At 71.1% G+C, this 112561-nt stretch carries 102 protein-coding genes and 1 riboswitch (1 of these 103 cut by a window edge); of the genes, 45 read left to right on the top strand and 57 right to left on the bottom strand.

The genetic code is table 11. From position 1 onward, the window contains the following. From WFJ01_RS15610 to WFJ01_RS15590, 5 genes are all read left to right on the top strand, one after another. Positions 1-183, top strand: the 3' end of a protein-coding gene (locus WFJ01_RS15610; protein ID WP_292881710.1) for a dipeptide/oligopeptide/nickel ABC transporter permease/ATP-binding protein. The gene continues 1656 nt to the left of window position 1, outside the view; only the last 183 of its 1839 coding nucleotides appear in the window; its start codon lies off the left edge, out of view; it ends in the stop codon at positions 181-183. Beyond that, positions 180-1013: an ATP-binding cassette domain-containing protein gene (locus tag WFJ01_RS15605; RefSeq protein ID WP_292881707.1), complete on the top strand. Its 834-nt coding sequence runs from the start codon at positions 180-182 to the stop codon at positions 1011-1013. The genes WFJ01_RS15610 and WFJ01_RS15605 overlap by 4 nt, the downstream gene beginning before the upstream one ends. Positions 1014-1081: 68 nt before the next feature. Then, entirely contained in the window at positions 1082-1669 is a 588-nt protein-coding gene (locus tag WFJ01_RS15600; RefSeq protein WP_251438519.1) for a TetR/AcrR family transcriptional regulator, read from the top strand. Between the two features lie 46 nt (positions 1670-1715). Continuing rightward, a complete protein-coding gene (locus WFJ01_RS15595; protein WP_336629572.1) occupies positions 1716-2441 on the top strand; it encodes an alpha/beta fold hydrolase in 726 nt (241 codons plus the stop codon). Positions 2442-2523: 82 nt separating this feature from the next. Beyond that, entirely contained in the window at positions 2524-3507 is a 984-nt protein-coding gene (locus WFJ01_RS15590; RefSeq protein ID WP_336629571.1) for a methyltransferase family protein, read from the top strand. 262 nt (positions 3508-3769) lie between these two features. On the opposite strand, the gene WFJ01_RS15585 is transcribed toward WFJ01_RS15590, so the two are convergent. Next, on the bottom strand, positions 3770-5095 hold the full coding sequence (locus tag WFJ01_RS15585; protein WP_336629570.1) for an amidohydrolase: 1326 nt from the start codon (positions 5093-5095) through the stop codon (positions 3770-3772). A gap of 272 nt (positions 5096-5367) precedes the next feature. Between WFJ01_RS15585 and WFJ01_RS15580 the strand changes: the two genes are divergently transcribed. From WFJ01_RS15580 to WFJ01_RS15570, 3 genes are all read left to right on the top strand, one after another. After that, positions 5368-6822 (top strand): glyceraldehyde-3-phosphate dehydrogenase, encoded by a 1455-nt coding sequence (locus WFJ01_RS15580; RefSeq protein WP_251438515.1) that lies wholly within the window; start codon positions 5368-5370, stop codon positions 6820-6822. A gap of 172 nt (positions 6823-6994) precedes the next feature. Further along, on the top strand, positions 6995-7663 hold the full coding sequence (locus WFJ01_RS15575) for a response regulator transcription factor (RefSeq protein ID WP_251438514.1): 669 nt from the start codon (positions 6995-6997) through the stop codon (positions 7661-7663). A 31-nt stretch (positions 7664-7694) separates the two neighbouring features. Further along, entirely contained in the window at positions 7695-8714 is a 1020-nt protein-coding gene (locus WFJ01_RS15570; protein WP_336629569.1) for a sensor histidine kinase, read from the top strand. On the opposite strand, the gene WFJ01_RS15565 is transcribed toward WFJ01_RS15570, so the two are convergent. The 3 genes from WFJ01_RS15565 to WFJ01_RS15555 are packed head-to-tail and all read right to left on the bottom strand — an operon-like array spanning position 8698 to position 11585. Beyond that, positions 8698-9591, bottom strand: coding sequence for an FAD:protein FMN transferase (locus tag WFJ01_RS15565; RefSeq protein ID WP_336629568.1), 894 nt, complete (start codon positions 9589-9591; stop codon positions 8698-8700). The genes WFJ01_RS15570 and WFJ01_RS15565 overlap by 17 nt on opposite strands. Further along, entirely contained in the window at positions 9588-10139 is a 552-nt protein-coding gene (locus WFJ01_RS15560; RefSeq protein WP_251438511.1) for an FMN-binding protein, read from the bottom strand. The genes WFJ01_RS15565 and WFJ01_RS15560 overlap by 4 nt, the downstream gene beginning before the upstream one ends. Before the next feature lie 33 nt (positions 10140-10172). Beyond that, positions 10173-11585 carry a ferredoxin reductase family protein gene (locus WFJ01_RS15555; RefSeq protein WP_336629567.1) on the bottom strand — a complete coding sequence of 471 codons (1413 nt, stop codon included), beginning with the start codon at positions 11583-11585 and terminating at the stop codon, positions 10173-10175. Between the two features lie 126 nt (positions 11586-11711). Between WFJ01_RS15555 and WFJ01_RS15550 the strand changes: the two genes are divergently transcribed. Then, the gene (locus tag WFJ01_RS15550) at positions 11712-12782 is read left to right on the top strand and encodes a winged helix DNA-binding domain-containing protein (RefSeq protein WP_336629566.1); all 1071 of its coding nucleotides are present in this window, start codon (positions 11712-11714) and stop codon (positions 12780-12782) included. A 223-nt stretch (positions 12783-13005) separates the two neighbouring features. Here WFJ01_RS15550 and WFJ01_RS15545 read toward each other — a convergent pair whose 3' ends face one another. Then, on the bottom strand, positions 13006-14445 hold the full coding sequence (locus tag WFJ01_RS15545) for a helix-turn-helix domain-containing protein (protein ID WP_251438508.1): 1440 nt from the start codon (positions 14443-14445) through the stop codon (positions 13006-13008). A 110-nt stretch (positions 14446-14555) separates the two neighbouring features. Between WFJ01_RS15545 and WFJ01_RS15540 the strand changes: the two genes are divergently transcribed. Then, positions 14556-16424: a phosphoenolpyruvate carboxykinase (GTP) gene (locus tag WFJ01_RS15540; protein WP_251438507.1), complete on the top strand. Its 1869-nt coding sequence runs from the start codon at positions 14556-14558 to the stop codon at positions 16422-16424. A gap of 106 nt (positions 16425-16530) precedes the next feature. On the opposite strand, the gene WFJ01_RS15535 is transcribed toward WFJ01_RS15540, so the two are convergent. The 9 genes from WFJ01_RS15535 to WFJ01_RS15495 all read right to left on the bottom strand — a co-directional run bounded on the left by WFJ01_RS15535 (position 16531) and on the right by WFJ01_RS15495 (position 27011). After that, a complete protein-coding gene (locus WFJ01_RS15535; protein WP_336629565.1) occupies positions 16531-17643 on the bottom strand; it encodes a ring-opening amidohydrolase in 1113 nt (370 codons plus the stop codon). Next, the gene (locus tag WFJ01_RS15530) at positions 17640-18932 is read right to left on the bottom strand and encodes a hypothetical protein (RefSeq protein ID WP_336629564.1); all 1293 of its coding nucleotides are present in this window, start codon (positions 18930-18932) and stop codon (positions 17640-17642) included. The genes WFJ01_RS15535 and WFJ01_RS15530 overlap by 4 nt, the downstream gene beginning before the upstream one ends. 103 nt (positions 18933-19035) lie before the next feature. Next, positions 19036-20166 carry a sugar phosphate isomerase/epimerase family protein gene (locus WFJ01_RS15525; protein ID WP_251438504.1) on the bottom strand — a complete coding sequence of 377 codons (1131 nt, stop codon included), beginning with the start codon at positions 20164-20166 and terminating at the stop codon, positions 19036-19038. Beyond that, positions 20166-20990, bottom strand: a complete 825-nt coding sequence (locus WFJ01_RS15520) for an ATP-binding cassette domain-containing protein (protein ID WP_251438503.1) — start codon at positions 20988-20990, stop codon at positions 20166-20168. The genes WFJ01_RS15525 and WFJ01_RS15520 overlap by 1 nt, the downstream gene beginning before the upstream one ends. Continuing rightward, the gene (locus tag WFJ01_RS15515) at positions 20987-22015 is read right to left on the bottom strand and encodes an ABC transporter ATP-binding protein (protein WP_292881667.1); all 1029 of its coding nucleotides are present in this window, start codon (positions 22013-22015) and stop codon (positions 20987-20989) included. Before WFJ01_RS15515 ends, WFJ01_RS15520 begins: the two co-directional genes overlap by 4 nt. Before the next feature lie 8 nt (positions 22016-22023). After that, positions 22024-22896 (bottom strand): ABC transporter permease, encoded by an 873-nt coding sequence (locus WFJ01_RS15510; protein WP_251438501.1) that lies wholly within the window; start codon positions 22894-22896, stop codon positions 22024-22026. A gap of 12 nt (positions 22897-22908) precedes the next feature. Continuing rightward, positions 22909-23949, bottom strand: a complete 1041-nt coding sequence (locus WFJ01_RS15505) for an ABC transporter permease (protein ID WP_336629563.1) — start codon at positions 23947-23949, stop codon at positions 22909-22911. A 5-nt stretch (positions 23950-23954) separates the two neighbouring features. Further along, positions 23955-25547 (bottom strand): ABC transporter substrate-binding protein, encoded by a 1593-nt coding sequence (locus WFJ01_RS15500; protein ID WP_295034631.1) that lies wholly within the window; start codon positions 25545-25547, stop codon positions 23955-23957. A 219-nt stretch (positions 25548-25766) separates the two neighbouring features. Continuing rightward, a complete protein-coding gene (locus WFJ01_RS15495) occupies positions 25767-27011 on the bottom strand; it encodes a M24 family metallopeptidase (RefSeq protein ID WP_336629562.1) in 1245 nt (414 codons plus the stop codon). 536 nt (positions 27012-27547) lie between these two features. On the opposite strand from WFJ01_RS15495, the gene uraD reads away from it, so the two are divergent. The 3 genes from uraD to WFJ01_RS15480 all read left to right on the top strand — a co-directional run bounded on the left by uraD (position 27548) and on the right by WFJ01_RS15480 (position 30181). Then, positions 27548-28087, top strand: coding sequence for a 2-oxo-4-hydroxy-4-carboxy-5-ureidoimidazoline decarboxylase (uraD, locus tag WFJ01_RS15490; protein WP_336629561.1), 540 nt, complete (start codon positions 27548-27550; stop codon positions 28085-28087). An 84-nt stretch (positions 28088-28171) separates the two neighbouring features. Beyond that, positions 28172-29137 carry a hypothetical protein gene (locus tag WFJ01_RS15485; protein WP_336629560.1) on the top strand — a complete coding sequence of 322 codons (966 nt, stop codon included), beginning with the start codon at positions 28172-28174 and terminating at the stop codon, positions 29135-29137. Positions 29138-29146: 9 nt separating this feature from the next. Then, complete coding sequence (locus tag WFJ01_RS15480) at positions 29147-30181, top strand: S66 family peptidase (protein ID WP_336629559.1); 1035 nt, start codon at positions 29147-29149, stop codon at positions 30179-30181. Between the two features lie 30 nt (positions 30182-30211). Here the strand turns inward: WFJ01_RS15480 and WFJ01_RS15475 are convergent, their stop codons facing one another. Genes WFJ01_RS15475 through WFJ01_RS15445 form a run of 7 tightly spaced genes read right to left on the bottom strand, consistent with a single transcriptional unit; the run spans position 30212 to position 36107 of the window. Beyond that, entirely contained in the window at positions 30212-30415 is a 204-nt protein-coding gene (locus WFJ01_RS15475) for an AsnC family protein (RefSeq protein ID WP_251438494.1), read from the bottom strand. 44 nt (positions 30416-30459) lie between these two features. Beyond that, positions 30460-30912, bottom strand: a complete 453-nt coding sequence (locus WFJ01_RS15470; protein WP_336629558.1) for a hypothetical protein — start codon at positions 30910-30912, stop codon at positions 30460-30462. Between the two features lie 49 nt (positions 30913-30961). Then, entirely contained in the window at positions 30962-32443 is a 1482-nt protein-coding gene (locus WFJ01_RS15465; RefSeq protein ID WP_336629557.1) for an aldehyde dehydrogenase family protein, read from the bottom strand. Continuing rightward, positions 32440-33687 (bottom strand): M20 family metallopeptidase, encoded by a 1248-nt coding sequence (locus tag WFJ01_RS15460; protein ID WP_251438491.1) that lies wholly within the window; start codon positions 33685-33687, stop codon positions 32440-32442. Before WFJ01_RS15460 ends, WFJ01_RS15465 begins: the two co-directional genes overlap by 4 nt. After that, positions 33680-34351: a DUF1028 domain-containing protein gene (locus WFJ01_RS15455; protein WP_336629556.1), complete on the bottom strand. Its 672-nt coding sequence runs from the start codon at positions 34349-34351 to the stop codon at positions 33680-33682. The genes WFJ01_RS15460 and WFJ01_RS15455 overlap by 8 nt, the downstream gene beginning before the upstream one ends. Next, positions 34348-34812 carry a RidA family protein gene (locus WFJ01_RS15450; protein ID WP_251438489.1) on the bottom strand — a complete coding sequence of 155 codons (465 nt, stop codon included), beginning with the start codon at positions 34810-34812 and terminating at the stop codon, positions 34348-34350. Before WFJ01_RS15450 ends, WFJ01_RS15455 begins: the two co-directional genes overlap by 4 nt. After that, the gene (locus WFJ01_RS15445; RefSeq protein ID WP_336629555.1) at positions 34809-36107 is read right to left on the bottom strand and encodes a flavin-containing monooxygenase; all 1299 of its coding nucleotides are present in this window, start codon (positions 36105-36107) and stop codon (positions 34809-34811) included. Before WFJ01_RS15445 ends, WFJ01_RS15450 begins: the two co-directional genes overlap by 4 nt. Positions 36108-36232: 125 nt before the next feature. Here WFJ01_RS15445 and WFJ01_RS15440 point away from each other — a divergent pair, with 125 nt between their 5' ends. After that, positions 36233-37156 (top strand): LysR substrate-binding domain-containing protein, encoded by a 924-nt coding sequence (locus tag WFJ01_RS15440; protein ID WP_336629554.1) that lies wholly within the window; start codon positions 36233-36235, stop codon positions 37154-37156. Positions 37157-37385: 229 nt separating this feature from the next. Beyond that, positions 37386-38729, top strand: a complete 1344-nt coding sequence (locus WFJ01_RS15435) for an HNH endonuclease (RefSeq protein WP_336629553.1) — start codon at positions 37386-37388, stop codon at positions 38727-38729. A 183-nt stretch (positions 38730-38912) separates the two neighbouring features. Here the strand turns inward: WFJ01_RS15435 and WFJ01_RS15430 are convergent, their stop codons facing one another. The 10 genes from WFJ01_RS15430 to WFJ01_RS15385 all read right to left on the bottom strand — a co-directional run bounded on the left by WFJ01_RS15430 (position 38913) and on the right by WFJ01_RS15385 (position 50192). Next, the gene (locus tag WFJ01_RS15430; RefSeq protein ID WP_336629552.1) at positions 38913-40859 is read right to left on the bottom strand and encodes a primary-amine oxidase; all 1947 of its coding nucleotides are present in this window, start codon (positions 40857-40859) and stop codon (positions 38913-38915) included. Between the two features lie 25 nt (positions 40860-40884). Then, positions 40885-42432, bottom strand: a complete 1548-nt coding sequence (locus tag WFJ01_RS15425; protein WP_336629551.1) for an APC family permease — start codon at positions 42430-42432, stop codon at positions 40885-40887. 169 nt (positions 42433-42601) lie between these two features. Then, the gene (locus WFJ01_RS15420; protein ID WP_251438483.1) at positions 42602-44059 is read right to left on the bottom strand and encodes an MFS transporter; all 1458 of its coding nucleotides are present in this window, start codon (positions 44057-44059) and stop codon (positions 42602-42604) included. Positions 44060-44274: 215 nt separating this feature from the next. Then, positions 44275-44631: a Fe-S protein gene (locus WFJ01_RS15415; protein ID WP_251438482.1), complete on the bottom strand. Its 357-nt coding sequence runs from the start codon at positions 44629-44631 to the stop codon at positions 44275-44277. 132 nt (positions 44632-44763) lie between these two features. After that, entirely contained in the window at positions 44764-45237 is a 474-nt protein-coding gene (gene ribH, locus WFJ01_RS15410; RefSeq protein ID WP_336629550.1) for a 6,7-dimethyl-8-ribityllumazine synthase, read from the bottom strand. Continuing rightward, on the bottom strand, positions 45234-46523 hold the full coding sequence (ribA, locus tag WFJ01_RS15405) for a GTP cyclohydrolase II (protein ID WP_336629549.1): 1290 nt from the start codon (positions 46521-46523) through the stop codon (positions 45234-45236). The genes ribH and ribA overlap by 4 nt, the downstream gene beginning before the upstream one ends. Next, positions 46520-47224 carry a riboflavin synthase gene (locus tag WFJ01_RS15400; protein ID WP_336629548.1) on the bottom strand — a complete coding sequence of 235 codons (705 nt, stop codon included), beginning with the start codon at positions 47222-47224 and terminating at the stop codon, positions 46520-46522. Before WFJ01_RS15400 ends, ribA begins: the two co-directional genes overlap by 4 nt. Further along, complete coding sequence (gene ribD, locus WFJ01_RS15395) at positions 47224-48306, bottom strand: bifunctional diaminohydroxyphosphoribosylaminopyrimidine deaminase/5-amino-6-(5-phosphoribosylamino)uracil reductase RibD (protein ID WP_336629547.1); 1083 nt, start codon at positions 48304-48306, stop codon at positions 47224-47226. The genes WFJ01_RS15400 and ribD overlap by 1 nt, the downstream gene beginning before the upstream one ends. A 51-nt stretch (positions 48307-48357) precedes the next feature. After that, a riboswitch (FMN riboswitch) is annotated at positions 48358-48507 on the bottom strand. Positions 48508-48589: 82 nt separating this feature from the next. Beyond that, positions 48590-49465, bottom strand: a complete 876-nt coding sequence (locus tag WFJ01_RS15390; protein ID WP_251438477.1) for an Fpg/Nei family DNA glycosylase — start codon at positions 49463-49465, stop codon at positions 48590-48592. A 157-nt stretch (positions 49466-49622) separates the two neighbouring features. After that, positions 49623-50192: a GNAT family N-acetyltransferase gene (locus WFJ01_RS15385; protein WP_336629546.1), complete on the bottom strand. Its 570-nt coding sequence runs from the start codon at positions 50190-50192 to the stop codon at positions 49623-49625. A 298-nt stretch (positions 50193-50490) separates the two neighbouring features. Between WFJ01_RS15385 and WFJ01_RS15380 the strand changes: the two genes are divergently transcribed. Next, on the top strand, positions 50491-51345 hold the full coding sequence (locus WFJ01_RS15380) for a hypothetical protein (protein WP_336629545.1): 855 nt from the start codon (positions 50491-50493) through the stop codon (positions 51343-51345). A 331-nt stretch (positions 51346-51676) separates the two neighbouring features. On the opposite strand, the gene trpS is transcribed toward WFJ01_RS15380, so the two are convergent. The 7 genes from trpS to sdhC form a co-directional block, all read right to left on the bottom strand. Next, positions 51677-52681, bottom strand: a complete 1005-nt coding sequence (gene trpS / locus WFJ01_RS15375) for a tryptophan--tRNA ligase (RefSeq protein WP_336629544.1) — start codon at positions 52679-52681, stop codon at positions 51677-51679. A gap of 58 nt (positions 52682-52739) precedes the next feature. Further along, entirely contained in the window at positions 52740-53633 is an 894-nt protein-coding gene (locus WFJ01_RS15370; protein ID WP_336629543.1) for an exodeoxyribonuclease III, read from the bottom strand. A gap of 9 nt (positions 53634-53642) precedes the next feature. Next, complete coding sequence (locus WFJ01_RS15365) at positions 53643-54860, bottom strand: YihY/virulence factor BrkB family protein (RefSeq protein WP_336629542.1); 1218 nt, start codon at positions 54858-54860, stop codon at positions 53643-53645. Between the two features lie 152 nt (positions 54861-55012). Further along, positions 55013-55786, bottom strand: a complete 774-nt coding sequence (locus tag WFJ01_RS15360) for a succinate dehydrogenase iron-sulfur subunit (RefSeq protein WP_251438472.1) — start codon at positions 55784-55786, stop codon at positions 55013-55015. Further along, complete coding sequence (gene sdhA, locus WFJ01_RS15355; RefSeq protein WP_336629541.1) at positions 55786-57612, bottom strand: succinate dehydrogenase flavoprotein subunit; 1827 nt, start codon at positions 57610-57612, stop codon at positions 55786-55788. Before sdhA ends, WFJ01_RS15360 begins: the two co-directional genes overlap by 1 nt. 156 nt (positions 57613-57768) lie before the next feature. Further along, positions 57769-58224, bottom strand: a complete 456-nt coding sequence (locus WFJ01_RS15350; RefSeq protein ID WP_251438470.1) for a succinate dehydrogenase hydrophobic membrane anchor subunit — start codon at positions 58222-58224, stop codon at positions 57769-57771. Beyond that, a complete protein-coding gene (gene sdhC / locus WFJ01_RS15345; RefSeq protein ID WP_251438469.1) occupies positions 58224-58658 on the bottom strand; it encodes a succinate dehydrogenase, cytochrome b556 subunit in 435 nt (144 codons plus the stop codon). Before sdhC ends, WFJ01_RS15350 begins: the two co-directional genes overlap by 1 nt. A 233-nt stretch (positions 58659-58891) precedes the next feature. Between sdhC and WFJ01_RS15340 the strand changes: the two genes are divergently transcribed. The 11 genes from WFJ01_RS15340 (at position 58892) to WFJ01_RS15290 (ending at position 69693) form a co-directional block, all read left to right on the top strand. Further along, the gene (locus tag WFJ01_RS15340) at positions 58892-60007 is read left to right on the top strand and encodes a mannose-1-phosphate guanylyltransferase (protein WP_292881599.1); all 1116 of its coding nucleotides are present in this window, start codon (positions 58892-58894) and stop codon (positions 60005-60007) included. 210 nt (positions 60008-60217) lie between these two features. Beyond that, positions 60218-61336 (top strand): BMP family lipoprotein, encoded by a 1119-nt coding sequence (locus tag WFJ01_RS15335; RefSeq protein WP_251438467.1) that lies wholly within the window; start codon positions 60218-60220, stop codon positions 61334-61336. A 114-nt stretch (positions 61337-61450) separates the two neighbouring features. Beyond that, positions 61451-62965: an ABC transporter ATP-binding protein gene (locus WFJ01_RS15330; RefSeq protein ID WP_251438466.1), complete on the top strand. Its 1515-nt coding sequence runs from the start codon at positions 61451-61453 to the stop codon at positions 62963-62965. Then, positions 62962-64269, top strand: a complete 1308-nt coding sequence (locus tag WFJ01_RS15325; protein ID WP_442928061.1) for an ABC transporter permease — start codon at positions 62962-62964, stop codon at positions 64267-64269. Before WFJ01_RS15330 ends, WFJ01_RS15325 begins: the two co-directional genes overlap by 4 nt. Next, on the top strand, positions 64266-65552 hold the full coding sequence (locus WFJ01_RS15320; RefSeq protein WP_292881595.1) for an ABC transporter permease: 1287 nt from the start codon (positions 64266-64268) through the stop codon (positions 65550-65552). Before WFJ01_RS15325 ends, WFJ01_RS15320 begins: the two co-directional genes overlap by 4 nt. A 10-nt stretch (positions 65553-65562) precedes the next feature. Continuing rightward, positions 65563-65958, top strand: a complete 396-nt coding sequence (locus WFJ01_RS15315) for a cytidine deaminase (RefSeq protein WP_251438464.1) — start codon at positions 65563-65565, stop codon at positions 65956-65958. Next, on the top strand, positions 65955-67247 hold the full coding sequence (locus tag WFJ01_RS15310; protein ID WP_251438463.1) for a thymidine phosphorylase: 1293 nt from the start codon (positions 65955-65957) through the stop codon (positions 67245-67247). The genes WFJ01_RS15315 and WFJ01_RS15310 overlap by 4 nt, the downstream gene beginning before the upstream one ends. Positions 67248-67345: 98 nt before the next feature. After that, on the top strand, positions 67346-68461 hold the full coding sequence (locus WFJ01_RS15305) for an adenosine deaminase (protein WP_292881589.1): 1116 nt from the start codon (positions 67346-67348) through the stop codon (positions 68459-68461). A gap of 38 nt (positions 68462-68499) precedes the next feature. After that, complete coding sequence (locus WFJ01_RS15300) at positions 68500-68889, top strand: DMT family transporter (RefSeq protein ID WP_336629540.1); 390 nt, start codon at positions 68500-68502, stop codon at positions 68887-68889. Then, positions 68886-69206: a DMT family transporter gene (locus WFJ01_RS15295; protein ID WP_336629539.1), complete on the top strand. Its 321-nt coding sequence runs from the start codon at positions 68886-68888 to the stop codon at positions 69204-69206. Before WFJ01_RS15300 ends, WFJ01_RS15295 begins: the two co-directional genes overlap by 4 nt. Positions 69207-69255: 49 nt before the next feature. After that, on the top strand, positions 69256-69693 hold the full coding sequence (locus WFJ01_RS15290; RefSeq protein ID WP_336629538.1) for a VOC family protein: 438 nt from the start codon (positions 69256-69258) through the stop codon (positions 69691-69693). Positions 69694-69708: 15 nt separating this feature from the next. On the opposite strand, the gene WFJ01_RS15285 is transcribed toward WFJ01_RS15290, so the two are convergent. The 10 genes from WFJ01_RS15285 to WFJ01_RS15240 form a co-directional block, all read right to left on the bottom strand. Then, positions 69709-70662, bottom strand: a complete 954-nt coding sequence (locus tag WFJ01_RS15285) for an SDR family oxidoreductase (protein WP_292881579.1) — start codon at positions 70660-70662, stop codon at positions 69709-69711. Next, positions 70659-71612: a bile acid:sodium symporter family protein gene (locus WFJ01_RS15280; protein WP_251438457.1), complete on the bottom strand. Its 954-nt coding sequence runs from the start codon at positions 71610-71612 to the stop codon at positions 70659-70661. The genes WFJ01_RS15285 and WFJ01_RS15280 overlap by 4 nt, the downstream gene beginning before the upstream one ends. Then, the gene (locus tag WFJ01_RS15275) at positions 71609-72934 is read right to left on the bottom strand and encodes a flavin-containing monooxygenase (RefSeq protein WP_336629537.1); all 1326 of its coding nucleotides are present in this window, start codon (positions 72932-72934) and stop codon (positions 71609-71611) included. The genes WFJ01_RS15280 and WFJ01_RS15275 overlap by 4 nt, the downstream gene beginning before the upstream one ends. 97 nt (positions 72935-73031) lie before the next feature. Beyond that, the gene (locus WFJ01_RS15270) at positions 73032-73619 is read right to left on the bottom strand and encodes a GNAT family N-acetyltransferase (protein ID WP_292881571.1); all 588 of its coding nucleotides are present in this window, start codon (positions 73617-73619) and stop codon (positions 73032-73034) included. Positions 73620-73669: 50 nt separating this feature from the next. Beyond that, on the bottom strand, positions 73670-74821 hold the full coding sequence (locus tag WFJ01_RS15265; protein ID WP_336629536.1) for a mannitol-1-phosphate 5-dehydrogenase: 1152 nt from the start codon (positions 74819-74821) through the stop codon (positions 73670-73672). Then, positions 74821-75252: a PTS sugar transporter subunit IIA gene (locus WFJ01_RS15260; protein WP_251438453.1), complete on the bottom strand. Its 432-nt coding sequence runs from the start codon at positions 75250-75252 to the stop codon at positions 74821-74823. Before WFJ01_RS15260 ends, WFJ01_RS15265 begins: the two co-directional genes overlap by 1 nt. Positions 75253-75276: 24 nt before the next feature. Continuing rightward, complete coding sequence (locus WFJ01_RS15255) at positions 75277-76887, bottom strand: PTS mannitol transporter subunit IICB (protein ID WP_336629535.1); 1611 nt, start codon at positions 76885-76887, stop codon at positions 75277-75279. 77 nt (positions 76888-76964) lie between these two features. Continuing rightward, positions 76965-78617 carry a phosphoenolpyruvate--protein phosphotransferase gene (ptsP, locus tag WFJ01_RS15250; protein ID WP_336629534.1) on the bottom strand — a complete coding sequence of 551 codons (1653 nt, stop codon included), beginning with the start codon at positions 78615-78617 and terminating at the stop codon, positions 76965-76967. Continuing rightward, positions 78617-78898 (bottom strand): HPr family phosphocarrier protein, encoded by a 282-nt coding sequence (locus tag WFJ01_RS15245; protein WP_251438450.1) that lies wholly within the window; start codon positions 78896-78898, stop codon positions 78617-78619. The genes ptsP and WFJ01_RS15245 overlap by 1 nt, the downstream gene beginning before the upstream one ends. Next, positions 78895-79206, bottom strand: coding sequence for a PTS sugar transporter subunit IIB (locus WFJ01_RS15240; RefSeq protein WP_292881558.1), 312 nt, complete (start codon positions 79204-79206; stop codon positions 78895-78897). Before WFJ01_RS15240 ends, WFJ01_RS15245 begins: the two co-directional genes overlap by 4 nt. Before the next feature lie 158 nt (positions 79207-79364). Between WFJ01_RS15240 and WFJ01_RS15235 the strand changes: the two genes are divergently transcribed. Further along, complete coding sequence (locus WFJ01_RS15235) at positions 79365-81299, top strand: BglG family transcription antiterminator (RefSeq protein WP_336629533.1); 1935 nt, start codon at positions 79365-79367, stop codon at positions 81297-81299. Between the two features lie 7 nt (positions 81300-81306). Here WFJ01_RS15235 and WFJ01_RS15230 read toward each other — a convergent pair whose 3' ends face one another. Genes WFJ01_RS15230 through WFJ01_RS15220 form a run of 3 tightly spaced genes read right to left on the bottom strand, consistent with a single transcriptional unit; the run spans position 81307 to position 84085 of the window. Continuing rightward, the gene (locus WFJ01_RS15230; RefSeq protein ID WP_292881552.1) at positions 81307-81561 is read right to left on the bottom strand and encodes an HPr family phosphocarrier protein; all 255 of its coding nucleotides are present in this window, start codon (positions 81559-81561) and stop codon (positions 81307-81309) included. Positions 81562-81563: 2 nt separating this feature from the next. Then, the gene (locus WFJ01_RS15225; RefSeq protein WP_336629532.1) at positions 81564-83258 is read right to left on the bottom strand and encodes a phospho-sugar mutase; all 1695 of its coding nucleotides are present in this window, start codon (positions 83256-83258) and stop codon (positions 81564-81566) included. After that, complete coding sequence (locus WFJ01_RS15220) at positions 83255-84085, bottom strand: purine-nucleoside phosphorylase (RefSeq protein ID WP_336629531.1); 831 nt, start codon at positions 84083-84085, stop codon at positions 83255-83257. The genes WFJ01_RS15225 and WFJ01_RS15220 overlap by 4 nt, the downstream gene beginning before the upstream one ends. Positions 84086-84180: 95 nt before the next feature. On the opposite strand from WFJ01_RS15220, the gene WFJ01_RS15215 reads away from it, so the two are divergent. Beyond that, the gene (locus WFJ01_RS15215; protein WP_251438444.1) at positions 84181-85629 is read left to right on the top strand and encodes an NAD(P)H-quinone dehydrogenase; all 1449 of its coding nucleotides are present in this window, start codon (positions 84181-84183) and stop codon (positions 85627-85629) included. An 85-nt stretch (positions 85630-85714) separates the two neighbouring features. Here the strand turns inward: WFJ01_RS15215 and WFJ01_RS15210 are convergent, their stop codons facing one another. Both WFJ01_RS15210 and WFJ01_RS15205 read right to left on the bottom strand, forming a co-directional pair. Then, entirely contained in the window at positions 85715-87484 is a 1770-nt protein-coding gene (locus tag WFJ01_RS15210; RefSeq protein ID WP_251438443.1) for an acetyl/propionyl/methylcrotonyl-CoA carboxylase subunit alpha, read from the bottom strand. 126 nt (positions 87485-87610) lie between these two features. Beyond that, the gene (locus WFJ01_RS15205; protein ID WP_336629530.1) at positions 87611-88270 is read right to left on the bottom strand and encodes a Maf family protein; all 660 of its coding nucleotides are present in this window, start codon (positions 88268-88270) and stop codon (positions 87611-87613) included. 56 nt (positions 88271-88326) lie between these two features. Here WFJ01_RS15205 and WFJ01_RS15200 point away from each other — a divergent pair, with 56 nt between their 5' ends. From WFJ01_RS15200 to WFJ01_RS15185, 4 genes are all read left to right on the top strand, one after another. After that, a complete protein-coding gene (locus tag WFJ01_RS15200; protein WP_336629529.1) occupies positions 88327-89586 on the top strand; it encodes a class I SAM-dependent RNA methyltransferase in 1260 nt (419 codons plus the stop codon). A 73-nt stretch (positions 89587-89659) separates the two neighbouring features. Continuing rightward, entirely contained in the window at positions 89660-90325 is a 666-nt protein-coding gene (locus WFJ01_RS15195) for a response regulator transcription factor (RefSeq protein WP_292881537.1), read from the top strand. 43 nt (positions 90326-90368) lie between these two features. Beyond that, a complete protein-coding gene (locus WFJ01_RS15190) occupies positions 90369-91595 on the top strand; it encodes a sensor histidine kinase (protein WP_251438439.1) in 1227 nt (408 codons plus the stop codon). Next, entirely contained in the window at positions 91592-92602 is a 1011-nt protein-coding gene (locus WFJ01_RS15185) for a hypothetical protein (RefSeq protein WP_336629528.1), read from the top strand. The genes WFJ01_RS15190 and WFJ01_RS15185 overlap by 4 nt, the downstream gene beginning before the upstream one ends. 305 nt (positions 92603-92907) lie before the next feature. On the opposite strand, the gene WFJ01_RS15180 is transcribed toward WFJ01_RS15185, so the two are convergent. Beyond that, on the bottom strand, positions 92908-93132 hold the full coding sequence (locus WFJ01_RS15180; RefSeq protein ID WP_251438437.1) for an acyl-CoA carboxylase subunit epsilon: 225 nt from the start codon (positions 93130-93132) through the stop codon (positions 92908-92910). Continuing rightward, a complete protein-coding gene (locus WFJ01_RS15175) occupies positions 93129-94718 on the bottom strand; it encodes an acyl-CoA carboxylase subunit beta (protein ID WP_251438436.1) in 1590 nt (529 codons plus the stop codon). The genes WFJ01_RS15180 and WFJ01_RS15175 overlap by 4 nt, the downstream gene beginning before the upstream one ends. A 169-nt stretch (positions 94719-94887) precedes the next feature. On the opposite strand from WFJ01_RS15175, the gene WFJ01_RS15170 reads away from it, so the two are divergent. Beyond that, complete coding sequence (locus WFJ01_RS15170; RefSeq protein ID WP_336629527.1) at positions 94888-95655, top strand: biotin--[acetyl-CoA-carboxylase] ligase; 768 nt, start codon at positions 94888-94890, stop codon at positions 95653-95655. 60 nt (positions 95656-95715) lie between these two features. After that, entirely contained in the window at positions 95716-97539 is a 1824-nt protein-coding gene (locus WFJ01_RS15165) for an ABC-F family ATP-binding cassette domain-containing protein (protein WP_336629526.1), read from the top strand. Here WFJ01_RS15165 and WFJ01_RS15160 read toward each other — a convergent pair. Continuing rightward, the gene (locus WFJ01_RS15160; RefSeq protein ID WP_336629525.1) at positions 97520-98491 is read right to left on the bottom strand and encodes an NAD(P)/FAD-dependent oxidoreductase; all 972 of its coding nucleotides are present in this window, start codon (positions 98489-98491) and stop codon (positions 97520-97522) included. The genes WFJ01_RS15165 and WFJ01_RS15160 overlap by 20 nt on opposite strands. A 69-nt stretch (positions 98492-98560) precedes the next feature. On the opposite strand from WFJ01_RS15160, the gene WFJ01_RS15155 reads away from it, so the two are divergent. The 3 genes from WFJ01_RS15155 to WFJ01_RS15145 all read left to right on the top strand — a co-directional run bounded on the left by WFJ01_RS15155 (position 98561) and on the right by WFJ01_RS15145 (position 101721). After that, positions 98561-99121 carry a helix-turn-helix domain-containing protein gene (locus WFJ01_RS15155; RefSeq protein ID WP_336629524.1) on the top strand — a complete coding sequence of 187 codons (561 nt, stop codon included), beginning with the start codon at positions 98561-98563 and terminating at the stop codon, positions 99119-99121. Between the two features lie 40 nt (positions 99122-99161). Further along, on the top strand, positions 99162-99791 hold the full coding sequence (locus WFJ01_RS15150) for a TetR/AcrR family transcriptional regulator (RefSeq protein ID WP_292881516.1): 630 nt from the start codon (positions 99162-99164) through the stop codon (positions 99789-99791). A 553-nt stretch (positions 99792-100344) separates the two neighbouring features. Next, positions 100345-101721, top strand: coding sequence for an NAD-dependent succinate-semialdehyde dehydrogenase (locus WFJ01_RS15145; protein WP_251438430.1), 1377 nt, complete (start codon positions 100345-100347; stop codon positions 101719-101721). 93 nt (positions 101722-101814) lie between these two features. On the opposite strand, the gene WFJ01_RS15140 is transcribed toward WFJ01_RS15145, so the two are convergent. Continuing rightward, positions 101815-103293: a PucR family transcriptional regulator gene (locus tag WFJ01_RS15140; RefSeq protein WP_336629523.1), complete on the bottom strand. Its 1479-nt coding sequence runs from the start codon at positions 103291-103293 to the stop codon at positions 101815-101817. A 140-nt stretch (positions 103294-103433) separates the two neighbouring features. On the opposite strand from WFJ01_RS15140, the gene WFJ01_RS15135 reads away from it, so the two are divergent. From WFJ01_RS15135 to WFJ01_RS15105, 7 genes are all read left to right on the top strand, one after another. Next, on the top strand, positions 103434-104546 hold the full coding sequence (locus tag WFJ01_RS15135; RefSeq protein ID WP_251438428.1) for an alcohol dehydrogenase catalytic domain-containing protein: 1113 nt from the start codon (positions 103434-103436) through the stop codon (positions 104544-104546). Between the two features lie 61 nt (positions 104547-104607). After that, complete coding sequence (locus tag WFJ01_RS15130) at positions 104608-106038, top strand: APC family permease (protein WP_336629522.1); 1431 nt, start codon at positions 104608-104610, stop codon at positions 106036-106038. A gap of 384 nt (positions 106039-106422) precedes the next feature. After that, positions 106423-107484 (top strand): hypothetical protein, encoded by a 1062-nt coding sequence (locus WFJ01_RS15125; protein WP_336629521.1) that lies wholly within the window; start codon positions 106423-106425, stop codon positions 107482-107484. Positions 107485-107515: 31 nt separating this feature from the next. Continuing rightward, positions 107516-109057, top strand: coding sequence for a pyruvate carboxylase subunit B (locus WFJ01_RS15120; RefSeq protein WP_336629520.1), 1542 nt, complete (start codon positions 107516-107518; stop codon positions 109055-109057). Continuing rightward, positions 109047-109580, top strand: a complete 534-nt coding sequence (accB, locus tag WFJ01_RS15115; protein ID WP_336629519.1) for an acetyl-CoA carboxylase biotin carboxyl carrier protein — start codon at positions 109047-109049, stop codon at positions 109578-109580. Before WFJ01_RS15120 ends, accB begins: the two co-directional genes overlap by 11 nt. 70 nt (positions 109581-109650) lie before the next feature. Beyond that, positions 109651-111012: an acetyl-CoA carboxylase biotin carboxylase subunit gene (gene accC, locus WFJ01_RS15110; RefSeq protein WP_336629518.1), complete on the top strand. Its 1362-nt coding sequence runs from the start codon at positions 109651-109653 to the stop codon at positions 111010-111012. Further along, positions 111009-112397, top strand: coding sequence for an aminotransferase class III-fold pyridoxal phosphate-dependent enzyme (locus WFJ01_RS15105; protein WP_336629517.1), 1389 nt, complete (start codon positions 111009-111011; stop codon positions 112395-112397). Before accC ends, WFJ01_RS15105 begins: the two co-directional genes overlap by 4 nt. Positions 112398-112561 lie beyond the last annotated feature (164 nt).

Genomic DNA, 112561 nt, shown 5'->3' with positions numbered 1-112561 from the left:
GAGCAGGGCGACGTGGATCCGCTGTTCGCGCATCCGCAGCAGCCGTACACGCGGGAGCTCATCGCGGCGTCCCTCGACGACGCGGCAGGGCGGGCGGAGCTCGACGCCGAGGGGCGCGCGGGACTCGGCACCGCCGGCCGCGTCACCGCCGGCACGACCAACACGACGGAGGTGCGCGCATGACCGCGCTGCTGGAGGTGCAGGACCTGGTCGTCGAGTACGGCCACGGCCGGTCGGCGTTCCGTGCCCTGCACGGCGTCTCGATCGACGTCGCGCCGGGGGAGTGCATGGGCCTCGTCGGCGAATCCGGATCCGGCAAGTCCACGCTCGGCAAGGCGATCCTCGGCCTCGCGCCCGTGACCGGCGGCAGCATCCGCTTCGACGGCAGGGACATCACCTCCCTCGGCCGCGCGGAGCGCCGCGCGCTCGCGGCCGACGTGCAGGTCGTGTTCCAGGATCCGTACGGATCCCTGAACCCGGCGATGACCATCGGCGACATCCTGTCCGAGCCGCTGCTGACGAGCGGCCTGGGCGGATCCGAGGCGCAGGCGCGGGTGCGCGAGATGCTCGACCGGGTGCGCCTGCCCGAGACCGCGATGGACCGCTATCCGAGCGAGTTCTCCGGCGGGCAGCGCCAGCGCGTCGCGATCGCCCGCGCGCTCGTGCGCCGGCCGCGCCTGATCGTGTGCGACGAGCCGGTCAGCGCCCTCGACCTCACCACCCAGGCGACGATCCTCGACCTCTTCATCGAGCTGCAGCGCGACACGGGCGTCTCCTACCTGTTCGTCTCGCACGACCTCGGCGTGGTGCGCCGGGTGTGCCACCGGGTCGCCGTGATGTACCACGGGGAGATCGTCGAGACCGGGGCGGGGGAGCAGATCACCCGTGCACCGCGGCATCCCTACGCCGAGCGCCTGCGCCTGGCCTCGCCCGTCGCCGACCCCGTCAAGCAGCGGATCCGCCGGGCCGAGTGGCTGGCGCTGCGTGAGGCAGCGGATGCCCCGGTACGGTAGCAGGCAGCGATCCCGCAGCTGCGCGCCCCGGTGCGCGCCGTCGCCGGACGCCCCGTCGGAAGGAACCCATGCCGAAGATCATCGATCACGATCAGCGTCGTCGGGAGATCGTCGAGGTCGCCAAGGGGATCATCCTCAAGGGCGGGTTCGAGGCGGCGACCATGCGCAGCATCGCCGCCGAAGCGGGCTTCGCGAACGGGGCGCTGAAGCACTACTTCCCGGGCAAGGAGAGCATCGTCGCGGCGACGTTCGAGGCCGTGCTGCAGGAGCACGACCTGTGGCTGCAGGCGTCGATCTCGGCGGAGGTCGGTCCGGAGGAGATGCTGCGCCAGATGCTGGTCGGGACGCTCCCCAGCGAGCCCGAGGAGATCGCCAGCGGGCGCGTGCTGCTGGCGCTGTGGGAGTACGCGATGGCGAACGAGTCCCTCGCCGAGCTCTACCAGGTGCACCTGGCCCGCTGGAGGGCCATGCTCGTGGAGCGCATGGAGGCCGCCCGGGACGCCGGTGCGATCCGGGACCAGGACTACGTCGCCATGGCGAACGAGTTCATCTCGGTCGCCGTGGGCGCGACGGTGATCAACCTCATGTATCCCCAGGGCGATCGCATCCCCGACTATCAGGCCTACATCGACCGGTTCCTCGCGCGACTGCGCTGACCGCGTCGCCGGCGGCCTCCACCCCCGATCGAGAGGAGGGCGCCCGATGAGCGGTGCACCCGAGAACACCCTGTCCGTCACCCGGAGCGCGGGCTTCGGCCGCCCGGTCGTGCTGCTGCACGGCCTCGCGTCGCGGGCGACGCAGGACTGGCCCGCGCCGGTCTGGGAGGAGGCGTTCGCGGGTCGGCCCCTCGTCCGGGTGGACCTCCCCGCCCACGGCGAGAGCCCCGCGGTCGGCGTGCTCCCGACGACCGGCGTCGTCGACCTGCTCGCGCAGGCCGTCGCGGCCGTCGCCCCGGGGGAGGAGGTCGACCTCCTCGGCTACTCCCTGGGGGCGCGGCTGGCCTGGGCGCTCGCCGCGCACCCCGCGCTCGCGGTGCGGCGCGTGGCGCTCGGCGGGCTCAGCCCGATGGAGCCGTTCACGATGGTCGACCTGCCCGCGGCCCGCCTCGCAGCCGCGGGGGGACCGGCGCCGGCGGATCCGATCACGGGCATGATCCTGGGCATGACGACCCTCCCCGGCAACCGTCCGGAGGCGCTGCTCGACCTCATCGAGGGCCTCGCCGCCGAGCCGTTCGATCCCGCCGTCGGCGCGCCGGCCCAGCCCGTGCTGCTGCTCGGCGGGGTCGAGGATCCCATGGCGCAGGGCATCGACGCGCTCGCGGCGGCGCTGCAGGACTCCCGGGTCGTCCGCGTCCCGGGCGACCACCTCGGGGCCCTGCACGCCCCGGAGTTCCGCGCCGCCGCCGCCGGGTTCCTCGCCGAGGACTGATCCCGGCTCCAGGCTCGTCGACCGGGCCCTGGACACCCCTGTCCACTATTTCCTACAATTGTAGAAACAAGAAAGGCACACCATGACGACCACACCCGACGCCGCGCGGATCCTGGACATCGCGACCGGCTACATGGCCTCGAAGCAGCTCTTCGAGGCGAGCCGGATCGGCCTCTTCGCGGCGATCGCGGACGGCGCCGACACGGTCGCCGCCATCGCCGAGCGCACCGGCGTGAGCGAGCGCATCGCGCGCATCCTCGCCGACGCGATGGCGGGCAAGGGGCTGCTGACCCGCGCCGACGGCCGCTACGCCCTCGAGCCGGACTCCGCCGCGTACCTGGCCGGTGACGCCTCGGCCCTCGACCTCGCGCCGTTCCTCACCTTCCTCGGCGAGATCAGCTACCCGCACTGGCTGCAGTTCGCGCACACCGTCGACACGACCGAGCCCGGCGACCTGCAGATGGACGAGGCGCGCTGGGGCACCTTCATGGCCGGCGTCATGACGTACAACGCTCTGCACGCGCAGGAGTTCGGCCGCCTCGTCGACCTCTCCGCCGCGACGAACGCGCTGGACTTCGGCGGCCTGTCGGCGGGCTTCGCGCTCGAGGCGATGCGGCGCAACCCGGGCCTGCGCACGACGTTCCTCTACGCCCCCGGGTTCGAGGACGGCATCGCCGAGGCCGTCGAGGCGGCCGGCGCGGCCGACCGCGTCACGGTCGAGATCGGCGACACGGCGACCGCGCAGCCCCAGGGCGCCTATGACGCCGTGCTCGCGAACCATGTGATCCACCGCTTCTCCGCCGAGGAGAACGCGCAGATCTTCCGCAACCTCCGGGCCGCGGCGGTGCCGGGCGCCACCCTGACCGTGCTCGACTTCTTCCTCGACGACGACGCGCAGCAGCGCGGCATCGACGCGCTGCACGCGGGGGAGTACCTCGTCATCGACGGCACGATCGTCTACCCCGAGGCGCAGGTGCGCGGCTGGCTGGCCGACGCGGGCTGGGACGTGCGCGAGAAGATCGCCCTCCCGGCGAGCCCGCGGGTGCTCATCGCCACGGCGGTGTGAGGCGGCGTCGCCCTGCCCTGCGGGGCCGGGCGACGCATCGGGATCCGATCCTGCGGACGGGAGCGGATCCGGGGCGGGCGACGAGCGGACACGTCGCTCGCCCCTTTCCCGTCGCGCGGGCGGGTCCGGGCCGCTGCGGAGCGCCTCAGAGCGCCGAGCGCACGGAAATCTGCCGAGTGCACGGCGCGTTCGCGTGAAGTAGCCGTGTGCTCGGCAGGATCCGGTGCATTCGGCGCACCACGATCCGAGGTCGATCAGCGGATCAGCCCCGCTCGAACACCGTCCGGCCGTCGACGATCGTGCGGGCGACGCCGATGCCGGCGACAGGACGGCCGGGCTCGGCCGGATCCTCGTCCAGCACGGTGAGGTCGGCGACCTTGCCCACCTCGAGCGATCCCTTCCACGCGGCCGCGCCGTCCTGGCGGGCGGGATCCAGCGTGATGCGGCGCAGCAGGGCGTCCCGGGTCGCCGCGTCGTCGCGGCCGAGGAGAGCGAGCGAGGCGTCCAGCCCGATGCGCCAGTCCGGCGTCGCGATCGGGGCGTCGCTCGTGATCGTGGTGAGGGCGCCCGAGTCGATCATGGCGTGCAGCGGCCAGGCGGCGGCGGTGCGCTCGGGCCCCAGCTGCGTCCCGGCCCACGCGCGCGTGTGCTCGGCGATGAGCGGCTGTACGGCGAACCCGGCGCCGACGGCGCGCATGCGCTCGATCTGCGCGGGGGTGGCGAGGTCGGCGTGCACGACGTAGTGCGGCGCGGCGGCGACGTGCGGGTGCGCCTCGAGCACGCGCAGGAACTCCTCGATCGACCGGTCGCCGGTGGCATGCACCGCGACCTGCTCGCCCCGCTCGACGGCGAGGCCGATCATGCGCCGGTAGGCGTGCAGCGCCCCCTCGGCGCCCTGCGGCAGCAGCTCGCCCGAGCTGCCGTCCGGGTAGGGCTCGCTCACCCAGGCGGTCGTCATCGGGGGGATCCCGTCGGCGAAGATCTTGACCCCGGTGACGGCGAGCCAGTGCGGATCCGTCTCGGGCTTCGGCGCGAGGATCCCCCGCTCGAAGTCCGCGAGGTCGGCCGTGCCGTCCAGCTCCCCGAACAGGCGCAGCAGCGTGACGCGGGCCGTCTGGGCGCCGGCGCGATGGAGATCGAGGTAGGCGTCCATCATGGCGGTGCCGAAGCACCCCGTCTCGCCCCCGTCCTCGCCCGGCCCGATCCCGGGTTCGGTGTAGCTCGTGATGCCCAGCTCGGCGAGCAGGCGCCACGCGTTCCGCAGGGCGTCGCGGCGATCGGCGTCCGTGTGCACGAGCCGGCCGGCCGGCTGCTCGTGCGCCGGGATGTCGGAGAAGAACAGGTGCGGCCAACGGGCGCCGAGCCAGGCGGCGTGCAGATGCGCGTCGTTCACGCCGGGGATCGCGGTGCGGCCCTCGAGGTCGACGGTCGCCGCAGCGGGGAGCGCGCGGGCGTCCGCGCCGACAGCGACCACGCGCCCGGAGCGGATCGCGAGCGCGTCGACGACCGATCCGTGCGGGTCGAGGGTGCGGATCCGGCCGCCGTGCAGGAGGAGATCGGCCGCGTCGCCGAACGGTGCGTTCTTCATTATTCCACCAGTGTAGACGAAAAATTCTCTGGAGCGCGACGATTCGGGAGGGCGCGTGTCCTGCCTCTCCGTCGTGGCGGATCTGGCGCAATTTGCCTGCCAGCGGCTCGGCAGGACGGGGCCGTGCTTCAGCCTGGAGTCAAGAACAGCGGTTCTTGCGCACCGGATCGGCCGGTTCGAGGGCGTGCCGACGCCTACCCTGGGAGAGGGCGGATCCGCCCCACCCGATTCCGCGCCACCGATCCCTGGCGCATCTGCTTGCAAGGACGCTGATGAACGACTTCGCCGCGCGCCGCGACGACTGGAAGGCCAGAGAAGAACTCGCCGAGCGGATGATCCCGCTGATCGGCGGGCTGAACCGAGATCGCGACGTGGTGACGTCGCTGCACGGGCACCGCCTGCTCGGGCTCTCCACGACCGAGATCCTCGAGGTGCACGAGCGCGTCGCCGCCCTCGGGCACGACGAGCTCGCGCTGGAGGACACGCTCGCGGTGCTCGAGGCGCTGCGCCGGCTCGCCCCGTCCGCCGCATCGCTCGACGTCGGCCGTCTGGTCGAGAACGTCCAGGGCGACGAGGCGACCCTTCTCGAGCGCCTGCGCGCCGAGCTCGCCCCGGCGCTCGGCGAGGCGTCCGAGGCCGCCGAGCCGACCGACGTCGTGCTCTACGGGTTCGGCCGCATCGGCCGCCTGCTGGCGCGGATCCTCATCGCGCACACCGGCGGGGGCAGCGGGCTGCGCCTGCGTGCGATCGTGGTGCGCAAGGGGGCCGAGAACGACCTCGTCAAGCGCGCCTCGCTGCTGCTGCGCGACTCCGTGCACGGGCGCTTCGAGGGCTCCGTCGACGTCGACGAGGAGAACTCGCAGCTCATCGCGAACGGCACCCGGATCCAGGTCATCTACTCCAACGACCCGGCGACGATCGACTACACCGCCTACGGCATCCACGACGCGATCGTCGTCGACAACACCGGCCGCTGGCGCGACGAGGCCGGCCTCAGCCGCCACCTGGAATCGACCGGCGTCGCGCGCGTGCTGCTCACGGCACCGGGCAAGGGCGACCTGAAGAACATCGTGCACGGCATCAACCACGACACGATCGAGGACGGCGACCGGATCCTGTCGGCCGCGTCCTGCACGACCAATGCCATCACGCCGGTGCTCAAGGCCGTCGACGAGGCGTACGGCATCGTGCGCGGTCACGTCGAGACGGTGCACTCGTTCACCAACGACCAGAACCTCATCGACAACTTCCACTCCGGCGACCGCCGCGGCCGCTCGGCGGTGCTCAACATGGTGATCACGGAGACCGGCGCCGCGAAGGCCGTCGCCCGCGCGCTGCCCGAGCTCGCCGGCAAGCTCACCGGATCCGCGATCCGCGTGCCCACCCCCGACGTGTCCCTCGCCGTGCTGCATCTGACGCTGGAGCGCCCCGCCGAGAAGGCCGAGCTCAACGACTACCTGCGCCGCGTCTCGCTGCACTCGAAGCTCCGTCAGCAGATCGACTACGTCGAGTCGCCCGAGGTCGTCTCCACCGATTTCGTCGGCTCGCACCGCGCCGGCATCGTCGACGGCCTCGCCACGATCGCGAACGGCACCGACGTCATCCTCTACGTCTGGTACGACAACGAGTTCGGCTACTCCAGCCAGGTGATCCGCGTGCTCGAGGTCATGGCGGGATCGCACCCCGTCGTGCTGCCCGTGCGCCGCGAGGTCACGCTGCAGGGCTGAACCCCGCTCCGTCTCCTCCTCCCCGGACGTCGGGCGAGCCGAGTCGCAGACCGAGCTCGCCCGACGTCCGCGAGGTCTCCGCCGCGCGGAGGCCGATCCGCGATCCGCGGCGCCGTCTTGGACTCGTCTGGGAGAGCCGGTGGTGAGATCGTGGTGAGGACAGGAGGTCCGCATGACCGATGCCCGCCCGCGGCTGCTCTACGTCGAGGACGATGCCGACATCGCCGAGATGTCCCTCGAGGTGCTCGGCGAGACCTATGCGGTCGACCACGTGACGGACGGCGCTGCGGCCCTGCGCCGTGCTCTCGACGAGCGCTACGACGTCATGCTCGTGGATCGTCGGCTGCCCGGGATGGACGGGGCGAGCCTCGTCGCGGCGATCCGCACGGCGCACATCACGACGCCGGTGCTCATGCTCACCGCCCTCGGCGCGGTGCCGGATCGCGTGGAGGGGCTCGACGCCGGCGCGAACGACTATCTCACCAAGCCCTTCGACTTCGATGAGCTGCTGGCGCGGCTGCGCGCGCTGCGCCGGGGATTCCAGGCGGAGGGGCGCCGCCGGGAGATCGGCGACTGGACCTTCATCCCCGACTCCTGGGTGCTGCATTCGCCCACCGGCGCCCGGGTGTCGCTGACGGCGACCGAGGCGGCCTTCCTCGAGTTCCTCTCGGCGAGCCCCGAGCGCGTGTTCAGCCGCGAGGAGATCCTGCGCGGCGTGTTCTCGTCGGCGGACGGCGTGGGCACCGTCGACACCTACGTGCACTACATCCGCCGCAAGACCGCGCCCGAGATGATCGACACCGTGCGCGGACGCGGCTATCGCGCGGGGGATCCGCGATGACGCGGCCGGCGCGACGGTGCGGGGCGGCGTCATGAGCGGATCCGCCGACCGCGAGCGGGTGCGCCGCTCCGCGCGTCAGATCGGCCTCTGGACCGGCGTCGCCTCGGCGGTCGTCATCGCCGCAGGCGTCGGGATCCTCGTCGCCATGATCCTCGCCACCTCGCGGCCGCAGGGGGACGACCGCGTCACGGCGGGCCCCCGGCCCGGCGGCTTCGCCGTCGACAACCCGGATCACGTCGTCGTCGACGTGGACCGGGTGCTGCCGTGGGTGGTCGTGCTCGGCGTCGTCGGGGTCGCTCTGCTCGGACTCATCGCCTGGTTCACGGCACGGCGTGCGGTCGCGCCCCTCGAAGGGGCGCTGCAGGCGCAGCGCGATTTCGTCGCCGATGCGAGTCACGAGCTGCGCACCCCGCTCACGGCACTGTCGAGCCGGGTGCAGATCCTGCAGCGTCGCGTCGTGCGCGGGGAGGACATCGGCGACGCCCTCGACCGGCTCCGCAGCGACACCGCCGTCATGGACGAGATCCTCACCGAGCTGCTTCTCGCCGCGCAGGCCGACCAGGCGCCCGTCCGGGCGGAGGCGTCCGACGCCGCGGCCGCGGTGCAGGGCGCGGTGGAGGTGATCCGGCCGATCGCCGAGGACGCGGACGTGGCGCTGCAGGCGGCGGTCGCTCCGGGGTTGTCCGTGGCGGTGCCCGCGGTGACGGTCACCCGGCTCTGCACGGCGCTCCTCGACAACGCCGTGCAGCATGCCCCGCGGCGCTCGTCGGTGACCCTCTCGGTCGCTTCGGGCGACGGCCCCGGCCGCGGTTTCGTGGAGTTCCGGGTCGTCGACCGCGGACCCGGGATCCGCGCCGAGGACCGGGAGCGGATCTTCACGCGGTTCGCCCGCGGCCCCGAGACCGGACGGCGTCGCGGGTTCGGCCTCGGTCTCGCGCTGGTCCGCGACATGGCGACGCGCTACGGCGGATCCGTCGGCATCGAGGACACGTCGGACGCGGGGACCACGTTCCTGCTGCGCCTGCCGGCCGCGGTCACGGCCCGAGGATGAGGAGCGCCGGGTCGTCCTCGGCGATCGCGACCTCGACCCCGTGCGCCCAGCGGCGGATGCGCCCGTCGGCGGCGACGAGCATGCCCGAGCAGTCGGGGGCGTCACGCAGCCAGGTGAGGTCGTCGAAGCCCGCGACCACCGCGACCGTCGCCCAGGCGTCGGCGTCGCTCAGGTGCTCGGCGATCACGGTCGCCGTGGGGGCGCCGGCGATGGCGCGTGCGGTCCCCGGGGCTCGCGACGGGCGCGGGTCGATGATGTGGGCGCCGCGCTCCGACGGTCCCGAGGTCGCCACGGCGCCCTCGCGCAACGGCACCCGTGCCAGCACGGCGCCGGGGCGGAGCGGGTCCGCGATGCCGACGTTCCAGGCCCAGTCCGCCCCGGGCGCGGTGAGCAGCTGCATGTCGCCCCCCGCGGCGAGCCCGGCCGCGACCACGTCGTCCTCCGCGAGCAGCGGGGCGAGGTGCCGGGCGCTCGCCTGCTCGACGGCCCAGCCCTTGACGTACCCGGTCGGATCGAACCAGCCGTCCCGGTTCGCATCGAACCGCCCGCCGCTCGCCGCCGCGAGGCGGACGCAGGCCTCCGACACCTGCAGGATCCGCGGATCCGCATCCTCGGGGCGCAGCGACCCGTCGCGCAGCAGGGAGATCTGCGAGTCCGGGCGGAACGGCGAGAACAGCGCGTCCAGCTCATGCAGCTCATCCAGCGCGGCGGCCTGGGCGGCGGCGATCCGCGCGGCGACATCCGGCGCGGGGGAGCGGGAGGCGGTGAGCACGTGCGCGCTCGCGACCGTTCCCATCAGCTCGGCCGTGGCGACGTGGCGGTGCGGACCGGGGGTGCCGCCGGTGCGGTCCCCGGCGGCAGGCGGGGACCCGATCATGCCTTCGCCTGGTCGATCGCGCTCTGCAGCGACTGCGTGTAGCCGTCCGAGGTGAAGGTGGCGCCGGAGACCATGTCGATCTGCGCGGACTGGGCGCTCTTGGTCTCCGAGACGAGGATCGGGAGCGCCTGCGCGTTGATCTCCTCGTCGCGGCGCTCGGTGTTCGGGTACTGCGGCACCGACACATCGGTGATCTGCCCGCCCGACACGGTGATCGCGACCTGCACGGCGCCGTAGCGGGTGTCGGCCGCCTGACCGGTGAAGGTGCCGTCCTTGAGACCGCTCGCCGTCGTGGCGGACGCGGTCCCGGAGGATCCGGTTCCCGACGAGGTCGACCCCGACGTGGATCCGGACGCCGACCCGGATCCCGAGGCTGACGCCGACGAGGATCCGCTCGTGCTCGAGGCGCCGGCGGATCCGGTCGTGCTCTTCGTCGTTCCGGAGGCCCCGGTCGCGGCCGGCGCGACCGCTTCGAGGGAGGTGCGGTAGCTGAACAGCAGCACCAGCCCGGTGACCGTGGCGAGGACGGCGTAGACGATCTTCTTCATGGTTCTCTCGCTTTCGGTTCCGTCGCCCGTCGCTCAGACGGCGAAGGCCTCGCTGTGGATGCGTTCGGCGGGGACGCCGGCGGTGCGCAGGTCCCGGCGGATGCTCTGCATCCACGGGATCGGCCCGCAGAGGTACACGTCGTACCGGGACAGGTCCCCGGCGATGCGCTGGAGCAGCTGCGCACCGTCCCAACCGGCGTGGGTCGCGGGCACCCAGCTCGTGCCCTCTTCGGCGCGGCGCCCGTGCAGCGTGTAGTGCACGAGCCCGCGGGACATCGCGAGCCGGTCGATCTCCGCGCGGCGCAGTCCGTGGGCGGCGGAGTGGTCGCGCGTGACGAGGATCGCCTCTCCCGGGGCGTACGGCTCGGATTCGAGGAGCGCGACGAGAGGGGCGACCCCCGCACCGGCGCCGAGCATGAGCAGGCGCGACCCGCTCCGGCGCTCGCCGGTCATGTGGCCGTAGGGGCCCTCCACCATGACCCGCGTGCCGGGGCGCAGCTCGGCGAGGCGGTCGGTCCCGTCGCCGACGCGGCGCGCGGAGAGCACGAGCTCGCCGCCGGCCGGATCGGCGGCCAGGGAGAACGGATGCCCTCGCGTCCAGCCCGGTCCGTCGAGGAACCGCCAGATGAAGAACTGCCCCGCCCTGGCGCCGAGGCGGCGCACGTCGCGGCCGGCCACGCGGACCGAGACGCCGTCCCGGCCGTCCGGGGCGACCGCGACCACGCGGAGGCCGTGCCGGGCGCTGCGCACGAGCGGGAGCGTGACCCGGAACCACAGCACGCACGCGGCGGTGGCCGCCCACAGCGCCCACCAGTAGAAGGTGGCGCCGGCCGACGCGGTGAAGTCCGCCCCGGTCCACAGCATGTGCGGGATCGCAAGGCCGACCCCGAGGTAGCCGTACAGGTGCAGCAGGTGCCAGGACTCGTACCGCAGCCGGCGCCGCGCCCGGCGGATCGACGTGACCACGACGAGGATCAGCAGGAGGGTGCCCGCCGTCGCGAGGAGCATGCCGGGGTAGTCCCAGACGAAGTCCCACGCCTGCACGAGGACGTTGGTGCGCGCCATGATCGCGTAGCCGATCGTGATGAGCACGAGGTGCGCCAGCAGCAGCCAGAACGACCAGAAGCCGACGAGGCGGTGCAGCCGCGTGATGCCGTCCCGTCCGAACCCGCGCTCGAAGACCGGCACGCGGGCCATCAGCAGCACCTGGTACAGCAGGAGGTTGGCGGAGACGAGCCCGGTGAGTCGTCCGAGCGTGGTCAGGGTGTCGCCGTCGAACGCCAGCAGGGACTGTATGCCGGCGCCGCTCACCCAGAGCGCGAGCACGAAGAGGCTCGTCGCCCAGATCAGCGTCACCGCGGCGAGACGCCAGAGCACGGGGCGCCGTCGGTGCGCCCGCGCCGCGACGAGCGGGCCGACCGGTGCGAGGGGGGTGAGCGTTGCCATGGCACCATCGTCGGAGGCCGCTTGACAGAGAAGGCCAAGAATCGACCGCCCTGAGCCGGGTCATAGGAAACTCATCGGGATCGCCGGGATCCGCGCACGTCCGCGGCGCACGGCATGATGGAGCCCATGACGGCACTCCTGAGCGAGCGGCTGCGCTCGCATCGGCTCACCGCCCCCGCGCGCACTCCGGTCGCCGCCGCCCGGCACCTGCTCGCCGTGCAGGGTCAGGAGTTCCTCGCCGGCCGCTGGGCGCTCGGGATCCGCTCCTCGGGCGCACCGACGCTCACCGCGGTCGATGCCGCGTTCGACCGGGGCGAACTCGTGCGCACCCACACCATGCGCGGCACGCTGCACGTGATCCCCTCCGAAGACCTGCGCTGGGTGCTGTCGGTGACGGGAGAGCGGCAACTCCGCCAGGATGCGACCCGGCAGCGCCAGCTCGGCATCGACGACGCGCTCGTCGCCCGGGTCGAGGCGGCGTTCCGCGAGCGCCTCGCCGACGGCGGGCGCACCAGGGCCCAGCTCTTCGACGACCTGGTCGAGATCGGCGTCGACCCCGCGGGGCAGCGCGGCGTGCACCTCATCTATGCGCTCAACGTGCGGGGGATCCTCGTGCAGGGGCCCGTCGTGCATCGCGACGACGCGGTGTCCCGCGAGCAGCTGTTCGTCCTCGCCGACGAGTGGATCCCGGAGACCGCGCCGCCGGAGGATCCGCTCGCCGAGCTGTTCGTCCGTTACGTCGACGGACACGGCCCGGTGACGGTCGCGGACTTCGCGTGGTGGTCGGGACTTCCGATGACCACGGCACGCGAGGCGGCCGAACGCGCACAGGGACGGGTGACCGAGCGTGCGGAGGGCGTGTACCTCGGGGCGGTGCGCCCGCGCCGCGCATCCGGCGCCGATGATGCGGCGACGCTCGCGCTCCCGATGTTCGACGAGTACTACATCTCCTACGCCGACCGGTCCGCGGTGGCCTCGGCGCAGAGCATGGCGCTGATCGGCCCCGGGAAGAACGGGATGGTGCGGGCGAGCCTGCTCACCGCGGGGCGCGTCGCCGGCGCGTGGACCCACTCCGCGGCCGTCGGACGGCACCGCGACGCGCCGATCCCCGAGCTCTTCGACGGAGAGCCGGCTCCCGACCCGGAGGCCGTCACCGCGGCCCTGCGCCGCTACGCCGACTTCGTCTCGGCGCACTGAGACGGCGCCCGTCGGACCGCAGACCGCTTCAGAGCTCGGCGGAGAACGCGCCGTCCGACTTGAGCAGCTGGCCGGACACCCAGCGGCCCGGGTCCGGGTCCCCGGCCACCCGGCCCGGATACAGGATCAATCGACGAAGACAGGACGGAAACGGCGGATCCTTCCTGCATTCGTCGCAGGATCCTGCAGAGTTCCACGCCGGACCGGCCGGAGCGGGTCGCGCCTACTGGGCGGCGTGCCGGTCGAGGAAGGAGTACACCTCGTTGTCGTCCACGCCCGGGAAGGCGCCGCGGGGGAGCGGCGAGAACATGTGCGTGTGCACGCGGGCGCTCGGCCAGGCCTTGCTGCTCCACCGCTCGGCGATGCCCGCCGGGGCGCGACGGCAGCACGCCTCGTCGGGGCAGGTCGACTGCGCGCGGTCGCCGGTCTCCCGTCCGCGCCACCAGCGGGCGTCGTCGAACGGCACGCCGACCGTGATCGAGAAGCCGCCGCCGTCGGTGGATCCGGTCTGGGTCGAGCACCAGAAGGTCCCCGAGGGCGTGTCGGTGTACTGGTAGTGCTCGGTGGTGCGGTTGCGCTGGCTGAAGGCCGCCCTGGCCGAGAACTTGCGGCACACGGTGAGGCCCTCGACGGATCCGGTGACGTCGGTCGGCAGCGGCAGGTCGTCGTTCTCGTACACGCGCGTGAGCGCCCCCGACTCGTCGACGCGCAGGAAGTGCAGGCGCATGTCGAGGTGGGTGGTCATGAGGTTGGTCATGCGCATGCCCGCCGCCTCATGGGTCACCCCGAACGCGTCGCGGAAGTCCTCCACGGCGAGGTTGCGGTCCTTCTTCGCCTGCTGCAGGAAGGCGACCCCGGCCGTCTCCGGGATGAGGCAGCAGGCGGCGTAGTAGTTGATCTCGAGCCGCTGCTGCAGGAAGTCCGCGTAGTCCGTCGGGGGAGTGTGCCCGAGCAGCCGGTGCGCCATCGCCTGCAGCGCCATGGAGCGCAGGCCGTGGCCGCCCGGGATCGACGCCGGCGGCAGGTAGATCCGCCCGTGCTCGAGATCGGTCACCGAGCGCGTCGAGTGCGGCAGGTCGTCGACGTAGAGCAGCTCGAAGCCGAGCTGCTCGGCCATGATGCTGACCGTGCGGTGCGTGAGCGCTCCGGAGGAGTGCCCCGCCGCCCGGAGCTGCTTCTCGGCGAGCGCCTCGATCTCCGGCAGGTGGTTGTCCAGGGCGCGCATCTTCAGCCGCAGCTCCGTGTTCGCGCGGCGGGCCTCCTCCGGCGTGGCGATCGCCTCGCGCTCGCGCCGGTGCAGTTCGCGGTGCAGGCCGAGGATCGACTCGATCGTCTCGTCCGGCATGCCCTTGCTCACCCGCACCGGGGAGATGCCCAGCTGACGGAACACCGGGCTGGACTGCGCGCGATCCAGTTCGATCTCCAGCGCCGCACGCCGGTTCGGCGGCTCGCCCGAGATCAGGTCGCTCACCTCGGTGCCCGTCGCGTCGGCGATCGCCTGCAGCAGCGACAGCTTCGGTTCGCGCTTCCCGTTCTCGATGAGGCTGAGCTGGGATCCGGCGACGCCGACGGCAGCGCCCAGCTCGTCCAGCGTCATGCCGGTGCGGGTGCGGTGATGACGGATGCGATGTCCGAGGGTGGTGAGCTCGAGTCCGGAGGCCATGGAATTGATACTAGCGAAAGAATTGAGTTTCTTGACGCCGCAAATGACACAAAGACTGGCAAATGCTGGCGCAAGATGGGTGTAACGCCCCACCCTTTAAGGAGCAGACCATGGCTATCGCCGAGACGTCCACCCCGCGGATCTCCCCCCTCGCCCCCGTGCGCGAGTACGGTGCGGCTCCCGAGTACGACACCCCGGCCTTCGCCGAGCTGTCGGCGTGGGTCGAGGAGATCCGTGCCCTGACCCAGCCCGACCGCGTGCACTGGATCGACGGCTCCGCGGCCGAGAACGACGCGCTGCTGCACGAGCTCGTCGACGAGGGCAAGCTCATCAAGCTGAACCCCGAGTGGCGCCCCGGCTCCTACCTCGCCCGTTCGCACCCCAGCGACGTCGCGCGCACCGAGGGCCGCACCTTCATCGCCTCCGAGAAGGAGATCGACGCCGGCCCCACGAACAACTGGGCTGACCCCGTCGAGATGCACGCGAAGATGACCGAGATCTTCGAGGGCTCCATGCGCGGTCGCACGATGTACGTCGTGCCGTTCTCGATGGGCCCGGTCGGCGGCCCCATCTCGCAGATCGGCGTGCAGATCACCGACAGCGCCTACGCGGTCGCCTCGATCGGCATCATGACCCGCGTCGGCGCGGCGGTGGTCCGCCAGATCGCGGAGGGGACGCAGTGGGTGCGCACCGTCCACTCGGTCGGCGCCCCCCTCGCCGAGGGCGAGGCCGACACCACCTGGCCGTGCAACGACGAGAAGTGGATCGTGCACTTCCCCGACACGCTCGAGGTCTACTCCTTCGGCTCGGGATACGGCGGCAACGCGATCCTCGCCAAGAAGTGCTTCGCACTGCGCATCGCCTCCGTGCTCGCCCGCGACGAGGGCTGGATGGCCGAGCACATGCTGCTCATCCGCGTCGTCTCGCCCCAGGGCAAGGCCTACCACGTGGCGGCCGCGTTCCCGTCGGCGTGCGGCAAGACCAACCTCGCGATGCTCCGCCCGACGATCCCCGGCTGGAAGGTCGAGACCCTCGGCGACGACATCACGTGGATCCGCCCCGGTGCCGACGGCCGCATGCGGGCGATCAACCCGGAGGCCGGCTTCTTCGGCGTCGCGCCGGGCACCGGCGAGTCGACCAACGTGACCGCGGTCGAGACGCTCTGGGGCAACACGATCTTCACGAACGTGGCGCTGCGCCCCGACGGCGACGTCTGGTGGGAGGGGCTGACCGACGAGGCGCCCGCGAACCTCATCGACTGGGAGGGCAACGCGTGGACGCCGGAGAGCGGTCGCCCCGCGGCTCACCCGAACTCGCGCTTCACGGTGTCCGCGGCCCAGTGCCCGCAGATCGCGGAGGACTGGGAGGACCCGGAGGGCGTGCCCCTCGACGTGATCCTCTTCGGCGGCCGCCGCGCCACCAACGTGCCGCTCGTCGTCGAGGCGACGGACTGGAGCCACGGCGTCTTCCTCGGTGCGACCATCTCGTCCGAGCGCACGGCCGCGGCCGAGGGCACGCTCGGCGAGCTGCGCCGCGACCCGTTCGCGATGCTGCCCTTCTGCGGCTACAACATGGGCGACTACTTCGCGCACTGGCTGAAGATGGGCCGCAGCGTCCGCTTCGACAAGGCGCCGCGCATCTTCCAGGTGAACTGGTTCCGCCGCGGCTCCGACGGCCGGTTCCTGTGGCCCGGATTCGGCGACAACGCCCGCGTGATCGACTGGATTATCCGTCGCATCGAGGGCGAGGTCGGCGCCGTCGACAGCCCCATCGGCCGCCTGCCGAAGATCGAGGACCTCAACCTCGAGGGCGCGGACGTGACCGACGAGGACCTCGCGGAGCTGTTCCGCGTCGACACCGCGTCGTGGAGCCGCGAGGCCGACTCGACCGAGGAGTTCTTCGCGACGTTCGGCGACCGCCTCCCGGCGGCGCTGACGACCGAGCTCGCCTCGCTGCGCTACCGCCTCGCGAGCGCGTGATGACGTGATCCGGCGCCTCGCGCCGGATCCACCAGCCCGCGGCGGCGGGACGCAGGGGATGAAAAGCTGAGTGGTCCCCGGCGTCCTGTCGCCGCGTTCTTCGTTCTCAGCCCACATCGAGGACGATGGCCAGGGTGCCTCCTCCCGGGGGGCCCTGCTGGACCCCGCCCGCGGAGATCCAGATCATGTTGTCCTGCAGCATGGCGGAGAACGCGCTGGCGACCGCGGTCTTCAGGTTCCTGACGTACGTCGGATCCTCCGTGACCAGTCGCCGGCCGCGGAGGAGTCCGCCGACCGGCTCCTGGTACTTCACATAGGTCGCGAGGATGCGCGCGCGCACCTCCGGCGGCAGCGGGCCGTCGCCCACGGCGATGCCGGCGTCGCGCACGGCGCGGGTGACGGCGCCGATGTCGAGCAGGTCGGCGATGACGGCCCGGCCGACCCGGAGCCGGCCCCCCGCGCCGCGCCGGTTGCCGAGGGCGAGCAGGTGGGTCTGCGGCCCCGCACCGCCCACCCCCTCCCAGATGTTCGACGAGACGGCGACCCTGTCGCTGAAGAGCGCGGGATCGGTGCCGATCGCCGCGTCGTCCGGAAAGGGCGCTCCCTCGACCGCGACGCGCACCGCCTGCGCGATGCTTCCGCTGGAGAACCGGAAGACCCCCTGCGGCGACAGCTCCGGGATCGGCGCGCCGGCCGCCCGTGCGGCGGCGATGTCCTCGAGCGCGGGGTAGTACGACTTGCCGATCACGAACTCGACGTCCTCCGGCGCCATCCCGGCATCCGCGGCGGCGGCGCGCACCGCGTCCGCGTTGGCCCGCACATGCGCGGCCCCGCCGATCCACTCGGGGAGGATCGCCGCGGAGACGGCGCTCCCGATGGCGAGCCGCGGCAGGCCGTCCGCGGCCGGCTCCGCGACGGTGCGCGTGTACACGACGAGGTGCGGCGTCATGACGGTGCCGACACCGGCGCTGAAGGCCATCGGCAGTTCCTCGACGGCCCGGGCCGGGCGGCTCCCGTGGTCGAGCAGGAAGCGCCGCACGGCCTGGTCCGCGTCCACGCGGCTCGAGTCGTAGGTGTCGCCCCAGCCGCCGGTCTTGCCGGTGACGGCGACGATGTCGTCGGGCTCCAGGCGGCCGTCCGCGACGAGCGCCTGGAGCCCGGACACGTCCCGCAGGCCCGCCATGGGCACACGGAACGCGTCGACCGCGCGGGCGGTCACGGGCGGCTCGGCTCGCGCGTGCGCACCGACTCCCGCAGCACGGCCTCCGCCTGCTCCGGAGTGAGCCAGCGCGGGTAGTCGTCGATCGCGTCGATCGCGTCGTTGAGCGCCCGGTATCCGTGCTCGACGGCGACGTCGTCGAGGTCCAGGCCGAGGTTCGCGGCGAGCTGGCGCACCATGGATCGCGTGCTGAGCCGATCCCACACCCAGCGGATGTCCGCACCGACGACGTCGGCGTGCACGCAGCCCGAGATCGGCGGGAAGGTCCGCACCCCGTCGCGCAGGGAGCTCAGCGCATCCATCGTCGTGCTCTTCAGGTACGCATAGCCGCCGGTGATCGGCTTGAGCGCCGGGTTGGGGATCCCGGTCTCCTCGTAGACGAGATCCGACAGCGCCTGCAGCCGGTCGAGCCTGATGCCAGTGTCGACGCCGTAGAGCACCTCCAGACTCGTCGCGACCTCCTCCAGCGGCGGGAAGCCGCATCGGTAGGAGACGCCGTTCACGGAGACGTCCGGTCCCGCCCCCGCGCCCGCGGCGGCGATCGCCGCCGCGGTGCCGAGTCCGAAGTCGTCGTGCACGTGCATCGTGAGCGGCACGGGCGTGGTGAGCCGGGAGCGGAAGCGACGGACGAACACCCGCATCGCCTCGGGTCCCAGGCTGCTCGTGGAATCCATCAGGTCGATCCGTGCGGCCCCGAGGGCGACGGCCTCGTTCGCGGCGCGCATCATCTTGTCGAAGTCGCGCCGGCCCGCCTGTGCCAGCGTCACGGTCCACTGCAGGCCGTTCGCGGCGGCGTAGCCGGTGACCTCGGCGAGCTGGGCGAACTGGCGCGCCTCCGCCTCCGGGGAGGCGGCCTCGACGATGCCCGGTCCGATGACGGCGGCGCCGAGCTCGAGGAGCAGATCGACGGTCGAGCGGGGGTCGATCGCCGGGGTGCCCTCGCCGTTGCCGAGCAGGGTGTCGGCGTACACGTTGCAGGTGAAGCCGAAGCCTCCGGCCAGGATCTCGCGCACCAGCAGGAGCTCGCGCGCATTCGGCTCGTCGTCGCCCCACCAGTCCAGGTTGAGGCTCTCGTCGCGGATGCCGATGTCGTCGAGCGCCTGGGCGATCCGCAGGTATCCGTCGATCGTCGTGCGCGTGCCGGCCGTGTAGTTGGTCTTGCGGAGGGTGCTGTCGATCAGGCCCAGAGGTCGGGGGAAGTCGAAGTCACGGGTGACCTCGTCCTCGAAATTGACCGGGCTGACCCAGTGGCTCCCCTCGACCCGGAACTCGCGGTGGGGGTTGATCATCTCTCGTCCTTCGTCTTTCGTGCTCGTCGTTCGTGCTCGTCGGGGACCGGTCCGGCGGGCGTCGGGGACGCCCACCGGACCGGTGCGTGGCGGGGCGCTGTCCTCAGCGGCCCGCGCCCGCGGTCGCGGCGACCGGGGTGTGCAGCGGATAGCCGGCGTCGGCGATGATGGACCGGGCCATCCGGGCCCCGGTCCGGATCGTCTCGACCGCCTCGTCGTACTCGTAGGGCTGCGTCAGGTAGCGGCGCCAGTCCGGCACCTCGCCCGAGGCGATGCGCATCTCGTACGCATGCACCATGTCGAGGTAGGCGGCGAGCTCCTCCACGCCCAGGTCGGGATGACCGGCGAGGAACTCGGGTTCGAACGCCTCGATCACCCGCGGATGCGGAGCCGGCGCCTTGTCCGCGTAGGGCTGGGGCGGCTCGATCGTCACGTTCATCCGCGGGTTCGCGGCGATGATGATCGGCAGCAGCCCGGCGAAGTCGACGAGCCCGGTGCCGTAGGGCCGCAGCTGGTGGGCGAGCCCGCCCTCCTCGTGCGCCACGTACGCGTCCTTGAGGTGCGTCTGGCGCACGTACGGCGCGACGCGTCGCGCGGCGAACACCGGATGCTCCATGCGCTGCAGCACGTTGGACGTGTCGAACACGATGCCGGTCGTGTCCGGCCCCACGGCCTCCACGAGGCGCACCAGCTCGAAGCTCGTGACCTCTTCATGGGTCTCCAGGTTCATGTGGATGCCGAGGTCGCGGGCGATCGGGGCGAGCCGCTTGAGGAACTTCTCCGTCGCGGCGAGCTGATCCGCCCAGTCCGCGTCGGTGCGGAACCGGTCGTACGCGAGTCGTCCGAAGTAGTCGCCCTTGAAGTTGGCCGTGGCGACCCACAGCTCGCGGCAGCCGATGGCGGCGCTGGCCTCCATCATCCGCCGGAAGCCGCGCAGGATGTCCCCGTCTCCGATGGCCCGCAGCTCCGGCGCCTCCGGATTGGCATACGGATTCACCTTGCCGAGTCCGGTCTCCAGGTACAGATCCAGGTCGTCGGCGCGTTGACGCAGCTCGCGCAGCACGCCGTCGTCCAGCGTCGGGCTCATGTCGAGCACGCTGCGGAAGAACAGCCCGTCCATGCCCAGCTCGTGAGCATGATCGATCGTGGCGAGCGGCCCGCGCCGCGCGGCCTCGGGGATCTTCTTGCCGTCGACGCCCACCCGGATGCGGTGGGTCGATGCCGTGCCGGTCATCACGCCACCTTCTCCTCTTCGAGCCTCTCCCGCGCCCGTCGCCGGGCGACGGTCGGGTCGGGGTTGGGCACGGCGGCCAGCAGCGCCCTCGTGTAAGGGTGCGTCGGGTTCGCCAGTACGGTCTCCGACGGCCCCTCCTCGACGATCTGGCCGAGCTGGATGACCGCGACCTGCGAGCAGATCTGCCGCACCACCGCCAGGTCGTGCGCGATGAACAGCACGGTGAAGCCGAGATCCTCCTGCATGTCCTGCAGCAGGTTGAGCACCTGCGCCTGCACCGACACGTCCAGCGCGGAGACGGGCTCGTCGCAGATGAGCAGCTTCGGTCCCACCGCCAGCGCCCGCGCGATGGCGATGCGCTGCCGCTGGCCGCCGGAGAACGAGCGCGGGTAGCGGTCGAGATCCCGGTCGCTGAGTCCGACCTGCATGAGCAGCTCGGCCACGCGGGCCCTGCGCCGCTTGCGGTCCGGTTCGAGGTCGTGCACGAGCAGTCCCTCGCCGACGAGCTTCTCGACCGTCATCCGCGGGTTCAGGCTCGAGGTCGGGTCCTGGAAGACGAACTGCACCTCGCGCCGGATCCGCTTGAGCGTCGCGCCCTTGGCCTCGGGGATGTTGATCCCGTCGTACGTGACCGTGCCGCTCGTGGGCTTCTCCAAGCCCATGATGCTCTTGATGATGGTGGTCTTCCCGGATCCCGACTCGCCGACCAGGCCCGTGATCGTGCCCGCCTCCACGGTCAGGTCCACGTCGCGCAGGGCATGGACGGGCTCGCGTCCGAGCGCGTGGAACACCTTGTTCACATCGCGCAGCTCCAAAAGGCTCATGCCGCCGTCTCCTCTCCGGCGAGGGGATAGAGGTGGCAGGCGACGACGCCGCCGTCCGGAGCGGGCCGCAGCTCGGGCACCTCCCGTGTGCACAGGTCGAACGCCTTGGGGCACCGCGGGTTGAAAGCGCAGCCCGTGGGACGGTTCGCCGGGTGCGGGGGCGCGCCCGCGATCGTGAGCAGGCGGGGGACCGTCTGGTCGATGCGCGGCACGGCCTGCAGCAGACCCTGCGTGTAGGGGTGGGCCGGGCGGGCGAACAGGGTGTCCACCGTGCCCTCGTCCACCTTGCGGCCGGAGTACATGACCGCGACGCGGTCGGTGAAGCCGGCCACGGTGCCGAGGTCGTGCGTGATCAGCAGCACCGCGAGCCCGCGCTCCTTGGACACCTTGTCCATGAGCGTGAGCACCTGCTCCTGCACGCGCACGTCCAGGGCCGTGGTGGGCTCGTCCGCGATGATCAGGGACGGATCCGAGATCAGGGCCATCGCGAGGACGACGCGCTGTCGCATGCCGCCCGAGAACTCGTGCGGATAGGCCCTCATCCGGGCTTCGGCGTTGACGACGCCGAGCTCCTCGAGCACGGCCTTCGCACGCCGGGCGGCCTCTGCGCGCGGCACGCCGGCGATGCGCAGGGGCTCCATGACCTGGTCCCCGACCGTCATGAGCGGGTTGAGTGCGCCCATCGGGTCCTGGAAGACCATGCCGATCCTGTGCCCGCGGACTCCGACCATCTGCTTCTCGCTGAGCGCGAGCAGATCCTGGCCCTGGAACTCGACGGATCCGCTGAGGCGGAAGTCGGGGTCGAGGCGCATGATCGAGCGGGCCGTGACCGACTTGCCGGATCCGGACTCGCCGACGAGTGCCACGCGGTCGCCCGGGCGCATCTCGAGGCTGAAGTCCTGCACCAGGCGGACCGGGTCCTCCTTGGGCCCCGCGTCGATCGTGAGATTGCGCACCGACAGGAGCGGGGCGGATGCCGGCGCGATGCCGGTGTGCCCGGGACGGGCGTTCGTGAGAGTGTTCATTGCCGTGCTCACCTTCTGCGAAGGGCGGGATTGAAACGGACCTGGAGGATGTCGCCGAGCAGGCCGAAGGCGACGGCCGTGATGGCGATCGCGAGACCGGGTGCGAAGGCGGCCCATGGCGCGGTGGCGATGATGCCCTTCGCGCTGGTGACCATGGCGCCCCACTCGGCGCTCGGCGGCTGCGCACCGACGCCGACGAAGGAGAGCCCTCCGAGGATGAGGATCGTGTTGCCGATGTCGCCGGCCCACTTGACCACGAGCACGTCGAGCGAGTTCGGCAGCACGTGGTGCAGCATGAGCCTGGTCTTCGAGACCCCCAGCACGCGGGCGTTCTCGACGAACGGCTGGTTCATCGTCTCCTTCATGACGCCGCGCAGCACGCGGGCCGTGACCGGCCAGCCGGTGAGGATCATGGCGATGACGGCCGAGTTCAGGCTCGGGCCGAGCGCCGCGGCGACGCCGAGGGCGAAGATGATCGGCGGGAACGCGAGCGCGGCGTCGACGATCCGCATCAGCACCTCGTCGGCCCACTTGCCCCCGAGGGTGGCGAGGGTGGCGACGAGGATGCCGATGATCGAGAAGCCGGTCACGATGATCACCGAGCTCAGCAGCGACGACTGCGCGCCGGCGATGATGCGCCAGAACACATCACGGCCCTGCTCGTCCGTCCCGAACCAGTGCGCGGCGCTCGGCGGCTGCAGCGCGTTCAGGATGTCGGAGCGGTAGACCGCCTGGTACGGCGCGATCAGCGGGCCCACGATCGCGAGGATCAGCAGCAGGGCGACGACGATCGGGATCACGATCTGCATCCCGGAGATGCCCGTGATGGAGCGGACGGTTCGGCGCCGCAGGGGCGCGATCATTGCGAGGGTGTTGCTCATGGCTCTCTGCTCCTAACCCAGCTGCCCGGCCCGCAGACGCGGGTCTCGGATGAGCTGGAGGACGTCGACGATGTAGTTGCACACGACCACCAGGACGCCGATGACGAGCACCCCGCCGAGAACGGCGAAGGTGTCCTTCTGGGCGACCGCGTTGGTCAGATAGGAGCCGACCCCCACCAGACCGAACACGGATTCGACCAGGACGGCGGCGCCGACCATCGCTCCGAACTGGATGCCGACCAGGGTGATCGAGGGGCCGATGGCGTTCGGCAGCACATGCCGCCAGACGAGCTGCCGCTGCGGCACCCCCTTCGCCCGGGCGACGGTGAGGTGCTCGCGGGCGAGCACCTGGATGAGCTCGGCGCGCATGATCCGGTACAGCTGGGCGGCGAACGGCAGGGCCAGGACGATCGCCGGGAGGATCAAGTGCTGCACGCCGTCCCAGGCGGCCAGCGGATTGCCGGCGAGCAGGGAATCCAGGATCACCGAGCCGGTCCGGGTCGGGACGTCGAAGCCCCGGGACAGGCGACCGGAGATCGGCACCAGCTGCAGCTTCGTGCCCAGGAGGTACTGCAGCAGCAGTGCCAGCCAGAACGTCGGGAGTCCGGCGCAGACGATCACGAGCGTCTTGATCGTGAGGTCGGCCGCGCCGTCCCGCCGCAGCGCCGAGAGGGTGGCCAGCGGCGTCACGCAGGTGACGACGATGATCACCGCCAGCAGCACCAGCTCGATGGTCTGCGGGAGCACCTGTCCGATGCCCTGCGTGACCGAGACGTGGGTCGTGATCGAGGTGCCGAGGTCGCCGCGCACGAGCCGTCCGAAGAAGGTCGTCAGCTGCACGAGGAACGGCTGATCGAGGCCCAGGGCCTTGCGGACCGCCTCGACCTGTTCGGGACTCGCGTTCTCGCCTGCGGCCACGCGCGCCTCGTCGCCGGGGATGAGCTTGACCATGAGGAACACGAACGCACTCAGGCCGATGAGCGTGATGACCGAGGAGAGCGCCTTGCGCAGCAGGAACGCCGTGGTCTGCCGCGCGGGATTGTTGCCCGTCATCGCCCTCACCCCACGCGCAGGGTGAAGAACGAGATCGGCGTCGCCGACCAGGAGAAGTCGATGCCCTTGAGGTCGCTGCGGTAGCCGACCGGGAACGCCACCTGGAAGAGGTTCGCCTGCACCGAGTCGTCGCCCACGATCGTCTGCACCTGCTTGTAGAGGTCGCAGCGATCGCCGGCATCGGCCACGGTGCGCGCCTTCGTGAGCAGGTCGTCGACCTTCGGGTTGCTGTACGCGCCCTTGTTGGTGCCGCCGATGTTCGCGGAGTTGTAGAGCTTGTCCAGGCCCGCGCCGGGATCCGGGGTGAGGATGTAGTCGTTGATCAGGGTGAGGCCGGGGATGGTCGCCGGGTCCGCGAGGGTCTTGAGATAGTCGGGGAACGCGATCGGGACCAGGTTCACCGTCACGCCCAGGTCCTTCAGATTGGACTGGAACAGCGTCGCGATCTGGGTCTGGGTGGAGTCGACGGACTGATAGCGCAGGTCGAGCGAGGTCGCACCGAGCCCGGAGAGCAGCTCCTTGGCCTTCGCCTTGTCCTGCGCGGACGGCTTGGCGTCGGGGCGGCAGGTGAACGCGGGGGACAGGATCCCGCTCGAGATCGCGCCGTTGCTGTCGAGGATCTTCTGGAATCCTCCGGAGTAGTCGAAGGCGAGCTTGAGGCCCTCACGGATCTTCGGGTCCGCCGTGGGTCCGGTCGAGGTGTTGAACCACAGCTGGGTCTGGCCCGACGTCGGCACGAACTTGACCGAGACGTCGCTCTGCCCCTTCAGGGCGGCGGCGTCGACGGCGGACAGGCCGAAGGACACGTCGATGTTGCCGGCCTTGAGCTCGTCGCGGTTCGTGGCGCTCTCATCGATGCGGCGGAACACCATCTGCGTGGGGCGCTTGTCGTCGAATCCCCAGTACTTGTCGAACCGCTTGACCGTGGTGCCGTCGGCGGACGACGTGCCTGTGCCCTCGAACGGGCCGGTCCCGGCCTCGTGCGCCTGCAGCCAGCCCTGCGCGTCGTCGGCTCCGGCGTTCTTGGAGACCAGGTCGGCCTCCATGATGTAGACGTTCGCGAGGCCGTTGATGAAGAACGCGTTCGGCGCCTTGAGGTTGATCACGACGTGCGAGTCGTCGACCACGGTGGTCGAGTCGTAGCCCTGCAGCAGGGACGCGACGCCCTGCCCCAGCCGGATGTAGCGGTCGAAGCTGTACTGCACGTCCTTCGCGGTCAGCGGTGTGCCGTCGTGGAAGGTGACGCCGTCGCGCAGGGTGAAGGAGATCGACTTCGCGTCGTCGGCGACGGCGAAGTCGCTGGCGAGTGCGCCTACCATCTTGTTGTCCTGGGCGGCGTCGAACTTGATGAGCGGCTCGTAGACGATGTTGTCCACCATGTTGGTCTGCGCGTAGTCCGCGCGCAGCGGGTCCATGGTGTTGAACTCGTGCTTGAAGCCGACGACGACCGTCGTCGATCCGGCGGTGCTGCTGCCTCCGGCGGCACCGCCGCCGGAGGCTCCGCCGGCGGTGCAGCCGGCGAGGGAGGTGGCGACGAGCGGGATGGCGAGGAGTGCGGCGCCGAGGATGATCCGGCGGCTGCGGTTCTGAGATGACATGGAGTGACTCCTGGATGAGAAAAGGGTGATTTCTCAGGGCGCGGGCTTGCGCCCTGCTCGGGGTTCGGGCATCACCGCACAGAAGACCCTTGAGGGTGAGGGGCAGCCGTGCGATGGCTCTTGTGGAGTGCTCCGGTGTCTGATGTTGAGTTGTGCGATCCGGATCGGGATCCGGGTGAGGGCTGCGGGCCGCGTTGCGTCAGCCGCAGGGTGTGCGGATCAGATCTCCCAGATTCCCCTGGGCGATTCGGTGATCCAGACGGCCCCGTCATCGGTGACGAGGGCCATGTCGCCGGCGACGATGCAACCGAGACCGGGAACGGTGAAGTTGGGATGCACTTCGATCACCATTCCCTTCTCGATCAGGACGCCGGAGTCATCGAGGGACCTGTCCCGGAGGGGGTTGAGGTCCCGGGCCATCCCGGGCTCGACATAGGTCAGGCCGAGTCCGTGACAGCTCTGGAAGCGGAACGGATCCGTCTCCCGGGTGAAGGGGGCGTGCAGCGCGTACTGGTCCTCGATGACATCGATGACCCGGTGCAGCGGCTCGCCGGGACGCATCGCCGCGAGGGCGGCATCCTGGATCTGGAGGAGGATCTCGGCATAGGCGGTGAGCTTCGCGTCCGGCCGTCCGCGGACGCCCATGCGCAGGCACTGACCGAAATAGCCCTCGTAGGCCGTGGTCGTCCCCAGCTGAACGCGATCGCTGTCCGTGATCAGGTCGGGGAGCTCCATGAACTCGAAGTAGGTGGTCGGCGGCTCCTCGCCGATCGACAGCCAGCAGTTCGCCGAGTCGGCGCCGAGCAGTCGCCCGGTGTGCTCGATCTCGGCCATGACGGAGGGCCCGGAGGCGCCGGGCCGGGCGGACTCGGCGAACGCCGCCGCGATCATCGCATCCGAGATGCGCGCCGACGTGCGGAGCATGTCGACCTCCTCGGGCGCGCGTGTGAGGCGGAGCCGGTCCAGCAGGCCCTCCGCGGCCACGATCCGATACTCGCGGAATCTCTCCGTCAGCTCCTGGTGGGCCGGATGGCTGAGCTCGTCGATGCCGATCACGCCGATGCGCGCCCCGCGGCGGATGCCGGCCTCGGCGAGGATCCGGGCGGCGGCTTCGGGGTGCAGGCGCTGTTCGCCCGCCTGCACGATCTCGCCCAGCCAGGCCGACCGCCGGGAGAACTCGCGGTGCTCGTGCACGCCGAAGGCCAGCACCGCGGCGGCGCCCGAGGCGCTGAGGAGCACCGTGGACGGGGTGGGCCGGGCCGAGTACCCGGCGAGGTACTGGACGTATCCGGCGGTCTTCGTCCGCGACCCCAGGAGGCGAGGGCTGCCGAAGACGATGAGCGCATCGAGGTCGTCGGCGATCATCGCCGTGCGGACGCGCTCGATGCGCGCTTCCAGGACCGGGACCGGCACCGTGCCTGTGAAGCGCTCTGGCGCGGCGACCACGGCCTCCGCGAGGCTCACGGGAGCCGGTCCGGGGAGGAGTCCGGGAGTGCCGGGGAACGGTGGCCGATTCCGGCGATCCGCGCGGGGGTGCGGAGCCGCGACGACGCGGTTCCTGCAGCCCCGGGTGCCGAACTCGCCTTCGGCACTCGAGCGTCTGAAGCAGCCATGATTCAGAGCCATTCCTTCTTGATTCAGGACCCCTCGGGTCGGGGTGACCTTACTGTAGGGCTAGACCAATAGTTCCGCAAGAGGAGATCTTACTTTCACGATGTGAGATCTCTTGCGGCCAGTCGCGCCCCGCAGAAACGGTGTACCGAAATGGTGTACCAAAGTTCCCCTCTGCGCAAGAGTCTCTTCGCCGCGCATCGGCACCCCGGTTGGTACACCGCCTGCGGTGACGGTGTACCAAAACCTTGACGCGATCGTCGGCGGATGCTTAGATCGAGCACGCGCGGGGCTCGATGGAAACAGATTCTCGTATGTCGGAATCGACTCTCACGGTTCCGCACATCCTGGGGCCGCTGTCGCGTCCGAAGAAGTCAAGGGAGATCTCCATGTCCTCATCCCGGCCCGCGGCCGTGACCGCGCTCACGCTGGAGCAGATCAACGCCTTCGATCAGGACGACTTCGTCGCGGCACTCGGGCCCGTGTTCGAGAATTCCCCGTGGGTGGCGCAGGGCGCGTGGCGGGCGCGCCCGTTCTCCGACGTGCGGGAGCTGCACCGGGCGATGTTCGCGGTCGTCAAGGCCGCAGACCGGCAGACGCTGGTCGACTTCCTCAACGCGCATCCGGCGCTTGCGGGGAAGGAGGCGCAGGCCGGCGAGATGACCACCGAGTCGGTGGGGGAGCAGGCCAGCGCGGGGCTCGACGCGCTCAGCCCCGAGGAGCTCGCGCGCATCGGAGAGCTCAACCGCACCTACCAGGACCGGCACGGCTTTCCGTTCGTGATCGCGGTGCGCGGTCACACCAAGGAGTCGATCCTCGCCGAGTTCGAGCGGCGCAGCGGTGCGGACACCGAGGCGGAGCTGCAGACGGCGCTCGCCCAGATCGCGCTGATCTCGCGCGGCCGGCTCGACCGCGCCGTCTCGGGCTGAGCGACGTCCCGCACGCCCGCCCACGAGATGACCGACCCGCGTCGCGCACCTGCGCATCCCGGATCCACGGGGTAGCGTCGCGTCATGGACGTCATCGAGTACCTGATGCAGGGGGATCCCGCGATCCGGTGGCAGGTCCTCCGGGATCTGACCGATGCCGGGCCGGAGGCGGTCGCGGCCGAGCGGGCCCGGGTTGCGCGGGAGGGCTGGGGAGCGCGCCTGCTCGCTCTGCAGGCCGAGGACGGCCTCTGGGACGGCGGCGTGTACCGCCCGGGCTGGGTCGACGAGGAGCGCCCGATGTACGACGCGTGGACGGCGACCCATTTCAGCCTGCAGCAGCTCGTCGACCTCGGCGCCGACCCCGAGGACCCGCGGATGCGGAGCGCCGTGACCCGCGTGCGTGAACGGGTGCGCTGGGACCAGGACGGCGCGCCCCGGTACTTCGACGGCGAGACCGAGCCGTGCATCAACGGTGTCGTGCTCTCGATCGCGTCCTACGTCGGCGAGTCCGGCGACGCGGTCGTCCGCACGATCCTCGACGGGCAGCTCGCCGACGGCGGATGGAACTGCTGGGCCGAGTACGGCGCCGAGGTCTCCTCGCTGCACTCCACGATCTGCGTGCTCGAGGGCCTGTGGGACTGGGAGCAGGCCACCGGCGGCACCGTCGAGTCGCGCACGGCGCGCCTCGCGGCGGAGGAGTATCTGCTGGAGCGCCGGCTGTTCCTGAGCAGGCGCACCGGAGCGGTCATCGACCCGCGGTTCACGATGGCCTCCTACCCGGTGCGCTGGTACTACGACGTCGTGCGGGGGTTGGACTACCTGCGCCGCTCCCGCCCGGAACCGGACCCGCGGTGCGACGAGGCGCTCGCCCTGCTGCGCGCGCGACGCCGCGCCGACGGTCGCTGGGCGCTGGAGAACGAGCACCCGGGCCCGATCCCGTTCGAGCTGGACGGCGAACGCGAGGGGTTCCCGAGCCGCTGGGTCACGCTCCGCGCCCTGCGCATCCTGCGCTGGGCCGGCGACGACATCGGGCGCACCCCCGCCGCCTAGGCTGGGGCGATGCAGCTCCCTCCCAAGGCCCGGCCCGGCGACCGGGTCGCGGTGCTCTCGCCGGCGTTCGCGGCGCCCGCCGTCTCCATCCCCGTCCACGAGCAGGCGATGCGGCGGCTGCAGGAGATCACGGGACTCGTGCCGGTGGAATACCCCACCACCCGGCTCCTGGGTGCGTCCCCGCAGGCGCGCGCGGCGGATGTCAACGCCGCCTTCGCGGACCCGGCGATCCGCGCGATCGTCTCCACGATCGGCGGCGACGACCAGATCCTGGTGACCCCGCACCTCGACCCGGCCGTGGCGCGGGCCGACCCCAAGCCGTTCCTGGGATACAGCGACAACACGAACATCCTCGACTGGCTCTGGCGGCAGGGGATCGCGGCCTTCCACGGCGGATCCACGCAGGTGCACCTGGGGCCCGGTCCGCGGGTCGACGGGATCCACGTGCGCTCCCTGCGCGCCGCGCTGCTCGACGGCGGCGAGATCGAGCTCGACGAGCCGGGGGAGTCGGAGGACTTCGGCGTGCGCTGGCAGGAACCGGCCGCACTCACGCGGTACGGGGAGCGGGAGCCCGTCTCGCCGTGGGTCTGGGCGGGGCCGGCGGCGCGCGTCCAGGGACGGACCTGGGGCGGATGCCTGGAGGTGCTGTCCCAGCTCGCGCTCGCCGGCCGCTTCCCCCCGGGTGAGCAGCTGGACGGTGCGATCCTGCTCCTGGAGACGAGCGAGCGGTTGACGCCCGCGCCTGCGGTGGCGGAGCAGCTGCGCGCCTACGGGGAGCGCGGACTGCTCGCCCGCGCGGCCGGGGTGGTGGTCGCGCGTCCGCCGGCGAGCACGCACGAGGTCGTCCCGTCCGTGGAGGAGCGCGCGGCGGCGCGGGCGGCGCAGCGCGACGCCGTGCTCGCGGCGATGGCCCGCTACAACCCCGAAGCGGTGGTATGCGTGGGCGTGCCGTTCGGGCACACCCGGCCGCAGTGGATCCTGCCCTACGGGGGCCGGATGGTGCTCGACGGCGCGCGCCGGATCATCACCGCCGACTACGCCTGAGGCTTCGGGGCCGGTGCGCCGCCGCTGCGGTCAGCGGCGACCGAAGCGGCGGTGCGCCGCCTGCCGGGTGATGCCCAGGGCGCTGGCGATCGCCTGCCAGGAGTAGCCGGCGGCACGCGCCCGGCGCACCTGCACCTCCTCGGCGCGGGCGATGTCGCGGCGCACCGCGACCAGCCGGTGCAGTTCGGCGAGGGGCTCGCCCTGCGGGTCCAGATCGTTCGCCGTCTTCGTCATGGCATCCTCCTGTATGTCAATGCTGGTTGACATGGGGGGCGATGTCAATCGACGTTGACGGATCCCGTTGCGCTGTCGGCGAAGGAGCGGACGAGACGCCGCCGGCGCGCGATGCCGATGGCCACGGCCGCCGTCATGAGCAGCGCGAGCTCCGTGCTGCCGAGGGTCAGGGCGGCGCCGTGCAGGGCGTCGAGACCGGACGCGGTGCTCGGAGGCGCCGGATGCCGGTGCCCGCCGATCCCGGATCCGCTCGACGCCACGTGCAGCAGCAGCATGCCGGCCGACATCGCCAGCGCCCCGCCCCAGGCGGCGTCGGGCGGAGCGGTCCGGCGCGGGCGCAGGCACAGCAGGCACCCGGCGGCGAGGGCGAGCATCGCCAGGCCGAGGGGCGACGGCGCCGGCAGCAGCAGCGCGAGATGCACGACGACGCAGCCGGCCGATGCGAGGAGCACCGCCCCCTGCAGTCCGGTCCAGGCGACCCGTGTCGTCGCTGCCATCCCCGTGCTCTCCCTTCCGTGATGCGCCGAGGCCCCGCGGGCGTGCCCCTCAGCCGTGCTGGAACCAGGTGGTCTTCCAGTCGGTGTAGTTGTCCACCGCATGCCGGGAGAGATCGCGGCCGAATCCCGACTGGCGGAACCCGCCGAACGGCGTGGTGAGCCCCAGGGCGTCGACGGTGTTGACCGACACGGTGCCGGCGACGAGACGCTCCGCCACCCGGTGCGCGCGACCGAAGTCGCTCGTCCACAGCGACGCGGCCAGGCCGTACTCCGTGTCGTTCGCGAGCCGGATCGCCTCGTCCTCGTCGTCGAAGCCCAGCACCGCCACGAGCGGACCGAACACCTCGACATGATGCAGGTCGTGGTCGGCGCCGAGACCGGTGACGATCGCGGGGCGCAGGTAGGCGTCGGATCCGGTGATCGTCACCCTGTCTCCGCCCGCCACGAGCTCGCCGTCCGCGGCCGCCCGCGCGATCGCGGCGGACACCTCGTCGGCGTGCGCGCGACTGATCAGGCTGCCGTTCCCCTCGGCGCCCGCGAGCGGGTCGCTCGGGGCGTACTCCTGCGACGCCGCGGCGAGAAGGGCGACGAACTCGTCGTGCACGGCGCGCTGCACCAGGATCCTCGAGTTCGCCGAGCACACCTGCCCCTGGTTGTAGAACGCGCCGAACGCGGCCTTCGCCGCAGCGGCCTCGAGGTCGGCGTCGGCGAACACGAGGTTCGAGCTCTTCCCGCCCGCCTCCAGCGCCACGCGCTTCATGTTCGAGGTGCCGGCGCTGATCATGAGCCGCTTCGCGACGGCGGTCGAACCGGTGAAGGCGAGCACGTCGATGTCGGGATGCTGCGCGATGCGCTCGCCGACGACGGATCCGCGACCCGGCACGACGTTCAGCACCCCCGCGGGAACTCCCGCCTCGAGTGCCAGATCCGCGAGGCGCAGCGCGCTCAGCGAGGTCTCGGTCGCGGGCTTGTGCACGACGCTGTTCCCGCTCGCGAGGGCGGGGGCGAGCTTCCAGGCCGCGATCTCGAGCGGGTAGTTCCACGGCGTGATCGCGCCGACGACGCCCAGCGGAACGCGCCGCACGAGGGCCGTGGATCCGGGCGGCGTGGTGGGGATCTCATCGAACCGCTTGTCGGCGAGCTCGCCGTACCAGCGGAACGTCTCGGCGGTGCCCGGCACATCGACCGTCAGGGTCTGCGCGATCGGCTTGCCCGAGTCGAGGGTCTCCAGCAGGGCCAGCTCTTCGAGGTTCGCCATGATCAGGTCGGCGAGCCGCACGAGCACCCGACCGCGGTCGGCCGCCGCCCGACGGCTCCAGGATCCGGCGTCGAAGGCGCGCCGGGCGACGCCGACCGCCCTGTCGACGTCGTCCGTGGTGCCGGAGGCGAGGTCGGCCAGGTGGGCGAGCGAGCCCGGGCTCTGCACGGCGATCGTCGCGCCGTCGGACGCAACGACGCGGCGGCCGTCGATCACGGCGCGTCCGTCGATGCCGAGGCTGCGGCTGCGTGCGGTCCAGTCGATGGTGCTCATGCGGCGCTCTCCTTGAGGGTGGTCTGATCGTGCTGCGGGTCGTCGGAGTCGCGGTCGTGCGGGCGGTCCTCGGCGCCCCGGCCGGCCGGGGTGTCCGAGGCCCGCGGATCCGGGGCGAAGACGTCGATCACCGTCCACGCCATGAGGACGGCCGCGTCCCGCAGGGCCTGCTCCGCGACGGGGCCCACGCAGGCCGCTGCGAACTCCTTCTGATGGTTGCCGTACGGCAGTGATCCGACCCCGATGTAGGGGTGGATCGCGGGGACGAGCTGCGAGACGTTGCCCATGTCCGTCGACGCGCGGTTCATGCGGCCGGCGACCGCGGGATCGGCGAACACCCGCCCGCGGGCGAGCGCATTGCGGCGATAGGCGGCCAGGGCGCGCTCGTCGGTGCGGAACTCCGCGTAGGGCTTGCTCTCCGGAGTGATCCGCAGCGTCGCACCGCTGGCGAGCGCCCCCGCCTCGAAGCAGCGGTTCACCCGCGCCTCGAGCACCTCCAGCTCGGCGAGGGAGTTCGCGCGCACGTACCAGCGCCCCTCGGTCCGCTCCGGGATGGCGTTCGGCGCGTACCCGCCGACGGTCTGCACGCCGTGCACACGGGTGTCGGCGGGCAGCTGCTGGCGGAGCAGGCCGATGGCGACCTGCGCGACCAGGAACGCATCGTTCGCGTTGACGCCCTGATCGGGGTACGCGGCGGCGTGCGCGGAGACCCCGTCGTAGGCGATGTGGCTGTGCGAGACGGCGAACGGCCGCGCCTCGGCGACGTCGACGGGTGCGGGATGCACCATGAGCGCGAGGGCGAGATCCCGGAACGCCCCGGCCTCGATCAGCTCGATCTTGCCGCCGCCGCCCTCCTCCGCCGGTGTGCCGTAGACGCGCACGGTGAGCCCCAGCTCGTCGGCGAGCGGGGCGAGTGCGAGCCCCGCGCCGACCGCGCTCGCGGCGATCAGGTTGTGCCCGCATGCGTGCCCGAGGCCAGGGAGGGCGTCGTACTCGGCCATGATCCCGATGACCGTGGGACCCGAGCCGGCTTCGGCGAGGAACGCGGTCGGAAGGCCCAGATATCCGGGCGTCAGGCGGAACCCGCCGGCGGCGAGGGCCTCGGCGACCCGGGCCGCCGAGCGGTGTTCCTGCCATGCCGTCTCCGGATCCGCGTGCAGCGCCTCGGAGAGCCGGATCAGGTCGGCGGACGCGGCGGCGACGACGGCGTCCGCCGCGTCCTTGAGCGCGCCGGTCTCACGCATCGCCGGGCACTCCGTACGAGGGTGCGGCCGAGGGATCCAGGCCCCGCGTGACGTAGTCGTCGCGCTGCGGGAGCCAGAGCTCCAGCAGGGTGCCGAGCTCGGCGATCGGATCCCCGTCCGTCCAGTCGACCCGGAGGTCCGTGACCCGCCAGCCGGCGTCGCGCACCACGGAGAGCCCGGCGGAGTGCACAGGGCCCTCCTCGCCGCCGGCGGCGACGGCCACCTGCAGGGCCGCGAGCAGGCGCCGCTCGAGGTCGCCCTCGGCGGCGGCGAACGCGTCGACCATGAGCTGCGGGATGTCCGTCGAGGCGAGCATGTTGCCGCCCGCGGCGACCCCGGAGCCGGTGGCGGCGCCGACGTTGCCGAGCGCGCGCTCGCCCGAGTAGACGGCCGCGCGCCCCGCCGCGTCGACGACGAGGAGCTGGCGGAAGGCGATGTGCGCCGTGCCGGCGACCGCGGCGGCCAGGGCCTCCTCGGACGACGCGCCGCCGCGCAGGGCGTCGAGCAGGATCGGTCCGAGGCGCGGATCCGTGATGTTCTGCGAGTTCACGGCCCCGACACCGTCGGCCAGGTGCACGCAGCGGGCGGCGACCGCGGGCGAGGACGACGAGATCGCGGATCCGAACGCCCCTGTCTCGTCGCGGGCGACGATCGAGAACGTCATCGCGTCGCCTCGTCGAGGGCGGAGTCGCGGCCGTCGGCGCGGTCGGCCGGGGTGCTGATGACGGCCGTCGCGTCGATCTCGACGAGCCATTCCGGGCGGGCGAGGGCGCTCACGACCAGCCCCGTCGAGACCGGGAACACGCCGGTGAGCCAGCGGCCCATCACCCGGTAGACGGTCTCCCGGTAGCGGGGGTCGATGATGTAGACGACGACCTTGACGATGTCCTGGAGCGAGGATCCGGCCTCCTCCAGCAGCATCGCGATGTTGGCCATGGCCTTCTCCGCCTGGGCCTCGACGTCGCCGATCCCCACCGACTCCCTGGTGTCCAGATCCTGGCCGATCTGTCCCCGCAGGTACACGACGCCGTTCGCTACGACCGCCTGGCAGAGATCGTTGTCGAGGTTCTGCTCGGGGTAGGTGACCTTCGTGTTGAAGGGGCGGATGCGGGTGTGCGCGGTCATCGGGCGACTCCTGACGTGACGAGGGCGGGTGCCGAGGGCTCGGATGCGGGACGGTACGCGGCGTAGCCGCGCTGGATGCCGATCTGGTCGGCGATGTAGCGCGCATCGTGCCAGACCCCCCAGAGGAAGCTGGATCCGCGGCGGGACTGCCAGGGCAGGCCGAGGAAGTAGACCCCCGGCTCGGCCGAGACGCCGCGCTGGTGGCGGGGCCGGCCCCGTTCGTCGAACGCGTCGGGGTCGATCTGCAGCCAGGAGTAGTCGAGCGCGAAGCCGGTCGCCCACACGATCGAGGTGACACCGGCGGCCTGCAGGTCGAGCGCGAGGAGCGGGTGCGTGAGGCTCTCCGGATCCGGGCCGATCACGTGCGCCTCCGGCTCCTCGGGCAGGTCGAGTCCGTTGCGCCGCACGTAGGCGTCGGCCTCGTCCAGCACGGAGAGGTAGTTCGCGTCGCCCGCGGCGATGTTCGCGCGCAGGTCGGGGGCGATCGCGAGCACGCCGTCCTCAAAGGCGCCGGCGCGGCCGAGCAGGGTGACCCCGGTCGCGGCGAGGGCTCGGAAGTCGACCGTGTGCCCGCCGTGCGCGCCGCTCACGGCGATCGTCACATGCTCGGCGCCCACCGGGGGAGCGGCCATGTCCCACTTGCCGAGCACGCCCAGCCACCAGCAGAAGTCCCGGCCGCGGTAGCTGCGCGGCGGCCGGTCGTGCGGACCCACCGCGAGGAAAACCTCGCGGCCGGAACGCCGCAGCTCGTCGGCGATCTGCACGCCCGAGGATCCGGCGCCGACCACGAGCACCGCGCCCTCCGGGAGCTGCGCCGGATTGCGGTACTGGTTCGAGTGGATCTGGTGGATGCCGGCGTCCTCCGGCACGACCGCGGGGATGATCGGGCGCTGGAAGGGGCCGGTCGCGGCGACCACGTAGCGGGCGTCGATCGTGCCCTGGTCGGTCTGCACCCGGAAGCCCGGCCGGCCCGGGAGCCGGGTGACGCTCTGCACCTCGACGCCGGTGCGGATCGGCGCCTCGAACTTCTCGGCATAGGCGACGAGGTAGTCGGCGACCTGCTCCTTGCCCGCGAAGGCGTCGGGGTCCACGTCGAACTCGAGGCCGGGGAACCGGTCGTGCCATGCGGGCCCGTTGGCGACCAGCGAGTCCCAGCGCCAGGAGCGCCAGCGCTCCGCGATGCGATCCCGCTCGACCACCAGGTGCCCGATGCCGGCCCGGCTCAGGTGCTCGCTCATCGCGATGCCCGCCTGGCCGGCGCCGACGACCAGCACTTCCACCTCTTCGTGCGACATCCGTTCCTCCACTGCGCCGTTCTTCCTGCTCTGGTGCTGCTGCTCCTCCATGCTCCCGAGAACGCTGATATCTGTACACTTCACAGAATCGAAGACGTGCATCAGTCTGATTGATACTGTGAGGCATGGCCAGACTGCACAGCGCCGACATGACCCTCGTCCAGCTGAGGTACTTCGTCACCGCCGCGTCCTACCGCTCGATGACCGAGGCGTCCGTCGACCTGCACGTCGCCCAGTCGGCGGTGTCGACGGCGATCGCCCAGCTGGAGCGGTCCCTGGGCGTGCAGCTGTTCGTGCGCCAGCGCAGCAAGGGCCTCGCGCTGACGGAGGCGGGCGAGCAGCTGCTGCACGACGCGCAGTCCCTGCTCGCGCAGGTGGAGGAGATGGCGGACACCGTCCGGGGCCGCCACCATCAGGTGCGCGGCACCCTGCGACTGGCGTGCTTCGTCACCCTCGCGCCGTTCGTGCTGCCGCGCCTCATCTCGCGCGTCGAGCAGGAGCATCCCGACCTGCGCATCGAGATCATCGAGGCCGACATGGAGGGCACGACCGAGCTGCTGCTCTCGGGCGCGGTCGAGGGCGGCATCGTCTACGACTTCGGGCGGGTGCACGACCTGGCCTTCGATCCGCTCTTCTCGGCGGCTCCGCACGTGATCCTCGCCGCCGATCACCCGCTCGCCGATCGTGCCGAGATCGCGCTGGCGGACCTCGCCGAGAGCGAGCTCGTGCTCCTCGACCTGCCGCACTCGCGGGAGTACTTCCTGGGCATCCTCGAGGACGCCGGCGTCGCGCCGCGGGTGCGCTACAGCTCGCACAGCTACGAGACGGTGCGTTCGCTCGTCGCCCGCGGTCACGGCTACTCGATCCTGAACCAGGTGCCGCTCGCCGCCACCACCTACGACGGGGGCGCGCTCCGGGCGCTGCCGATCGCCGGTGAGGCGCCCCCGCTCGAGGTGTGCTTCGCCCGGGTCGCACGGGTGCGGCCGACCGCGCGGACGCGGGCGGTGGCCGCTCTCGCCCGCGAGCTGTTCGGCACCGATCCGCGCTGATGCGGCCACCGGCGATCGGGGGGCGTGTGGGGGTTCCCGCCGGGGTTGTTGGGCGAGGGGTTCCCTCCGGGGTCGTTGAGCGAGGACGCCGAAGGCGACCGAGACGAAACGGGGCTTCCTGCAGATCTCCGCCAAGCGTCGCCCGTGTTCCGGAGAATGCCTGTTCAGCGCGTGAATCCGGCTGTGGATAACTTTCGAAGATCTCTTCGATGCCTGGTAGGATCGAGGCATGACCAGCACCCTTGATCCGCTCCTGGAGGCCACCCGGCTTCTGGCTGCGGCGTGGGGTGATGCGTCCTCTGGTGCAGGGTTGTCGCGGGCGCAGCTGGTCGTCGTGAACGAGGCGATCGGGTCGGCGAGACGGTGTCTGGACGCGGTGCATGCGGAGGTCGCGGCGGGCATCGTCCACGAGTCACGCCCGGAGCTGGGGCCGGAGTCGTTGGCGAAGCAGCAGGGGTTCCGGACCACGGCGCAGTTGATCGCGACGACCACGGGCGCGACCACCGGCGACGCCGCCCGGCTGGTGCGAGTGGGAGAGGCGACGGCGCCACGCACGAACCTGATCGGGGAGTCGTTGCCCGCGAAGTTCCCGGCCGTACGCGAGGCGCTGTCGGCGGGCCGGATCGGCGCGGCCGTTGCGAGCACCATCGTGACTTTCCTGGAGCGGGCCCGACGGACCGTGGGCGCTGCATGCGGTGGTGAGGCCGAGGAGTTCCTCACCGCGAGGGCTCCGGGCCTCTCGCACGACGAGGTACGGCGGATGATCACTCGCCTGGAGGCGCATCTGGATCCGGACGGGCCGGCCCCGCGGGAGGACGAGCTGCGGGCGAGGGCCTCGCTGTCGATGTTCGAGCGGGACGGGATGCTGCACCTGACCGCGACTCTGGACCCGGCCCGGGGCGCGGCGGTGAAGACGGCGATCCAGGGATTCGTGTCGGCTGAGTTCGCCGCGAAACGAGACGGCCGTGATCCGCAGGCTCTCGATGCGGATCGGCGCCCGGTGACCGCGATCCAGGCGGACGCGCTCGTGCACCTCGCGGAGCATGCCTTGTCGTGTCTGAAGAACAAGACGTTGAACGGGGCGACGGTGATCGTCAGAGTGAACGCCGCGGATCTGGAGGCCGGGACCGGATCCGGACTCGTCGACGGGATCGAGCAGCCTGTCAGCATCGACACCGTCCGCCGCATGGCCGGCGGAGGCGGGACCCTTCGGTGGGCGTGCGGGGAGGACGGGGAAGTCCTGAACTGGGGTCGGGACCGGCGCCTGTTCAGCCGCGCCCAGCGTCTTGCCCTGGCCGAACGGGACGGCGGATGCGCGTTCTGCGGCCTGCCGCCGGGGATGACGAAGGCGCATCACATCGAGTGGTGGAAACGCGACCGCGGGCGCACGGATCTGAACAACGGGGTGTTGTTGTGCGAGACGTGTCATCATCTGATCCACGACAACGGCTGGGGTATTCGCATCGAAGGGATCGGCGTACGCGCGAAGGTCTGGTTCTTGCCGCCACCGTCGACCGACCCGAATCGAACACCGCGCCTCGGCGGACGAGCACGCACGGAACTCGTGGCCTGACGGTCCGGTCGCACGCGCTGATGCCACCGCCGGGGTCGTTGAGCGAGGGCGTGCCGGGGGCCCCGCCGGGGTCGTTGAGCGAGGACGCCGAAGGCGACCGAGACGAAACGCGGTGTCCTCACGAGAGCACCGCGTTTCGTCTCGCTCCGGCTGCGTCGGCGCTCGCTCAACGACCCCAGGAGGTCAGCAGCGGCACTCGCCGTCGGGGCAGTGCACGCAGGCGTGACCGCTCGGCGACGGCGGCACGTCGAGTGCGGGGTTCTTGTCGAAGAACCCGGTCGGCTTGAGCGTGAAGCCGGTGTAGTCCACGGGCATGATCGGCCAGTCCTCGGTGCGCGGGAAGTGCGTCAGGCCGAAGCTGTGCCAGAGCACGATGTCCTCACCGTCGATCCCGCGGTCCGCCTTCTGGAACTCCGGCAGGCCCGGGGATCCGACGCTCTGGTTCACGAAGTCCCCGGCGGGGTAGCGCTCGCCCTCCGCGTAGCGGGTGACCCACAGGTGCTCGGTCGCGAAGGCCGCCCGCCTGCTGATCGACGAGCCGTCGGCGGCGGCGAGCGTCGGCTGACCCTCGGGGAACAGCGTGTAGGCGACGGGCTCGCCCACGACGTTGCGCTTCTCGGTGTTGACGACCTCCCACACCCGGCCCAGCGAGCCGTCCGCGCGGCGCCGGGCCTCCGACTCGGTGCCCAGCACCCGACGGGACCGGGCGAACGCGTTGCCGTGCGGGTTGCCCTCGCCCTGCGGCACCCGCTTCAGATCGAGCTCGTGAACGGCGTTGCGCTCGCCGTCGACGGCCATGTCGAGCCGCGCGCAGAAGAGGTGCTGGTGATAGGGCGCCGCAAGCCCCGGAGCGATCTGCGAGGCGTAGGGGTAGCCCTCGCCGGGGTAGCGCGCGGTGAACACGATGCCCGTCGCCTTGGCCTCGAACTGGATCGTGCCGTCCAGGGAGAAGTACCAGTAGAAGCCGTAGTCGTAGTTGCCGACGGTGGTGAAGAAGCTCACCACGAGCCGGCGCTGGCGGCGCGACGAGCGGTGCTGCGCCCACTCGTCGGTGTGCTTCCAGAGAAGTCCGAAGTCCTCCTCGTGGATGCAGATGCCCTGCGGGATCTCCCGGGGATTGCCGAAGTCGTCCGCGACCACGGGGGAGAGGTAGGTGATCTCACCGAGGCAGTCGCAGCCGAGCTCGAGCGAGTTCGCGTCGCGGCCGACGAGGTACTCGCCGGTGTCGAAGTAGTTCTGCCAGGAGCGGTACGGAGCGGGATCCCCGTAGGGCACGACCATCTCCGCGATCGAGGCGCGCTCGACGATGGAGCGACGGGTGCCGTGGTCGTCGAACCCGATCTGGCCGAGCACGAGCCCCTCCCGCGCATCGAAGCCGACGTGCAGGTCCCACTTCTGCCAGCGCAGCACGTTGCCGTCGAGGGTGAAGCTCGGGCCCTCCGGCTGGGTGATGTGCAGGGGCTTCAGATCGGTGCGGAGGGGACCGGTGATCTCCGGATCCTCGAAGTTGTCGTTCGCCATCGGGATCGCCGCCGGACCGTCGTCGATGATCCGCACGACTTTCCGCTCGATCATGTCGACGAAGGCGACCAGCTGATCCACCGGGTGGCCCCAGGCGTAGTCGTGCTCGTCCCGCTGCACGAAGGCGAGGCCGCGCAGCAGGCGCCTGCCCTCCTCGCCGTCGTAGTCGAAGATGCCCGCGCTCAGCGGAGCCACTCGCACCTCATCCGGGGTGAGTCCGCGGGAGGCGAGCGCGGACCGCCAGCCCTCGTCGGCCTTGAGGATCCCCTCGATCGCGTCGAACTCCTCGAACAGCACGGGGGCCTGACCGCTCAGGGCGGGGTCGACGTCGACCGCCGAGATCGTGGTGCCGGCGCGGAGGTCGATCAGCACGTCGGTGGTCGCGCCGGTCGCGGTGTCGAGCAGGATGGCCCTGGCCTCGCGCGGCACCGGCCCGCCGGAGCGGAGCACGGACTTCGCCGGCTCGCGGAGCGAGAGGTACGCGACGCGCACGCTCTCGCCGAGGCGGCCCTCGGCGACGAGGTGGTCGCGCGCGGCGGTGATCTCGGTGGCACTCAGCGGATCCAGCGGGTGGGTGGCGACGCTCGTCGCGGTCTCGGGAATGGTCACGGTGTCTCCTTCTGGCGGACCGGGGTCACGGGATGCGGGTGGCGGGGCGGTTGTCGTGGGCCGCGAGCGCGTCGACCTCCGCGGCCGACTCGGCGGCGGGATCGTCGGGAGAGTATCCCGGGCGGCGCCGTTCGTACAGGTAGCCGACGAGGGCGAGCAGGGCGATCACGACGAGGGTGCTGATCGTGAAGCCCTCGAAGGTGAGGCGATCGACCCCCCACACGTCGTGGAAGTCGTAATCGACGCCGAAGAGGGCCTCCAGCGTGCCGGGGAAGACGGCGACCCAGGATCCCAGCACGACCCAGGCGTAGATGACGACCGTGCAGATCCACAGCCCCGCGGTGCCGCCCGGCACGCGGAACGGGCGCGGGACGTCGGGGTGCTTCCGGCGCAGCGCGATGACCGTGGGGAAGATCACCAGGTACGACAGCAACAGGGTGGAGATCGCCACCGTCAGCACGACCGTGAACGCGGCGGCGGCGCTGCCGCTGAGCAGCACGGTCGCGGCGATGCAGAAGACGGTGGCGACGATGCCGGAGAGCATGTTCATCCGCACCGGGGTGCCCAGGCGCGGCGAGAACCGGCCGAAGTAGCGGAAGAAGGCCCCGTCGGCGCCCGCCGCGGCCTGCACCCGGTCGGACGCGATCATCCAGGCGCTCGCCTGCGTGAGCACGACGAAGACGAAGACGATCGCCGCGAGCCACATGAGCGGGCCCGCCGCGGGGCCGTAGACCCGGAACACCTCCTTGAAGGCGTCCAGCAGGCCGGTGGCGCCCTGCACCTTGTCGGCGGGGAGCACGGCGAGGATGGCGAAGATCGGCACGAGGTAGCACAGGATCGAGATCAGGCCCGAGGAGGCCACCGCCTTGGGCACGTCCTTCTGCGGGTCGCGCATCTCCTCGGCGGCGCCGTTGGGGGCCTCGAAGCCGACGACCGCGAACAGGATCACGGGAGTCACGGCGAGGAAGCCGCCGAGGGTGGGAGAGAACTCGCCGGCCGCGTAGCCGTGCACGCCGTTCTGGAGGGCGTAGATCACCACCGTGACGACGAAGATCGCCAGGAGCGCCACCTTCGCGATACCACCGACGGCGACGATGATCTTGCCGTAGCGCAGTCCGATGATCGCGACGAGGATCGCGAGCCAGATGAACCCGATCTTGAAGACGTAGTCGCCGATGCTGCCCGAGGGCAGAGGAGAGATGTAGGCGTCCCAGGTGGCCGCCGAGATGAACACGAGCGAGCCGCCCATCCAGAGCGGGTTGGTGATCCAGTAGAACATCGTGGCGATCGAGGCGGCGAGCTTGCCGAAGGCCAGGCGGACCCAGACGAACGGGCCGCCCTCCTCATGGAAGGCGCTGCCGAGCTCGGAGACGACGAAGGCATAGGGGAGCAGGAACGTCACGCCGATCACCAGCGTCCAGGTGAACGCCTGCGCCCCGCCTCCCGCGGCGATCTGGGCGACCGTGTCGATCGAGATGATGGCTGCGATCGACAGGAAGATGATGTCGAGTCGGCCCAGCGTCTTGCGGAAGTTCTCGGTGCGTATGGCGGATGTGGCGATCTCAACGCTCATCAGGACTCCTCTGTCCGTCTCGTGCGGATCTGCGCGGCGCCGTGCAGGGCTGCGACGGTGCTCTTCGGGTGATGGAGCCAGTCAACCCCGCCCGGGTTCGATCGCGCCAATACACAGTAAAGCGGCGCTGCATCAATTGAAATGATGCAGCGCCGCCGATGCCCCCGGCTCAGAGCAGAGCGGGGGCGCCGAGGTCGTCCTCGTACGCGTGGTCCTTGGTCTCCGGGATGAGGATGAGCGCGATCAGCGTCAGCACCGCCATCGCCGAGAGGTAGATCCCGACGAGCACGGGGGAGCCGTCGGCCAGCTGCCAGAGCCACACCGCGATCAGCGGCGCGACGGCCGCGCCCAGGATCGAGGACACGTTGTAGGCGACGGCGGACCCCGTGTAGCGGACGTTGGTGGGGAACAGCTCGGGCAGCAGGGCGCCCATCGGGCCGAAGGTCGTGCCCATGAGCAGGAAGCCCAGGATGAGGAACGACTGCGTGAGGACCACCGCGAAGGGCTCGCCGGCATGCCGGCCGAGGAACAGCGGGAACGTGAAGCCGAACAGGATGATCGCGACCGTGGTCCAGATCAGGAGCTTCCGGCGGCCGATCCGGTCCGCCCAGGGGCCGGACAGCAGGGTGAAGATGCCGAAGAAGACCACGCCGACGATCTGCATCACCACGAAATCGGTGTAGCCGAAGCCCTGGCCCGGATAGAACTGCGCGGCGAACGCGGCCGCATCGAACGGGGCGCCCTTGGCTTCGGCCGCCTTCTGCGCGGCGGCCGAGGCGACCTCCACCGACGACGGCTTGGTGCCGAACGAGAGCGTGAAGTTCGTCATCAGGTAGAACAGCACGTAGGTGGCGAGCATCACGAACGTGCCCAGCACGAGGTGCTTCCCGTGGTGGCGGAACACCGTCGCCAGCGGGAGCTTGCGGATCGCGCCGGTGTCCTCGGCCTTCTTGAACGTCTGCGACTCGACGAGGCGGAGCCGCACCCACAGGCCGATCACGACCATGACCGCGGAGAACAGGAACGGCACCCGCCATCCCCAGCTCAGGAAGGCCTCGGACTTCTGCGTCGGGTCCGTGGCGTGCGGCAGGAGCGCGTTGATGATGAGGAACAGGCCGTTGGCGATGATGAACCCGAGCGGTGCGCCCAGCTGCGGGAACGAGCCGTACCAGGCGCGCTTGCCCTCGGGTGCGTTCTCGGTCGCGACCAGGGCCGCGCCCGACCACTCACCGCCGAGGGCGAACCCCTGCGCGAGCCGCAGGATGAGCAGCAGCAGCGCCGCCCACCAGTTGATCTGCTGGAAGGTCGGCAGCACCCCGATCAGGAACGTCGCGATGCCCATGGTCAGCAGCGAGGCGACGAGCGTGGCCTTGCGTCCGTACCGGTCGCCGAAGTGCCCGAACACCATGGCGCCGATCGGGCGGGCGATCATCGCAGCGCCGAAGACGCCGAACGACGCGAGCAGCGCCGTCGTGTCGTTCCCGGTCGGGAAGAACAGGATGGGGAAGACCAGGACCGCCGCGGTCGCGTACACGTAGAAGTCGTAGAACTCGATCGTGGTGCCGATGAGGCTGGCGAGGATCACCCTCGATCGGGGATTCGCGGGTGCGGTCGTCTCGGTGCTCATGCGGTCCTCCGGTCGGTGCGTCGGTCAGTGCCCGTCAGGCCCCCAACCGCACGACGAGCACGGGGGAGTCTACGCCCGGCGTTCAGCGGATCCACAGGCGGACACGCGCGCACGGCGGAGTGTGACGCCGCCGCCGGGATCCGGAAACGCGAGAACGCGGGATCCGACGGATCGGATCCCGCGTTCTCGCCGTCTCTGCGGAGGTCAGTGCGGCGTCACCAGATGGCGGCGATGCCCGCGTTCGCGGCGGTCAGGATGCCGACGAGCCAGAACATCGCCGGCGGGACGGCCTGGCCGCGCTTCTGGCGGGCCGAGCCGATGCCGATCAGGGCGCCGATGATCAGCAGGATCACGAGCTTGGTGCCGATCTTGGCGTAGTTCATGCTCACGCCTTCGGGGAGGCCCCAGGGCGCGGCGAGGGCGAGCCCGGCGACGCCGGCGATCGCGAGGCCGGTGTTCATCAGGCTGGTCATCTGCTTCTTGCCGCCGAAGGCCTGCACGGCCCAGGCGCCGAACAGCGTGGCGAAGCCGAGGAGATGGACGAACAGCACGATGTGGCGCAGGGTTTCCATGACCTCAGGCTAGGCCCGGGCGGGTTCCGGCGCCAGGAAGGTACACCTCTCCCACCGTCTCCAACTGCGAGTCGTCTCCCTGAGCACGACCGATAGACCGTGCTCAGGGAGACGACTCAGGAGTCGCGGCGGTCAGCCGCGCAGGGAGCGGATGACCTGGGCCGTGCGCAGCGCGGCGTCGGCCGCCTCGGCGCCCTTGTCCTCCTTGGAGTCCGGAAGGCCCGCGCGATCGAGTCCCTGCTGCTCGTCGTCCAGGGTGAGCACGCCGAAGCCGACGGGCTTGCCGGCGTCGAGGGCGACCCGCGTGAGACCGTCGGTCGTGGCGGCCGAGACGTACTCGAAGTGCGGAGTCCCGCCCCGGATGATCACTCCGAGTGCGACCACGGCATCGGCGCCGCCGGCGAACGCCGCCTGCGCGGCGACCGCGAGTTCGAACGAGCCGGGCACACGCACCAGGCGGTGGTTCGCCCCGGTCTCCTCGAGCACGCGCTGCGCGCCCGCGATGAGACCGTTCGTGATCGTCTCGTGCCAGGTGCCGGCGACGATCACGACGTTCAGGCCGCTCGCGTCGAATCCGCCGGTCTCGGGTGCTCCTGCGCCGCTCATGCGCGGTCCTCTCCGTTGTCCGTACCGTTCGCGGCCAGGGCGGCGGCGAGTTCGGACTCGCCGATGATGTGACCCATGCGGTCGCGCTTGGTCTCGAGGTACTGGTGGTTGTTGGGGCCGACGCCGACGATCAGCGGAACCTGCTCGATCACATCCAGGCCGAGGTCGCGCAGTTGCGCCACCTTGTCGGTGTTGTTCGTGAGCAGGCGCACCTTCCTGACGCCCAGATCGGTCAGGATCCCGGCCGCCGCCGCGTAGTCGCGGGCATCCGCGGGCAGGCCCAGCGCGAGGTTCGCATCGACCGTGTCGAGACCCTCCTCCTGCAGGGCGTAGGCGCGCAGCTTGTTGATGAGACCGATGCCGCGTCCCTCGTGGCCCCGCATGTAGATGACGATGCCGCCGTCCTGCTCGATGGCGTCGAGGGCCGCTTCGAGCTGAGGACCGCACTCGCACTTGAGGGATCCGAACGCCTCGCCGGTCAGGCACTCGGAGTGCACCCGCACGAGGGCCGTCTCCGTGGGCTCGCCCGAGACGACCGCGATGTGGTCGGTGCCGGTGATGCGGTCCTTGTACGCGAGGAAGCGGAACACGCCGTGCGTGGTCGGCACGGTCGCGTCGGCGCGCAGGCTCACCCTGCGGCGGGTGTTGCTCGCGACGCAGTCGGCCTCGTCGCGCGGATCGACCTCGTTGAGATGCGCGACGAGCTGCTCGATCGTGATCACCGGGATCCCGTCGCGCTCGCCGAGCTCCAGCAGTCCGGGCAGGCGCATCATGCTGCCGTCCTCGGCGACGACCTCGGCGATCGCGCCGACCGGGCGCAGGCCCGCGAGACGCATGAGCTCGACGGCCGCCTCGGTGTGCCCGCCGCGCTGACGCACACCGCCGTCGACCGCACGCAGCGGCAGCACATGGCCCGGGCGGATGAGGTCGGACGGGGTGGAGGAGGCATCGGCCAGCACGTTCAGCGTGCGGGCGCGGTCGGCCGCGCTGATGCCCGTGGTGACGCCGGAGGCGGCGTCGACGCTGATCGTGTACGCCGTGCCGCGGGCGTCCTCGTTCGCCTCGACCATGGGCGGGAGGTTCAGCGCGTCGACGATGTCCGCGGGCATGGGCGCGCACAGGTACCCGGAGGTCCAGCGCACGGTCCAGGCGATCCATTCGGGAGTCGCGAGCTCGGCGGAGAGGATGACGTCCCCCTCGTTCTCGCGGTTCTCGTCGTCCGCGACCAGCACGGGGCGGCCGGCGCGGAGCGACTCCAGCGCCTCTTCGATGGTGGAAAGGCTCATCGCGAGCCTCCTTCCGTGATGGCGGCGCGGTCGGCGCCGGGGCCTGCGGCCGTGTCTTCGGGAACGCCGGCGGCACGGAAGGCGAGCAGACGCTCGACGTGCCGGGCGAGGATGTCGGTCTCGAGGTTCACGCGGTCGCCGGCGACGCGGGATCCGAGCGTGGTCGCGGCGAGCGTCTCGGGGATCAGGGAGACCTCGAACCAGTCCGCCCCTTTCGCACCCGTCTGCGCGCCGGGCGCGGGGGGCGCGCTCACGCTGCTCACGGTGAGCGACGTGCCGTCGACCGAGATGGATCCCTTGTCGACGACCAGGGGGGCGAGGTCGTGCGGCAGGGAGATCCGCAGGACGCTCCACTGCGCTCCCGGGCGTACCTCGAGCACCTCGCCGACACCGTCGACGTGGCCCTGCACGATGTGGCCGCCCAGGCGCGCGCCGACCGGCATCGCCTTCTCGATGTTCACGCGTGTGCCCACGGTCGCGCCGCCGATCGCGGCGACGTCGAGCGTCTGCTTCATGACGTCGGTGTCGAACGTGTCGGCGGTGGATCCGACCACGGTCAGGCACACGCCGCTCACGGCGATCGACTCGCCGTGCACCGCGTCGGACGCGGCCTTCGGCGCACGCACGGTCAGCCGCCAACCGTCGCCCGCGGGCGCGATCGCGGTGATCTCGCCGATCTCCTCGATGATTCCGGTGAACATCAGGCAGCTCCTTCGTTCCGGGAGATGTACTCGTCTGCGGGGAGGGTCGACCCGGCCGTGTCCTCCGCGGCGCCGGCCGGACGGGCGACCGCCAGCAGATCCGCCCCGAGCGGCAGCCACCGGTCGACGATCAGGCGCCGGGCCTCATCGATCGTGGTCACGCCGATGTCGCCGAGTGCGAGCTTCGGACCGCCGAGCAGCACAGGGGCCACATACGCCAGGACCTCGTCGGCGAGGCCGGCCGCGAGGAACGCGCTGGCGAGCGTGGGACCGCCCTCGATGAACACGCGCTGGATCCCGCGATCCCGGAGGTCCGCGAGGACGCCGTCGAGGTCGTGGCCGGGGTAGAAGAGCGGCGCCTGCGGATGCCGTCGCACGGCGGCGTCCGACGGGGTCTCCCGTGCGCCGATCACCACGGGTACCGGCTGGTGGGGATGCAGTGCGGCGCCGTCGCGCGCGGTGAGCGCGGGGTCGTCCGCGAGCACCGTCCCCGTGCCGACCACGATCGCGTCCGCGGCGGCACGACGGCGGTGCACGTCGGCCCGCGCCTCGGGACCGGTGATCCACTGACTGGATCCGTCTGCGGCGGCGGCGCGGCCGTCCAGGCTCTGCGCCCACTTCACGGTGACGTGCGGTCGGCCCAGCCGCTGCACCGTCAGCCAGTCGTCGATCAGGGCGTGCGCGGACGCGGCCTGCTCGCCGGCCACGACGTCGATCCCCGCGGCGCGCATCCGCTCCGCGCCTCCGCCGGAGACCGCCCCGGGGTCGTCCAGCGCGTAGCGCACGCGTGCCACGCCGGCGTCGATGAGCGCCTGCGCGCAGGGGCCGGTGCGCCCGGTGTGGTTGCACGGCTCGAGCGTGACCACGGCGGTCGCGCCGCGCAACTGGTCCGGGGTGAGCTTCGAGAGCGCGTCGACCTCGGCGTGCGGGGTTCCCGCGCCGCGGTGCCAGCCCTCGGCGAGCACGTCGCCCGCGGGGGAGAGGATGACGGCGCCGACCTGGGGGTTCAGCCCCCGGGGCCCGCGGCGGGCGATCTCGAGCGCATGGGTCATCGCCGCCCGCTCCGCCGCTGTCGCCGTCATGTCGCCTTCTTCGTCCTGGTCCAGATGCCGGGGGCGGGCGCACGACGATCGTGCGTGCTGCCTCTCATCCGGACTCGCAAGCCTTCGCTCGCATCACCGTCGGTCCCGGAATTCCACCGGATCGGCCTCGGATCCGTGTCGGATCCTCGGTTCGCGGACTGTCACCGCCGGTTCGGATTCTCACCGACCCCGGAGCACGTTGTGTTGCTCTCAGCTTAGTCAACGCGCGGATGCCGGTTTCATTCCGATGGATGCGTCTGTGACTGCTCATGTCGGGCCGAGGTCACTTGAGCAGCCGGGACAGCCGGCGGTCGGCCAGCACTTTGCCGCCGGTCTGACACGTCGGGCAGTACTCCAGGGAGCGGTCGGCGAAGAACACGCTGCGCACGGTGTCGCCGCAGACCGGGCAGGGCTCACCGCGGCGGGCGTGCACCTGCATGCCGCGCCGCTTCGCGTCCTTCAGGTCGGCGGGGGGCTTGCCGCTCGCGGCCGCCACCGCTTCGCGCAAGGTGGTCTGCATCGCGTCGTACAGCCGGGTCACGTCGTCCTCGTCGAGTCCGCCGGCGGGCGCGTAGGGCGACATCCGGGCCGCGTGCAGGATCTCGTCCGAGTAGGCGTTGCCGATCCCGCCGATGACGGCCTGGTCGCGCAGCAGCCCCTTGATCTGCGTGCGCCGTCCCGTGAGCAGCGCCGCGAACGCCCCCCGGGTGAACGCGGGGTCGAGGGGATCGGGTCCGAGCCGGGCGATTCCCGGCACGTCGTCGGGATCGCGGACGACGTACACCGCCAGCGACTTCTTGGTGCCGGCCTCGGTGAGGTCGAATCCGCTGCCGTCGTCGAACGCGATCCGCAGGGCGATCGGCGACTTGCCCGGCCGGATCAGCGTCGTGGGAAGCGCGTCGTACCAGCGCAGCCATCCGGCCTTCGCGAGGTGGAACACGAGGTGCAGGCGCGGCTCGGCTTCGCTCCGCAGCGTCAGATCCAGGAACTTCCCGCGCCTCGTCGCGCCGCGGATCGTGGATCCGGGCAGCGCGGTGACCGGCGGGTCGTAGGTCTTGAGCGCCGAGATGGCCGATACCGACGCGCGCGTGATCGTCAGGCCGACCGCGCGCTCGCCGAGGAAGTCGACCAGCCCCTGCACCTCAGGCATCTCCGGCATGGGTTCATCCTGCCACCCGTGCCCGACATCGGGACAGGGCCGCCGGACTCGGGCCGCCGGACTCGCGCCGCCGCCGGACTCGGGCCGCCGGACTCGCGCCGCCGGACTCGGGCCGCCGCCGAGGCGCGCGGGCCGCGATCGGCGTCGAGGAGGGGAATCAGCCGAGGTCGATCGGCCAGGCGACCGGGGCGCGGTCGTCCGTGCGCAGGAGCCCCGCGAGCCATCCGTCGTCCCGCCCACGCGGGCTGGTGAGGAATCGGCGCTGCGTGCCCTCGAACCGGAAGCCGAGCCCGCGGGCGCTCCGAGCCGACGGGACGTTGCCCACCACGGCCCGCCAGGTGAGACGCGCGAGCCCGAGCTCGGCGAAGCCCCACTCGATCACGGCGCGGGCGGCCTCCGTGATGTAGCCGTTCCCCCGGGCCGGCGCGGCGACCCAGTAACCGACTTCGGCGTCGCCGCCCGTCGGGTGATCGGTGATGTGGTGCAGCCCGATCGCGCCGACGAGGAGCTCGTCCGCGTACATCGCCCACACGGTCTGGGATCCGTCCGCCCACCACTCGCCGATGAGCCGGACGAAGTCCGCGGCGTCCGTGCGGGCGTAGGGACTCGGGACGGTCGTCCAGCGGGGGATCGCCGGATCTTGGCACGCCTCGGTGATCGCGTCGACGTCGGCGGACGTCGGGGCGCGCAGGATCAGACGGGGCGTGCGCAGCTCGACCGGTTCCATCGTCTCAGCCTAGGGCGACGGTCTCCGCCTAGGGCGACGGTCTCAGCCTAGGGCGACGGCGGCGGGCTGCCCACCGCGCCGGCTCTCCACGGGGTGGCTCTGCCGCCGGCTCCCATACACAACGCAGGAGAAGAAGGGTCCAAATCCCAGATGAGCCCGGGCAACGGCTTGTTCTCCTGCGTTGTGTTCGCGCGGGAACCTGACTACGACTTCCTGCACAGGGCATGCAACGGAGCATCCGTGCACCGATCACGCGGAGGCGCCTCCGAGGCGGTGCGCGCGCGGGAACGATCGCCGTATGGCTGTCGTCGACGCGTTCGGGATTCCGCTGGATCGCTCCGTCTCCTTCCAGGAGCTCAGGGGAGCGGGGGTGACGCGTGCCCAGATCCGGGATGCGGTGCGCGAGGGCTGGCTGAGGCATGCGCGTCGCGACGTGTACCTCTCGGCGGGCGTGCCGGAATCGGTGTTCCGCGCACAGCGGGTCGGCGGGCGGCTCGATTGCGTCTCCGCCCTCGAGCTGATGGGCGTGTACGTGCACAAGAGATTCCGCCTGCACGTCCAGGTGGACCCGCGGCATGCCCGGCTCCGCTCGCCCGTGTCACGTGCGAAGAGGCTGGGCAGCGACAGTGCGAGCGCTGTCGTTCATTGGCGCGACGTGCGCGGCGACGCGCACACGGTCGATCCCGTCAGCGCGATCGTGCAGTCCTTCGGCTGCCAGGAGCCGCGGCACGTCGTCGCATCCATCGACAGCGCCTTGCACCTCGGGATCATCGACCAGGACGACCTCGACGAGATCTTCGCACGCGTCCCTCGCCGCTTCCGACGTCTTCGACGCCTCGTGGACGGGCGTGCGGAATCCGGCCCGGAGACACTGGCGCGCCTGCTGGTGCGGCAGTTCGGCCGGTCCGTCGAGGTGCAGAAGACGATCGCGGGAGTCGGGCGGGTGGATCTGGTCGTCGATGGCTGGATCGTGATCGAATGCGACAGCCGCGCGCATCACTCCGGGTGGACCCAGCAGGAGCAGGACCGATTTCGCGACCTCGCACTCGCTGCGCGCGGGTATGTCAGCATTCGTCCCACCGCCAACATGATCCTCACCACACCGCGTGTGCTCACAGATGCCGTCCGGGCTCTTCTGGCCCTTCGCCGCTGAGGCGGAGAGACAGAACGCAGGAGAAACGGCACCGAAAGGGCCGGGGACGCCCGAGGGGAGCGGATTCTCCTGCGTTGTGTCGGTGCGCGGGGTGCAACCCGCGGGAGCGGGCACCACGACGTCGGACCGCCATGGCTCTCGGGTCGCGACCCGCGCCGCCGTCACCCGCGCCGCGTCGCGACTCGCGCCGCGGCGGACCCGCGCCGCGTCGGGCCCGCGTCGTCGACCCAGACCCGCGCCGCGTCGGCCCCGCGCCGCCGTCGCGACCCGCCGCGTCGGACCCGCGCCGCGTCGGCCCCGCGTCGTCGACTCAGACCGGCGGCGCCGCGTGTCAGACCCGGCGGAGCAGGCCGACCCGGTCGTACACGTCGGCGAGGGTCTTGTCGGCGACCTCGTCGGCACGGGCGGCGTTGGCCGCCAGGATCCGATCCAGTTCGGCGGGATCGGCGAGCAGCTCGTTCGCGCGCTCACGAACCGGGCCGAACTCGTCCACCACGACCTCGGCGAGACCCTTCTTGAAGTCGCCGTAGCCGCGGCCCGCGTACTCGTCCTCGATCGCCGGGATCTGGCGGCCCGTGAGCGCGGCGTAGATCGTCAGCAGGTTCGAGACGCCGGGCTTGTTCTCGCGGTCGTACCGGACGGATCCCTCGTTGTCGGTCACGGCGCGCATGATCTTCTTCGCCGACTTCGCCGGGTCGTCCAGCAGCCACAGCACGCCGGCATCCGTCTCGGCCGACTTCGACATCTTGGAGGTCGGGTTCTGCAGGTCGTAGATCCGCGCGGTGTCCTTCTGGATCACCGGGATCGGCACGACGAACGCCTCGCCGAAGCGCGAGTTGAATCGCTCCGCGAGATCGCGGGTCAGCTCGACGTGCTGCTTCTGGTCGTCGCCGACCGGCACGACGTCGGTCTGGTAGAGCAGGATGTCGGCCGCCATCAGCACCGGGTAGGTGAACAGCCCGACCGACGTCGCGTCCGCGCCGAAGCGCGAGGACTTGTCCTTGAACTGGGTCATCCGGCCGGCCTCGCCGAAGCCCGTGATCGTGCTGAGGATCCAGGCGAGCTCGGCGTGCGCGCGCACGTGCGACTGCACGTACAGCGTCGACTGGGAGGGCTCGATGCCCGCGGCGATGTACTGCGCCGCGGTGCGACGGGTCTTCTCGCGCAGCTCGGCCGGGTCCTGGGGAACGGTGATGGCGTGCAGGTCGACCACGGAGAAGAACGCGTCGTAGGAGTTCTGCAGGTCCCGCCACTGCAGCAGCGCTCCGATGTAGTTGCCGGCCTGGAGGGAGTCGGCGGAGGGCTGCATTCCGGAGTAGAGGCGGGGTTTCGTCACGCGTCAATCCTACGGGGGCGGAGCACCGCCCCCGACGCGGGCAGCCGGCGGGACCCGATCAGAACGTGTAGTCGACGATCACCGGGGTGTGGTCGCTCCAGCGCTCGGCATAGGTCGCGGCGCGGGCGACGCGGTAGTTCGTGGCCCGCTCGGCGAGCGGGGCCGTGGCGAGGTGGTAGTCGATCCGCCAGCCCGAGTCGTTGTCGAACGCCTGGCCGCGCATGGTCCACCAGGTGTAGGGGCCGGCGACCTCCCCGGCCGCCGCGCGTCCGACGTCGACCCACCCGAGGCCGGTGCCGTCGCCCTCCGCCGCATAGGGGCGCGTGTCGCTGAGCTGGCCGACCATGCCCCGGCCGATGCCCTCCTGGCCGACGACGGGTTCGCCGGCGGCGCCGAGGAACCGATCGAAGTAGGCGCGCTCCCGCGCCAGGAAGCCGGACTTCTTGACGTTGCCCTTCCAGTTCAGGATGTCGAGCGGGCGATGGCCGACGTTGAGATCGCCGGTGACCAGCGCCATCGCGCCGTCGGCGCCGAGCTCGCGCATCCGGAGGGTCATCGCATCGAGGAACTTCCACTTCTCGTCCTGCTTGGGCGTGTCGGCCTCGCCGCTGTGCACGTAGGCGCTGACGACCGTGAGCGGAGTGCCGCCGAGGGAGAAGTCGGCCTCGAGCCAGCGGCCCTTCGAGTCGAAGTCATCGGGGCCGAGTGCGGTGCGGGACGCGACCGCGGGCTCACGGCTCAGCACGGCGACGCCCGCGCGCCCCTTCGCGGTCGCCTCATCGTGCAGGATCGACCAGCCGGGGAACGCCTCCTCGAGGTGGGCGTCCTGCGCGCGCACCTCTTGAAGGGTGAGGACGTCGACTCCGGCATCGTCGAGCCAGCCGTGCATCCCGTTGCGGACCGCGGCGCGGATCCCGTTGACGTTGACCGTGGCGATACGCAGGTGAGGCATGGATCCAGCCTAACGAGCGTCTCCGACATCGGTTTCCGGGCCCGGCGCGGCCAGAGCGCGCAGCCGCCGCGCGATCGGGGTCTCCGCGCTCGCGGCGCGTTCGGCCTCGACCTCGGCACGACGGCGGGCGGCGATCGCCAGGTCGTCCTCGGCGTCCTGCAGCGCGCGGGCGGCGCGCCGCCGCCGGTACCAGGGCGTGGCGCCCAGCACCGCGGTCGCCTCGCGCACGCGGATCGCCGCGTCGGCCTGAGCCTCCGCCAGCTCCCCGAGCCGACGCGCGAACTCGTCCTCCGGCACCAGCGCCTGATCCCGGTCCGATGCGGTCACCGCGATCCAGGCGGCGGCGACGAGGATCACGATCGCGACGAGGCGGAACCACAGCAGGAAGCCGATGATGACGGAGAACGTGGCCAGCAGCGGGTTCGTGGGGGAGTAGAGGAAGAGCAGCCCGGCGCCGACCTGGAGGATCGCGAGAGCCGCGCCGCCCAGGAGCGCCCCGGGCCAGATCGTGCGCCAGGGCAGTCTCGTGCCGGTGAGGAAGCGCACCAGCATGGCGAGCGCCGCGGCGTTGACGCCGAAGGAGAAGAGCAGCGACCCGGCCTGACTGAGCACGTTGACCCACATCGACGCGTCCTGGGCGCCGACCAGCCGCAGGATGCGTCGCAGCGCGCCGGTGCCGATCGCGCCGAGCGCGGCGGCGAGGATCTGCGCCAGACCGAACAGCAGCGCCGCGACCAGGTCCCGCGCCTTGAGCAGCAGGTAGTTGCGCCGGTCGAACGGCAGTCCGAAGATGTCGCGCACCGCCCGGCGGGCGAAGGTGACGAATCCGATCGCTGTCCACAGTGCGACGAGCAGGGCCACCGCACCGGTCGCGAGCAGCACGCTGGCGTTCTTGGTGGCGATGTCGGCCACGGCCTCGGGAGTGGCGAGACCGTGCTCGCTGATGAGGTGGGGGATCGCGCCGTTGATCAGGTCGATCATGTGCGCGATGGCCGCGTCGCTGGCACCCAGCCAGAGCCCCACGATCGCGAAGGCCGTGTAGAGGACAGCGAACACGGTGAACAGCGACTGATAGCTCAGACTGGCGGCCAGCAGGAAGCCGTTGTTCTGCAGGAAATGCCGCCACACCCGGATGGGGAAGGCGCGCATCGTGCGCCGGGTGATCGCGGCGGCGCGCCCGATCGGCGCCTCGAGGCGCGCACGCAGATCGGGCCCGGAATCCACCACGCTCTCACCCTAGCGATTGCGTTCGGCGGGCGATGTCCGTCTCGGACGGACGGGATCCGGCGCGTGCATCCTGCGCCGGGAGCGGATCCCCGCGCCGACACGACGACGGCCGCCTCGCGGATGCGGGGCGGCCGTCGTCGACGAGGAGCGGATCAGGGGCGACCCCGCAGGATCGCCTGCTTGACCTCGGCGATCGCCTTCGTGACCTCGATGCCGCGGGGGCACGCCTCGGTGCAGTTGAAGGTCGTGCGGCAGCGCCACACGCCCTCCTTGTCGTTGAGGATGTCCAGGCGCACGTCGGCGCCGTCGTCGCGCGAGTCGAAGATGAAGCGGTGCGCGTTCACGATCGCGGCGGGGCCGAAGTACTGGCCGTCGGTCCAGAACACGGGGCAGGACGAGGTGCACGCGGCGCACAGGATGCACTTGGTGGTGTCGTCGAAGACCGCGCGGTCGGCGATCGACTGCACGCGCTCCTTGCCCTTCTCCGGCTCGCTCTTGGCGAGCAGGAACGGCTTGACCTCGCGGTAGGCCGCGAAGAACGGATCCATGTCGACGACGAGGTCCTTCTCCAGCGGCAGGCCCTTGATCGCCTCGACGTAGATCGGCTTGGAGATGTCCAGGTCCTTGATCAGCGTCTTGCAGGCGAGGCGGTTGCGACCGTTGATGCGCATCGCGTCGGATCCGCAGATCCCGTGCGCGCAGGAGCGCCGGAAGGTGAGGGATCCGTCGACCTCCCACTTGATCTTGTGCAGGGCGTCGAGCACGCGGTCCGTGGAGTAGAGCTCCACGTCGTAGTCGACCCAGTGCGGCTCGCTGTCGACCTCGGGGTCGAAGCGGCGGATGTTGAACGTGACCAGGAACGACTGCACGCCGGTGTCCTCGACGACGGACTCGGCGACGACTTCCTCCACGACCTGAGCGGACATCAGTACTTCCTCTCCATCGGCGGGTAGTTCAACTCGCCCTGCTCGTTCTTGGTGAACACGACGGGCTTCCAGTCCAGCTTGATGTGGTCGCCGGCATCGGACGAGTGCGGGTCGCCCACGAGGTACGCCATCGTGTGCTTCATGTACTTCTCGTCGTCGCGCTTCGGGAAGTCGTCGCGCATGTGGCCGCCGCGGCTCTCCTCGCGGTTCTGCGCGGCGTAGACGACGACCTCGGCGATGTCGAGCAGGAAGCCCAGCTCGACGGCCTCGAGCAGGTCGGTGTTGAACCGGCTGCCCTTGTCGTCGACGTGCACGTTCTTGTAGCGCTCGCGCAGCTCCTCGATGACGCCGAGCACGTGCTGGAGGGAGTCGTGCGTGCGGAACACCTGCGCGCCCCTGTCCATCTCCTCCTGCAGCTTCTTGCGGAGGACGGCGATGCGCTCGGTGCCGGTGTTGTTGCGCAGGCCCTCGAGCATCTCCTTGACCGCGGTCTCCGGCGCCTCGGGGAGGGGCAGGAACTCGGCGGTCTTGACGTACTCGACCGCGTTGCGGCCCGAGCGCTTGCCGAACACGTTGATGTCCAGCAGCGAGTTGGTGCCGAGGCGGTTGGCGCCGTGCACCGAGACGCACGCGCACTCGCCCGCCGCGTACAGGCCGGGAACGATCGTGTCGTTGTCGGCGAGCACCTCGCCGCTGTTGTTGGTGGGGATGCCGCCCATCGCGTAGTGCGCGGTCGGCATCACGGGGACCGGCTCGACGACCGGGTCGACGCCCAGGTAGGTGCGCGCGAACTCGGTGATGTCGGGCAGCTTGGTCTCCAGCACCTCGGCGCCGAGGTGCGTGCAGTCCAGCAGCACGTAGTCCTTGTGCGGGCCGGCGCCGCGGCCCTCCGCGACCTCCTGCACCATGCATCGCGCGACGATGTCGCGGGGCGCGAGGTCCTTGATGGTGGGGGCGTAGCGCTCCATGAACCGCTCGCCCGAGGCGTTGCGCAGGATCGCTCCCTCGCCGCGGGCGCCTTCGGTGAGGAGGATGCCGAGGCCGGCGAGGCCGGTCGGGTGGAACTGGAAGAACTCGAGGTCCTCCAGGGGCAGGCCCTTGCGCCACACGATGCCGACGCCGTCGCCCGTGAGGGTGTGCGCGTTCGAGGTGGTCTTGAAGACCTTGCCGAAGCCGCCGGTCGCGAAGATCACGGCCTTGGCGTGGAACACGTGCAGCTCGCCGGTGGCCAGCTCGTAGGCCACCACGCCGGCGATCCCGGTCTTGCCCTCGTCGTTCTTCACGGTGATGAGGTCGAGCACGTAGAACTCGTTGAAGAAGTTGATGCCGAGCTTCACGCAGTTCTGGAACAGCGTCTGCAGGATCATGTGCCCGGTGCGGTCGGCGGCGTAGCAGGCGCGGCGGACCGGGGTCTTGCCGTGCTCGGCCGTGTGGCCGCCGAAACGGCGCTGGTCGATCTTGCCCTCGGGCGTGCGGTTGAACGGCAGGCCCATGTTCTCGAGGTCGATGACCGCGTCGATGGCCTCCTTGGCCAGGATCTCCGCGGCGTCCTGGTCGACGAGGTAGTCACCGCCCTTGACGGTGTCGAAGGTGTGCCACTCCCAGCTGTCCTCCTCGACGTTCGCGAGCGCCGCGGCCATGCCGCCCTGCGCCGCGCCGGTGTGGGAGCGCGTCGGGTAGAGCTTGGAGATCACGGCGGTCTTCGCGCCGGGACCCGCCTCGATGGCCGCGCGCATGCCGGCGCCGCCGGCGCCGACGATCACGATGTCGAACTGGTGGTGGTGCACGCCGTTCTTGACGACGGAATCCTGGGTCTCGGTAGTCACTGGAATCTGCCCTAACTCTCTCTATGATCTCGCCGCTGTCGCCGGAGGCCGATCGCCGCTCGTCCCGGAGGTGTGATCCCGGGGCCGATGGAGCCCGATCTCACCGCCGGTGCCGGAGGGTGGTCGTCTCTGCCACTGATCGTCCGGATCCGCCGGCTACTTGCCCAGCGCCTTGCAGGTGTCCCACATGGCGCCGCTCTCGAACACGCCGTTGCACGGGTCGAAGGTGAACACCACGAGGGTGCCGAGGAGGATCAGCAGCGCGGTGGCGAGTCCCAGCACGACGAGCAGCGTCTTGCGGACGCCGGCGTGGCCGACGTAGTCGTTGACGACCGTGCGCATGCCGTTCGCACCGTGGATGAGGGCCAGCCACAGCATCAGCACGTCCCACCACTGCCAGAACGGGGTGGCGTACTTGCCGGAGACGAAGGCGAAGTCGAGGGCGTGGATGCCCTCGCCCAGCATGAGGTTCACGAAGAGGTGGCCGAAGATCAGCACGACGAGCACGACGCCCGACACGCGCATGTAGATCCAGCCCCACTTCTCCAGGTTCACGCCCTTGTTGCGGCGCGGCTCGGCGAGGTGCTGCGTGGTGAAGACGTCGGTGGCCATCAGTGCCCGCCTCCCACGTTCGAGAACACGTTGATCAGGTGGCGCGGCGCGAAGCCGAGCATGAGCACGGCCCACACCCCGATCACGCACCAGAACATCTGCCGCTGGTAGCGCGCGCCCTTCGACCACACGTCGACGAGGATGATCCGCAGTCCGTTCATCGCGTGGAACACGATCGCCGCGACGAGGACCGTCTCGCCGAGGCCCATGATCGGGTTCTTGTACGTGCCGAGGACGGCGTTGTACGCCTCCGGCGAGACCCGGATGAGCGACGTGTCGAGCACGTGCACCAGGAGGAAGAAGAAGATGGCGATACCGGTGATGCGATGCAGAACCCACGACCACATGCCTTCGCGACCCCGGTAGAGGGTGCCGCGCGGTGTCTTGGACGTGGTTTCCGCAGTCGAAGGTGTCAAGCGCGTGCTCGCGGACACAGTCGTCCTCCCTGATCTAAGCGGCGGATCGAGGCGCGCAGGCGTCCGATCCCCCTCATCCTATTCCTGTCAGCTCGCTGGGAGCGACGAAGGGCACCCTTAGCACGATGCGCATCGGCGATCGAGACCATGCGGATTCGCGATCGGCGGGACGCGTCCGCCACGGCCCGGCCCGCGGCGTCCGCCCGGCGCCGCTCGAGATGCGCCGGGGGCGGCACCGATAGCCTGAACGCATGCGCGAGCCGATCCCCGACTTCTACGCCGTCATCCCCGCCGGAGGCATCGGGAGCCGACTGTGGCCGCTGTCCCGCGCCGATGCGCCCAAGTTCCTGCACGATCTCACCGGATCCGGGCAGTCGCTGCTGCGCGACACCTGGGACCGGATCGAGCCGCTGACCGGGCCGGACCGGATCGCCGTGGTCACGGGGCGGGCGCATCGCGCCGCGGTCGAGGGGCAGCTTCCCGGGATACACGACGGGAACGTGTTCCTGGAGTCGGAGCCGCGCGAGTCGGCGGCCGCGATCGGGCTCGCCGCGGCGATCCTGCACCGGCGCGATCCGGACGTGATCATCGGCTCCTTCAGCGCCGACCACGTCATCCGCAGTACCCGCAAGTTCGAGTTCGCCGTGCGCGACGCCGTCGAGGTGGCCCGGCAGGGATACATCGTCACGATCGGGATCACGCCGACCGAGCCGGCCGTCGGGTTCGGGTACATCAAGCAGGGTGAGGAGCTCGAGGTGGACGGGGTGCGCGAGGCCTCCCTGGTCGAGCGCTTCGTGGAGAAGCCGGATCTCGCCACCGCGAAGACCTATTACGACGACCGCAGCTACCTCTGGAATGCGGGCATGTTCATCAGCCGGGCCGACGTGCTCCTGGCCGAGCTCGAGCGGCACCAGCCCGAGCTGCACGCGGGTCTGCTCGAGCTGGCCGAGGCCTGGGACGACCGGGAGCGCCGCGGTCCGGTCGTGGACCGGGTGTGGCCCGTGCTGCCGAAGATCGCGATCGACTACGCCGTCGCGGAGCCGGCGGCCGAGAGCGGGCGCCTCGCCGTGGTGCCGGGCCATTTCGACTGGGACGACGTGGGCGACTTCGCGTCGCTGACGAAGCTCATCCTGAACGGCCGCAAGAACGATCTCGCCGTGCTGGGCCCGTCTGCGCGCGTGCTCTCGGACGCCGCGAGCGGGATCCTGGTCAGCCAGACCTCGCGGGTGATCAGCCTGGTCGGCGTGCAGGACATCGTGGTCGTCGACACCCCGGACGCGCTCCTCGTGACGACGACCGAGCACGCGCAGCGGGTGAAGGGCGTCGTGGAGTCGCTCAAGCTCAACGGCCGCGACGACGTCCTCTGACGCCCCGTCGTCGCCCGCAGATGCGCACGGAGGTGCACGAAAGCGGGAAACGCCCGATGGCACTGCTCATATGAGCATGGACGAGCGCATGTGATCTCATGTTTGTAACCATTGACTCCAGCGACACGGACGAGGATGCCCGATCTTCGTCATAGTCGGTAACTTTCAAGTGACCCGCGATGGCCGCGGGCTCGTTTTCTGGAGGCCCGAGTGACCATCTCCCTCACCAAGAAGCTGATCGGCGCGACCGTCGCGGCCGGTGTCATCGTCGCCCTGGCAGGTTGCGGTTCCGCTCCTGCCCCTGCGAGCACGAGCGGCGGGGCGAAGCCCGCGGACGCGAACTTCAAGCCCTGCCTCGTCTCCGACAGCGGCGGCTTCAACGACAAGTCCTTCAACGAGTCCGCCAAGAACGGCATCGAGAAGGCGGGCAAGGACCTCGGCGTCAAGCCGATCACGGTCGAGTCCAAGTCCGACAACGACTACGAGAACAACATCTCGTCGCTCATCAGCGGCAAGTGCACGCTGATCATCGGCGTCGGCTTCAAGCTCGACGCCGCGATCGCGAAGGCCGCGATCGCCAACCCGAAGCTCAACTTCGGCATCATCGACTCGATGGCGGACCCGGACAACACCGGCAAGCCGGCCTCGACCAACATCAAGCCCCTGCTCTTCGACACGGCTCAGGCCGCGTACCTCGGCGGCTACGCCGCGGCCGCATGGTCGGCGCAGTCCGGCGCGAACAAGGTCGGCACCTTCGGCGGCATGAAGATCCCGCCGGTGACGATCTTCATGGACGGCTACGTCGACGGCGTCAAGAAGTACAACGAGGACAAGGGCGCGAACGTCGCGGTCGTCGGCTGGGACAAGGACAAGCAGGACGGATCCTTCACCGGAGCCTTCCAGGCGAACGACGTCGCCAAGCAGACCGCGAACTCGGTTCTCGACCAGGGCGTCGACCCGATCCTCCCCGTCGGCGGTCCGATCTACCTCTCCGCGAGCGCGGCGATCAAGGACAGCGGCAAGAAGACGGTCATGCTCGGCGTCGACTCCGACCTCGCCGTGGCCGACCCGTCGGTCGCCGACCAGATCCTCGTCTCGATCATGAAGCGCATCGACGACGCCGTGTACACGACGGTGACCGAGACGGCCAAGGGCTCGTTCGACGCGACCCCGTACGTCGGCACGCTGGAGAACAACGGCGTGGGTCTGTCGTCCTTCCACGACTTCGAGAGCAAGCTCCCGAAGGGCCTGACGGACGAGCTGAAGGCGCTGCAGGAGAAGATCGTCAAGGGCGAGATCAAGGTCGACTCGCCCAGCTCCCCGAAGTAATCCCTTCGACGCGGGACGTCCCGGTCCGTCCGCCGAGCCCAGGGCTCAGCGGGCGGGCAGGGCGTCCCGCGCTCTTCTTCTTGAGTCACCCCTTCCCGGATAGGGTCAACAGTTATGAAGCTCGAGCTCCGCGGCATCACCAAACGCTTCGGATCCCTGGTCGCCAACGACCACATCGATGTGGTCGTCGAACCCGGCGAGATCCACGCCCTGCTGGGCGAGAACGGGGCCGGCAAGTCGACCCTGATGAACGTGCTCTACGGCCTCTACCAGGCCGATGAGGGCGAGATCCTGCTCGACGGGGTGCCGCAGCACTTCCGCGGCCCCGGCGACGCGATGGCAGCCGGCATCGGCATGGTGCACCAGCACTTCATGCTGATCCCGGTGTTCACGGTCGCCGAGAACGTGATGCTCGGCCACGAGCAGTCCAAGGCGCTCGGCGTGCTCGACATCGCCGCCGCGCGCGAGCACGTCCGCGAGGTCGCCTCGCGGTTCGGGTTCGAGGTCGACCCCGACGCGATCGTCGGCGACCTCCCCGTCGGCGTCCAGCAGCGCGTGGAGATCATCAAGGCGCTGAGCCGCGACGCGAAGGTCCTCGTGTTCGACGAGCCCACCGCGGTGCTCACCCCGCAGGAGACCGACGAGCTCATGGAGATCATGAAGCAGCTGCGCGACGAGGGCACGGCGATCGTGTTCATCACGCACAAGCTGCGGGAGGTGCGGGCGATCGCCGACAAGATCACGGTGATCCGTCTCGGCAAGGTCGTCGGCGAGGCCGACCCCAAGTCCTCCAACACCGAGCTCGCCTCGATGATGGTCGGCCGCGCGGTCGAGCTCACGGTGCACAAGGGCCCGCCCACCATCGGCGAGGGCGGCCTGCGCGTGAAGGATCTGCGCGTCATCGCGCCGGACGGCGTCGTCGTGGTGGACGACATCAGCTTCGAGGTGCGTCCCGGAGAGGTGCTCGCGATCGCGGGCGTGCAGGGCAACGGGCAGACCGAGCTGGCCGAGGCGATCATGGGGCTCGGGGCGCGCAGCACCGGCTCCATCTCGCTGAACGGCGTCGAGCTGATCGGGCGCAACGTGCACCAGGTGCTCGACGCGGGCGTCGGCTTCGTGCCGGAGGACCGCAACGAGGACGGCCTGGTCGGCGCCTTCTCGGTCGCCGAGAACCTCATCCTCGACCGCTCGGACGACCCGGCGTTCAGCCGGTTCGGCACCATCCTGCGGGGCGTGCTCGACACGTTCGCGAAGGAGCGCATCGCCGAGTTCGACATCCGCACGCAGGGCCCGGGCCAGGCCGCGGGATCCCTCTCCGGCGGAAACCAGCAGAAGGTGGTGATCGCGCGCGAGCTCAACCGCGACCTCAAGCTGCTGCTCGCGTCGCAGCCCACCCGCGGCGTGGACGTCGGATCCATCGAGTTCATCCACAAGCGCATCGTCGCGACGCGCGACTCCGGGATCCCGGTGATCGTGGTGTCGACCGAGCTGGACGAGGTCACCGCCCTCGCCGACCGCATCGCGGTCATGTACCGCGGCCGCATCGTCGGGATCGTCCCGGGGAACACCCCCCGCGACGTGCTCGGCCTGATGATGGCCGGCGAGAACCCGACGGAGGCAGCCGCATGAGCACCGCGACCGAACCTCAGGCTCCGGCCCCGGAGCCGCCGATGACCCGCAACATCCAGGAGATCCCGGTCTCGAACCGGGTGCTGCGGGAGATCCTGCGCGGAAGCGCGGTCACCACCGTGCTCGCGATCGTGCTGGCCCTCGTCGTGGGCGGCGTGCTGATCGCCGCCACCAGCCCCGATGTGCAGGCCGCGGCGGGATACTTCTTCGCGCGCCCCGGCGACACCCTGGGTGCGGCGTGGACGGTCGTTTCCGGCGCCTACACGGCGCTGTTCAACGGATCCGTCATCGACTTCAGCGCCCCCGACTTCTGGTCCGCGGTGAAGCCCCTGGGCAACACGATCGGGTTCGCCGGCCCCCTCATCGCGGCCGGTCTCGGCATCGCCGTCGCCTTCCGCGTGGGACTGTTCAACATCGGCGCGCGCGGCCAGATGCTCATCGCCTGCGCGGCGGCGGCGCTGGTCACGTTCCAGCTGAACCTGCCCCCGATCATCCAGATCCCGCTCACCCTCATCGTCGGCATCGCCGCGGGTGCGCTCTGGGGCGGTCTGGTCGGACTGCTCAAGGCGCGGACCGGCGCCCACGAGGTCATCCTCACGATCATGCTCAACTACGTCGCGTTCTACCTCGTGACGTGGATGGTGCAGGTGCCGCAGCTGCTGCAGCGCCCCGGCCAGATCCAGCCGATCTCGCGGCCGACGCCGCCGAACGCCGTCCTTCCCAAGCTCCCGAGTCTCGACCTGATCGACTGGAGCTTCCCGATCGTGATCGTCGCGACGCTGTTCGTCTGGTGGCTCGTCGAGCGCTCCAGCCTCGGGTTCCGGATGCGCGCCGTGGGGGAGAACCCCAGCGCGGCACGGGCTGCGGGGATCAGCGTGCCGCGGGTCTACATCTACGCGATGCTGTTCGCCGGAGGTCTCGCGGGTCTGGCCGGAATGTTCCAGATCCAGAGCACGATCACGAGCGGGTTCGACGGCGGCATCGACGCCGGCATCGGGTTCACGGCCATCACGGTGGCGCTCCTCGGTCGCAGCCGCGCCTGGGGCACGTTCTGGGCGGGACTCCTGTTCGGCGCCCTCAAGGCCGGGTCGTTCCCGATGCAGGCCCTCCAGTCGATCCCGGTCGACATCGTGCTCGTGGTGCAGTCGCTCATCGTGCTGTTCATCGCGGCGCCCCCGCTGATCCGCACCATCTTCTTCCTGCCCAAGGACGACTCCGAGCGCTCGCAGCGCTCCAAGGCGCGCATCGCGCGCCGGGCGGCCAAGAACACCGATTCCTCCGACACGAAGGCGGCGGCAGCATGAGCACCTCCCTCACCTCCGCCCCGGCGATCGAGGCGCCGACCGTCGTCAAGGTCCGCTCGCTGAAGGTGCCGATCACCCTGCTGGCGATCGTCGTCCTCCTCGGCCTGCTCTTCCTGCTCGCGCCGCGTTACGGGACCACGACGTTCCGCCTCTCCGAGGCGAGCGCCGCGATCCATCTGGGCGACATCGGGATCCCCGCGGGTCCCGTGCTCTGGATCACCTGGGCCCTCGCCGCGGCCCTGGGCGTTCTGGCGCTGCTCGTCGCCCTGCAGTACCGCAGGATCCCGCTGTGGCTGCCGATCGTGTACGCGGTGCTCGCGATGACCGCGTTCCTCACCTGGGCCGGCGCCGGAGCCGCCGGGGCGATCACGCTGACGGGCCTGCTCGGCGGATCGATCTCGCTCGCGGTCCCTCTCGTGTTCGGCGCCCTCGCCGGCGTCATCGGGGAGCGCGCCGGCGTCGTCAACGTCGCGATCGAGGGCCAGTTCCTGCTCGGCGCGTTCACCGCGACGATCCTCGGATCCCTCACGCACAACCCGTTCGTGGGCCTGATCGGCGCGATGTTCGGAGGCATCCTCATCTCGCTCGTGCTCGGCGCCTTCGCGATCAAGTACCTGGTCGACCAGGTCATCGTCGGCGTCGTGCTGAACGTGTTCGCCTCGGGCCTGACCGGCTTCCTGTACCAGGGCGTGCTCGCCCCGAACGCCCAGGCCCTGAACAGCCCCACCCGGTTCACGCTCATCAAGATCCCGATCCTCGGGGACATTCCGGTGATCGGCCCGGCGCTGTTCAACCAGACCTTCCTCGTCTACCTGATGTACGTGGTGGTCGCGCTCGTCGCCTGGGCGATGTACCGCACCCGCTGGGGACTCCGCGTTCGCGCCGTCGGCGAGCACCCGCACGCCGCCGACACGGTCGGCATCAAGGTCAACCCGACGCGGTTCTGGAACCTGCAGCTCGCGGGCGCGATCGCCGGCATCGGCGGCGCCTACTTCACGCTCGTCTCGGTGCCGCAGTTCACCAAGGACATGACGGCGGGCCTCGGCTTCATCGCGCTGGCCGCGGTGATCTTCGGGCGCTGGGACCCGGTGCGCGCGGCGCTCGCCGCCCTGCTGTTCGGCTTCGCGACGAACCTGCAGAACCTGCTCGTCGTGCTGCGCACGCCGATCCCCGGCGAGTTCATGCTGATGCTGCCGTACGTCGTGACGATCCTCGCGGTCGTGGGCTTCGTCGGACAGATCAAGGCGCCGGCGGCCGACGGCAAGCCCTACATCAAGTCCTAGGAGGGCTGGAGTGGACATCGACTGGGATGAGCTGCGTCGCGTCGCCGACGAGGCTCAGCAGAAGGCGTATGCGCCGTACTCGCACTACCGTGTCGGCGCCGCCGCGCTCGTCGACGACGGCCGGATCGTTTCCGGCTGCAACGTCGAGAACGCGTCCTACGGCGTGACGCTGTGCGCCGAGTGCGCGATGGTGGGCGACCTCTTCATGTCCGGCGGCGGGCGCCTGGTCGCCTTCCTCTGCGTGAACGGCGAGGGGGAGACGATCATGCCGTGCGGCCGCTGCCGGCAGCTGCTCTTCGAGCACTCCGCGCCCGGCATGCTGCTGGAGACCGTGTCCGGGATCAGGACGATCGACGAAGTGCTGCCCGACGCGTTCGGGCCGAGGGATCTGGAGAACGTGCGATGAGTGTGGAACCGTTCGACGCGGTGGATGTGATCCGCGCCAAGCGCGACGGCGGGGTCGTCCCCGAGCCGGCGCTGCGCTGGATGGTCGACGCCTACACCCGCGGCTACGTCACGGATCCGCAGATGGCCTCCTTCGCGATGGCGATCTTCCAGCGCGGCATGGAGCGCGACGAGATCCGCGTGCTCACCGACGCGATGATCGCGTCGGGGGAGCGGATGAGCTTCGCGGCCCTCGGCAAGAGGACCGTCGACAAGCACTCCACCGGCGGGGTCGGCGACAAGATCACCCTGCCGCTGGCTCCGCTCGTCGCGAGCTTCGGCGTCGCGGTTCCTCAGCTGAGCGGCCGCGGTCTCGGCCACACCGGCGGCACCCTCGACAAGCTCGAGTCGATCCCCGGCTGGCGCGCCGCGCTGAGCAACGAGGAGATGTTCGCGCAGCTGCAGGGCGACGTGGGCGCGGTGATCTGCGCGGCCGGCTCCGGCCTCGCCCCCGCCGACAAGAAGCTCTACGCGCTGCGCGACGTCACCGGCACGGTCGAGGCGATCCCGCTGATCGCGTCGAGCATCATGTCGAAGAAGATCGCCGAGGGCACCGACGCGCTCGTGCTGGACGTGAAGTTCGGATCCGGTGCCTTCATGCAGGACATCGACCGCGCCCGCGAGCTCGCCCGCACCATGGTCGCGCTCGGCACCGACTCCGGCGTGTCCACGACCGCCCTGCTCACCGACATGAACGTGCCCCTGGGGCTCGCGATCGGGAACGCGAACGAGGTGCGCGAGTCGGTCGAGGTGCTCGCCGGCGGCGGCCCCGCCGACGTGCGCGAGCTCACGCTGGCCCTCGCCCGCGAGATGCTGGCGCTCAGCGGCCAGCCGGATGCGGACGTGGAGAAGGCGCTCGACGACGGCCGCGCGATGGACTCGTGGAAGGCGATGATCCGCGCGCAGGACGGCGACCCGGATGCGGCGCTCCCCGTCGCCCGCGAGACGCACACCGTCACGGCGGCCTCCGACGGCTTCATCACGCGCATGGACGCGCTGCCCTTCGGCATCGGCGCCTGGCGCCTGGGAGCGGGCCGCGCCCGCGCCGAGGACGCGGTGGTGTTCGCCGCGGGCATCGACCTGCACGTGAAGCCCGGCGACGCCGTGCGCGCGGGGGATCCCGTGTTCACGCTGTCCGCCGACGACGCGGCGCGCTTCGACCGGGCGCTGGAGGCCGTGGACGGGGCATGGGAGATCGGCGCGACGCGGATCGAGCGCGCGCCCCTCGTGCGCGAGCGCATCACCGCCTAGGCTGAATCCGGGCGCGGCGTCCGCGCGGCGCCCGTGTCCGGTTCCTCTCGGAACATCTCTGACGATTCCATCGATCGACCGCTGAGGAAGGATCTGTCATGCCCATCGACGCGAACGGCGACCTGGAGGTCGAGGGCCTGTCCCTCCGGAGCCTCCCCAAGGTCTCGCTGCACGATCACCTCGACGGCGGGGTGCGTCCGGCCACGATCATCGAGCTCGCCGATGCGGCGGGCATCGAGCTGCCGCACACCGACCCGACCGGGCTCGCGATGTGGTTCCGCACCCAGGCGTCGGCCGGATCCCTGGTCGACTATCTGAAGACCTTCGACGTCTCCCTCTCGGTCATGCAGAGCGCGGAGAACCTGCGGCGCATCGCGCGCGAGTTCGTCGAGGACCTGGTGCACGACGGCGTCGTGTACGGCGAGGTGCGCTGGGCGCCCGAGCTGCACCTCACGGGCGGGCTGAGCCTGCAGCAGGCGGTCGAGGCCGTGCAGGACGGCATCGACGAGGCGGAGGACGCCGCGGAGGGCCGGGGCAAGAGCATCCGGGTCGGGCAGCTGCTCTCGGCGATGCGCCAGACCGACCGCGTCCGCGAGATCGCCGAGCTCGCCGTCGCCCATCGCGACCGCGGAGTGGTCGGCTTCGACACCGCCGGTCCCGAGGCGGGCTTCCCGTCGTCGCGCTACCGGGAGACCTTCGACTACCTCGCCCGTCAGATGTTCCCCGCCACCGTGCACGCGGGCGAGGCGGCGGGGCCGGACTCGATCCGCTCCGCCCTCGTCGACGGCCGCGCCCTCCGGCTCGGCCACGGGGTGCGCATCGCGGAGGACCTGGAGATCGTGAACCGCGACGGCGAGGAGGTGCAGGTGCGCTTCGGCGATCTCGCCCGCTGGGTGCGCGACCGGGAGATCCCGCTCGAGCTGTCGCCGTCGTCGAACCTGCAGACCGGAGCGATCGCCGCCTGGGGCACCGAGTTCGCCGACCATCCGTTCGACCTGCTCTACCAGCTCGGCTTCGCGGTGACCGTGAACGTGGACAACCGCACGATGAGCGCCACCTCGCTGACGCGCGAGATGGCGCTGCTCGTGGACGCGTTCGGCTACGACCTCGAGGATCTGGAGTCCTTCCAGTTCAACGCCGCGGCCGGCGCGTTCCTGCCGGTCGAGGAGCGGGAGGAACTCGTCGAGCTGATCGCCGAGGGCTTCGATGACTGACGCCCCCGCAGTCGGGACGAGGCACGGGGACGGCGTGGATGCCGGCTGACACCGGCGCGGCGGCGGCGCGCCGGCGCGGCGCGTGGCCGCCCCTGCTGCTGGCCATCGTGCTGGAGGTCAGCGCGACGCTGAGCCTGCGCGCGGTGTCGACGGGCGGATCCTGGTGGTGGCTCTGCGTGGTCGTGATCGGCTACGGCGGCTCGTTCTGGCTGCTCGGGATCGTGCTCACCCGCGGGATGCCGGTGGGCGTCACGTACGGGATCTGGTCGGCCATCGGGGTTGCGCTCACCGCGCTCGCGGCGGCGGCGCTGTTCGCGGAGGCGCTGAGCCCGCTCTCGCTCCTGGGGCTCGGCGTGATCATCGCCGGGGTGCTGCTCGCCGAGCTCGGGACGCGGCACGTCCGGGGCGAGCGGGGGAGTGCCGGATGACCTGGCTGCTGCTGATCGGCGCGATCGCGTCGGAGGTGACGGCCACGCTGAGCCTGCGCGCCTCGGAGGGCTTCCGGCGCCGCCGGCACATCCCCGCGATCATCCTCGGGTACCTGGCCTCCTACGTGCTGCTGGGAGCCGTGCTGGCGCTCGGGATGCCGGTCGGCATCGCCTACGCGGTCTGGGCCGCTCTCGGCGTCGCCGCCACCGCGGTCCTCGGGCGCGTGCTGTTCCACGACCGCATCTCGCTCATGACCGCGATCGGGCTCGCCGTCATCGTCGGCGGCGTGATCCTGGTGCAGGCCGGGACGCACTGACGCCGTCGCGCCGCTGGGCGCCCGGGGACGGGCGGCGTAGAGTGCGAACATGGCCATCCGCATGGAAAACGTGGGCATCGCCGTCCGCGACCTCGACGCGACCATCTCCTTCTTCACAGACCTCGGGCTCACGGTCCTCGGCCGGGACACGGTCTCGGGCGAATGGGCGGACACCGCGGTCGGGCTCGACGGCAATCACGCCCGCATCGCGATGCTGCAGACCCCCGACGGACAGGGGCGGCTGGAGCTCTTCGAGTACATCCATCCCGACGCGATCGAGACCGCGCCGACGCTCCCGCACGAGATCGGCATGCACCGGGTCGCCTTCGCCGTCGACGACATCGACGACGCGCTCGCGATCGCCGCTCGTCACGACTGCTTCCCGCTGCGCGGCGTCGCGAACTACGAGGACGTCTACAAGCTCTCGTACGTGCGCGGGCCGAGCGGCATCATCGTCATGTTCGCCCAGGACCTGCGCGCCAGCTGAGCCGATCCTGTCCGCTCAACCCGAGCCGACGACGTCCGGATGGGTCCGGAGGTACTCCTCGAACGCCTGCGCCGAGGTGAGCCGCGGGACATAGCCGAACCGCTCCTTGAGCCGGTCGTTGCGCAGCACGGGCCGGTAGCGCAGGAAGCGGACCTTCTCGGGGCCGTGCTCCGTGAGCCGCAGCGCGCTGCCGACCGCGAGGGCGATCGTCAGCAGCGGCGCCGGGATCGTCAGCAGCGGCTTGTGCAGCCGTCGCGCGATCTCCGGCACGGTCAGGGCGCCGTCTCCGGCGACGTTGTAGATCCCCGCGGGGCCCTCGCCGAGCGCCGCACGCACCATCGCGGCCGCCACGTCGTCGACCCAGACGAACACGAAGGGGGAGTCGGATCCGGCGATGTGCAGGATCCGCTTGCCGTCCCAGAGCGCGGTGATCTGGTTGTGCACGGTCGGGCCGAGGATCGTGCCGATCCGGAAGACGACCTGCTCGAGGGCGGGGTGGGTGCTGCGCGCCGCCGCGAGCATCTCCTCGACCATCCTCTTGTGGCGGGAGTAAGGGAACTCGTCGTTGCCCCGCAACGGATCCGTCTCGACGATCCACTCCGGGTTGTCCGGGTGGTACCCGTAAGCGGCGCCCGAACTCGAGACCACCAGGCGTCGCACCCCGGCCTCGACGCACGCGGCCAGCACGTGGGAGGAGCCCTGCACATCGACGCGGAACTCGCCCTGCACGTCGCGGCCGGGATTGACGATCGCCGCCAGGTGCACGACGGTGTCGATGCGGTGCCGTCGGAGCACGTCGGGCAGGCCGAGCGGATCCGTGACGTCCACGGGCACCGACACCACGCCGGGAACGTCCGATTCGCGCAGATCGCCGCAGAGGACGACATCGACGTCGGGGTGATCCGACAGCAGAGCGGTGACCCTGCTGCCGAGGAAGCCCGCACCGCCCGTGACCAGCACCCGCTTCATCGGGCCTGGCCCGATCGCGCGTGGCGGGAGGCGTCGGACGTGCGCGAACCGGTGCGGCGCGAGGTGTGCATGCCCCAGAGCGTAGCGACACAGAGCCCGGCGACGATGTCCCACACGCCCCACCAGCCCGCGACGACGGCCATGCCGCCGAGGCCGCCGAAGAACGTGAAGACCAGGCCGAGGCCGAGGCCGGCGTTGCGGATGCCGACCTCGAAGGTCATCGCCTTGCGCTCGCGGGTGCCGAGCCCGCCGACGACGGCGGTGCCGTACCCGATCGCGAGGGCGACCGCGTCGTGGATCGCCACGACGAGCAGGACCGATCCGATGACGCTGACGAACACCGCCCAGTTGCCGGCGAGTGCGCCCACGATGAAGCCGACGAGGGCGAGCAGGCTGAACCAGCGCACGAACGGCTGCACGCGGGCGGCGAGACGCGGCAGCCGGGCGCGCAGCAGCAGGCCGACGGCGAACGGCAGGCCGATGATGAGCAGGATCTCCCAGAGCATCTGCCACGGGTTGAGCGCGACGGCGTGCAGCAGCCGGTGCGCGGTGGGATGCACCGAGCCCCAGAAGGCGATGCTCAGCGGCATCACGACGATGTAGAGGAGGTTGCCCACCGCCGTCATCGACACCGAGAGCGCGGTGTTGCCCCCGGCACGGTGCGTGAGCACCTGCGAGATGTTGCCGGGCGGGCAGCAGGCCACGAGGATCATGCCGAGGGCCATCGACGGCGTCACCGGCAGGATCAGGGTCAGCCCGAACGTGACCGCGGGCAGCACGAGCACCTGCGCGAGGATCGCGACGACGAAGGGCTTGGGGTGCGTCAGGACGACGCGGAAGTCCTTCGGCGCGGTGTCCAGGGCGATCCCGAGCATGATGAGGCCCAGCACGGCGTTGAGGATCGTGAGCATCCCCGGCGCGAAGTGCACGACGACGTCGTCGACGTTCATGAGGCTCCGCTCACGGGCGCCGCGATGCCCTCCTTCTCGAGCCGCACCGCACGCCGGTATGCGTCCTTGTTGACGTAGTACGACATGCGGGCGAGACCGAGGTAGCGGTACCCGCCGGTGAGGTCCGGCCAGGACTGCCGGGAGACGCGCTCGCGGAACCGTCTCGCGCGCGCGGGCTCCACCTCCTGCGCCGCGAGATACGCCGCGATCAGCTCGGCCTGCTCGTAGCGGCCCTGCCAGCCGATGCCGCTCGCCTCGATCATCCCCATCATGTACAGGCCGTTGAAGGACGGCGGGAAGACGTTCAGGAAGAGTCGCGGCGACGAGCCGGTCCAGTTCAAGTGCTCGCGGTCGACGAAGGGGTAGTCGAGCGTGTAGCCGGTGGCGAGCAGGATCAGGTCGTAGTCGCCGCGGGATCCATCACGGAACCGCACGCCCGATCCGTCGAAGCGATCGACGTCCGCGCGGATGCGCAGGTCGCCCTGGCCGAGGTGGTTGAGCACGAGCGTGTTGACGATCGGGTGCGCCTCGTAGATGCGGTAGTCGGGCTTCGGGAAGCCGAAGCGCACCGGGTCGCCGGTGAACGCCCGCAGCACCCGGGAGTCGATCGCCTGCTTGATCCTGGCGGGCAGCGGGCGGCCCTGGTTCAGGGTGTCGCTGGGCCGGCCGAACAGGTAGCGCGGCACGAAGTAGTAGCCGCGCCGCACGCTCATCTCGATGCTCGTGGCGTGGTGGACGGCGTCGACGGCGATGTCGCAGCCCGAGTTGCCCGCGCCGATGATGAGCACCCGCCGGCCCGCGAGCTGCGCCGGATCCTTGTACGCGCTGGTGTGCAGGATCTCCCCGTCGAAATCGCCGGGGAACGTCGGCGCGTTCGGCTCCGCGAGCGTGCCGTTCGCGAGGATGACGCCGTCGTAGCGCTCCTCGACGGAGGTCTCGGTCCCGTCCGCGCTGCGTGCGGTCGCGCGCAGGATCCAGCCCTCGCCGTCGGGCTCCAGGCGATCCACGCGGGTGCCGAAGCGGAACCGCTCGCGCAGCCCGAAGGCGTCGGCGTAGTCGTCGAAGTAGCGCTTGAGCACGCGGTGCCCGGGATAGTCCACGTCGCTGTCCATCGGGAACTCGGCGAACTCGGTGGTGGTGCGGGACGAGATGAGGTGGGCGGACGCGTACATCGTGCTGCGCGGGTTCGTGATGTCCCAGAGCCCGCCGACGTCGTGCGAGGCCTCGTACCCGGTGGCCTCGACACCGGCCTTCTGCAGTGCGCGCATGACGGCGAGACCGGAGGGGCCCGCGCCGATCACGGCATATGACCTCGTCGTCATGCTCTCCTCATCAGATCGCGGTCGGGGCTCGCCGCGCGCGGTGCCCCGATCCTATCCGCAGGCACGGGCGGCGGCGAGGGCCGCGCAGGGGCGCACGTCAGCGGCGGCGGTCGAGGCGTGCGTCGAGGCCGTTGCGGACCGCGGGCCACTCGTGCGGGAGGATCGAGTACACGACGGTGTCGCGGTAGGCGCCGTCGGCGCCGATGCGATCGTTGCGCAGGATCCCGTCGAGCCGTGCGCCGAGCCGTTCGATCGCGGCACGGGACTGCCGGTTGTGGAAGTGCGTGCAGAACTGCACGCGGATCGCGTCGCACGTCTCGAAGGCGTGGGCGAGCAGGAGCCGCTTGGCGGACGGGTTCACCGCGGTCCCGTGCACCTCGGGCGACAGCCAGGTGTAGCCGATCTCGACGGTGCGGTTGGGCTGGTCGATGTCGCAGAACGTCGTCATCCCCACCGCGCGCCCCGTGTCGAGACGGACGACGGCGAAGGGGTTCATGGATCCCTCGGCATGCAGCCCCCGCCGCCGCGCGATCTCGGCGGGAACCCCCGCGGCCGCGGGCACCGACGTGTACCAGCGGTCTTCGAGGCCGGCGGTCGCCGCGGCGAGATCCTCGGCGTGCTCGGTCGCGAGCGGCTCCAGCCGCACGAAGTCGTTCTCGAGGGTGACGGGGGCGAGGAAGTCCATGAACCGAGCGTATCGGGACGCGTGGGGCGTCCCGATACGCTCGACGGGGCTCAGAGTGCGGCCTGGCGGGCCGTGACGGCCTCGCGCACGGCCGGGAACAGCGGGTGGTCCGGGTCGAGGCCGGTGACCTCGGAGACCAGCTCCGCCGCGGAGAGCGTGCGCAGCATCCCCTGCAACCGCACGGCCTCCTCATCGGCCGGATCCGCGAACGCCAGCGCGGCGCCCATCGCCCCCACCAGCGCGGCGGTGCCGAGTCCCCTCTCGGCGGCCTCCGCGGCGGGTTCTACGAAGCGCTCGTGGCGCGACAGCTTGCGCAGCGGCTGCCGTCCCACGCGCTGCACGGTGTCGGGCAGCGCGGGGTTGCGGAACCGGTCGAGGATCTTCGCGCGGTAGTCGGCGAGGTCCTGCGGATCCAGGCCGTGGCGCACGACCAGCACCGCAGAGGTCTCGGCGAGGGCGGCGCTCACCGCGGCCTCGATGGCCGGGTCGTCGAGCGACTCCGCGATCGTCGCGTGCCCCGCCGCGGCGCCGAGGTAGGCGGTGGCGGCGTGACCCGTGTTGACCGTGAACAGCTTGCGCTCGATGTACGGCGCCAGCGCATCGACGAAACGGGCGCCCGGGATCCGCGGGGGAGTGCCTCCGAACGGGGCGGCCTCGATCACCCACTCGCAGTACGGCTCCACGGTGACGTCGATGCCCGCGGAGGCCTGCGGCGCGGGGACGATGCGATCGACCGCGGTGTTGGCGAACACGGCCCTTGCGAGCAGCTGCGCGGCGCGGTCGCCCGCGGCGGCGGCGATCTCGTCCCGCAGCAGGTCGGTCGCGCCGATCGCGTTCTCGCACGCCATGATCGCGACGGGGGGCGCGTCCGGATCGCGGCGCTCGAGGCCCGCGACGATCACGGGAGCCACGAAACGGAGCACGGTCGGCCCGACCGCCGTGGTGACGACGGCGGCCGAGGCGACCGCGTCGGCCGCGGCCTCGGGGTCGCGGCGGCTGTCGACCGCCCGGAATCCCGTCACCACGTGGTCGCGGCCGCCGGGCCCCGCCTCGTGCACGGTGTACTCCGGCGCCGCGTTGATGGCGTCGACGAGGTCGGAGGCGACATCGGAGAACACCAGGTCGTAGCCGGCCTCGTGCAGCAGGAGGCCGACGAACCCGCGTCCGATGTTGCCCGCGCCGAAGTGCACCGCGATGGGCATCAGTCGTTCACCGCCGAGAGCAGCGCGTACAGCTCCTCCGCGGTGGCCGCGGCGGAGAGGCGGGCGACGTCGTCCTCCTCGGAGAACGTGATCGCGATCTGCGACAGGATCTCCAGGTGCTCGTCGCCCCTGCCGGCGATGCCGATCACGAACGTGACGGGGTCGCCCGCCCAGTCGACGCCGCCGTCGTAGCGGATCACGCACAGGGCGGAGGCGAGGATCTCGTCCTTCGCCTCGTTCGTGCCGTGCGGGATCGCCAGGCCGTTGCCCATGAAGGTGGACACGGTCTGCTCGCGCCGGCGCATCGCGTCGAGGTAGGCGGGGGTCACCGCGCCGGCCTCGACGAGGAGGCCCGCCGCCTCCTGCAGCGCCTCGTCCTGCGTGACGGAGCCGGCATGGATGCGGACGCGGTCCGGGGTCAGGATGCTCATCTCGGATTCCTCTCGTGGTTCGGCTCAGGCGTCGCCGTCGCTCTGACGGCGGACCATCTCGACGACCTCGTCGTACTGGGGGGCGTTCATGAAGTTGTCCACCGACACGTGGATCGCGTCGCCGTTGCGCGCCTTCGCGCGGTCGGTGAGCTGCTGCTGCGTGATGATCAGGTCCTCCGTGCCGTCGAGGTTCGCGATCGCGCGGTTGGTGACCTCGATCCCCTCGACGCCCGCCTTCTTGATCTTGTTCCGCAGCACGCTCGCCCCCATCGCGGAGGAGCCCATCCCGGCGTCGCACGCGAAGACGATGCGCGAGATGCGCCGGTCGGTGGCGACGGGCGCCGCGGCGGAGGCGGCGCCGGCAGTCGACGCGCGCAGCGCGTCCATCGCGGCGGAGGACTTGCCCTTGTTGGCCTCGGTCTGCGCGATCGCCGCGCCGAACGTGTCGGCCTCGGCGGCGAGGTCGCGCTTGCGCGAGGCGCGCAGGATCACACCGGCGATGAGGAACGTGACGGTCGCGGCGAGCAGCACGGACAGGTACACGATCAGCAGGTTGCCGATGCCTCCGGCCGCGGGGCTGAGGGCGGCGGCGGTGACGGCGATGATGCTGCCGGGCGCGGCCGGGAAGGCCAGGCCCCCGCCGAGGATCATGTTCGTCGTGACGCCGGTCGCGCCGCCCGCGATGAGAGCGAGGACCGTCATCGGCTTGCTCAGGGCGTAGGGGAAGTAGATCTCGTGGATGCCGCCGAAGAAGTGGATGATGATGGCTCCCGGCGCGAAGGCCTTCGCCTCGCCGATGCCGAAGAAGGTGAAGGCGAGCAGCAGGCCGAGACCGGGTCCGGGGTTCGCCTCGATGAGGAACAGGATCGACTTGCCGACGTTCGTCGCCTGCTCGATGCCGAGCGGGGTGAACACGCCGTGGTTGATCGCGTTGTTCAGGAAGAGCACCTTGGCCGGCTCGACGATGATCGAGACGATGGGGAGCAGGTGGATCGACACGAGCCAGGCGACCACGGTGCCGAGCACGGCGCTGATCCCGAGCATCACGGGGCCGAATCCGAAGAATCCGACGATCGCGAGCAGCATGCCCAGGATGCCGGCCGAGAAGTTGTTCACGAGCATCTCGAAGCCGGGCCTGATCTTCCCGTCCCAGATCCGGTCCATCCACTTGGTGAGCAGACCCGCGAGCGGGCCCATGATCATCGCGCCCAGGAACATCGGGATGTCGGTGCCCACGATGACGCCCATCGTCGCGATGCTCGCGACCACGCCGCCGCGCTCGCCGTACACCATGCGACCGCCGGTGTTGGCGATGAGCAGCGGGAGCAGGTACGTCACCATGGGCCCCACGAGGCCGACGTACTGCAGGAAGGTGGTGCCGTCCGGGGCCTTCGCGAGCGCGGTCATCGCGCCCTGCCAGCCGACCGCGTCGGCGTTGCCGAAGCCGCCGAGCAGGTCGGCGACCGGATGCCACTGGCCGAGCCAGCCCACCGCGATGAAGAGCATCGTGATGAAGCCCCAGGCGATGAAGGCGGCGATGTTGGGCATGATCATGCCCGAGAGGAAGGTTCCGAAGCGCTGGACCCCGACTCGGGCCCTGTTCACCCCGGAGGGGGTTGCTGACGTCGTCGTCATGGTGGTTCTCTCCTGATTTTCGGTGTGCGGTGCGGCCGCCGGGGCGGCTCTTTCGGGTGCGGAGCTGAGGGGCGGGACTATCCGGCGGCATCCAGGGCGGCCGCGCGCGCCGCCGCGGCGTCGTCCGCATCGAGCGCGGCGGCGGCGATGCGCCGGGCGTCGTCGAGGGTGTGCGCGGCGAGGGCGTGGCGCACATCCGCCAGCGCGGCGGGCGCCATCGAGAGCGAGTCGACGCCGAGCCCGGCGAGCACGACGGCCAGCAGCGGGTCGGCGGCGGCCTCTCCGCACACGCCCACGGGCTTGCCGAGCGCGCCGCCCGCCCGCGCCACCTCGGCGACCAGGCGCAGGACCGCCGGGTGCCAGGGATCCTGGAAGGACGCGACGGATCCGAGCAGGCGGTCCGCGGCCATCGTGTACTGGGTGAGGTCGTTCGTCCCGATCGACGCGAAGTCGGCGTGCGCGAGCAGGCGCTCGGCGAGGAGCGCCGACGCGGGGACCTCGACCATGATGCCGGCCGTACGCAGCCCGTGCTCCTGGGCGAGGGCGGTGAAGTACGCGGTCTCCTCGACCGTGGCGACCATGGGGGCCATGACCCACAGGTCCGCCTCCGTCTCCGCATCCGCCTCGGCGAGCGCGGTGAGCTGCTCGCGCAGGATGTCCTCGCTGGCCCGGAGCGCGCGCAGGCCGCGCAGCCCGAGCGCGGGGTTCTCCTCGTGCGCGTCGTTGAGGAACGGGAGGGGCTTGTCGGCGCCGGCGTCGAGCACGCGGACGACGACCTTCCTGCCGGCGAACGCGGAGAGCAGCTCCCGATACGCCTCGCGCTGCTGGGAGACGGTCGGCGCGTGCGTCGCGGACAGGAACAGGAACTCGGTGCGGAACAGGCCGACGCCCTCGGCGCCGCGGGCGACCGCGTCGGCGGCGTCGCCGGGCTTGCCGAGGTTCGCGAGCAGGGCGACCGGCGTACCGTCCGCCAGCGCGCCGGGGCTCGGCGGGGCGTCGTCGGCGGCGCGGCGTTCGGCGGCGCGCGCGGCGGCCCTCTCGAGCTCCTCCGCGGTCGGCTCCGTCGTCACCGTGCCGCTCGCGGCGTCGACGATCACGGTCTCCCCGTCGGTGAGGACCGTCGCATCCCCGGCTCCGACGAGCGCGATGATGCCCTTCTCCCGCGCCAGGATCGCGGTGTGCGAGGTCGGCCCGCCGTCGGTCGTGACGAGCGCGAGCACCTTGTCGAGGTCCAGCAGCGCGGTGTCCGCCGGCGCGAGGTCGCGCGCGACGAGCACGAACGGGTGGCCCGGGTCGGGGACGCCGGGGGCGGGGACGCCGCGGAGCCGCGCGAGCACGCGCTGCGCGATGTCGTCGAGGTCGGCGGCGCGCTCGCCGAGGTAGCCTCCGACCGCCTCGAGGGAGGCGCGGAAGCCGGCGAAGGCGTCGTGCACGGCCCACTCGGCGGTGGAACCCGCGGCGATCCGCTCCTCGACCTCGTCGGCGAGCGTCGGGTCCTCGGCGATCATGGCCTGCGCCTCGAGCACCTCCGCCGCGGCACCGTCCACGGCCCCGGCGCGCCGGGTGAGATCGGCGGCCACGTGCGAGATCGCCTCCTGCACGCGCACCCGTTCGGCAGCGGCGCCCGCCGTGCTCGGCGCCTGCTCCGGCGCGGGGAGCGCCTCCGCCATCCGCTGGACGGGCCCGGTCGCGACGCCCTGCCCGATCCCGACGCCTCTGAGCGCGGCCATCAGGCGGCGCCCTCGTCGTGGTCGGTCGAGAGCAGGTCGGAGAGCAGGTCGAGGGCCGCCTCGGCGGTGTCGCCCTCGGCGGTGAGGGTCGCGTAGTCGCCCTGCTCGAGACCGAGCGCGATGACGCCGAGGATGCTCGCGGCGTTCACGGCCTTGCCCGAGTCCTTCGCGATCGTCACGGGGATCCCGGTCTCCTTGGCGGCCTGCGCGAAGAGCTTCGCGGGGCGGGCGTGCAGCCCGTGCGAGGAGCCGATGCGGACGGTGCGGGTGAGCGCGGTCATGGCGTTCCTTTCGATGCGTTCTCGTCGAGGAGGGCGACGACGAGGGCGAGCGTGCGTGTGCCCTGGAGGTCGGCGAAGGCCTCCTCCGGGAGCACCGCGATGCGGGCGCGCGGTGCTCGCGCGCCGATCTCCTCGCGTCGTCCGGCGATGTGCGGGCCCACGAGGAGCACATCGGCGAAGGGGTCGATGCGGTCCACCGAAGCGGCCGCGACCTCCCAGTCGTGGCCGTCCGCCTGTGCTGCTCTGCGCAGCCGTCCGGCGACGAAGGTGCTGGAGGCACCGGCGCCGCAGATCACCTGGATCCTCATCGATTCATCCCTTCCCGGCCATTCTTCGGAGGGAGGGGGGACCGGGGCCACCAGGATCTCTTCCGCCCCGGCGGAACGACGGTTCCGCCCCTCGGCGTCGCGGATCCTGACATCATGAAGAGGGCCGTGCGGAGCGCGGGGAAGGCGAAGGGACAAGGGTGTCGACTCGACGGCAGGACCGGCTGCTGAGCGCGCTGCTGCGTGAGGACGCGTGGATCGCGGGCCCGCGTCTGGCGGATCTGCTCGGGGTGACCCCGCGCAGCGTCCGTGCCTACGTCACGGCGCTCAACGCGCGGGTGCCCGGAGGAGACGCCGTGCTGTCCGGCGCCTCGGGCTACCGCGCCGGAGCGTCCGCGCGCGCCGCCCTCGCCGCGCGCTCGGGGGACGACGCGACGCCGCGGGCGCGCCTGCACGTCCTGGTCCGCTCACTCCTGGACGAGGCGGACGGCATCGACGTCTTCGACACCGCGGAGCGTCTGCACGTGAGCGAGGCGACCCTCGAGGCGGATCTCGCGAAGGTGCGTTCGCTGCTGGACGGTGCGTCCGCGGACGGCGGGCTCGTGCTGGAGCGCGACCGCGACATCGTGCGCCTGCGCGGCGGCGAACGGGAGCAGCGCCGGCTGCTGAGCCGGCTCGCGCACGACGAGATGGACGCGGCGGAGTTCCCGGTCGATCCGTTCCGGCTGGCCCTCGGCGGGGGGACGATCCCGGCCGAGGCGGTCGGGCCGTTCCGCACGGCGCTCGTCGCGGCGCTGAGCGACCTCGGCTACTACGTCAACGAGCTCGCGATCGCCGACGTCCTGCTGCACATCGCGATCGCCGCCGATCGAGTGGCGGCGGGGCGGGAGCTGGACGGCGGCGACGCGGGCGCGGAGCCCGTCGAGGATCCGGTCGCCGAGGTGATCGGCCGTCTCGCCCGCACTCAGCTCGGGGTCGAGCTCGGCGCGGGCGACCTGGCGCATCTCGCCCGGCTGGTGCTGACGCGGATCGTGACGCCGGGCGGCACGGATCCCGCGACGCTGGCGCGGGCCGGGCTCGATCCCGTCGTCGAGGCCGCGGTGCGCGGGGTCGTCCGGCAGGCGTCGACCGACTATCAGGTGGACCTGGACGACGACGCCTTCGTGCTCCGGCTCGCGCTGCACGTGCAGAATCTGCTGCGGCGCGTGCAGGAGGAGTCGCGCACCCGCAATCCGCTCACGCGCTCGCTGAAGTCGGCCTATCCGATGCTCTTCGAGGTCGCGGTGTCGGTGGTGAGCGGCCTGCAGGAGCGACTGGGCCTGCGCGCCGACGACGACGAGATCGCCTACGTCGCGATGCACATCGGGGGACGGCTCGAGCGCAGTCGCCGCGCCGAGACCCTGCTCACCGCGACGATCGTGTGCCCCGGCTACTACGAGCTGCACGAGGTGCTCCGCTCCCGCGTGGACCACTCGCTCGGGCAGGGCATCGAGGTCGTGCGCGTCATCACCGCGATGGATCCGGGCGAGGACGAGATCGACACCGACCTCGTGCTCAGCACGGTCCCTCTTCCGGGGGCCGCAGAGCGGGTCGTGCTCATCCAGCCGTTCCTCACCGAGGCCGACGTCGAGCGGGTGCAGCAGGCGGCGGCCCGGCTGCGGCGCGCCCGCCGGCTCACCCGGCTGCGCGAGGAGCTCTCCCGTTACCTGTCCGCGGACGCCTTCGTGTCCCCGCTGCCCGATGCGGGGGAGGAGGAGATCATCCGCCTCCTCGGCGGGCGTCTGCTCCAGGCGGGCCTGATCGGCGAGGACTACATCGAGAACACCATCCAGCGCGAGCGGCTCTCCTCGACGGCGTTCAGCGACGCGCTCGCGGTGCCGCATGCGCTGCAGATGACGGCCCAGCGCACGGCGATCGCCGTGGGGGTCGCGGCGGGCTCGGTGGCGTGGGGGACGGGTCGCGTGCGGGTGGTCGCGCTCGCCGCCTTCAGCGAGCAGGACCGGGACGCGTTCCAGACCGTCTTCGAGCAGCTCGTGGAGGTGTTCGGCGAGGGCGACAGCCTGCAGCGCATCGTCCGCAGGAGCGCGACGTTCGCCGGCTTCCTGGACGAGCTCGTCGCCGTCATCGACGGCTGACGCGCGGTCAGGCCTGCAGCACCCGCGCGAGCGCGTCCAGCAGCCCCTCCGCGTCCGCGCCCTGCGCCGTGAGCACCACCTCGTCGCCCGCGCCGAGGGCCAGATCCATCACCGCGAGGACGCTGCGGAGATCGACGGTGCGGCCCGCGGACGTCGTGAGCTCGACGGCTCCCTCGTGGGCGAGGGCGAGCCGTACGAGCTCCGCGACGGGACGCGCATGCGCGCCGCCCGCTGCGCGGATCACGACCGTACGGCTCGCCATCGTCAGCCGAGCCGGGCCAGCAGGTCCCTGATCGCGGCGTCGAGCGCCGCGACGGCATCGCGTGCGGCCGCGCCGGAGTCGGCCCGCGCGTCGATGTAGACCTTGAGCTTGGGCTCGGTGCCGCTCGGGCGCACGATCACGCGGGACCCGTCGGAGAGGCGGTAGCGCAGCACGTCCCCGGCCGGGGCGCCCGAGGTCGCGACGAGCAGATCCTCGGCCGAAGAGATCGCGATCTCGCCGAACGCCGTGGGGGGATCCTGCCGCAGCGCGGCCATGATCCGGCCGATCACGGCGACGTCCTCGACGCGGATCGACACCTGTCCGCTCGCGAAGTGCCCGACCTCCGCGGCGATCTCCTCGAGCAGGTCGGCCAGCGTCGCCTCGCGGGCCCGCGCCTGCGCGGCGAGGCCCAGCAGCGCCACCGCGGCGGAGATGCCGTCCTTGTCGCGCACCGTGTCCGGGTTCACGAGGTAGCCCAGGGCCTCCTCGTAGCCGAAGGCGATGCCGGGAGCGCGCGAGATCCACTTGAAGCCGGTCAGGGTCTCGTGGAAGTCCAGTCCGTAGCGCTCCGCGACCGCGCCGAGGGCGGGGGAGGACACGAGCGAGCAGGCGAGCGAGGTGCCGGGGGCGGCGGGGCCGTCCGCGGTCGCGGCGCGTGCGGCGCGCCAGCCGAGCAGCAGGCCGACCTCATTGCCGGTGAGCCGGCGCCAGCCTCCCTCGGCCGTCTCGTCGGGGATCCCCACGGCGAGCCGGTCGGCGTCGGGATCGTTCGCGATCACGAGCTCGGCGCCCAGCGTGCGCGCCTTCGCGAAGGCGAGGTCCATCGCGCCCGGCTCCTCCGGATTGGGGAACGAGACCGTGCGGAACGTCGGATCCGGATCCCGCTGCTCGCTCACGGTCCAGGGCGCGGGGTAGCCGGCCTCGCCGATGATGCGGGAGAACGTCTCCCACCCGACGCCGTGCATGGCGGTGTAGACCCAGCGCAGGCCCGCGGTCCCGACCGGGGCGGGCGCCACGGCGGCGGTCGCGGCGACATACGCGTCCACGACGTCCTCGCCCGCGGTCTCGTAGGACTCCGAGCGGGGGATCGCGAGGGCGTCCCCGCGGTCCGCCACCCGCTGGATGTGCGCGGCGATCTCGGCGTCGGCCGGGGACACGATCTGCGACCCCTGGTCCGCGCCGCCGAGGTACACCTTGTAGCCGTTGTCGTTGGGCGGGTTGTGGCTCGCGGTCACCATGACGCCCGCGTCGGCCCCGAGGTGGCGCACCGCGAAGGCGAGCACGGGCGTCGGCAGCAGGCGCGGCAGCAGGACGGCCCGCAGCCCCGCGCCGGCGAAGATCTCCGCCGAGTCCTTCGCGAACACGCGGGAGTTCTTGCGGCCGTCGTAGCCGATGACGACGGTCGGCGCCCTGCCGGGGGTGGCCTTCTCGTGCAGGTAGGCGGCGAATCCGGCCGCCGCCTGCGCCACGAGCACGCGGTTCATCCGGTTGGATCCCGCCGCGATCTCGCCGCGCAGGCCGGCGGTGCCGAACGCGAGACGGGTGGAGAAGCGGTCGTCGAGGTCGGCGAGGGCCGCCTCGTCCCCGGATCCGGCGCGGGTGATGAGGCCGGCGAGCTCGTCGCGGGTCTCCGGGTCCGGATCCTGCCGCAGCCAGGCCCGCGCCTGCGCGAGCAGGGCCGCCTCCTGGCCGCTCACAGCGCCCCGATCACGCGGGCCAGCAGGCCGGAGATCACCGGCTCGGCCTCGCGTCCCGCCTCGATGACCTCGGCGTGGCTGAGCGGCGTCTTCTGGATGCCGGCGGCGAGGTTCGTGATGAGGGAGAAGCCGAGGACCTCCATGCCGGCCTGACGGGCGGCGATCGCCTCGAGCGCCGTGGACATGCCGACGATGTGGCCCCCCAGGTGCTTCGCCATCTGGACCTCGGCGGGCGTCTCGTAGTGCGGGCCGGTGAACTGGCAGTACACGCCCTCGTCGAGCGTGGGGTCGATGGTGCGGGCCAGGTCCCGCAGGCGGCGGGAGTACAGGTCGGTGAGGTCCACGAAGGTGGCGCCCTCGAGCGGGGAGTCGGCCGTGAGGTTGATGTGGTCGCTGATGAGGACCGGAGTGCCGGCCTTCCAGGTCTCCTTGATCCCGCCCGCGCCGTTCGTGAGCACCATCGTCTTCGCCCCGGCGGCGGCCGCGGTGCGCACGCTGTGCACGACGCGGCGGACGCCGTGCCGCTCGTAGTAGTGCGTGCGGGCGCCGATGACGAGCACGTGCTTCCCGTCCGGGGTGACGATGCTGCGCAGCGTCCCGACGTGGCCCTCGAGGGCGGGCTTGGAGAAGCCCGTGACCTCGGTGGCGGGCATCGTGGCGACGGTCTCTCCGATGAGCTCGGCGGCCTTGCTCCAGCCCGAGCCGAGCGTGACGGCGATGTCGTGGTGCTCGACGCCGGTCAGGCGATGGATGTCGGACGCCGCCTCCGCAGCGATCGCGAAGGGGTCGGCGCTCGGGTCGTCGAGGGGGTTGGTCTGATCAGCCATGAGAACGAGGATACGGCCCCGCGCTCGCGGCGGGGGAGGAGGGCGCGGAAGAGCAGCGCGGGCTCGGATCGTCCCCGCGGTGCGGATGCGGAAGAATGGATCCCATGACCTTGATGTTCGAGCGCTCTCAGCGTGTCGCCGTGCTCGGCGGCGGTCCCGGCGGATACGAGGCGGCGCTCGCCGCCGCACAGCTCGGGGCGGAGGTGACGCTCGTCGAACGGGTCGGCGTGGGCGGATCCGCCGTGCTCACCGACGTGGTGCCCTCGAAGAGCCTGATCGCCACGGCCGACGCCGCGGTGGCGATCAGCGAGGCCAGCGACCTCGGCGTGCAGTTCTACGCGAAGGGCGCCGAGGGCAAGCCGCTCAAGCCGCAGGTCGCGATCAACCTCGCCGCCGTGAACAAGCGGCTGATGGCGCTCGCGGGCCAGCAGTCCGAGGACATGCGCACCACCCTGCTCGACGCGGGGGTGACGATCCTCTCCGGCCACGGCCGCCTGGACGGTCCGAACGCGATCGTCGTGTCCACGTCCGTGGACGGCACCGACTTCGACCGGGTCGAGGCCGACACCCTCATCGTCGCCGTCGGGGCGTCCCCGCGCGAGCTCGACTCCGCCAAGCCGGACGGCGAGCGGATCCTCACCTGGACGCAGCTGTACGACATGAAGACGCTGCCCGAGCACCTCATCGTGGTCGGCTCCGGCGTCACCGGCGCCGAGTTCGCGTCGGCGTACATGAACCTGGGCGCCAAGGTCACCCTGATCTCCAGCCGCGACCAGGTGCTCCCCGGCGAGGACCAGGATGCGGCGCACGTGCTGGAGAAGGTCTTCAAGCGCGGCGGGATGCGGGTGCTGTCGAAGTCCCGCGCCGACAAGGTCGAGCGTACGGCGGACGGCGTCATGGTGACGCTCTCGGACGGGCGCACGGTCGAGGGCAGCCACTGCCTGATGGCGGTCGGATCCATCCCGAACACCGCGGGGATCGGTCTGGAGGACGTCGGCGTCGAGCTGACCGCCTCGGGGCACATCCGCGTCAACCGGGTCGCGCGCACCTCGGTCTCCAACATCTACGCGGTCGGCGACTGCACGAACTTCTTCCCGCTCGCCTCCGTCGCCTCGATGCAGGGCCGCACGGCCGTGTTCCACGCCCTGGGCGACATCGTGATCCCGCTCGAGAAGCTGAAGATCACCGCCAACATCTTCACCGCGCCCGAGATCGCGACCATCGGCTTCTCCGAGAAGGACATCGAGGACGGCGTGGCCGACGGCATCGCCTACAAGCTGCCGCTCGCCGCCAACCCGCGCGCGAAGATGCAGGGGATCCGCGACGGCTTCGTGAAGATCATCGCCCGCAAGGGATCCGGCACGGTCATCGGCGCCGTGATCGTGGCCCCGCGCGCCTCGGAGCTGATCTACCCGCTCGCGATCGCCGTGGAGCGCCGCCTCAACGTCGACCAGGTGTCCCGCGTGTTCGCGGCCTACCCGTCGATCACGAGCAGCATCACCGACGCGACCCGCGCGATGCACCAGGTGTACATCGCCAACTGACGCGGATACGACGAAGCGGCGCCCCCTTCCGGGAGCGCCGCTTCGTCGTATCGCGGTCCTGCGCCCTTCGGGCCTGCGGGACCGGTCAGCTGATCGTGAGGAGCTGGTGGCCGGCCGACACGGTCGCGCCGGCGTCGGCGTTGATGTTGCCGATCACGCCGTCCTTGTGCGCCTGCAGCGGCTGCTCCATCTTCATCGCCTCGAGGACCACGACGAGATCGCCCTTGACGACCTGCTGCCCCTCCTCGACCGCGACCTTGACGACCGTGGCCTGCATCGGCGACTTCACGGCATCGCCGGAGGCGCCGGCGTTCACCGTCTTGGCGTGGCTGCGACGCGACGGTGGCACCGCCGCGGGGCGTCCGCCCGTGCCCACGACGGACGCGGCGACGCGGTCGGGCAGGCTCACCTCGAGGCGCTTGCCGGCGACCTCGACGACGACCGTGTGGCGGCCCTTCGGCTCGGCCGCGGCCTCGAGCTCGCCGTCCCACGCCGGGATGTCGTTGACGAACTCCGTCTCGATCCAGCGCGTGTACACGCCGAAGGTGCCGTCCTCCGCCGTGAAGGCGGGGTCGTTGACGACCTTGCGGTGGAACGGCAGGACGGTCGGCAGGCCGGAGACCTCGAACTCGTCGAGTGCGCGGCGCGACCGCTCCAGCGCCTCGGCGCGGTCCTTGCCGGTCACGATGATCTTCGCGAGCAGGGAGTCGAACGCGCCGGAGACCACATCGCCCGCGGTGACGCCGGAGTCGAGGCGGATGCCGGGGCCGCCGAACGTCTTGAACACGTGCACGGGACCCGGCTGCGGCAGGAAGCCCCGGCCGGGGTCCTCGCCGTTGATCCGGAACTCGATCGAGTGCCCCTGCGGGGCGGGGTCGTCGTAGTCGATGGTGCCGCCGGCGGCGATGCGGAACTGCTCGCGGACGAGGTCGATCCCGGTGACCTCCTCGGAGACCGGGTGCTCGACCTGCAGGCGGGTGTTCACCTCGAGGAACGAGACGGTGCCGTCGGCGCCGATGAGGAACTCGCAGGTCCCCGCGCCGACGTATCCGACCTCCTTGAGGATCGCCTTGGACGCGGAGTAGAGGAGCGCGTTCTGCTCGTCGGTGAGGAACGGCGCGGGGGCCTCCTCGACGAGCTTCTGGTGGCGGCGCTGCAGCGAGCAGTCGCGCGTGGAGATGACGACGACGTTGCCCTCGGCGTCGGCGAGGCACTGGGTCTCGACGTGGCGCGGCTTGTCGAGGTACTTCTCCACGAAGCACTCGCCGCGGCCGAAGGCGGCGACGGCCTCGCGGGTGGCGGACTCGAAGAGCTCGGCGACCTCGTCGAGCTCGCGGGCGACCTTGAGACCGCGACCGCCGCCGCCGTATGCGGCCTTGATCGCGATGGGAAGGCCCACCTGCTCGGCGAAGGCGACCACCTCGGCGGCCGTCTCGACGGGGCCGGGGGTGCCCGGCGCGAGCGGGGCGCCGACCTTCTCGGCGACGTGACGCGCGGTCACCTTGTCGCCGAGCGCCTCGATCGCCTCGGGGGAGGGGCCGATCCAGACCATGCCCGCTCCGATGACGGCACGGGCGAACTCGGCGTTCTCGGCGAGGAAGCCGTAACCGGGATGCACGGCGTCCGCGCCCGCGCGCCGGGCGATCGAGAGGATCTTGTCGATCTGCAGATAGGTCTCCGCACTCGTGGATCCGTCGAGGGCGTAGGCCTCGTCGGCGAGACGGGTGTGCATGGCGTCACGGTCCTGGTCCGCATAGATGGCGACGGAGGAGAGACCGGAGTCGCGCGCAGCGCGGATGATGCGGACGGCGATCTCGCCGCGGTTGGCGACGAGCACCTTGGCGATGTCAGGCATGAGTGTCAGCCTATCGACAGCGCCGCCGATATTTTTGACGACCCTCCACAAGAATCCGGAGGATTCACGTCCTGGATCCTACGAAGGGCCGGGTCGACGTCGGGCGGGCGCGCAGCGGAGTCGCGCTCAGGAGGCGCCAGGGACGGCGTTCCAGAGGTCGGTCCAGCGGATCCCGAGCCGGCCGGCGAGGCGACGCAGGGTCGACAGCGACATCCCGACGACCGTGGAGGGGTCGCCCTCGACGCGCTCGATGAACGCGCCGCCCAGGCTGTCCACCGTGAAGGCTCCCGCGACGAGCAGCGGCTCCCCCGTGGCGACGTAGGCCTCGATCTCGGCGTCGTCCACGTCGGCGGCGAAGGTGACCGCGGCCTCCGCGACCGCGTGCACCTCCTCGGCGGGGGCATCGGGACGCACGAGGATCACGCTGTGCCCGGAGTGCAGCACGCCGGTGCGGCCCCGCATCGCATGCCAGCGCGCGATCGCGCGCGCGGGCTCGTGGGGCTTGCCGTGCACGGCGCCGTCGATCTCGAACATGGAGTCGCCGCCGATCACGATCCCCTCGAAACCGGGATCCAGCTCGTGGATGCGACCGGCGACCTCGGCCGCCTTCGCACGCCCGAGGAGCAGCACGACCTCCTCCGGCGCGAGCGGCCGGCCGAGGCGCTCGGCCTCCGCGGCGGCGACCGCGTCCTCGTCGACGTCGGGGCTCACGCAGATCGGCTCGATGCCGCTCTGCCGCAGCAGGGCGAGCCGGGCGGGCGAGGTGGAGGCGAGGCACACGCGCATGCACCCACGCTATCGGGTCGGGATCCGCGGACCCCGAGGTCTGGGATGATCGAGGGGTGAGCGATTCCGACGCGTCCGAGGGCGCCCTTCTCGACCTCGACGTGACCGCGATCGCGCACGGCGGGGTGTTCATCGCCCGGCACGAGGGCCGCGTCGTGTTCGTCTCCGACGCGATCCCGGGCGAGCGGGTGCGTGCGCGGCTCGCCGCACCGGCCGACGGGGCCGACACTCGCTCGTTCTGGCGCGCCGAGACGGTCGAGGTGCTCGACGCGTCCCCGCACCGGCGACCCCACGTCTGGCCGGAGGCCGACGTGACGCGCGCCCCGGAGCAGCGGCCGGGCGGCGCCGATCTCGGACACATCGAGATCGGGCACCAGCGCGTCCTGAAGCGCCGGGTGCTGCAGGAGGCGCTGGACCGCTTCGCCGGGGGAGGGATCGACGCCCCCGAGGTGGAGGCCACGGGCGTCGACGAGAACTGGCGCACCCGCGTCACCCTCCACGTCGACGACGCCGGGCGGATCGGGCCGTTCGCGGCGCGCAGCCACCGGGTCGTGCCCGTCGCCGAGCACGTGCTCGCACGTCCCGCGATCGACGCCGCGGCCCGCCGGCTCCGTGGACTGCCCGAGGGGCGGATCGAGCTCATCGAACCCGCCGACGGAGAGGTGCGCCAGGTGCTCCGGCCCGAGTCGGAGCGCCAGGCGCGAGGCCGGAACGGTCGTCGCGGTCCGCGACGGGCCGCGCCGCAGACGATCGTCGAGCGGGCGGCCGGGCGTTCGTTCTCCCTCGACGCCGACGGGTTCTGGCAGATCCACCCCGCCGCCGCGGGGCTGCTGGACGGCGCGGTCGCGGATCTGCTCGAAGGAGCGGTCGACGCCGGGGCCGCGCACCTCGATCTGTACGGCGGCGTGGGGCTGTTCTCGGCGACGCTGGCGCGGACCGGTGCGCGGCGCATCACCACCGTCGAGTCCTCCCCGCGTGCCACCCGGCACGCGGCCGCGAACCTGAGCGACCTGGACGTGCGGGCGGTGACCGCGCGCGTCGACCGGTTCCTGAAGGCGGACGACCCCGGCCTGCGCGACGTCGCCGGCGGTGCGGTCGTGCTGGACCCGCCGCGGTCCGGGGCAGGGCGCGCCGTGGTCGAGGACGTCGCGGCGCTCGACCCCGCCGCGATCGTGTACGTCGCCTGCGATCCGGTCGCCCTCGCCCGCGACCTCGCCACGTTCCGGGGTCTCGGCTTCGAACCGCGCCGGATGCGGGCCTTCGATCTGTTCCCGCACTCGCACCACCTCGAGACGGTCGCACTGCTCACCCGATAGGCCGGTCCTGCGCCGCCGGTTCCGCGCTCCGGCGTGGCCGGATCCGCACGCCCGCACGGGATAGGGTGAGACCGTGAGCAGCGTAGCCCTGATCGACGACCACGAGTCCGTTCGTCTGGGACTCGCCGCCGCGCTCGAGCGGGCCGACTTCGACGTCGTGTTCTCGGGCGCCGGCGTCGCCGAGTACCTCGAAGCGCGCGGGCGCACCCTGACGGTGCCGGCCGACGTGGTGCTGCTCGATCTCACCCTCGGCGACGGGACGACGGTGACCGAGAACGTCACGCGACTCGTCATCGACGGATCCAGCGTGGTCATCCACAGCGTCGCCGATCGGCCGGTCGCCGTGCGCGAGGCCCTCGCCGCCGGGGCGGCCGGCGTCATCAGCAAGTCCTCTCCGCTGGACGACGTGATCGCCGCCGTGCGCACGGTCGCCCGCGGGGATGCGCTGAACAACGTGGAGTGGGCCAACGCCGTCGACGGCGACACGGCGTTCGCCGATGCGCAGCTCTCCACGCGGGAGCGCGAGGTGCTGCGCCTGTACGCGACCGGCCTTCCGCTGAAGGTCGTGGCGGAGCGGCTCGGCGTCGCCTACTCGACGGCCAAGGAGAACATCACCCGGATCCGGGTGAAGTACGTGGAGGTGGGGCGCCCCGCGCCCACCAAGGTCGACCTGCTGCGACGCGCCATGGAGGACGGCATCGTGGAGACCGCTCAGGAGGACCCGCAGAGTGTCGGCTGACGCCGGCGTCCCGCGGAGGGCGCCGCGGCGGGAGGGTTAGAGCATGTCGGGCGCTCAGGGACTCAGGGAGGCGTGGGAGAAGATCCCGACGCCGGGCGAGGTCGGGCAGGAGCTGGAGCGCTTCGCCGGACGGCGCATCGAGCGCATCATCGTCATCGTCGTCGGAGTGGGCGCGCTCGCCCTCGGCACCCAGGCGCTGGTCAACGCGATCATCAAGATGCGGCTCGTCGACGGTCCGCACATCGGGATGATGGCGCTCGTCTTCGTGCCGTGGATCGTGATGCTGCTCTGCTGCGCGATCGGACGCGCCGTGCGCATCGCGGCGGGCGTCTTCTTCGTCGCCTACATCATCGACCTCGGGCTCTGGCCGTTCGTCGCGGCCCACAAGGATCTGGACCCGTCGGACCAGCCCTGGATCTTCTTCCTCGTCAACGTCGCCGGGGTGGCCGCCGTCGTCGCGTTCCCCCTCGGCGTACAGGTGGCCTGGGTGCTCATCGGGCCGCTGCTCTACGGCACCGTGCGGCTGATCCAGGGCGACTTCGCCCCCGACTTCTGGATCGTCACCGCGTTCGACGTGTCGTTCACGCTGATCCTGGGCGCGGTGCTGGTCGCCCTCGGCTGGATGTTCCGCTCGGTCGCCAACGGCGTCGACGATGCGCGCGGACGCGCGGTCGCGCTGTACACCGAGGCCGCTGCGGCGGAGGCCACCGAGCATGAGCGCGTCGCCGTGGCCGCTCTCATGCACGACAGCGTGCTGGCGGCCCTGATCGCCGCGGAGCGCGCGGAGACGGAACGGGCGCGCGCGCTCGCGGTCGACATGGCGCGGGAGGCGCTCACCCGCCTCGCGAACGCGGAGGCGCCGGCGCAGGAGGGCAGCGAGGAGCCCGTGCAGGTCGAGCTGCTCGCCGAGGATCTCCGCCGCGCAGTGGTGCAGATGGGACTCGCGATCGACGTCGAGCAGTTCGGGCACGGCGCCGTTCCCGATCGCGTGGCGCGGGCGATGGCCCTCGCAGCACGGCAGGCGATCGGCAACGCCGTCACGCACGCCGCCGGGCGCGGGCTCTCCGTGGTCGTGGAGGGGCACGGCGACACCGGGCTCACCGTCAAGGTCAGCGACACCGGAGGCGGATTCGATCCGGCCCAGGTCGGCGCGGATCGCCTCGGCATCCGCGCGTCGATCGTGGCGCGGATGGCGGCGGTGGGCGGGGTCGCCACGATCGACTCGGATCGCCGCGGCACCGTCGTGACGCTGGGGTGGTCGCAGTCATGAGGCTCACCGTCCGCATCGTCGCCACCGGGCTCGCGCTCGTGTTCGCCTGTTACTTCGCCGCCCGCGCCCTGTGGTGGACGGCGCCGCCGCCGCGCCCCCTGCTGGTGCTGCTCGCGGTCGCCATCTACCTGGCGTCCTTCGCGGTGATCGCCCTCGTCGGCGCGGGGCGCTCGGCGCAGATGCCGCGGTGGGCGGCCGCTCTGGCCCTGGTGTCCGCGATTGCGATCCCGCAGCTGAGCAACCTCGGCCTGGATCCGGCCGCGCTGCGCGCGCCTTACGCGACCTGGTACATCGGATCCGTCGGCCTGACCGGCGTCGTCTGCATCGTGCGGCGCCGGCCCCTGGCCGGATGGCTGGTGCTGCTGCTGCTCACGATCGCCTCGACGGCCTGGATCGGGTTCTTCGACGCCCTCGGCCTGGGGCTGGTCGGATCGACCGTGTGGATGGTGATCGCCCAGCTGATCGTCGCGTTCTGGCGGCGAGCGGTGCGCGACACCGACCGCCTCGCGGGGATCCAGCAGGCGGCCTCCGCCTGGCAGGCGACGCAGATCGTGCGGCAGCGCGAGCGCCGCGAGCGCGTGCAGTACGCCCTCACCGTGGCGGGACCGGTGCTGGCGCGCGTCATCGAGACCCGCGGCGAGCTCTCCGACGAGGAGCGGCGCATCGCGCACCTGGCCGAGGGGCGGCTGCGCGACGAGATCCGCGGCGGCGATCTGCTGAACGAGCGCGCCCGCGCCGCGATCGAGTCGGCGCGCGCACGGGGCGCGTCGGTCACGGTCTTCGACGACGGCGGTCTGGACGGGCTCGACGATCAGGACAAGAGCCGCATCAGGGAGGAGCTGGCCGAGGTGCTCTCCGACGCGTCCTCGGCGCGGCTCATCATCCGCGCGCCCAAGGACGCCCGGATCGCTGTCACCGTGGTCGGGCGCACGGCGGCGGGGGAGTCGTCCGATGAGGACTCGGTCGAGCTCTGGCGCGAGATCCCGCGGGATTCCTCGGCGCACTGACCGGATCCGGGTCCGCGGGCGCAGAGCCCGAGAGGGGCGAGCGTGGGGCGGAGGGAGCCGGAGAAGAAGAAAGGGCGAGGGGCGGCGAAGCCGCACACCCCTCGCCAGTGCGGAACAGTTACCCGAAAACCGTCCGCAAAGACCGGAGATCGTCTACCTACCCTGTGGCAGAGATCCGGTCGAACGCGAAGCGTTGCAAGAAAGAGTCTTCCGGGTCGTCCCCAGGATGTCTGTAGGTATTTTGGGGGACAAATCCAGACGCGGGCGAAAATCCTGCGCGCGGACCCCCTCCGCGCGGGCTCCGCTCAGCCCGCGAAGCGTCCCCAGGGGATGTCGCGCCGGAGCGGCGCGCGCAGACCGCGCTGCGTGCGCCCCCAGGCGGAGACGGGCTTCTCGGCGGCCACCGCATCGGCCTCCTCCGCCACGAAGGCCTCGGAGAGCACGGCGATGAGCGCCGCGAGCTCCTCCTCGGTGGCGGAGCCGCGGAGCACCTGGATCTCGACCGCGTCGGCGGCGTCCTCGCCGCTCACAGCGGGATGTTCCCGTGCTTCTTCGGGGGCAGCTCGGCGCGCTTTCCGCGCAGGGCGCGCAGCGCCTTCGCGATGGAGACGCGGGTGTTCGCCGGCTCGATGATCCCGTCGATCTCGCCGCGCTCGGCGGCCAGGAACGGGCTGGTGACGTTGTAGGTGTACTCGTTCGCGAGGCGCGTGCGCACGGCGGCGACGTCCTCGCCGGCCTCCTCGGCGCGCTTGATCTCGCCGCGGTAGAGGATGTTCACCGCGCCCTGGCCGCCCATGACGGCGATCTCCGCGGTGGGCCAGGCGAGGTTCACGTCGGCGCCGAGCTGCTTGGATCCCATGACGATGTACGCGCCGCCGTAGGCCTTGCGCAGGATCACGGTCACCAGCGGCACCGTGGCCTCGGCGTAGGCGTAGATGAGCTTCGCGCCACGGCGGATCACGCCCGTCCACTCCTGGTCGGTGCCGGGGAGGTAGCCGGGCACGTCGACCAGCGTGACGATCGGGATGGAGAACGCGTCGCAGAAGCGGACGAAGCGGCTGGCCTTCTCGCCGGCCTCGATGTTCAGCGTTCCCGCCATCTGCGACGGCTGGTTGGCGATGATGCCGACCGAGCGTCCCTCGACCCGGCCGAAGCCGATCACGATGTTGGGCGCGAACAGCGGCTGCACCTCGAGGAACTCCGCGCCGTCGACGACGCGCTCGATGACGGTGTGGATGTCATAGGGCTGGTTCGCCGAGTCCGGGATGAGGGTGTTCAGCGTGCGGTCGGCGTCCGTGGTCTCGAACTCGAAGTCGCTGGAGTAGGTGGGCAGCTCCGCCATGTTGTTGTCCGGCAGGAAGCCGAGCAGGGTGCGGGCGTAGTCGATCGCGTCGTCCTCGTCCTCGGCGAGGTAGTGCGCGACGCCCGAGCGGGTGTTGTGCGTGTAGGCGCCGCCGAGCTCCTCCATCCCCACGTCCTCGCCGGTGACGGTCTTGATGACGTCGGGGCCGGTCACGAACATCTGGCTGGTCTTGTCGACCATGATCACGAAGTCGGTGAGCGCCGGGCCGTACACGGCACCGCCGGCAGCGGGCCCCATGATGATCGAGATCTGCGGGATGACGCCCGACGAGCGGGTGTTCGCGCGGAAGATCTCGCCGTACTTGCTGAGCGCGAGCACGCCCTCCTGGATGCGGGCGCCGCCCGAGTCGAGGATTCCGATGATGGGCACGCCGCTGCGCAGGGCGAACTCCATGATCTTGATGATCTTGTCGCCGGAGACCTCGCCGAGCGAGCCTCCGAACGTCGTGAAGTCCTGCGAGTACACGGCGACCGTGCGGCCGTTGATGGTGCCGACGCCCGTGACGACCGAGTCGCCGTAGGGGCGGTTCTTGTCCATCCCGAAGGCGGTGGTGCGGTGACGCACGTACTCGTCGAACTCGACGAAGCTGCCCGGATCCACCAGCAGCTCGATGCGCTCGCGGGCGGTCATCTTGCCCTTGGCGTGCTGCTTCTCCTTGGCCTTCGCCTCGGCCGAGACGACGGCCTCGTCGTAGCGGCGGCGGAGGTCGGCGATCTTGCCGGCGGTCGTGTAGAGGTCAGGCGTGTCCGTCACGGTTCCCACATTAGCGCCGGGGCCTCGGCGTCCGTTGGATGAGAGGCACAACTCCGGGGCGGGATCCTCTGTACGGACCCTCCGATACTCGAGTCGTCTCCCTGAGCACGACCGATAGGCCGTGCTCAGGGAGACGACTCGAGTATCGAGCGCTCGGTAGGGTGACCGCATGAGCTTCCCGCACAGCACGGCCGCCGCGGCGCGGCTCGACGTCGTCGCGTCCACCGGGTCCACGAACGCCGACCTGCGTGCGCACGCGGGCGACGCGGAGGGGTGGCCGCACCTGTCGGCGATCCTCACCGAGGACCAGGTCGCCGGGCGCGGGCGGCTCGACCGGATCTGGACGGCACCGGCGGGATCCGCGCTGGCGCTGTCGGTGCTGCTGCGGGTGCCGCGGGTCCCCCTCGTCGAGCGCGGCTGGATCCCGCTCGCGGCGGGTCTCGCCATGGCCGATGCGATCGCCGCGCAGCTGCCCGAACGGAGCGTGGGCGTGAAGTGGCCGAACGACGTCCTGGTGGGCGATCGCAAGATCTGCGGCATCCTCGCGGAGGCCACCGGGGCCGACGTCGTGATCGTCGGATCCGGCGTGAACACGGCGATGACGGCCGAGCAGCTCCCCGTGGAGACCGCCACCTCGTTCGCCGTCGAGGGCGGGCAGGCCGATCTCGATCTGCTCGTCGCCGGCTATCTGGCGCGGCTGGACGGATGGATCGAAGCGCTCTCGGAGCACGGCTCCGCCGTCGCGAGCGGTCTGCGCGACGCCGTCGCCGCGCGCTGCGACACGCTCGGCCGCACCGTGCGGGTGCTGCTTCCCGGGGGCGCCGAACTGATCGGCGAGGCGACCGGGCTCGGCGCGGACGGCTGCCTGATCGTGTCCGCGGACGGAACGGAGCACCGCATCGCCGCGGGTGACATCGTGCACCTGCGCCTCGCCTGAGCAGAGCGCGCCCGCCGGCTCGGCGGCTTCCGGGGCGGCCCGACTACCCTGGAAGCCGACATGGCACATCTTCTCGGGGCCGAAGGCCTCCACCTCGAGTTCCCCACCCGCATCGTCTTCGACTCCGTGACCCTCGGCATCGAGGAGGGCGACCGGATCGGCATCGTCGGTCGCAACGGCGACGGCAAGTCGAGCCTCCTCGCGATGCTCGCGGGGCGGCTGGACCCCGATGCGGGGCGGGTGACCGTCCGCGGCGGCACCACGATCGGGGTGCTCGACCAGGCCGACGTGCTCGACGACGCCCTCACAGTCGGCGCGGCGATCGTCGGCGACACCCCCGAGCACGAGTGGGCGGGGGATCCGAAGGTCCGCGACGTGATCGACGGCCTCGTCAGCGACCTCGACTGGAACGCCTCCGTCGCCGATCTGTCCGGGGGGCAGCGCCGCCGCGTGGCGCTCGCGAAGCTGCTCGCCGGCGACTGGGACATCATCGCGCTGGACGAGCCCACCAACCACCTCGACGTCGAGGCGATCGGCTGGCTCGCCGAGCACCTGAAGCGGCGCTGGCCGGCGAGTCAGGGCGCGCTCATGGTCGTCACGCACGACCGCTGGTTCCTGGACGAGGTGTGCACGGAGACCTGGGAGGTGCACGACCGGATCGTCGAGCCCTTCGAGGGCGGGTACGCCGCCTACATCCTGCAGCGCGTCGAGCGCGACCGGATGGCGGCGGCGAGCGAGGCGAAGCGCCAGAACCTCGCCCGCAAGGAGCTCGCCTGGCTGCGCCGCGGCGCTCCCGCCCGCACCTCGAAGCCCAAGTTCCGCATCGACGCCGCGAACGAGCTCATCTCCGACGTGCCCGAGATCCGCGACCGCATCGCGCTGCAGTCGCTCGCCGTCTCGCGGCTCGGCAAGGACGTCGTGGACCTCATCGACGCCGGCGTGACCTTCCCCGCGACCGGATCCGCCCCGGAGCGCGAGGTGCTGCGCGACGTGGAATGGCGGATCGCGCCGGGCGAGCGCACCGGCATCCTCGGCGTCAACGGCGCCGGCAAGTCGACGCTGCTGAGCCTCGTCGCAGGCAGCCTGGCGCCGACGAGCGGCAGGGTCAAGCACGGCAAGACCGTGCAGGTGCGCACGCTGACCCAGCGGCTCGACGAGCTGCAGGACGTCTGGGACGAACCCGTGCGGGTCGTGATCGGGCGCCTGCGCACGACGTACACGTTCGGCACCGGGTCCAAGGCCGCAGAGCTCACCCCGGGACAGCTGCTGGAGCGCCTCGGATTCTCCTCGGCGCAGCTGTCCACCCCGGTCAAGGACCTCTCCGGAGGTCAGCAGCGCCGCCTGCAGCTCCTGCTCGTGCTGCTGGATCAGCCCAACGTGATGATCCTCGACGAGCCCACGAACGACATGGACACCGACATGCTCGCCGCGATCGAGGACCTCCTCGACTCCTGGCCGGGGACGCTCCTCGCGGTGAGCCACGACCGGTACTTCCTGGAGCGCGTCACCGATCAGCAGTACGCGATCCTGGACCGTCGCCTGCGGCACCTGCCCGGCGGCGTGGACGAGTACCTGCGGCTGCGGGCGCTCGAGCAGAGCCACCCGAAGGAGACGGGAGCGGGATCCGGATCCGTCTCCGCCCCGACTGCCGAGCCGGCGCTGAGCGGCGCCGACCGCCGTGCCGCGGAGAAGGAGGTCACCGCGCTCGAACGTCGCATGCAGAAGCTGGCGGCGCAGATCGACACGGCCAAGCACGCCCTCGCCGACCACGACCAGTCCGACTATGCGGGCCTCGGCGAGAAGATGAAGGAGATCTCGGCGCAGGAGGCGGAGGTCGAGGAACTCGAGCTGCGCTGGTTCGAGCTCACCGAGCAGCTGGGCTGAGCCGGGCCTCGTCCGCGAGCCGGAAGTCCTCCTCGACGAGCACCCCGTTGACTGCGGCCCCGGCCATCGCGCCCGCGCCGATCGCCATCGGGACCGTCGACATGGGGTTCACGACATTGCCCGCCGCCCAGATGCGCGCGTGCGACGTCCTCCCGGTCGCGTCCACCTCGAGGAAGGATCCGAGCCCCGACGGGAACTCCACGCGGGCGAGCCCGAGGTCGCCCAGGAATCCGTCGTGCGGCACCGGCCGGCCGCCGGTGAACACCGCGTCGACGGAGTGCTCCACGCCGTCGGCGGTGCGGATCGCCGAGACCGCGGTCCCGTCGCCGATCACCTCGACCGCCGGCGACGAGACGATCTCCACGCCGCGGGAGCGCAGCAGGCGCTCCTCCTCGGTGTCGAGCGCGCCGAGCCCGGCCGAGAAGAGGACGACCTGGTCGCTCCATTGCCGCACCATCTTCGCCTGATGCAGGGACGCGGGCGAGCTGGCGAGCACGGCAAGACGACGGTCGCGCACCTCCCAGCCGTGGCAGTACGGGCAGTGCAGCACGCTCGTGCCCCAGCGCTCTGCGAGCCCGGGGATCGCGGCGAGGTCGTCGCTGATCCCGCTGGCGACCACGATCGCGCGGGTGCTCTCCTCGCTGCCGTCGTCGAGGACGACCGTGAGGCGGTCTCTGTCCTCGCTCACCATGGCCACCGTGGCCTCGCGGAACACGACGCCGTAGGCCCCGGCCTCCGCCCTGCCGCGCCGCACGAGATCCAGCGGGGGAGTCCCCTCGTTGCCGAGGACGCCGTGCATGTGCGCCGCGAAGCGGTTGCGGGGCTCGCCGGCATCGACGACCAGCGTGCGGCGTCTCGCCCGTCCGAGCAGGAGGGCGGCGGAGAGGCCGGCCGCTCCGCCGCCGATGACGATCGCATCCCAGGACGAGGAGGGGGAGTTCAGCGTTTCCATGGCTCCAGTCCACGGGTAGGATCACAGAAGTGCAAGTGACTTTGCAGATTCAGCAAGAGAGGGAGCGCCATGGACGACGAGCTCGCGCAGGTGGGACCGCGGCTGCGGGCGGCTCGCCGTGCTCGCGGCTGGACGCTCGACGAGCTGGCGGAGAAGGCCGAGATGTCGGCCAGCACGCTGTCCCGCCTGGAGTCGGGAAAACGCCAGGCGAGTCTGGAGCTGCTGCTGCCGCTGACCCGGCGCCTGGGCATCCGGCTCGACGACCTCCTGCCCGATGAGGCCCCGGACCCTCGCATCCGCCGCTCGGAGATCCGCCGCGACGGACTCGTCATCGTCCCGCTCTCACCGGAGGGGTCTCCCGTGCACACCTACCGGATCACCTACCCGCCGGCGGGCCGGCTCCCTGCGCTGCGCGTGCACGACGGCTACGAGTGGCTCTCCGTGATCTCGGGACGGCTGCGTCTCCGGCTCGGCGCGCAGGATCTCATCCTCGGTCGCGGGGAGGCCGCCGAGTTCGACACCCGCACGCCGCATGCGATGTCCGCGGCAGGCGGGCGTCCGGCCCAGATCATCAGCATCTTCAACGACGAAGGCGTGCGGATGCACACGCACGTCGCCGATCCCGCATGATCCCCTCGGCGGCTCGCGCCTCGCTCGGTATCCTGAGGCCATGAACCCGGGAGCGGCGGCGGACGCGACACGGGCGAAGCTCCTGGTCGCCGCAGCCGAGGAGATCGTCGCACGCGGCTACACCGCGGCGTCGCTGTCCCGGACGGCGGAGCGGATCGGACTCACGAAGGGCGCGTTCAGTCGCCACTTCCCGACGAAGGACGACCTCGTCGAGGCGATCATCGCCGAAGCCGTGCGCCGGGGGCCCGGAATCCTCCGCGCCGCGCAGGACGCGTTCCCCGCGAGTTCCATCCGCGCCTGCATCTTCGCGATCGGCGGGATCTCCGCGGCCTGGCGCACCGACCCCGTTTTCGCCGCGGCGGTCCTTCTCGCGCAGGACCCGGCGATCGATGCTCGCCGGGTCGTGCCGCTGCGTCGCATGGTCGCGGACGTGCTGCGCGCCCCCCTGACCGCAGCGGTTCGGGAGGAGGGGTGCCCCCTCGTCTGTCCCGTCGAGGAGGCGGTGCAGTTCCTCGTCGTGCTGCTGACGGGGTTCCTCTCCTCGGCACGGTTCACCGAGGATTTCGGACCTCAACGCGAACTTCTCTTCGTGCAGGCCGCGCTCACCGGGATCGGGATCCCGGATTCCGGCGAGGTCGTGGCGGATGTGATCCGGCGTCTCGGAGCCTGAGCCTGCGTCCCCGCTCGATCCGTGCGCGCCGCCGTGCTAGCCTCGCTCGCGGGGAAGTGTAGACGATCGTCTACGCGCTGGGGACTGCAGCCCGTCGCCGTCGATGCGGGTATCGACGGCGACGGGCTCACGGTTCGCGGGTCATCGGACGGGCGGTCCGGGGGCTGCGCTCCTGCCTCGCTGCGCCCCTGGAGTACGCGCGGCTGATCTTCCGGATCCCGCCGAGGCCGGGTCAGAGTATGGCGCGTCGGGCGCGGCGGCGGCCGTCAGGAGCGCGACCGCCTGTCCGGGGGCAGGCTGATCGGCCGAAGCGACGCGTGCCCCGCCAGGCCGCACACGCCGCTCCGCGGACCTGGCGGCCGTGATCCGCGCCACCACCCTCCGCATCGAGTAGCGCTTCCTCTGTCGGTGCACATCGCCTAGACTTCGTTATGCGAAGCAGATTCCGCATAGCGAAGAGTCGATGTCGACGATCGTGCGTCCCTCGGCGCGGAGTCTGCGCCGGGCCCCGAGCCGGCCCGAGAGCGGACCCGAGGAAGACAGGAGCAGAACCATGGCGAAGTACCGAGTTCAGAACCCCGCGACGGGCGAGATCATCGAGTCGTTCGAGTCGGCGAGCGATGGGCAGATCGAGCAGCAGCTCGCCGCTGCCGACGCGGCCTATCGAGAATGGCGTGATCGCAGCGTCCAGGACCGCGCGGGGATCGTGCGGCGCATCGCGGAGATCTTCACCGAGCGGCGGGAGGAGCTGGCGCGTGCGATCTCGCTCGAGATGGGCAAGTCGACGGACCTGGCGCTCGAGGAGGTCGACTTCGCCGCATCGATCATCGACTACTACGGGGTGCACGGGCCCGGGCTCATCACCGATTACGAGATCCCGAGCTCGGTTCCCGGCAAGGCCGTCATCGAGCATCTGCCGATCGGCGCGCTGCTCGGCGTCATGCCGTGGAACTTCCCCTACTACCAGGTGGCCCGCTTCGCAGCGCCGAACCTGGTACTCGGCAATACCATCCTGCTCAAGCACGCGGACATCTGCACCCGGTCCAACCTGCTGATCCAGGAGATCATGGAGGCCGCGGGAGTGCCGATCGGGGGGTATCAGGCGCTGTTCGCCTCGCACGAGCAGATCGCGACGATCATCGCGGATCCCCGTGTGCAGGGCGTTTCCCTGACCGGTTCCGAAGGAGCGGGGGCGATCATCGGCGCCCAGGCGGGCGCGAACCTGAAGAAGTGCGTGCTCGAGCTCGGCGGCATCGACCCGATGGTCGTGCTCGATTCCGACGATGTGCCGGGGATCGCCCGGACGGCGTGGGAGAACCGCATCTACAACGGTGGTCAGGTCTGCAACTCGAACAAGCGGCTCATCGTCATGGACGACATCTACGACGAGTTCGTCGCCGAGCTGATCTCGCTCGCCGAAGGCCTGAAGCCCGGTGACCAGCTGGACCTGGGGGCGGGGGAGTACACGCCGCTGTCCACCCGGGCCGCAGCAGAGACGGTGGACGCCCAGGTGAAGAAGGCGATTTCCGAGGGTGCCCGCCTGCTCGCCGGCGGCGTGCTGTCGGATGGTCCCGGCGCGTACTACTCGCCCGCGGTGCTCGTCGATGTGCCGCGTGACTCCGACTCCTACCGCGAGGAGGTCTTCGGGCCGGTGGCCACCGTGTACCGGGTGCACAGCGACGAGGAGGCACTGGACCTCGCGAACGACTGTGCGCTCGGCCTGGGCGGCTCGGTGTTCTCGACCGACGAGGCCCGTGCCGCCCGCGTGGCCTCGAAACTCGAGGTCGGCATGGCCCACGTCAACATCATCGCGGCGGAGGGGGCCGACATCCCGTTCGGCGGGGTCAAGCGCTCCGGTTTCGGACGAGAGATGGGGCCGGTCGGCATCGGCGAGTTCGCGAACAAGCGGCTCTACTTCGTCGCCGAGTAGCCGTCCCTCCCGGCTCCACGGCCGCTCGCGCACCGGCGGGCCCTGGTGCGCCCCGCACGCATCGGGGCTCGCCGGGGTCCGCCGGTCCCCGGTTCACGGCGTGGAGAGCCCGAGTGCGCGCAGCGCGAGCCAGGCTGCCGCGCGGTCGTCGGCGCGGTCCAGGGACAGCCCGGTCAGCTCCTCGATCCTCCGCACGCGCGAGGTCAGCGTCTGGCGATGGATGCCGAGCCGTGACGCGGTGGCGCGTTGCGCGCCGTGCTCTGCGAGGAAGACGCGCAGCGTGTCGGTCAGGACTCCATGGGCGCCGTCAGGTTCGCGGAGCCCGTCGAGCACGGCCGCCAGCTGTGCCGAGGACTCGTCGCCCATCGCGTCCAGCACGAGCTCGACCGTGGGCAGCTCCGAATAGCGTAGGACCGTCTGTCCGTCCTCGATCGCCGTGTCAAGGGCCTGCTTCGCCTGCAGCGCGCTGCGCCGGAGGAGCTCGACCGACGCGGGGAGCCCGAGCCCCAGGTGCGCGCGGCCGCTTCCGAGCGGGGTGAACGCCTGGACGCGGGCCGCGAGCTCGTCCGCCAGGGCATCCGGGACGAACCCGCGAACCCGGCCGCCGCCGCCGACGAAGATGTGCTCGGCGCCCAGTTCGTCGAGCCAGCGCACGGCGAGGCGCTCGAGATCGATCGTGCGGGTCCGGGTCCCCAGGTGGAAGGCGGTGAGGCCCGCCTCGTGCACGCCCCACCGGCGCAGCAGTCGCCCGGCCTCGCTCCCGCCCGCGAGCAGCACTCCCATCAGCGCCTCGCGCCCCAGCCGCTCCGTCAGCGAAGGGTCGCGCGTGCGCAGCACCAGGTCGAAGAGCGCCGCCGACTGCGATGCGAGATCGCGATTGCGGCTGGTCACGCTGGAACGGGAGGCGATGACGAGGTAGCCGGTGAGATCCCGGTCGGATCCGACCTGGTGCACCTGCAGCCCCGGATGCCGCACGCGCACCGGGCGGCCGAGGGCGACCGCTGTCGCATCGTCGATGTGCAGACGGCCCGCTCCTGCGCTCGTGATCATCTGGCCGTGCGCGTCGAGGAGGACCGCCCATCCGTCGATGCGATGCGCGAGCTCGGCGATCACCGCGGGGGCGCCACCGCGTCGGGCGACCTGGGTGAGCACCTTGGTGCCGGCCGTCACCAGCCGGTCGGAAGCGGCCTGGTCATCGGAGAGGATCGCGGACAGCTGGGCGTGAAGCGCGGCGGGAGGCACCGTCCCCGCAGCGGTCTCGGGCTCGCCGGGGAGTTGCGCGCCCAGGATCGCCGTCATGCGGTTCTCCGTGAGCGCGGCGCGCAGCCGTGCACTGTCGTCGTCGGTGACGAACACACCGCGCACGGTGGTCTCCGATGTCGGCGAGCCGGGGGCGAGGCGATCGTGCAGCTCGTCCGTCCCGCCGGTCAGCAGCGTCGCGAAGTTCCGATTCGCGACGACCACGTACTCGCTCAGTCGGGCCAGGCCGTCGATCGGAGTGTGCCCCGGCAACTGCCCGACGATGAGGGTCCCGCGCACCGCACGAGCGACGGTCTGGATGTCGAGCGCCATGACGTGACTGTACCAAGTGTCCGTGAGCGAATCGAGATATCGACGATTGGCACAGTGACAGAGCGGCACGCGGCTCTCTAGCATCGCCGTAGTTCTGATGCGCGCGGCTCTCGTGTGCGGCATTCAAAGGAGAAGAAGCCATGAAGGCAGTCGTGTTCCGTGACACGCAGACCCCGGTCGTGCTCACCGATGTGGAGCTCGCGGCCCCCAAGGCGGGAGAGGTGCGCGTCAAGATCGCCGCCGCCGGCGTGTGCCATTCCGACCTGCACGTGCGTCAGGGCGACTGGGACGCCGCGGTGCCGATGGTGATGGGCCACGAAGGCTCCGGCACGGTCGTGGAGCTGGGCGAGGGCGTGACCTCGCTCGCCGTCGGCGACCACGTCGTGCTCAGCTGGGTGCCGCCGTGCGGCGAGTGCCGCTACTGCCTGCAGGGGCACGAGGCGCGCTGCCAGAAGGTCGCGACCCTGGTCGCCCCGAACGGCGTGCTCTTCGACGGCACGTCGCGGATGAGCCGGACCGACGAGCACGGCGAGAGGGAGACGCTGCACCACTACCTCGGCGTCTCCTCGTTCGCCGAAGAGGTCGTCGTGCCCGCCTCCGGCGCGATCAAGGTGCGCGACGATGCGCCGCTCGACGTGATCTCCGTGGTGGGCTGCGCGGTCGCCACGGGAGTCGGCGCCGTGACCAACACCGCCGCTGTGGAGCCCGGATCCACCGTCGCCGTGATCGGCTGCGGCGGGGTCGGCCTGAACGTGGTGCAGGGCGCGAAGCTCGCCGGTGCCGAGCGCATCATCGCGATCGACGTCGTGCCGGAGAAGACCGCGATGGCCCTGCAGTTCGGTGCGACCGACCGCATCGACGCCTCGAAGGGCGACTCCGTCGAGCAACTGTTCGCGCTGATCCCGGACGGCGTCGACTACGCCTTCGACGCGATCGGGCGCACCTTCACGACCGAGCAGGCGATCCGCATGCTCGGTCTCGGCGGGGCCGCCGTGATCGTGGGGTTGCCTCCCACGGGTGCCACGGCGTCGTTCGAGCCGCTGGCGCTCGCCGAGGCCGACCAGCGCATCCTCGGCTCGAACTACGGCTCGGTGCGCCCGTCCATCGACATCCCCGCGCTGGTCGACCGCTACATGGACGGCCAGCTCAAGCTCGACCCGCTCATCTCGGGCCGCCGGCCCCTGAGCGAGGCCGCCGAAGCCTTGGACGACCTCGAAGCGGGCGGCGTGCTGCGCACGCTGCTCATCCCCTGATCGCACCCGACGCGATCAGCGTGTACCCGACACACCCGATCTGCTCGAAGGAGAGCGCACGATGACCCTGACAGAGAAGCAATCCACGCACGTCGACGCCGGGCTGCGTCGCGGCGTGATGGGGGGAGCCGAACTCGGCGCCCAGGCCATCGCCAACATCGCCCCGAGCGCGGTCCTCGCCTTCACGGCCGCCGCGATCTTCGTCAGCGCGGGCAACGGCACCCTGCTGTCGCTCCTGCTCGCGACGATCGTGATCCTCAGCGTCGGCTGGTGCGTCGCGGTCTTCGCGCGCAAGAACGCGTCGGCCGGCTCGATCTACACCTATGTGTCGAAGTCCCTCGGACCGACGGCCGCGTACATCGCCGGGCTGGCGCTGATCATCGGCTGCTGGGGCGTCACCGCGGGTTCGCTCGGCGGCGGGGTGTCCTACGCCTCCGACCTGCTGCACGCGTTCGGCATCCCGACCGCCGGGGTGATCGGCTTCATCGTGCTGACCGTGGTGCTCGGCGTCGTCACGACCTTCTTCACCATCCAGGGGATCCAGATCTCCGCACGCGTCTCGTTCGTGCTCGAGATCGCGTCGGTCCTCATCATCCTGACGCTGTTCATCACGTCGCTCGTCGTGAGCGGCCCTGCTGCATGGGATCCGAAGCAGTTCACGTTCGACGGCGCACCGCCGCAGGGGGTCGCCGCGGGTATGGTGCTGGGCGTCCTCGGCTTCGCGGGATTCTCGTCGGCCGACGCGCTCGGGCGTGAGGCCAAGAACCCGTACAAGACCATTCCCCGCGTGATCATGTGGAGCGTCGTCGGAATCGGCCTGATCTACCTCTTCGGCGCATACACGCAGATCGCCGTCCTCGGAGACAAGCTCGCGACGTCGGCGAACCCGCTGCAGGACATCGCCGACAAGATCGGGATGCCCGGCTGGTACACGATGTTCCTGCTGTTCGGCGTCGCGGCCTCGTTCTCCGCAGTGTGCATCGCCGCGCTGAACGTGCTCGGACGGATCGTCTACGTGATGGGGAAGGAGGGCGTGGTGCACGAGAGCCTGGGCCGCACGCACAGGAAGCATCTCACCCCGCACCGGGTGCTGATCTTCGGCGGAGCCCTCTCGGTCGTCGTCAACATCATCCTGCTCCTCGCGGGAGGGCACCCGATGGAGATCGTGGTGTGGCTCGACACCTACGGCGTGTACGGCTACATGGTCGCCTATGCGCTCGTGGCCTTCGCCTGTGCGGTGTACGTGCGGAAGATGGGGATGCCGCGCGCGCTCGTCACGGTGTGCGCGACGATCTCCGTGCTGGCCATGACCTACATCTTCTTCGCCAACGTCTGGCCGGTGCCGGCGTTCCCGCTGAACCTGCTTCCGTACCTCTTCGCGGCGACGATGCTCGTCGGCATCGGCTGGTTCATCCACGTCCGCAGGACCCGACCCGAGGTCCTGAGCCGGATCGGCAACACCGAGACCGACTCGCTCAGCGGCATCGGCTGAGCACGGCCGAACAGCGAGCGCCGGGGCATCCGAACAGGGATGCCCCGGCGCTCGCTGCGTTGCGGGCCGGAGCCGCCCGTGATGGTGGGCGAGCAGCGTCGTCTGCACTGATCGCCGAAGATAATTCGGCGTGCGCGTCCGGTGCGGTGCCCGAAGCGAAGAATCTTCGACACCGGGAGCAAGATACAAAGAATCCACGTGATATTGCTGCTTCTGAAGAATTTTCTGACAGCTCTCGTAGCATTTAGTCAAGAAAGATTCGACTCACTGCTGAGTGCGGATCCTCGTCGGCCGACCTGAGGCCGGCCCAGTCCCGAACGCCCCGAAGCGGCCTGACAGCGCTGCTCCGCGCCGTCTTCCCGAACCCTCTGCGAAGGAGCATCCGTGTACGCCGAAGACACCCCGAAGGTCCTGCTCGTCGGTCTGGGCGCGGTCGGCCGCGCCGTGGGCGTCCGCCTCGCGGCGGGATCCCGCTGCGAGGTCGTCGGGGCGATCGATCCGGCGCCGGGCCTCGCGGGCACGCGTCTCGACGCGATCATCCCCGGTGCCGTCCCGGAGGCGCGCATCACGGCGGCGATCGCGGATGCCGCGGATGCGGACATCGCGTTCGTGGCGACCACCTCGTTCATCGATCAGGTCGAGCCCCTCATCAACGCCCTCCTGGATCGCGGGATGAACGTCGTCAGCATCTGCGAGGAGCTCGGGTTCGGGTTCTTCGACCACGAGCCCGTCGCCCGCCGGATCGACGAGCGTGCGCGGGACGCCGGTCTCACGGTCCTCGGAACCGGCTGCAACCCCGGCATCCTCCTGGACACGCTCCCACTGCTGCTGAGCAGCCTCACCCTGGACGTGGCCCGGGTGGCGATGCGACGCACGGCCGAGATGTCCGGATACGGCGGCATCCTCTCCAAGTTCGGGTTCGGCCTCACCGCCGTGCAGTTCGCCGCGGAACGCGACGCAGGTCGCGTGATCGGACACGTCGGCTTCCGCGAGTCGGTCGCGGCGCTCGCCGACGGGCTCGGCTGGGAGCTGGACGAGATCGTCGTCGACGACCCCGCGCCCGTGCTCCTCGCCGAGAGCGCGCGCGAGGCGACGCACGTGACCCTGGAGGCGGGCACGGTCGCCGTGATCCGGCACGCGGCACGCGGCGTGATCGACGGCGAGACCGTGATCGAGGCTGTCATCGACTTCGGGATCTTCCGCGACGGGGACCCGTTCCCGGAGGGCGGTGCATGGCGCATCGAGAGCGCCGGGCAGACGCTCGAGTTCACCGCCGGACAGATCGACAGCTATGCCTCGACCGTGGCGGTCGCCGCCAATGCGATCCCCCGAGTCCCCGGCGCCGCGCCCGGCCTGCTGACCATGGCGGACATCCCGGTGAGGAGGTTCGCGGCCCGTGCGAACGCCGCGGACCACAGCATTCCCGCGCCCGCCGCGGCGCGATGACCGAACAGCACGAGTGGAGAGGAGCGAGCGGATGACCCAGAGCACACCGGTCAACATCGCCGAGCTGATGAGCAGGGGCGGAAGGCCCCCGGGGAGCAGGCGCGAGGTGAAGATCATCGACACCACGCTGCGCGATGGCCACCAGAGCCTGTGGGCCACGCGTATGCGCACCGCGCACATGCTCGAGATGATCGAGGAGTTCGACGCGGCGGGCTTCGAGCACGTGGATCTGGTCGCACCGATCCAATTCGACGTCTCGGTCCGCTACCTCAAGGAGGATCCCTGGGAGCGCGTCCGGCTCATGCACAAGCACGCGCCGAACACGACGTTCCGCGCACTGATCCGGTCGAAGAACCTGGCCACCTTCGACTTCCTTCCAGACGACGTGATCGCCGCCTGGGTCGACCGCCTCGTCGCGAACGGCTTCCGCGAGATCGGCGCGTTCGACGGGCTCAACGACGTCGACAACATCGCGGCCTCCCTCCTGCGCGCCAAGAGCCTCGGCGCCGAGACCTTCGGTGCGGTGTCGTTCTGCGAGTCACCCGTGCACACGGACGAGCTGTTCGTCGCCAAGGCGCAGGAGCTGATCGAGAAGGCCGATGTCGATCGCATCATGCTCAAGGACGCGGGAGGGCTGCTGACGCCGGACCGGATCCGCACGCTCGTCCCCGCGCTGAAGGCGGTGATCGGGGACCGCCCCCTCGAGGTGCACACCCATAGCCTCACCGGCCTCGCGCCCCTTGTCTGCCTCGAGGCGGTCGAACTGGGTGCGGACTCGCTGCACACCTCGATCTACCCGCTCGCGACCGGCAACGCGCAGCCCTCCACCCAGGGCACCGTGCGCGATCTGCGCGCGCTCGGCTACACCGTGAACGTCGATGACGAGCGCATCGCCGGGATCAGCAGGACGCTGACCCGGATCGCCGAGGGAGAGGGCAAGCCGATCGGCGCGCCGGCCGAGTACACCGGCATGCACTACATGCATCAGACTCCGGGCGGAATGCTCTCGAACTTCCAGTCGCAGCTCGAGGCGGCGGGTCTCGCCGACCGTTTCGACGAGCTGATGCTCGAGGTCGCGCGGGTGCGGGCCGAGCTGGCCTACCCGATCATGATCACGCCGTTCGCCCAGCACGTGGGCACGCAGGCCGTGATGAACGTGATGAGCGGGGAGCGCTACAAGGTCGTGCCGAACGAGGTGAAGAAGTACGCCCTCGGCTACTACGGCAAGCCGCTCGCGCCCCTCGATCCGGAGGCGCTCGAGAAGATCCTGGCGAACGGCGCATCCAACATCGCGGAGGAGCCGGCGCCGATCCCGCCGATGATGCCGTCGCTGCAGGAGCGCTACCCGGACGAGGACATCGACACCTGGCTGCTGCGCGCGCAGTTCGCCGGAACGCAGGTGGACGACATGAAACGCGTGGTCGCGTCCGGCGGCGCGCCGTCGGAGAAGCGGATGCCGACGCTCGACCTCATCACCGCGCTGTACGACAGCACCTCGACGGGACGCCAGGTGCTCAAGAGCGGCGATCTGCGGATCGCCCTGGACAAAGGAGACAACGAAGATGGCCGATAACTCGCCCGACCTGAAAGAGCTCAAGGCGATCCTCGACTGGGTGAACGTCGCGGAGGACGTCCGCGAACTGTCGCTCACGTTCGGCGATGTGGAGCTGCACGTCTCGCGCAACAACGGCGCGAGCGTCCTCGCGCCGGCAGCACCCGCTCCGGTCGCTGCTCCCGCGGCGCCGGCAGCACGCGCTGCGGCCGCTGCTCCCGTCCCGGTGGCGCCCGCCGTGGCTGCTCCGGCAGCACCCGCGACGCCCGCAGCAGCCGAACCGGCGGCGCTCGCGGCCGACGAGGTGGTCGTCACCGCGCCCATGCTCGGGATGTTCTACGCCGCGCCGCAGCCCGGGGCGCCGGCGTTCGTCACGGCGGGGGACGCCGTCCAGCCCGACACGGTGCTGGGCATCGTCGAGGTGATGAAGCTCATGAACAACATCGAGGCCGGCGTCGCCGGAACGGTCGTCCGCGTGCTCGTGGAGAACGAGTCGCTCGTCGAGTACGGGCAGCCGCTGATCGTGATCCGCAAGAGCGCCTGAACAGGCTCCGACCGCACCCGGGCGGCCCGTCGAGGCCGCCCGGGCCCGAACCGCACGAGGGAGTGACCCCATGACACAGAAGCTTTCGAGCGTCCTGATCGCGAACCGCGGAGAGATCGCGCTGCGCGTGATCCGCGCCTGCAAGGAGCTCGGGATCCGCAGCATCCTCGCGCATTCCGAGGCGGATCGCGACTCGCTGCCCGTCCGGCTCGCCGACCAGGCGATCTGCATCGGACCCGCGTCGGTGAAGCTCAGCTATCGCGATTCGTCCGCGATCATCGCCGCCGCGCAGCTCACCGGTGCGGACGCGATCCATCCCGGCTACGGATTCCTCTCCGAGAACTCCGACTTCGTCGCGCTCTGCGAGGCCGAGGGCGTCGGCTTCGTCGGTCCCTCGGCGGAGGTCATCCGCCGGATGGGCGACAAGATCGAGGCCAAGAAGATCGCCCGCCGCGCCGGCGTCCCGACCGTCCCCGGCTCCGACGGCGCCATCGCCGACCCGGACGAGGCCTTCGCGGTCGCCGAGCAGGTCGGCTTCCCGCTGCTGATCAAGGCGGCGGCCGGCGGCGGCGGACGCGGGCTCCGCGTCGTCCAGACCGCGGACACCCTCGCGAGCGATCTCGCCGAGATCATGGCGGAGGCGGAGGTCGCCTTCGGGGATCCGTCGGTCTACATCGAGCGCTACCTCACCGACATCCGGCACATCGAGATCCAGGTGATCTCGGACGGCACGACCACGCTGCACCTCGGCGAACGCGACTGCACCGCGCAGCGCCGCAATCAGAAGCTCGTCGAGGAGGCTCCGTCGCCGGTGCTCGACGACGCCACCCGCCAAGGACTCGCTCAGGCGGCCGTCGCGCTGTGCCGCGAGGTGGGCTACGTCAACGCCGGCACCGTGGAGTTCGTCTACGACAACGGCACCGGCGAGTACTACTTCATCGAGATGAACACCCGGATCCAGGTCGAGCACCCCGTCACGGAGATGATCACCGGGATCGACCTGATCAAGCTGCAGCTCCTCATCGCCGGGGGACAGCCCCTGGAGATCGCTCAGGACGATGTGCAAATCCGAGGACACGCGATCGAGTGCCGTGTGAACGCCGAGGACGCGGACAACGGCTTCGCCCCTCGCCCCGGGACCATCCGCGAGTTCCGCGCCCCGGGCGGCTTCGGCGTCCGGCTGGACACGCATCTGGAGAGCGGTGCCACCATCCCGCCGTTCTACGACTCGATGGTCGGCAAGCTCATCTGCTGGGGCCGGGATCGGGACGAGGCGATCGCCAGGGCCCTGCGCGCCCTGCAGGAGATGCGGATCGAGGGGGTCGTCACGACCGCCCGATTCCACGAGGAGGTCCTGGACAGCCCGAGGTTCCGCAGCGGTGCGTTCAACACCGGCTACATCGCCGAGTTCATGGAGGAGCGACGGGCATGACCACGACGGACACCATTCACGCCGGACTCGCGCCGGCCGGATCCGCGGCGCTTCAGGGCGTTCCGCAGACGCGGCACCTCGCCACAGAGATCCCCGGCCCGCGTTCGCGCGCGCTGATGGAGGAGCGCCGGGCTCAGGTCTCGAACGGGATCGGGGCGCAGCTGCCGGTGTTCATCGAGCGCGCCGACGGGGGGATCCTCCTCGATCTCGACGGCAATCGGATCGTCGACCTCGCGTCGGGGCTGGGGCCGACGGCCCTCGGCGCCTCGAACGCGCGGGTGCGCGAGCGCATACGGACGCAGCTGGACCGTTTCACGCACACGTGCTTCATGACCACCGAGTACGAGAGTTACGTCGAGGTCTGCCGATGGCTCAACGAGCACACCCCCGGCGATCACGAGAAGCGCTCCGCACTGTTCACGACCGGCGCCGAGGCCAACGAGAACGCCGTGAAGATCGCGCGCTACGTGACCGGCCGGCGCAAGGTGCTCGCGTTCACCGGTGCGTATCACGGGCGCACCCACATGACGATGTCGCTGACGTCGAAGTCGCACCCGTACAAGACCGGATTCGGCCCGTTCTCGGAGGACGTGGTGCACGCGCCCGTGCCGACATCGCCGCGTGACGATGCCGGCTCCGTGGACTCGTTCCTGGAGCAGGTGCGCGCCGCTCTGGTCGAGAACGATGCCACCGCCTTCGCCGCGATCATCATCGAACCGATCCTCGGCGAGGCGGGGTGCCTGATCCCGCTGCCCGGTTTCCTCGCCGGGCTGCGCGAGATCGCCGACGAGTTCGGCATCCTGCTGATCGCGGACGAGGTGCAGAGCGGGATGGGGCGCACCGGGCGGATCTGGGCGATCGAGCACGAGGGCGTCGTGCCCGATCTGCTCGTCGCCGCGAAGGCGCTGGCCAACGGCATGCCGTTGAGCTCCGTGACCGGGCGCGCCGAGGTCATGAACGCCATCCACTCCGCCGGGCTCGGCGGGACGTACATCGGCAACCCGCTCTCGTGCGAGGCGGCGCTCGCCGTCTTCGAGCAGATCGACTCGGACGGCGTCCTGGAGCGGGCGACCGCGCTCGGCGAGATCGCGCTCGAGATGCTGCGTCCCCTCGTGGGCGCGGGCAACGGCGTGATCGACGTGCGCACCCGCGGCGCCATGATCGGCATCGAGTTCGGCGACGAGGACACTCTGGTTCCCTCGTCCGAGCGGGCCAAGGCCGTCACGCGCTACTGCCACGCCCACGGCGTGCTCGCGCTCACCAACGGAGTGCACGAGAACGTCATCCGGCTGCTGCCGCCCATCGTCATCGAGCCCGACCTCTTCCGGGACGGCATCCAGGTGATCATCGACGGGATCCGCAGCCTCGAAGGACCCGGGTCCTGACGGACTCCGTGAGCGAGACATCGAGGGAGATGCTCATGAGTGACAGACGGCCTGCGATCAGATTGACCGGACTCACGCGTGCGTTCGGGTCTGTGACTGCTGTGGATGGTGTGGATCTGGAGATCGCGGAGGGGGAGTTCTTCTCGATGCTGGGTCCTTCGGGG

Origin of the sequence: Microbacterium sp. MMO-35 (assembly GCF_037147555.1) — a bacterium.
Taxonomy (GTDB): domain Bacteria; phylum Actinomycetota; class Actinomycetes; order Actinomycetales; family Microbacteriaceae; genus Microbacterium.
This window is presented reverse-complemented; position numbering and strand designations above follow the sequence as displayed.

Excerpts from the sequence above, each read along its gene's own strand:
- WFJ01_RS15605 (WP_292881707.1), top strand. The coding sequence starts at position 180 with ATGACCGCGCTGCTGGAGGTGCAGGACCTGGTCGTCGAGTACGGCCAC.
- WFJ01_RS15600 (WP_251438519.1), top strand. The coding sequence starts at position 1,082 with ATGCCGAAGATCATCGATCACGATCAGCGTCGTCGGGAGATCGTCGAG.
- WFJ01_RS15595 (WP_336629572.1), top strand. The coding sequence starts at position 1,716 with ATGAGCGGTGCACCCGAGAACACCCTGTCCGTCACCCGGAGCGCGGGC.
- WFJ01_RS15590 (WP_336629571.1), top strand. The coding sequence starts at position 2,524 with ATGACGACCACACCCGACGCCGCGCGGATCCTGGACATCGCGACCGGC.
- WFJ01_RS15585 (WP_336629570.1), bottom strand. The coding sequence starts at position 5,095 with ATGAAGAACGCACCGTTCGGCGACGCGGCCGATCTCCTCCTGCACGGC.
- WFJ01_RS15580 (WP_251438515.1), top strand. The coding sequence starts at position 5,368 with ATGAACGACTTCGCCGCGCGCCGCGACGACTGGAAGGCCAGAGAAGAA.
- WFJ01_RS15575 (WP_251438514.1), top strand. The coding sequence starts at position 6,995 with ATGACCGATGCCCGCCCGCGGCTGCTCTACGTCGAGGACGATGCCGAC.
- WFJ01_RS15570 (WP_336629569.1), top strand. The coding sequence starts at position 7,695 with ATGAGCGGATCCGCCGACCGCGAGCGGGTGCGCCGCTCCGCGCGTCAG.
- WFJ01_RS15565 (WP_336629568.1), bottom strand. The coding sequence starts at position 9,591 with ATGATCGGGTCCCCGCCTGCCGCCGGGGACCGCACCGGCGGCACCCCC.
- WFJ01_RS15560 (WP_251438511.1), bottom strand. The coding sequence starts at position 10,139 with ATGAAGAAGATCGTCTACGCCGTCCTCGCCACGGTCACCGGGCTGGTG.
- WFJ01_RS15555 (WP_336629567.1), bottom strand. The coding sequence starts at position 11,585 with ATGGCAACGCTCACCCCCCTCGCACCGGTCGGCCCGCTCGTCGCGGCG.
- WFJ01_RS15550 (WP_336629566.1), top strand. The coding sequence starts at position 11,712 with ATGACGGCACTCCTGAGCGAGCGGCTGCGCTCGCATCGGCTCACCGCC.
- WFJ01_RS15545 (WP_251438508.1), bottom strand. The coding sequence starts at position 14,445 with ATGGCCTCCGGACTCGAGCTCACCACCCTCGGACATCGCATCCGTCAT.
- WFJ01_RS15540 (WP_251438507.1), top strand. The coding sequence starts at position 14,556 with ATGGCTATCGCCGAGACGTCCACCCCGCGGATCTCCCCCCTCGCCCCC.
- WFJ01_RS15530 (WP_336629564.1), bottom strand. The coding sequence starts at position 18,932 with ATGATCAACCCCCACCGCGAGTTCCGGGTCGAGGGGAGCCACTGGGTC.
- WFJ01_RS15525 (WP_251438504.1), bottom strand. The coding sequence starts at position 20,166 with ATGACCGGCACGGCATCGACCCACCGCATCCGGGTGGGCGTCGACGGC.
- WFJ01_RS15520 (WP_251438503.1), bottom strand. The coding sequence starts at position 20,990 with ATGAGCCTTTTGGAGCTGCGCGATGTGAACAAGGTGTTCCACGCGCTC.
- WFJ01_RS15515 (WP_292881667.1), bottom strand. The coding sequence starts at position 22,015 with ATGAACACTCTCACGAACGCCCGTCCCGGGCACACCGGCATCGCGCCG.
- WFJ01_RS15510 (WP_251438501.1), bottom strand. The coding sequence starts at position 22,896 with ATGAGCAACACCCTCGCAATGATCGCGCCCCTGCGGCGCCGAACCGTC.
- WFJ01_RS15505 (WP_336629563.1), bottom strand. The coding sequence starts at position 23,949 with ATGACGGGCAACAATCCCGCGCGGCAGACCACGGCGTTCCTGCTGCGC.
- WFJ01_RS15500 (WP_295034631.1), bottom strand. The coding sequence starts at position 25,547 with ATGTCATCTCAGAACCGCAGCCGCCGGATCATCCTCGGCGCCGCACTC.
- uraD (WP_336629561.1), top strand. The coding sequence starts at position 27,548 with ATGTCCTCATCCCGGCCCGCGGCCGTGACCGCGCTCACGCTGGAGCAG.
- WFJ01_RS15485 (WP_336629560.1), top strand. The coding sequence starts at position 28,172 with ATGGACGTCATCGAGTACCTGATGCAGGGGGATCCCGCGATCCGGTGG.
- WFJ01_RS15480 (WP_336629559.1), top strand. The coding sequence starts at position 29,147 with ATGCAGCTCCCTCCCAAGGCCCGGCCCGGCGACCGGGTCGCGGTGCTC.
- WFJ01_RS15475 (WP_251438494.1), bottom strand. The coding sequence starts at position 30,415 with ATGACGAAGACGGCGAACGATCTGGACCCGCAGGGCGAGCCCCTCGCC.
- WFJ01_RS15470 (WP_336629558.1), bottom strand. The coding sequence starts at position 30,912 with ATGGCAGCGACGACACGGGTCGCCTGGACCGGACTGCAGGGGGCGGTG.
- WFJ01_RS15465 (WP_336629557.1), bottom strand. The coding sequence starts at position 32,443 with ATGAGCACCATCGACTGGACCGCACGCAGCCGCAGCCTCGGCATCGAC.
- WFJ01_RS15460 (WP_251438491.1), bottom strand. The coding sequence starts at position 33,687 with ATGCGTGAGACCGGCGCGCTCAAGGACGCGGCGGACGCCGTCGTCGCC.
- WFJ01_RS15455 (WP_336629556.1), bottom strand. The coding sequence starts at position 34,351 with ATGACGTTCTCGATCGTCGCCCGCGACGAGACAGGGGCGTTCGGATCC.
- WFJ01_RS15450 (WP_251438489.1), bottom strand. The coding sequence starts at position 34,812 with ATGACCGCGCACACCCGCATCCGCCCCTTCAACACGAAGGTCACCTAC.
- WFJ01_RS15445 (WP_336629555.1), bottom strand. The coding sequence starts at position 36,107 with ATGTCGCACGAAGAGGTGGAAGTGCTGGTCGTCGGCGCCGGCCAGGCG.
- WFJ01_RS15440 (WP_336629554.1), top strand. The coding sequence starts at position 36,233 with ATGGCCAGACTGCACAGCGCCGACATGACCCTCGTCCAGCTGAGGTAC.
- WFJ01_RS15435 (WP_336629553.1), top strand. The coding sequence starts at position 37,386 with ATGACCAGCACCCTTGATCCGCTCCTGGAGGCCACCCGGCTTCTGGCT.
- WFJ01_RS15425 (WP_336629551.1), bottom strand. The coding sequence starts at position 42,432 with ATGAGCGTTGAGATCGCCACATCCGCCATACGCACCGAGAACTTCCGC.
- WFJ01_RS15420 (WP_251438483.1), bottom strand. The coding sequence starts at position 44,059 with ATGAGCACCGAGACGACCGCACCCGCGAATCCCCGATCGAGGGTGATC.
- WFJ01_RS15415 (WP_251438482.1), bottom strand. The coding sequence starts at position 44,631 with ATGGAAACCCTGCGCCACATCGTGCTGTTCGTCCATCTCCTCGGCTTC.
- ribH (WP_336629550.1), bottom strand. The coding sequence starts at position 45,237 with ATGAGCGGCGCAGGAGCACCCGAGACCGGCGGATTCGACGCGAGCGGC.
- ribA (WP_336629549.1), bottom strand. The coding sequence starts at position 46,523 with ATGAGCCTTTCCACCATCGAAGAGGCGCTGGAGTCGCTCCGCGCCGGC.
- WFJ01_RS15400 (WP_336629548.1), bottom strand. The coding sequence starts at position 47,224 with ATGTTCACCGGAATCATCGAGGAGATCGGCGAGATCACCGCGATCGCG.
- ribD (WP_336629547.1), bottom strand. The coding sequence starts at position 48,306 with ATGACGGCGACAGCGGCGGAGCGGGCGGCGATGACCCATGCGCTCGAG.
- WFJ01_RS15390 (WP_251438477.1), bottom strand. The coding sequence starts at position 49,465 with ATGCCGGAGATGCCTGAGGTGCAGGGGCTGGTCGACTTCCTCGGCGAG.
- WFJ01_RS15385 (WP_336629546.1), bottom strand. The coding sequence starts at position 50,192 with ATGGAACCGGTCGAGCTGCGCACGCCCCGTCTGATCCTGCGCGCCCCG.
- WFJ01_RS15380 (WP_336629545.1), top strand. The coding sequence starts at position 50,491 with ATGGCTGTCGTCGACGCGTTCGGGATTCCGCTGGATCGCTCCGTCTCC.
- WFJ01_RS15370 (WP_336629543.1), bottom strand. The coding sequence starts at position 53,633 with ATGCCTCACCTGCGTATCGCCACGGTCAACGTCAACGGGATCCGCGCC.
- WFJ01_RS15360 (WP_251438472.1), bottom strand. The coding sequence starts at position 55,786 with ATGTCCGCTCAGGTCGTGGAGGAAGTCGTCGCCGAGTCCGTCGTCGAG.
- WFJ01_RS15350 (WP_251438470.1), bottom strand. The coding sequence starts at position 58,224 with ATGGCCACCGACGTCTTCACCACGCAGCACCTCGCCGAGCCGCGCCGC.
- WFJ01_RS15340 (WP_292881599.1), top strand. The coding sequence starts at position 58,892 with ATGCGCGAGCCGATCCCCGACTTCTACGCCGTCATCCCCGCCGGAGGC.
- WFJ01_RS15330 (WP_251438466.1), top strand. The coding sequence starts at position 61,451 with ATGAAGCTCGAGCTCCGCGGCATCACCAAACGCTTCGGATCCCTGGTC.
- WFJ01_RS15325 (WP_442928061.1), top strand. The coding sequence starts at position 62,962 with ATGAGCACCGCGACCGAACCTCAGGCTCCGGCCCCGGAGCCGCCGATG.
- WFJ01_RS15320 (WP_292881595.1), top strand. The coding sequence starts at position 64,266 with ATGAGCACCTCCCTCACCTCCGCCCCGGCGATCGAGGCGCCGACCGTC.
- WFJ01_RS15310 (WP_251438463.1), top strand. The coding sequence starts at position 65,955 with ATGAGTGTGGAACCGTTCGACGCGGTGGATGTGATCCGCGCCAAGCGC.
- WFJ01_RS15305 (WP_292881589.1), top strand. The coding sequence starts at position 67,346 with ATGCCCATCGACGCGAACGGCGACCTGGAGGTCGAGGGCCTGTCCCTC.
- WFJ01_RS15300 (WP_336629540.1), top strand. The coding sequence starts at position 68,500 with ATGCCGGCTGACACCGGCGCGGCGGCGGCGCGCCGGCGCGGCGCGTGG.
- WFJ01_RS15295 (WP_336629539.1), top strand. The coding sequence starts at position 68,886 with ATGACCTGGCTGCTGCTGATCGGCGCGATCGCGTCGGAGGTGACGGCC.
- WFJ01_RS15290 (WP_336629538.1), top strand. The coding sequence starts at position 69,256 with ATGGCCATCCGCATGGAAAACGTGGGCATCGCCGTCCGCGACCTCGAC.
- WFJ01_RS15285 (WP_292881579.1), bottom strand. The coding sequence starts at position 70,662 with ATGAAGCGGGTGCTGGTCACGGGCGGTGCGGGCTTCCTCGGCAGCAGG.
- WFJ01_RS15280 (WP_251438457.1), bottom strand. The coding sequence starts at position 71,612 with ATGAACGTCGACGACGTCGTCGTGCACTTCGCGCCGGGGATGCTCACG.
- WFJ01_RS15275 (WP_336629537.1), bottom strand. The coding sequence starts at position 72,934 with ATGACGACGAGGTCATATGCCGTGATCGGCGCGGGCCCCTCCGGTCTC.
- WFJ01_RS15270 (WP_292881571.1), bottom strand. The coding sequence starts at position 73,619 with ATGGACTTCCTCGCCCCCGTCACCCTCGAGAACGACTTCGTGCGGCTG.
- WFJ01_RS15265 (WP_336629536.1), bottom strand. The coding sequence starts at position 74,821 with ATGCCCATCGCGGTGCACTTCGGCGCGGGCAACATCGGACGCGGGTTC.
- WFJ01_RS15260 (WP_251438453.1), bottom strand. The coding sequence starts at position 75,252 with ATGAGCATCCTGACCCCGGACCGCGTCCGCATCCATGCCGGCTCCGTC.
- WFJ01_RS15255 (WP_336629535.1), bottom strand. The coding sequence starts at position 76,887 with ATGACGACGACGTCAGCAACCCCCTCCGGGGTGAACAGGGCCCGAGTC.
- ptsP (WP_336629534.1), bottom strand. The coding sequence starts at position 78,617 with ATGGCCGCGCTCAGAGGCGTCGGGATCGGGCAGGGCGTCGCGACCGGG.
- WFJ01_RS15245 (WP_251438450.1), bottom strand. The coding sequence starts at position 78,898 with ATGACCGCGCTCACCCGCACCGTCCGCATCGGCTCCTCGCACGGGCTG.
- WFJ01_RS15240 (WP_292881558.1), bottom strand. The coding sequence starts at position 79,206 with ATGAGGATCCAGGTGATCTGCGGCGCCGGTGCCTCCAGCACCTTCGTC.
- WFJ01_RS15230 (WP_292881552.1), bottom strand. The coding sequence starts at position 81,561 with ATGGCGAGCCGTACGGTCGTGATCCGCGCAGCGGGCGGCGCGCATGCG.
- WFJ01_RS15220 (WP_336629531.1), bottom strand. The coding sequence starts at position 84,085 with ATGGCTGATCAGACCAACCCCCTCGACGACCCGAGCGCCGACCCCTTC.
- WFJ01_RS15215 (WP_251438444.1), top strand. The coding sequence starts at position 84,181 with ATGGATCCCATGACCTTGATGTTCGAGCGCTCTCAGCGTGTCGCCGTG.
- WFJ01_RS15210 (WP_251438443.1), bottom strand. The coding sequence starts at position 87,484 with ATGCCTGACATCGCCAAGGTGCTCGTCGCCAACCGCGGCGAGATCGCC.
- WFJ01_RS15205 (WP_336629530.1), bottom strand. The coding sequence starts at position 88,270 with ATGCGCGTGTGCCTCGCCTCCACCTCGCCCGCCCGGCTCGCCCTGCTG.
- WFJ01_RS15190 (WP_251438439.1), top strand. The coding sequence starts at position 90,369 with ATGTCGGGCGCTCAGGGACTCAGGGAGGCGTGGGAGAAGATCCCGACG.
- WFJ01_RS15185 (WP_336629528.1), top strand. The coding sequence starts at position 91,592 with ATGAGGCTCACCGTCCGCATCGTCGCCACCGGGCTCGCGCTCGTGTTC.
- WFJ01_RS15170 (WP_336629527.1), top strand. The coding sequence starts at position 94,888 with ATGAGCTTCCCGCACAGCACGGCCGCCGCGGCGCGGCTCGACGTCGTC.
- WFJ01_RS15165 (WP_336629526.1), top strand. The coding sequence starts at position 95,716 with ATGGCACATCTTCTCGGGGCCGAAGGCCTCCACCTCGAGTTCCCCACC.
- WFJ01_RS15160 (WP_336629525.1), bottom strand. The coding sequence starts at position 98,491 with ATGGAAACGCTGAACTCCCCCTCCTCGTCCTGGGATGCGATCGTCATC.
- WFJ01_RS15155 (WP_336629524.1), top strand. The coding sequence starts at position 98,561 with ATGGACGACGAGCTCGCGCAGGTGGGACCGCGGCTGCGGGCGGCTCGC.
- WFJ01_RS15150 (WP_292881516.1), top strand. The coding sequence starts at position 99,162 with ATGAACCCGGGAGCGGCGGCGGACGCGACACGGGCGAAGCTCCTGGTC.
- WFJ01_RS15145 (WP_251438430.1), top strand. The coding sequence starts at position 100,345 with ATGGCGAAGTACCGAGTTCAGAACCCCGCGACGGGCGAGATCATCGAG.
- WFJ01_RS15140 (WP_336629523.1), bottom strand. The coding sequence starts at position 103,293 with ATGGCGCTCGACATCCAGACCGTCGCTCGTGCGGTGCGCGGGACCCTC.
- WFJ01_RS15135 (WP_251438428.1), top strand. The coding sequence starts at position 103,434 with ATGAAGGCAGTCGTGTTCCGTGACACGCAGACCCCGGTCGTGCTCACC.
- WFJ01_RS15130 (WP_336629522.1), top strand. The coding sequence starts at position 104,608 with ATGACCCTGACAGAGAAGCAATCCACGCACGTCGACGCCGGGCTGCGT.
- WFJ01_RS15120 (WP_336629520.1), top strand. The coding sequence starts at position 107,516 with ATGACCCAGAGCACACCGGTCAACATCGCCGAGCTGATGAGCAGGGGC.
- accB (WP_336629519.1), top strand. The coding sequence starts at position 109,047 with ATGGCCGATAACTCGCCCGACCTGAAAGAGCTCAAGGCGATCCTCGAC.
- accC (WP_336629518.1), top strand. The coding sequence starts at position 109,651 with ATGACACAGAAGCTTTCGAGCGTCCTGATCGCGAACCGCGGAGAGATC.
- WFJ01_RS15105 (WP_336629517.1), top strand. The coding sequence starts at position 111,009 with ATGACCACGACGGACACCATTCACGCCGGACTCGCGCCGGCCGGATCC.